The following is a 115343-nucleotide window of genomic DNA, read 5'->3' as shown; positions in this document are numbered from 1 at the left end:
GGATGATGAGGAAAGTAGAAGCACATATCCATCAGGGCCAGAGATTTAACTCAGTAACAGGCCGAATATATGGGTGCAATGAACTCTTCTCAAATTGAAATCAAATGTCTTGCAAACGGGATGGGTCCATATATGGGTTAACAGCGTGTCACAGGATCGCCTATGCGAAGGCGCACCGCAGGTGATGGGCTGCAACTTAGTTGGCAGCTAAGACCAAGTTTCTTGGTGAGTTTTGCCTTAAAGCCATGATACCCACTGTACCAGCGGCCTAAAGTCGTGGAGCAAGTGCATCCATGCATAACAGCCAGCTCGCCTTCCTTGGCTCGCGCTCATAAGCTTGTTGCCTAGCAACATTCGCCCTGCTCGACCTTCGAGCCTCTACATCCCTGTCTCGGCTACGCCAATTTGCAACAACACCTGCAGCGGCTCCGAAGGGGAATTGGTGCAATTCTATTAGCACTGAGTAGCTGGAAGCATTTCAGAGTTCTGCAGATATACACCTAATTCCAGGCACAGGTGGAACTGTGACCGTCGAAAACAAGGATGTTTTCGTCGAGGCTACAGGGACGTATTAACGCCGTGTCACAGGATCGCCTGTGCGAGAAGCGCACCGCAGGTGATGGGCTGCAATTTTGCGAGCAGCTAAGACCAAGTTTATTGGTGAGTTTTGGCTCAAAACCATGATAGCCGCTGTACCAGCGGCCTAAAGTCGTGGAGCTTCGCCCCACACCCGACCAAGAAGGGATCAACAGCAATCCCCTCTTGGATCTCCCTTGCCGCCCCACACGGTGTCGAAAGCCCCTCGGCCTAATGGCGCAAATAACTACCGCTTCAGACGCTCATCCCTGATTCGACTGGCGCTGCTTCGGCATCCATGCCTCAGCCACGTTATTTGCGCCAACGGCTTTCGGCGACACCGAGGGGGAATTGGTGCAATTCTATTAACACTGAGTAGCTGGAAGCATTTCAGAGTTCTGCAGATATACACCTAATTCCAGGCACAGGTGAAACTGTGACCTTCCGAGCCAGGGATGGCGAGGCAGAGCTTACACGGACGTACTCGAATAACGTCTCTGTTTAACGGCCAGCTCACCGTCCCTGGCTCGCGCTCGAAATCACGTTGCTGCACAACTCTCACCATGTCACAGGATCGCCTGTGCATAAGCCTGCGGCAAGCAATGAGCAACATCCGTCGCCGGAAGCTCAGGCAATACTGGCTTAGATACTTTTAGCTCAAAGCCCTGATAACCACAGCGCCAGCGGCCCCCACAGTCTGGTGCCAACAGTTCTGGCACCTCCCCCATCCCTGGGTTAACTTGGCAAGTTGAACTCAAAGGAGGAAACGCGCAATGTCCGACTGCATATTGCAACCCTTTCAGCCGCAATGGGCCGGTTTGTTACTCTCCTGGATAGAGTCGGCAGAGGCTTGTCTGCGCTGGGCAGGCCCAGGGCTGGGTTGGCCGCTGTCACCATCAAAGCTGCAGCAGCATCAAGCCCAGTCAAACCTCGCTCCTTTGGCGCTGACAAGAGTCGAAGCCGGTGACCAAGCTAGCCTGGACAGCGACTCGCTGCTGGGCTATCTGGAACTGCTGGCCAGAAAACCCGATGAGATCCGGCTATGCCGGGTTATCTGCTCACCCAAGCATAGAGGCAAGGGGCTGGGGCGGGAGTTAATGCGTCAGGGTATAGAACGCGCCTTTGCCGATCCCAAGGTTACGCATCTGAGCCTAGCTGTGTTCCATGACAATCTCGCGGCCCGCCGCTGCTATCAGGCTCTGGGGTTTGAGATAGTGGCCCGAGGCCAGCTGGCGGCAACGGAAACGAATAATTTTCCCGCTTCTGATACTGAGTTACTGGAAATGCAGCTCCAGCGCCGTCACTGGTTTAAACAGAATGAAAAGATTTTTTAAACAGTGAGTTAATTCACTTCCCTTTTATAAGGGCCATGCCAGAATAGCCGCCATATCCGAGTATTGTGTTGTTTCGGTGACAATCATGTCCAGCTCTCTCAAGGGAAACGCTCTGGCGGCCTTCTCTTTCGTGCTTTGGGGAATATTACCCCTCTACTATCAATTGCTGCCGGATGCGGCCATCTTCGAGTTGCTGGCCTTCAGGGTCATCTGGTCTGTGCCCTTTATGCTGCTGATCTTTGTCCTGCTGAGACGACCATTACCAGCCTTTGGCGCGCTGTGGCGCGATAAACGCTCATTGCTGCTGTGCTTTGCCGCCGGGCTTATCATGTGTATCTCCTGGGTCAGCTTCACCTGGGCTCTGACCCATGGTCAGGTACTGGCGGCCAGCCTGGGATTCTTTATCAATCCTCTGTTTGCCATCGCTCTAGGGGTGCTGTTCCTCGGCGACAAGCTGAGCAAGGCGCAACTGGCCGCCGTGGTGCTGGCCATTGCCGGTATTGGCTGGCAGGTATATCAATACGGCAGCCTGCCCTGGTTGTCTCTGGTGATGGGCAGCTTTTTTGCCCTCTACGGGCTGCTGAAAAAGTTTATCCGCTTTGACTCCTTCACCTCGGTTACCCTGGAAGCACTGCTGCTGACTCCCTTTGCTTTGGGCTACCTCTGTTATCTGCTGGCCACAGAGCAAAGCGCCGCACTGGCTGGCGGCAGCGAAGGCATTATGCTCTATATCGGCTCGGCGCCCGTGACGCTGGCGCCGCTGATCCTATTCAGCCTGGCGCTGAGATACACGAGTCTGTCCATGGTGGGTTTGCTGCAATACATTGAGCCCAGCCTGCAATTTTTGCTGGCGGTAGTCATCTTTGGTGAGGTGTTTGACGAGGTGAAACTGGTGAGTTTCTCCCTCATCTGGGCCGGGCTGCTGCTGTGCTCGTTGGAGGCCTTGCCCGGCCTGCGTCGCAGCTTAAAGCGGGTCTAACTTCCAGGCGCGGGTCATCTCGCGCTTGCCCAGGGCTCCCGGGTAAGCTTTAACCTGAAAACCGGCGGCCTTGAGATCTCGCTTGAACTGGCCATTGGCGCAGTAAGACACCAATAAGCCGCCCTGCTCCAGCAACCCATAGCACTTTTTGAAGTTATCCAGCGCCCATACATCCGGCTGCTTGCTGGGGGCGAAGGCATCGTAATACACCAAGTTGAAGGGTTCGCCCTGCCACTCGAGCTGCTCCAGTTTGCCCTTGACCTTACGCAACACAAAACCCGGCATGACTTCCACATCCTGATCCCAGGGGGCGGCGTGCAAGGCATCGAACAGCGGCGCATACCAGCCGGGCAGCATGCCCTTGTAGTTCAGCCCTTCAATCAGCTCAGCGGACAAGGGATAAGGCTCTATGGTGACATAGCGCACCGGCAGCGGCGCCAAGCCACTCTGCTGACGCGCCTTTGTCAGCTCCAGCACCTTACCTAGGGTCATGAGGGCATTGAGCCCGGTGCCAAAGCCCACTTCCAGAATCGCCAGATGGTCAAAGTCCTGCAACACCTGCTCGAGCCCGGCGTGGATAAACACATAACGGGATTCGGCCAACGCCCCCTTGTGGGAGTGGTAGGTCTCATTGAGCTCGGCATTAAATAGAGTATGTGACCCATCTTCGGTCAGCTGCAGGCTTACGTGTTTCATCTCGACTCTTAATCATCTGTGCGGGGAAAGCCGGGGCGCTCGCCCCGGCGACGGGCAATTATCCCAGAAAGGCGATAACTGCCGCAAGCCAATTACCCTTGGCGCTCCAGCACCTGCTGCACCACGGCCTTGAGGGTGGCATAGTCGATATAGCCGGGGATCACTTCATCACCTATGAGCAGAGTCGGCGTGCCGCCAAAGCCCAGTTCAGAGAAGACTCTCACATTGGTATGCATCAACTCGTCGGCGCTCGAGCTGGGCTTGAGGTATTGTTCCGTGCCCGTGGCCTTGGCGACCTGCTGCAGTGAGTTCCCTGTGTGCATGCCATTCTTGGCCATCAAGAGTTCATGTACCCGGGGGAAATCCTTGCGATCCTGCTGCCAAACCTCGAGGGCAAAGGCGCCGGAAGAAAGCTCAGTGCCCTGGGCCTTTATCTGCCTCAATGGTACAAACACATTGACCACCTGTAAGTTTGGGAACTCCTTTAAAAGCTTGGCAAATTCCAGTTCCATCCGCTTACAGTAGGGGCAGTTGTAGTCGGTAAACACCACCAGTTGCAACTCAGGCTTGCTGCTGCCCATGGTCGGCATCTGCGGGTTGTTGAACAGCCAGTCCTTGTGCTTGGCCAGCGCTTGCTGCTGCAACTGTCGCTGCTCCACATAAGACTCTATGCTGCCGAGCACGCCGGGAATGATCTCCGGATGCTTGACCAAAATGCTGCGGATCTGCCCCAGTTGCTGTTCCTCTTGTTGGCTCAGCTTCTGCTCGGCCGCCTGTAAACTGCCGCTGGCCGCCAGCAGCCAGGCACTCAATACTATCCAATACTTCATCTTGTTATTCCTCAAATTAAATTCATTTTTGTCAGCCAGAGTCGCAGCCAGATCCCCGGCCAACTTGTGACTCCTGTGGTGCTACTGCGGATTTCGCCCTGATAGATAAACAATAGCGTCGGTGTCGCCGATACGCCAAGGGAGCGCGCCAAGGCGCCGCTGGGGTCATTGACCACCTCAAAGCCGTAGCCCTTGTTTTGCAGGTACTGCTTGACCTGGGTGTTATTGCCCGATTGCAGCGCCACGGTCACCACCTGCTCACTGTCACTGAAACCATCGACAGTGCCGGACACCAAGGGGCAGACGCCACACCAGCTGGCCCAGTAGTACAGAATGACCGGGCGCTCCATACTCATGGCGGCAATATCCAACTGACTGCCGGCCAGGCTCTGGACCGCTAATGGCGGCAGGGTTTCCGGCATCTCGCGGCTGCGAAAGGCATCGAGGGCAACACTCACCACCAGAATGAATAGCCCATAGCCGAGCAGGGTCTTGAGCCATTTAAGCCCCTTGTGGGCTGGTTTATTTTCCCGGGTCATTGTCTGCTCTCCGCTTCGGCCAAGGCCGCCAATACCCCGTCGCTGCTGAGGATTACCGGTAATGGCTTACCGGCGGGGGTTCCCGGGCCATAGACCTGATTGAAAGGCACCCCAAAGCGGCCATTGGCCTTAAGATAGGCGGTAATTTCTTCGCTGGGCTTGGTCCAGTCACCGCGCATTAGCAGCACTCTGTCATCGCCGAGGGCATCATAGACAGGGTTTTGCAGCAGCACCCCCACCTTGTTGGCCTGACAGGTAATGCACCAGTCGGCCGTGACATCGACAAACACTGTCTTGCCCTCATCGACTGCCTGTTTGAGCTGCACCAAATTCAGCGGTTGCCAGTGGTGATCCGAAGGCAGCGGGCTGACCCAGGCATCCCGGGTCAGATAACCAACCCCCAGCGCCAGGCTGGCAAACAGAAAACTGCCGCCAATGGCATACACCATTACCTGAGTGCCATAACGCTTGCCCAGCAGTCCCAGTGTCAGCAGCAACATCAAGGCGCCCAGCCCCAAGATAGCCGCAACGGAGAAGAAGCTTTGCAGCAGGCTCAGCAGCCAGAGACAGGTTGCCAGCATCATCAGCGCGAACACAGGCTTGACCCAATTCATCCAGCGCCCGGGCTTGGGTAAACGCTGCGCCAACGCCGGCCACAACGCCAACATCAACCAGGGCAAGGCCATTCCCAGCCCCATGGCGCTGAAGAGGGCAAACAGCATGGGGTAGTCGGCGCCGAGGGCGAAGGCCACCGCAGTACCCAGAAACGGCGCGGTACATGGCGTGGCCAGCAGTGTGGCCAGCATCCCCTGCAGCATATGACCGAGGCGCGAATCATCACCGGCACCGGCCAGACGGGTTTGCCACTTGGAAGGCAGGTTGATTTCAAACACCCCCAGCAGGTTGAGGCCGAAGCCCCAGGTCAGCAGCACCATAAAGCCGATAAACCAGGGCTGCTGGAACTGTATCCCCCAGCCCAGCGACTGACCGGACAACTTCAGCAAGCTAAGACCGGCGGCAATCAACCAGAAAGACAGCAAAATACCCAGTGCCGAAGCCATAAAATGGCCGCGAACCTGACTGCGACTGCCCTGGCTGCTCATCATGACCCCGTGCACCTTCATGCCCAGCACAGGCAATACGCAAGGCATGATGTTGAGAATAAGGCCACCGGCCAGCGCCATCAAAAACAGGCTCCACAGCGGCAGGCTTGGCTGCGGCTTGGCAACATGGCCTGTGGCGATGGCACCGCTCAGTTCTGCCGAAAGGTGTGTGTCGGCCAGATGGATCAGCAGCGGCTTGCCCTCCAGCTCTGGCGTTCCCAGCCAATGTTTGACCCCGAAAGTGGCGGTCAGCCGTTTGCCATCTATCTGGATCTGCGGCCGGGAGAAGATCAGCTCACTGACTGTCTCATCCTCGCCGAACAGAAACAGATCTGCCTGTTGCCAGGGGCTTGCGGCTTCTATAGCCAGTTGCAGCAACTGCTGTTTTTCATCCCAGACAATCGACTGCAATACCGCGCCGCCATTGCCCTGTGGCACCCTGGCCATTGCCTCGCCCCACTGGTGCAAAAAGCCATCATCGGCCTTAAGCCCGGCGGCCTGAGCGCTCAGCTCCACAGGGTAATCGGTCAACACACAGACATTGGTGCAGGAAGACAGGGTCAGGGTGCCCTTGAGCCGAAACGGCTGCCCGGGATCCTTGAGGCGAATAGTCAGTGGAAACAAGGTATCGCCCTTGTAACCCAGGGTTTCTATGCCCTGCAACACATAGCGTTGCGGCAAGGGCCAGTGCCAGTCGACCGCGGCAATGTTCTCCGAGGCGGACCAGTCCAGGGTCGGCGGGATCCCGCCTTCCCCCGGCGCGCGCCAGTAGGTTTTCCAGTCGCCGCTCAGGGCCACATCCAGCAGGGCGTTGAGCTCACCGACTTGGTCGGCATCAACATCGGCCAGCGTCAGTTGCACCTTAACCGGAGGATGATCCGGGTGCTTGAGCCAGCCACTGCTCCGCGGCTCTGCCAATGCAACTTGGCTGAGCAGCATCAGACATACCGCGAAGGCATGCCATATTCTTTTTAAATACATGAAATTAGCTCCAAAACAAAACATCAGAACCCGGTGTTAACCGGCAAGAGTTCAGGATGTTTTCATTCCAGATACACGCACAACACTGAGTGTCGCCTTCGTTTGGAGACTATGGGGTGGGAGAGATAAACACTGAAAGGTCGGGTACTGCCAAGCCAGTTGAGCAACAGCAGAAACAGCAACAGAGCCGTGAGCCCCAGTTGCAGTACCACAGGTTGCAGGTTCAGCATATGGGAAGACAGATGACAGGGCTCTTCATTGAGCTGCGCCTTGCCCGCATCATTGGCGTGAGTCGGCGCAGTATCAACGCCGAGTTGCGTCAGCTGATGCTGAGCCTTGAGCGGGCAGGAACCAAACAGCGAAAGCTGCTGACCAAAACAGAGCAGGATCACCAGCAGACTGATGATCAATGACACCAGCGCCCTGTCTTTGAGGGAGAAGCGGTTAACACCGAGTGAAAACCCCATGCTGCACTTTGCTCTGTATGGCCCAAGAATGCCGATAGGGTTCCATGATTGGTGACAAAGGTCAATCCTGAAACCGCTGCTGCAACCAATCCTTGCTTCCCATCTGCGCTATTGGCAGGATAATCAAACCCACCAAGCCACAGTTTGCGACCCCAAGATGCAGCTTAAACCTCTTACCCAAGGCAGATACTCCCAGGAATGGCAATCAGACTACCCTCTGGTGGAGCGGGTATTGCTCAGTTGCGTCAGCGAGCAGCGCCGCTTTGCGCCGGGAGAGGCCTTAATGCAGCAGGGGCAGAAGCTGAATCAACTGGTACTGGTGCCCAGTGGCAAAATCGCCATGAGCTACAGCGCCCGCAACGGCCGCAACTTTCAACTCGGCACCCTGAAATGTGACTCGCAGCTATTCGGTGAAATGGAGTTTTTCACCCAGTATCCCTGTCAGTTGGATATTCTGGCAGAAACCACCCTGACCTGCGGCATTATTCCCGCCGACAAGCTGCAACAAGCCCTGGGTGAGCACCCCAGGCTGGCGCTGTTTTTCGCCAGTGCCATCGCCATAGATTATCAGGACACAGTGGACATCTTCACCCGGCGAATGCTCTACCCCATCAGCTACAACATTGCCTACGACCTCTACCACCAGCAGCTGGACGATCTGCCGGTATCTGGGTTCAACAAGGGCTATCTGGAGGCCGAGCGTTTCGGCACTACCGCCAGAGTCTACCGCCGGGCGATACAATCGCTGGAAGATGCCGGGTTGGTTCGGCGCAGCAAGGGCAAGCTGGAGATTATGGATCTCAAGGCGCTGCAGGCTTTTGTCGAGCAAGGGGAGCTTTAGCTCCCCTATCTATTGATTGAGAATTGGCTCAGGCCAAAGCCGCCTCGGCCTGACGCTTAAAGCCAAAATTGGACACCAGCAGCATCAGCAAGATCACCCCGTAGAGCACAGGGATGGCATACATGACGGTCTGCAAGCCCACTATCTTTTCCGCCATCGAGCTAATCGCCGGGCTGAACATGGCACCGGCACTGCCGCTGATCAGAATGAAGGACACATTGCGGCTACTGGCTTGTTTCACAAAGGAAACCCCATAGGCGATAAAGGCGTTATAGAGCGCGGCGCAGACAAAGCCGTAGCCATAGGTCAGGTATCCCAGGGTTTCCAGATCGCCACAGCTGACAATCCAGCTGGTGAGCAGCAATGCCAACGAGATGATCATCAACAGGAAGTGGCGGATCTGCATCCGGGTCACTATCAGGGTTGAGATCAAGGCGCCCACCAACGCCGCCGACCAGTACTGGGTGATGATATTGCCCGCCTCTTCAAACGGGATCTCAAACTTCTGTTTCACAAACATAGGCGCCCAGGTGAGGAAGGTATAGAGCGCCAACATGCCCAGAAACAGCCCCAGACCGCCGCTGATAATGCCGAAGTTCCATTCGGAACGTTGAGCGGACTGCGCCTGTTCACCCTGGCCCTGCACCCGGCTGAATGAGGTGAAGGCCGCCAGTGCCAGGGTCAACAGGGCCACCAGGCCTACCGCCAGATAGCTGTAACTCCAGGCCAGTGAGTGTGTCAGCGCATAAGTGGTGATCAGCGGAAACACCACCCCGGCCACGTTAAAGGTGGCATCCTGCACCACCAACATGGTGGACTGGATTCGCTCCTGCCACAGGGACACCACCAGAGTACCGGCGATACACAGGCCGATGCCGCCGCACAGGCCCACCAGCGTCATGGCCACCATGACCACGTTCAGCGAAGAGCCAAAATGCAACGCCAGCGCCGACAGGAAGATGACGGCATAGCTCAGCAGTGTCATCGGCTTGATACCGACCTTTTCAATCAACAAAAAGGCCACAACAGTCCCCGCCAGGGCACCGCCGTTCAGCAGTGAGAAGATAGAAGCCACATCGTTGACATCGGCCCCGAAGCGGGTGGCAATCGGCTCTATCAACATACCGAACTGAGAGGCGAAACCCGCCATGATAAAGTTGGCCAGAAAACTGATGGCCGTCAGTGTGATTTTATTATTCATTTTTTATCATCCATCAACGTATTAGGGAAGGTGCGAATAAGTCCTCGTGGCACTCTGGCTTGCACAGCAATTGGCGTTCAAGGCATCTGACTGAAGGCATGCCGGGGCCTGTCGAAGTCGGATAACGCAGAGAGCCGGTTGCTGTGAAAGCCCCGAAGGGCGTGGCTTACAAGCCTGCCTGCTGTGTTGTGCTTCTTGCAAAGGACTAGGGCCATTTGCTGCGAACCACGCCTTACATCCAGGCCCGTAAGCCGACGCAGAGCACACATGGGACTTGTTTGCACCTTCCTTAGGCCACGGCCAGCGCCAGCGCCAGCGAGATCATCTGGTTAAATGACAGCTGGCGCTCTTCGGCACTGGTTTCTTCACCTGTGAGGCAGTGATCCGATACGGTCAGAATCGCCAAGGCCTCGATGCCGAACTGCTGCGCCAAGCCGTAGAGGCCGGCTACTTCCATATCTATCCCCAGAATGCCGAAGCGCTCCAGCGCCGGGATCAGATCTTCATCCGGGTCATAGTAGAGATCGCCGCTGAACACATTGCCCACTCTGACACTCAGCCCCTGGGCCTTGGCCTGTTCCCAGGCCTTGAGCAGCAGCGGGAAGCTGGCCGAAGTCGGCATATGATAACCTGCGCTGCGCTTGGCGTTGGTGACCGAATCTGTCCCCGCCGCCTGAGCCAGGATCACATCACGCATCTGCACCTGACGCTGGGTCGCCCCCAGGCTGCCCACCCGAATGATGCGCTCAACCCCGAAGTCGTTGATCAGCTCATGACCATAGAGCACCATGGAGGGGATCCCCATGCCGTGGCCCATTACGGAAACCGGCTTACCCTGCCAACTGCCGGTATAACCCAGCATATTGCGCACCGAAGTCACCTCGCGGGCATCCTCGAGAAAGTGCTCGGCAATGTATTTGGCCCGCAAAGGATCGCCGGGCATGATAACTGTCTTGGCAAAATCGCCTTTGGCGGCGTTGATATGTGCTGTCATAAGCTGTTCCTCGGATAAAAACTGACCCGAGTCTACCGGCGGCGCCAAAAAAGCCTTGAGGACAAAAGTCCGCTTGCGGGGATTTGTTTACCAAAATGCCACATTCCTCTCACTCACAACACATTAGCGCCAATTTGTTTCAAAGCGAGACGCGTGATCTCGGTTCCAGTTGTTTGCTTAACCTGCTCCGCCTCAAAAAGACAACGATGTCATTTGCTGAAAACCTTTGAAAATCGCACCATTAACAACAGATGTAACAGGCACAGCGCCACATATTTTTGGGTTCTGTGTATCTCAGGGCCCATTCAGGGCCTCTTCATTTGGACCCGCATCATGATTATCCACGCTCCGGCTGTTAGCCGACTGTTTGCCACCCGACTGCAAGATACCGATCCCATGTGGCAGATCTCCCAGGAATGCCAGGCTGGCCAGTTGCTCTCCTGCTTACTGGCCACAGCGGCTACTTCGCTGTTTTTCATGTTGCTTTACCTGTGGCTGTTCAAGAGTGATGCCGCTGTCGTCATCAATCTGTTGGGGCTGGCGGCCCATGTCGCGATTGTGGTCGATCTCTGGTTTTACGGTAATTTGCGCCGCAGCCAGTGGCTGACAGTGCTGGTGCCCACCTGCATTGCCCTGGCGATGAGCCTACTGCTCGGCACTCAACATCAAATCACCCTCTATCTGCTGCTATCGCCCATATTGGCATTTCTACTATTGGGTCGCAGCCGAGGATTGCTGTTAAGCCTGGGATTGGCCTCTTGTATCTGGCTGATGCTGACGCTGAACCAAAATCTGTGGCAAGGGGCCGATAGCTTGGCGGGTCTTGGTGTAGTGAACTTCTTTGCTGCCTATACCATGGCCGTTGGTATAGGTTATACCGGCGAGCGGATCCGTCACCGCAGCTTCAAGCGGCTGGAAAAACTGGCCAATACCGACCCGCTCACCGGAGCCATGAACCGTCGCCGCTTCTTCGAAAACTGGCGCCGCGCCAAGGCCGAAGCCAATAGAGGATTGAGCGAATTTGCCTTTTTGCTGCTCGATATTGACTACTTCAAGGCCACCAATGACAGCTACGGCCACGACTGTGGTGATGCCGTACTGCAACAACTGGTGCAGCTGCTGGAAGACAGGCTCAGGCCCTATGATCTGCTTGGCCGCTTGGGCGGCGAGGAGTTTGGTTTGCTGCTGCGGGGAGTTTCGGCCGCCGATGCCGAGCGTAAGGCTGAGGAGATACGTACCAAAGTTGCCGAGCACAACTTCGGTAACGAACAGGTGCCCCATCTACCCATTACGGTCAGCATAGGCATAGTCCATATGCCAAGGCGCCACGGCAGGAGTATCGAAAGCCTTTATAAACAGGCCGATATGCAGCTTTACCACGCCAAACGTGCCGGCCGGAACCGGGTAGTGCTGGCCGAAAAGATTTTCGAGCCGGCTTAAGCCCCATTCACAGCCATTGCTGGTGACGCCAGAGCTGCTTCAACCCCTTGTGATTGCTGCGCACCAGTTTCCAGCGTTCACAGGCATTGAAACGGGCATAGTCGGCAATGGCCCTGGCGAGTTCGGCCAGCAACACATCATCCAAAGGCCGATTGGCATACTCAGGCTCCAACACCAGGTTTTGCAACAGCAGGCATCGGCGCGGCCGGTCGGCCTTGACATCGACCCGGCCGATAAACTGCTGGCGCCAGAGGATGGCCAGGCTGTAGTAGCCGTAGATTCGCTTTTCCTGCGGCAGGTACACTTCCAGTTGATAGTCAAAGCCAAACCATTGCTTTAAGCGGTTACGTTGAATAACCAGGTTATCGAAGGGATTGAGCAGCCAGACCCGCTCCGGGATCATGGGCGCCGCACTCAGCTCTGCCGGGCAGAAATACTGCTGACCATCGACCTTGAACCGCTGCAGCTCGCCGGCCTCCAGCCCTTGGGCCAACACCCGCTTGATAACCGGCCGCATGCCTTTACGCAGATAGGCAAACTGAGCCTCTGAGCCAAAGCCGTTGGCATTGAGAAAGCGGTTCACCAGATACCGGCCAAACTCATCATCGTCGGGCACCCGGGTATCTATGCCCGGCGGCAACACCCGCTCGGCCAAATCATAAACCTTTTGAAACCGCTCGCGCCGCACCACCATTAACTCGCCGCGCATAAACAGCTGTTCCAGCGCCTTCTTGGCCGGTTTCCAGTCCCACCAACTGCCACGCTGATCACTTGAGTGTTCAAAATCACTCGCCTTGAGCGGCCCCTCGGCGCGCACTCTGGCAAGCACTTCCCGCATCAAGGGCTCGTCCGGTTCAAACCAGTGTTTATCCCCTTGGCTCAGTTGCTGTTTGCGCTGCAGGCTGTACCTGTAGTCACTCATAGGCAGATAGGCCGCGGCGTGAGCCCAGTACTCGAACACCTCTTTATCGGCAATAGCCTGTTGCAGCTGCTCGGGGTGATAACCGGGCAACCGGCTGTGCAGCACATGGTGATGGGCACGCTCGACCACATTAATGGAATCTATCTGCACATAGCCCAGCTGACGGATCACGGAAGCCGCCGATGCCGCCGGTTGCAATAAGCCCTGGCGCTGCAGGTTGAGCCTGAGCCATTCATCGATGGTCAATGGTCCATACAAGGGTGTATCCATGGTGCTTGGCTCCCGATAGCCTTGGTTTAGCGTGGCGCTATGATGACAGCTCAATGCCGCTGCCAATACGAGTAATCAGTTTGCCCTTTTCATGGCTTTCGACGCAAATTTGCACTTCAGTTCACAAAAAAAACGGTTTTGTTCATGGCCGGAGTTGAATGGAAAGCCGGATTATGCGCATATAGCTGCAACCTTTATTAGAATCGACAATAACCAAGGTACATTATGAGCTCACCTTCCTCTGCACGCTGGCCGCGGCAGATCCCCTTTATCATTGCCAGTGAAGCCTGCGAGCGCTTCAGTTTTTACGGCATGCGCAATATTCTGACTCCCTTCCTGATGACGGCTCTGCTGCTGTCGGTGCCGGAAGAACTGCGTCAAGGCGAAGCCAAAGATGTGTTCCACTCCTTTGTGATCGGGGTGTATTTCTTCCCTCTCCTGGGGGGCTGGCTGGCCGACCGTTTCTTCGGTAAATACCACACCATTTTGTGGCTCAGCATAGTCTATGTAATTGGCCATGCCTTTCTGGCGATTTTCGAAACCAGCAAAACCGGCTTCTACTCGGGCCTGTTTCTGATAGCCCTGGGGTCGGGCGGCATCAAGCCGCTGGTATCCTCTTTCATGGGCGATCAGTTCGATCAGAGCAATAAGTCGTTGGCGCAAAAAGCCTTCGACATGTTCTATTTCACCATCAACTTCGGCTCCTTCTTCGCCTCGCTGTCGATGCCACTGCTGCTGAAATTCTTCGGTCCTTCAGTGGCCTTCGGTATCCCAGGGGTATTGATGTTTATCGCCACGGTATTTTTCTGGGGCGGCCGTAAACGTTATGTCCACCAGCAACCCGAACCTAAAGATCCACACGGCTTCCTGCCGGTGCTCAAGAGCGCCATCTTCACTCCGGTACCCGGCAAGGCCAATACAGGTTTACTGCTGAGTGTCATAGGCATACTACTGGCGCTGTTTTCCCTCACCCAATACAACAGCCTGGGAGTGGTGACCGCCTTGTGTCTGGCAATGGTGCTCTTGATGGGTTTTGTCGGCATAGGCGCCTCCATGCAGCTTGAGCGGGCCCGCAATCAACACCCGCTCGAGGCAGTGGACGGTGTGCGCGCCGTATTCCGCATCTTAATCCTGTTTGCCTTGGTCACCCCCTTCTGGTCGCTGTTCGATCAAAAGGCTTCCACCTGGATTTTACAGGCCAACGACATGGTCAAGCCGGACTGGTTTGAGCCGGCCATGATGCAGGCGCTTAACCCACTGCTGGTTATGCTGCTGATCCCCTTCAATAACTTTGTGCTCTACCCCATGCTGGAGCGCAGCGGCGTGCGCCTCAATGCCCTGCGTAAAATGGGCGCCGGTATCGCCTTCTCCGGCCTCTCCTGGATAGTGATAGGCAGCATTCAGCTGATGATGGATGGCGGCACCCCCATGTCCATCACCTGGCAGGTGCTACCTTATGCGCTGCTGACTTTCGGTGAAGTACTGGTTTCTGCCACAGGATTGGAGTTTGCCTACAGCCAGGCACCCAAGTCGATGAAAGGCAGCATCATGAGCTTCTGGACCCTGTCGGTCACTGTGGGCAACCTCTGGGTGCTATTGGCCAACGCCAGCGTCAAGAGCGATGCAGTGACCAATCAGATTGCCGAAACCGGTCTGAGTGTCACCGCCTTCCAGATGTTCTTCTTCGCCGGCTTCGCCCTGCTGGCCGCCTTGGTGTTTGCGCTCTACGCCCGCTCTTACACCATGCAGGATCATTATCGGGCAGTGGAACCGCAACAGGCTTAAGGCGTTTGCCGCCAACCTGAGCGGCAAAACCTCGTTGATTTAAAATCCCCAAAGACCCAACGTGAGTTGGGTCTTTTTCATTGCTGATGAAAAAACCGCCGGAAACCAAGTTATTCCCTCCCCCGATAGCGGCGGCGCCAAGAACAACCTTTTACACAGACAATCCTGTGCCTGGGAAATAGGCGTACATCTGCAGCTAAATACGACACCGTTGGAGGAAGAATTGCACCGACTTCCCCCTCGGTGTCGCCGAAAGCCGTTGGCGCAAATAACGTGGCTGAGGCATGGATGCCGAAGCAGCGACAGTCGAATCAGGGATGAGCGTCTGAAGCGGTAGTGATTTGCGCCATTAGGCCGAGGGGCTTTCGACACCGTGCGGGGCGGCAGGGGAGATCCAAGAGGGGATTGCTGTTGATCCCCGCTTGGTCGGGTGTGGGGCGAAGCTCCACGACTTTAGGCCGCTGGTACAGCGGCTATCATGGCTTTAAGCCAAAACTCACCAATGAACTTGGTCTTAGCTGCCAACTAAGTTGCAGCCCATCACCTGCGGTGCGCTCTCGCACAGGCGATCCTGTGACACGCTGCGAGTACATATATGTACACCTCGATCATATCAACGCTTTTATGGGTAACAGAAGTAATACTGCGTACGTATATCCGACCTGTTTATGAGGACCTTTATCCTCTGGCCTTAATGAGAACCGCGCCCTTGTTGCATATCATCCCTCCGGAATCAAAGTTCCTTGTACTTGAGCTGCTTTACAAAGGCCGGTATTACCTGTTACTTCATTAGCTACTTTTGCATTTTAGGAAGTGACTATCTCCTATCAGTTTGGCCGATACTCTGTACGATAAAACAGCATCGCCCAAATGATCCTTGCAAGTTTATTGGCTACAGCTACGACGGCTTTGTGTTTTCCTCGGCGCTCGATAAGCTTTAACGCCCACTGTGAAATGCGATCATTACTTTTGTCCGCATACCTAATGACTGACCAAGCACCTTGAATGAGTAATCGCCTCAAGTGACTATTCCCCCGCTTAGTGATACTGCCAAGTTTTTGTTTCCCGCCGCTGGAAAACTCCTTGGGAACCAAGCCGAGGTTTGCCGCGAAATGACGGCCATTTTTATAGCCAGAACCATCACCAGCAAATGAAACTACAGCGGTAGCAATCATTTCAGCAACACCACGTATACCTGTTAGGCGTTTAGCATCAGGGTGATTTTTAGCTTGTGCTTGAACTTCTTTTTCTGTGGTTTTAATTGCAGCATCAATGGTTCTAAGCTCATCAAGTAACTCTCGAATATAGCGACGCGCGGTCACTGTTAAGCCATTATTTTCAGTTGCCAAGATTTCTGGCAACTCAGTGATAAAAGGAGTTTTACCTTGGCGAAAAACAATGCCGTACTCGTTAAGTAGCCCACGTATTTGATTGCTCAATGCTGTGCGTTCCCGTATCCGGCGTTCACGAATTCGATGCACTAAAATTAGATCAACTTGCTCCAAGGTTCGTGGCTTTACAAAGACAATATTTGGCCGCTGAGCCGCCTCACAGATGGCAAATGCATCATTGCGATCGTTTTTGTTGCCTTTGACGAACGGCTTTACATGTTGTGGTGGGATCAGCTTCACTTCGTAGCCAAGCTTGAGCAACTCTCTTCCCCAATAGTTAGAGCCGCTACAGGCTTCCATGGCAATCACAGCATCAGGATAGTGCCGTAGCGTTGCTAATAATTGAGACCGTTTTACCGCACGATTAAAGACAGATTTCCCCGCCTGATTAACACCACAGACCTGAAAGATATTTTTTGCGAGATCAATTCCAATTAGTGTAACGTTCATGTCAGGACACCTTTTGTTGTTTGAATGTGCAAATTCAATATGGCGCTAATGACGCCTTCTTAACAAGAGGTGTCCATCCCATCATCCCTGTAAGCTCTGCCTCGCCATCCCTGGCTCGGAAGGTCACAGTTCCGCCTGTGCCTGGAATTAGGCGTATGCCTGTGGGTCTATCTGCAATTTCAAGCAACGCTATCATTACAGAATTGCACCGCTACCCCTCCGGAGCCGCCGCTGGCGTTGTTGCAAATTGGCGTAGCCGAGACAGGGATGTCGAGGCTCGAAGGTCGAGCAGGGCGAATGTTGCGAAGCGACAAGCTTATGAGCGCGAGCCAAGGAAGGCGAGCTGGCCGTTATGCATGGATGCATTTGGCGAGTCCTGAGTGTAGCCAATTTGCTTCATAAGCCAGCGGGGATTTCGGCTACGTCGGGGTGTCCTTGGGGATGCAAGGGGCTTTGGACAAGCAAAGCCCCTTGCCCGGTGTGGAACACCACGACTTTAGGCCGCTGGCACAGCGGCTATCATGGCTTTAAGCCAAAACTCACCAATGAACTTGGTCTTAGCTGCCAACTAAGTTGCAGCCCATCACCTGCGGTGCGCTCTCGCACAGGCGCTCCTGTGACTCGGCGTGAATACGTCCCTGTAGCCTCGACGAAAACGTCCCTGTTTTCGACGGTCACAGTCCCGCCTGTGCCTGAAAAATAGGCGTATGTCTGTAGGTATATAAGCAATTTCAAGCAACGCTATTATTACAGAATTGCACCGGCTCCCGCTCGAAGCGGCCGCAGGGCGTTGATGACAATCGCGTAGCGAGGCATGGATGCCGAAGCAGCGCCAGTCGAATCAGGGATGAGCGTCTGGCGCGATAGCGAATTGGCATCATAAGCACAAGGGGTTTTCCGCTGCGTCGCGGGTCGCTGGGGGTTTGGAAAGGGGGCGAGTCGATACAGCCCCCTTTCCTCGGGTGTGGGGCGAAGCTCCACGGCCTTAGGCCGCTGGCACAGCGGCGATCATGGCTTCCAGCTAAAAGTATCTAAGCTAATATTGCCCGAGCTTCCGGCGACGGATGTTGCTCATTGCCTGCCGCAGGCTTATGCACAGGCGATCCTGTGACTCGCTGCGAGTACGTCCGTGTAAGCTCTGCCTCGCCATCCCTGGCTCGGAAGGTCACAGTTCCACCTGTGCTTGGAAAATAGGCGTCTGTCTGCAGCTTAAAACAACTCTGTGTTGAAAGAATTACACCTCCTCTCCCCCTCGGTGTCGCCGAAAGTCGTTGGTGCAAATAACGTGGCAACGAGCAAGAGCCAGGGATGGCGAACTGGCCTTTGTGCATGGATGCACTTACACCACGACTTTAGGCCGCTGGTACAGCGGCTATCACTGCTTCAGGCAAAAACTCACCAATGAACTTGGTTTTAGCTGCTGGCTAAGCTGCTGCCCATCACCTGCGGTGCAGATGGACAGGAAGCCCATGGCAAGTGGGCCGCTAGTATTCAGCTCCAACTTGCTCCTTCCCCAGCTGGGGAGTACCCTCTTTTGCAGCCAACCGTTTAAGCAGTATCGGGAATTGACCGCCATGCCAAAGGAAATATTTATACTACGCCACGGCCAGACTGAGTTTAATGCCGCCGGTAAGCTGCAGGGACACTGTAACTCACCGCTGACCGAACTCGGCAGGGCGCAGGCCAAGGCCTATGGTGTTGCCTTGCAACAACAGCTGCGGCAATCGGCAGGAAATCCTGAACAAGAATTTCAGCTGGTTTCCAGCCCGCTGGGAAGGGCCATGGAAACGGCGACTCTGGTGGCAGAAGTGCTTTGCCGGGATCCCGGCGCCATTATTACCGAGCCCAGGGTGATTGAATGCGGTTTAGGTGAATGGGAGCAGACCCGGGTCGCCGATATCCACGCCGCCAGACCCGAGCTTGCCGGGCGCAATGACTGGTATCTGCAGGGCCCGGGCGCAGAAACACTACTCCAGGTGCAACAGCGGCTGGCACATTGGCTGACCGATCCGGCAACCCCGGAGCGGGTGATCCTTGTGTCGCACGGCCTGACAGGGATTGTCCTGCGCGCCCTGTTGCTGGGCCTGGATGACAAGGCACTTTGGCGTCAGGACAAGCCTCAGGATGCCCTCTATCACTTTCACAGTGAGGCTCAGGAGAGGCTCAAACGCATCTGTTGCTGACTCGCCAACCAGTCGAAGTGGGCCAACAAGGCCTGCAAATAGCGCTGCTCTTCCGCCTGGAGTTGCCCCTCAGCCGCGGCTATCTGTTGTAAGTCGCTCAGCAGTTGCCTTACCAAAGGCTCGGTGCAGTAGCCCTTCCACAGTCTTAGGGCGGCTTTTTTCGGCGAATGGCAGTAGCGCCGCAGCTGAATATCGACAAACCAGTCGGCCCGCTCCCGGGCGCTGGGCATCAGCGTCATCACATACCAGTTCATCCTCTCCTCCTCAGGCGGATAACTTGATCCTGTCGCGGCCATCGCTCTTGGCCCGGTACAGGGCTGTGTCCGCCGCGCTGAGCATGGCCTCGGCCGTGCGGTACTGGCCATTGATCTCAGTGGCAATCCCCTGGCTGACACTGACACAAACCTCACGGCTCAGCCCCAATTTGACGAAGTCCAGACTACGAATGGCCTCGGCTATCTGCTCGGCCACCACCCAGGCCATGGCGCTGTTGAATCCGGGCAACACCAGGGCGAACTCCTCACCGCCAAAACGCGCCGCCAGACACTGGGGCGATGGCAACGCCGCGGCTATGGTCTTGGCCATCAATTTCAGGCATTCGTCCCCCATCAGGTGACCATGCTGATCGTTGAACTGTTTGAAATGGTCGGCATCTATGATCAAGGTGCTGATGGGCTTGTGCTTATCGACGCACTGCTGCCACTGGCGTTCCAGTGTCTCGGTAAAGGTGCGGCGGTTGGCCAGTCCGGTCAAATAGTCGGTCGCCGCCAGGGTGGACAGGCGTTTAATTTCATCCCTGTGACCGCTGAGATCATGCAAACCAATAACAAACAGCGGCAGCAAGCCCTGAATAAAGGAAAGCGATAGATTCACCGGCAGCTCCACCCCATCGACACGTCTGAGTAATACCTCCCAGGGACCATGTTGCAGCGGTACCTGGCGACCGTATTGGCTGCTGAACATGCTGGCGTAGCGGCTACGGTAAGGCGCCGCCAACCAGGTATGCCAAAATTCACCGGCAAAGGTTTCGCTCTGATCGCCCAGCAGCTCGGCCGCCGGAGAGTTCACCGCCAACACTTTGCCCTCACCATCGGCCAGCACCATAGGTTGCTGCATGCACTCAATCAGGGTCGCCAGAGCCTCGCTGTCACACTCACACTGACTAAAACCAGCTTCATTGCTGTAGGGGCTTGCCATGCTGTTCTCCCTCCCGACCTGCGGGTTGTTCAATTTCGACAGGGATAACTCTAGCGCGTACGTACAAGGCTAACCTTCTGATAAGCTTACGATGTAATTTATTGAAAAATATCGTTAATAATTCAAACCTTCTGTAGACAGGAAAGGCGTCCAACTACAGAAATGCGGCAATGATTGGCAACCATAGGAGCTTTTCGGGCGGGAAAGAATCCCCCGATCGGCACGGATCGGAGGGAATAATTACTTTATATCCTTAGTGACAGCTTTAAGATTAGAGCCCCCACACTGAAATGAGAACAAGCAGAATATCTCTAATGAGTGGCATCTGAGACAGACACCACTCCGATTAATGCAATCAAGCCGGATTTAAAGTTTGGGTCGATTAATAACCTGAGGATCCGGGCTGGCCAGCAAGAGCGACGATTCATCACTGCTGAACAGGAATTGATACTTGCCTGTGCCTGGGTTGCGCATAGAGTCATGCAGCTGCAGCGTCAGGCCATCGGCGCTGACCTCGACCCGATCGATATGACCATCGAAGGGATTGGTGAAGGCGGCACCAACAAACTTCAGCCCGGCCGGAGAATCTTCCAGGTTCAACAGTTGGTAGGTGAGCACCGCAGGTTCACTGACCACCACATCACCACTGCACTCCACGCCCTGCTGCGAATAGTGAAAGCTCGCCTGCCGGGCGTTATCCAGAGTAACACTCAGCACCACTGGCTCACTGACGTGACAGTAAGGTAAACGCGGCCTCAACAATAGGCTGTCGGTTTGGCTCAGCTGCGCCGCCTGGTCAAACTCGGCCATCCGTGACTGCCAGCCAAACAGCGCCAGGATCCGATAGACTTCCGAAGCACTCAGTTGTTGTTGCAACAGCCGGCGATCCAGCTTCACCAGCCCCTGCTCGTCAAACACCAAACTATTGATAAAGGCGGGTAAAGACTGCCCCAAGGGCTCCAACGGCGAAGGCTCGGCCAGCAAGAGTTGCAACTCGGCGTCACTCTTTACCGGCGCCATCGCCAGATCGATCTCGGCCTGAGTAGCGGCACTCAGTGCCAGGGGAAAGCTTGCCAGCAGCGCGCTGACCATCAAAGCAATACGCATAACGACTCCATGTCAATTCGCTCCACATGCCTTATGTGGAGATGAAAAACTGATTGGGTGGTTTCAGGACTGAAGCCACCCAGGTTAATGTAATTAAGCTTGGATTAAACACCCTTTCAGCAACATAAGCTTACTCAGTCGTTTCCGGTATTCACGACTTCGGGATCTTGGCTTGAAACCAGCAGAGTGTTGCTGCTGTTACTGAGGATCAGTCTAAAGCCTGTCTTGCCCACCACAGAGTTGGTATCCATTAGTATCAACATATCCGGGGCCTCGGTCTTGACCGCATCGATAATGCCGTCGAAGGGGGTATCGAAAGAAGCGCCGACAAAGGCCAGATCCATATCAGTCTTGTCCTGCAGCTTATAAATAATATGAGTATTGGGCTTATCTACCACAACTGGGCCGTCCGGCTCATAGGCAAACTGAGGCACGCGGTTATCATCCAGAGTAATGGTTACAATGATATTTTTTACGGGTACAGACATAGCTTCATCCTTGTTTCTGGTTAGTTTTTGAGGGGGTATTTAAATTGACTAAAACGATAACCAAGAGGCTCATATTTAGCCTTCATTTTCAACAGTTCCTGTTGGTCATCCATGCAATCCAAAGCCATAGCATAAGGCGCGAGTATACGGGCATCACGATTCACAGTGACCCATGGTTGCAGCATTCGGCCGACTTTCTGGCAGTGAGTATAGGCAAAGCTTATATCGTTATTTAACATGGACACACTATAGGCGGTTACAAGCCCAGCCTCGGCCAGGGCTCCCATATCGACAGTGCCCAAAACCGTTTTCTGTCCTAATGCTGTAAAAAACGCTTCTGCCAACAAAGCAAGTTTTTGCGCTTGCTGGTAATCACCTTGTTCGAGCCGCTCATTGGCAGCGACCAACCAAAAACGAGCCTCCAATTTAAGCTGCTTAGTCGAGGTTTCGCTTGACGGCTTACTGGCCAGATACCCTCTGAGGGCATTAAGCATGGCTGTTTTTTCTGTTGATGCCGGTAGCAAGCTAACCAGTAACACCTCAACAAAAGATTGCTGCATTCGCCAGCGCTCATTTTCCGGATCGGCCTCAAGCGCGGCAGCAATAGCCCGACTGGCTTCCATTGCGCTCTCTTTGGCCAATTCGGTTTGCTGCACCGCTCTGTACAACTGAGCCAAGATCTCCAGATTTCCGGATAATCTATATAGTTGATAGGGTTCTCCCTGAGCCTGCCGCTTTAACTCTTCGGCTATCTGCCTATGAATGGCGATGGCTGCTTGAATATCCCCTTCTGCACTCGAAGACCTGGCTAGCCAGGAGCGAGCATTGGCGACATCTGCCAGACGCTGGGGATCATCCGGCGACTCGGCCAGTGCGATCAACTTGAGACGCAGCGATTCTTCAAAACCCTGGCGCGCCTTGCTGAAGTCCTGCAGCTTCATCGATAAAGACCCCAGTGAATTGTGGGCGTAGGAGAGCTCCATCAGCGCTTCGCTGTTGTCCGGCGCCAGTCGGTACATGGCCTGGCTGTGTTGCAGATAAGCCTCGAACCAGGGGCGGGTGCCCTGCCAATCGCTCTGGTCATACTTGAGTTGCCCAAGCCAAAAGGCATTGGCGCCAAGGGTCTTTAACAGCTCCAGCTGATCTGTACTGCCGGACAGCAGCGGCAAGAGTTTGTCTCTGGCGGCCAGCAGCGCTTTTTCCGCTTCATCCACCCGGCCACGGGAATAGGCCACCTCACCCATGGCTTCCAGTGTCTGACCATGGCGAAACAGAGCCGCCTCACTCAAGCTGCTGTCGGCCTCGCGAAAATAATCCAGCGCCTTGTTGCTGACACCATCGAGCAGATCCATCCGGCCTATGCTGCGCAGCTTGTCGGCAAAGTCGCCCACCATAAAGCCCAGCAAGTCTTCTGCCGCCAGGCGCTTGGCCTGCGCCTGCTGCTCGGCTTCAACGCTGCGATAACTCATGAATACCGAGATGAGGGTCAAGAGGCATAAAAGCATGAAGGTCGCGCCCTTGAGGCGCCGCTGGCGCTGCCCTCTGGCGCTGGAGGCGGCAACATAGCTTTCGCTGACAGGATCCAGCTCAAGCAGGGGATCGTTTTTCAGCGCCAGCGCTTCGGTCAGCGGCTTGCCCTGGGGCAGCAGAAAATCGCGGCTGCACTGCTGTTGCTGCCAGCGCCTGGCCTGATGGAACAGCCTGGCCTTGGCCGCCAGCCCTTCCCTGTGGCTATCTATCCAGTCTCTGGCCCTGGACCAACGTCTGAGCAAGGCTTCATGGGCTATGCTGAAACCGGGTTCGCTGTCCTCCAGATGGGAGACAAACAGCCGACTGTCGACCAAGGCCTGTACCAAGGCGCGCTCGGCATCCGTGGCCAATTCGGAATATCTGGCGCTGCGACTGGTGACCGACTGCTCATCTTCCCTGAGGGTCACCAGCAGCGACAGCACCCGCGGTAAGGCCGCCCTTTGCGAGCTCGCCAAGGAGGCGATGGCATCTTCGGCGGCCTGGCCTATGGCTCCGGCCAGCCCACCCAGGCGGTGATATACCGCCAGTTGCAACTGGTTGTCGTCACTGCGCTGCAGATACAGGGCCTGCAGCATATACTGCAACATGGGCAGGGCATCCGGGTTACTGGCGGCCTCACGGCACAGCAGCTCATCCAAACCCAGTGCCGATTCAGGGTCAAATTCCCAACTCAGGCCTGCGGCTGCGGCCGGCAAACGTATCATCTGCAACAGTTCCTGACGGCTGGGCGGCAAGAGATCGAAATGGGCGCCATTGCCCTTGCCCGCCATCAAGCTGGGGCTGGCAACCACCTGAGGGTAGAACTCATTGCGACAGGCGCTGAGCAGCAATACGGCTCCGGAACGCGCCAGGGTGTCGAGCAGCACCAGCCCCTGCTCACGGGCGGCGGCCGAGAAGCGCGGCGAAGACAGCAGCACTTCCAGACGGTCGACAAACAGGCCGAACCTGGGCTTCTGCCAACTTTGGGACGGCAGCGCCTGGCAGAGTTGGGCGCAGAGGCTGTCGATATCCTGTTCCAGTGCATGCGCCAGCGTTTCGGCGCTATAGCCGGCCAATACCGGCGCATCGTCCAGCTCCCAGTCGAGCATGGCGGCGGCCAATTCCAGCAGCAGTTGATCTTCGGCGACATCGGCCAGATCCAGTATCGAATAGCAGGCCAGGCCTATGCCGTGAAAGCCCTGAGGCGAAGCCAGATTGGGCAAAATACCTGCGTTGATCAGCGACGACTTACCGCTGCCGCTGGGGCCAAGCAGCAAGCAAAACCCGCGGCCATGTTTAATCTGTCGGGCTATACGTTCCAGTAAGGCGTTGATCTGTTCGCTGCGGCCGAAAAACACCCCGGCATAATCGGCGCTGAAGGGTTTTAACCCGGGAAATGGTGAGCCCTGGCTCCAGGCCAGCGACGGCAAACTGGCTTCGTGGCCGATGGGGAAACGGACATCGGCTACAATTCGATAGCCGCGTTTGCGGATAGTTTCGATGAAAGAAGGATCGCCGGCCTTGTCGTCCAGCGCCCGGCGCAGCTGATTGATGGTCTTGTGCAGCGGGTTATCGCCCGTGTCGCTGCCGGGCCAACAGGCATCCAGCAGCTCATCGCTGCTGACTACCTCGCCGCTGCGACGACACAGATACAGCAGCACATCCATGGCTTTGGGTTCCAACTGCCGCAGGCGCTTTCCCAGCCGCAAACTATTGCTGCCGGGATCGACCTGCCAATCACCCAAAAAGAAGCTGCTGTCGCTCATGGAACCTACCGCGATAAGAGATTGACCGCATCTTACCCGGTATACAAAGTTAACACCATGATAACAGCGTTAAATTTTACCTAATGAGCTTTAACTCAAATACTCAAACCCCAGAGCTCGAATGTCTCCCGGCACAGGGATTCGCGAAAATCCGGATGCGCTATGTCGATTAAGGCTCTGGCCCGCTCGCGGATACTGCGACCCCTGAGGTTGGCACAACCATATTCGGTGGCAATATAGTGCACATGGGCCCGGGTAGTCACCACCCCGGCACCTGGGCTCAGCACGGGCGCGATACGGGAAAGCGCGCCATTGGCGGCCGTGCTTGGCAGGGCGATAACCGAGCGCCCGCCGGGAGAGAGACCGGCGCCGCGAATAAAGTCCATCTGCCCGCCTACCCCGGAATAGATTCGGGTACCTATGGAGTCGGCGCACACCTGGCCGGAAATATCCACCTGCAGCGCCGAGTTGATGGCCATCACCTGCGGGTTGTGGCGGATAACCGAGGCGTCATTAACCTGCTCTATATCCAGAAACAGTACTTCGGGGTTGTCATCGACAAAGTCATAGAGGGCGCGGCTGCCAAGCGCAAAGCCTGTGACCAACTTACCCGGATGCACCTTCTTGCGGCTGTTGTTAATCGCCCCGGAGCGATAGAGCGCCAGAATGCCGTCGGAGAACAGCTCGGTGTGGATCCCTAAGTTTCGTCTGTCTGCCAACTGCCCCAATACGGCATCCGGAATGGCACCTATGCCCATCTGCAGGCAATCGCCGTCTTCAACCAGAGAGGCCACATGCTTGCCGATAGCCTGGCTGATGGCATCGGCTCCGGCCATGGGGTGTTCGGGCAAAGGCGAACTCTGTTCATACACGGCGGCAAAGCGGTCATAGGGTACAAAGCTGTCGCCATGGGTGCGCGGCATTTGCGGGTTGATATGGGCTATGATCCGGCCGGCCACATCACAAGCGGCGCGACTGGCTTCGACACTGATCCCCAGCGAACAGTTGCCATGGCTGTCCGGCGGTGACACCTGTACCAGCGCCGTATCTATGGGTTGCTCGCCGGAGCGAAACAGCTTGGGCACCTCGGATAAAAAGACAGGCACATAATCCGCCTCGCCACTGGCCAGCAGGGCGCGGGTCGGGGCGCCGCCAAAGAAACAGCGATGGCGCAGATGGCCCTTGAGCTCGGGCACGCTCAAGGCCTCGGCTTCCTCGGTATGCAGTTGCAGCAAGGTCAGATTCTGCCGCGTCATGGCATGCTGTGCCAGCGCCTCCAGCAAGACTCTGGGGGTGGCTCCCATAGAGTGGGTCCAGATATATTCATCATTCCCTATCAGGGATACCGCTTCCAATGCACTGGAACAAACTCTTGGTGCCATGCTGCTTCCTTATTAGCTCGGTGATTTGCTCCTAACCCTAGCCAGTTGGTCTGGGAAGGGCAATCCCTTGCGGCCAGCCAAGGCCCCTTGCCGGTGGAAAGTGGGCGCTACGCCACACTGGGCCTCAAGCCACGTCCAATTTCACAAAAATGCCGCTGCAGCGGATAAGGCGTTTACCCTCAAGGTCTCAGTCGTTAGACTAGCCGGGCCCCAGGCTGCAGCAGCAAGTTCCACTGAGTAGCTGTGCCCGGGCAGGACTCAAGTTTCAAGGAAGTAGTATGTCTCAGTTCGACAAGACCATCAGCGTCAGCCTCAATCCAGAGGATCCCGCCAGCATCGCCCTGGCACTGCTGCAATACCGGCAACACCTGAACGACGGCAGCGCCTTTCGACTCAATGGCTCCTTGCTGTTCAATATCGAGTTCGTCAATCAGCAGCAAAGGCCGCTTAACCGTGACGATGCCGGTGCCAACCGCCCCTTGTTGGAACACGCCCTAGATGCTGCCCGCCGGGATCACAGACTCAGCTTTTACACCGAACCGGTACTTTTTGCCGCAGCGCTGAACTTTCCTGAATTATTGGACGAGCTCAAGGCCACAGCCGAGGCCATGGTGGCCTTCTCCCGCCGCCGCAACGACTCCAGCGATCTCTTTATCGATGACTACAACGTCTTCGGGGTGGAAGCCCTCTACATGCTGGCCAGGCAATATCCCGAGCTGAGCCATTATCTGGCCGCCTTTCTGGTGCCTTACTGGAACTTGGAAAGCTTCTACCAACCTGTGTTACTGCTGGGCAAACTGGTGGAAGAGTTCGGCTGGCGCCGCGAACTGATCCACGCCTATCTGCACTGTGACGGCGAACAGAATCGCCGCTGCTTTTTCCAGACCACAGAGGGTGATTCAGTCAACCTCAGCCTACTGGAACATTTTGCCCGGCATCCGGACGATTACCCCTGGTTTAAGGCGCAGCTGCTTAAACGTCTCGGACAAACGCCACTGCTGGCCTATGCCAATGAACAACCGCTTGAACAAACCCAGCCGGTTCTGGAGTTCTTCTACAGTCTGGGCGACTGGCCGGTAGAGGCTGACATTGACGACACTGAACTGTGGCGGGATCGGGTCAAGCAGCAATTAATCTTGGGTCGCCGGTTAGAGGATGAAGCACTTTCCTTGCTGGCGCAGCTGAGCGAGCAGAGCCAACCTCTGATAATAGTGGCAGAGGCCTGGCGGGAAGACGACCGCCATACTCTATGGCAAACCGGGGAAGAGCAGGCTCTGGCAGAAGACTATGACTGGGATCAGTATGATAACGAGCCGGATTCTGACTATGCCGAGCTATTTTATGACCTGGAAGAGCCGGAAGACTATCTCAGGATTGGCGAGCTGGAAGAGCTGGATGCCGAAGTAGGAGAGGCGATGCTTTGCGCGCTGGCCGAACTGCCCAAGAGCCTTGGCGCCTGCGCCTATGCCGCCTATCGCCTGAGCCGCCTGAACTCGCCCCACAGCTTAAGCCCGGAAGCCGACAAGGCCAACGAGGCCGCGGCGCTGCTTCGCTGGCTGGCGCAGCAGCTGCCATTACAGTTTCAGCATCATATCTTCTATGAGGGCGGAGAGTACCAAAAGAAAAGGCGTGAACATCGCCTTCTAAAGAGCTGGCTCACGGATATAGACACCGAGGGCGATGTTGCCAAGATGGCTCAAATTGCCTCTGAGATACTCTATACCAGTACGAACGGAGAGCGTATTGCACTCTTGTGGTCCAATGGCAATAAAGGATTCCAAAACGGCTTGTTGGCGCTGTATTTCCTGCTCTGCGCCCCGGAGCCCGAAGCGCCGCAGTGGCAGGCCTTGAAAACCCTGGCACAAAGGCACTGGCAGCTATGGCTGACGCTGGATCCGCTACAACTGATTGAAAAAATTTATTATTGCTGGGCTGACTACGCCTTCTATCCGGCCATTGACGATGAGCATATCGAGGCCGAATTGCGGCAAAACCTGCTCAAGCTGGGTGTCAGCGAGGCGCAGCTCGAAGCTCATACCCTGCTGACAGCACAACAGGTGGCTGCCTATCGCCCGGCCGATAAATGCTTCTGGCAAAGTTATATCACCAGGCTTAGCCGGTTTGCCGAAGCCGACCCAGAGGATAACAGCATGATAGGCCGCCGCCTCTGGCAGCAACAACAGCAGTTGTTGCAAGCGCTGGATTCTGGCCGCGAGCTGCCGAGGCTGAGCTTTTTTGGTCATCTCAAGGCCAACTTCCCCGAGACTCCCTTGCCGCAGGCGTTTTTCGAACTGTTTGATCTTTGCCTGCGGCAAAGCTTCAGCAAATCATTTACCGAACAGCAGGCGCAAAACCTCTGCCGCCAACTCAAGGCTTATCTGGCGTCGGGCGAAGGGCTTGAGCCCTTGACGCCCCAAGCCACGGCCGAGTTGCAGGACTGGGCGCCTTGCCGCTCGGACGACCCCACCGATGCGGTTGAGCTTAGCGACTTTGTCTGGCTGCTGCCTGAAGCGCAGGGGCGAGGTTTGGCCCTATTTCTCGCAGGCCTTGGAACCCAAAGCCTGTATTGGCTTCACCGGCCGAGTGTGGAGATGGCCTATGTCAACCACCTCATTGCCGAGGGTGGTCTCTCGATGGCGCAGCGCTGGGAAGATCAAAGCGTGGGACACAAGCGTCACAGCGACTATGACACAGGGTTAGCCTTTCAGAGTGCCAAGGAAAACTGGGCCCTCTCCTGGCTGGACAGCATAGGCGTAGCACCGCAAAGCACTGTCTATTTCGCCGTAAGCCAAGGCCGCGCCCCGGCCCCCTTCCTCAAACATTTGGCCGATGAGGGGCGACTGCCGGAGACCTCGCAGCTCTTGACCATAGACGAACGTGTACGCCTGCTGAAGTTGCTGGCACAAGCCCGGGTTGACGCCGAGCTTTTCAGCTCCTTCCTGCTGGACGAGTCAGCCGCGGTCCGGCAACTGGCCAAAGATTTGGCGCAAGGCTCTTAAGGAAGGCATTGATAAAAAGCAGTTGGGAACACCCCAATAAACGAGTAATAACAGGATAACTGCCGCGCCCTGACTCATGGCGCGGTCGCCGGTTGTTTAACAGGAAGTGCCTTACAGGCAACGACCGGCAAAAGCATTAATTTAATATCAAGGAAGCAATATGTCCCAGTTCGACAAAACCCTCAGCATTAGCCTCAAGCCACAAGATCCCGCCAGCATCGCCCAGGCGCTGCAGCAATACCGGCAACACCTGCACGATGGCAGCGCCTTTCGTCTTGAAGGCTCCCTGCTGTTCAATATCGAGTTTGTCAACGAGCAACAGCAGCCACTCAGCAATGACGATGCCGGCGGCAACCGCAACTTGCTGGTGCATGCACTCAGCGCCGCTCGAGTGCACCACACCTTTAAATATTGCACTGAAGCCGTGCTGTTTGCCGCAGCGCTGAACTTCCCCGAGCTATTGGACGAGATCAAGGCGACAGCCGAGGCCATGGTGGCCTTCTCCCGCTGTCGTAACGACTTTAGCGATCTCTTTATCGATGACTACAACGTCTTCGGGGTGGAAGCCCTCTACATGCTGGCCAGGCAAAATCCCGAATTGAGTCATTATCTGGCCGCCTTTCTGGTGCCTTACTGGGATTTGGACAGCGGCTACACACCCGTGGAACTGCTGGGCAAACTGGTAGAGGAGTTCGGCTGGCGCCGCGAACTGATCCACGCCTATCTGCACTGTGATGGCGAACAGAGCCGTCGCTGTTTTTTCCAAACCGCCGAGGGTGATCCAGTCAACCCCAGCCTGCTGGAACACTTTACCGAGCATGCTGACGATTACGCCTGGTTTAAGGCGCAGCTGCTCAAACGTCTAAAGCAAACCCCGCTGCTGGCCTATGCCGATGAACAAACGCTGGAAGAAACCCAGCCAATACTGGAATTCTTCTACAGCCTGGACGACTGGCCGGTAGAAGCGGAACTTGAAGACACTGAGCTGTGGCGGGATCAGGTCAAGAAGCAATTGATCTTGGGGCACAGGGTGGAAGATGAGGCGCTGGCGCTGCAGGATGCGCTCGGCGTTGAGCCCAAGGCACAGGTTGCCGAAGCCTGGCTGATGGACGACAGGCTCGCCCCCTGGCAGCAGGATAAAATCGATACCGGCAGCGCCCAGGCAGAGCAGGAAAGTGGCAAGAGCTCCGGGCAAACTCAAGGCGACTGCCAACTACCCAGCTTGGAAGAGCTGCCTTTTTTCCTGCTTAGCCATACCTGCAAGCAAAGTGACTTCGCACAGTTGGATGCAGCCATTGCCGATCGTCTGCCAGCGGCACTGGACAAGTTGCCGACCCACCTGGGAGGCGTCGCCTATGCCGCCTATCGGCTCGGCCGCCCCGAGTGCACAGCGGCAGAAACCCAGGCTCTGCTTGGTTGGCTGGAGCAGCATTTCCTCACTGCCTATATGCGTGTCTTCAATCGGCATGGTGGCAGCTTCAATAGCAATAATCCGCAGCATTTGACACTCAAGGCCTGGCTCACTGAGGCCAAGGAGCAGCAGGATGCAGGCGCTATGGCCGCCGTTGCCGATTCGCTACTGGACAAGGATGGCGGAACCCGCGGAAGCCAGATAAGCCGGCATCAAGCGGCCTACTGGTTGTTTTTCCCGGACGATGGTTTCCAGTGCGGCCTGCTCAGCCTGTTTTTCCTGTTAAATAGCCAACTGCCACAGGCTCACACCGAACTGCAGATCCTGGCCAAGCGCCACTGGCAATTGCTTTTGAAACTGGCGCCTATGGTGCTTATCAGCCGCATCAGTCAGTTTTACGCAAACTATGAGGGATATGCCGCCATAGATGATCCGCAGACAGAACAGAGCCTGCATCAAAAGCTGCTGGCACTGGGAGTCAGCGAGGCGCAGCTGGATGCCCATACTTTGCTGCAAGACAGGCGTATCGCGCGCTATGCGCCGGCCAACGAGCGCTTCTGGCAACGTTACCTGGAGCGATTGGCAAGCTTTGCCGAAGGCGATCCCGAAGATAACAGCATGATAGGCCGCAGCCATTGGCTGGCTCAACAAAAACTGTTGGATGCCCTCGGCTATTGCGATGAAACTGCCATGCTGGGGTTTATTGCCGATCTCAAGGCCTGTTTCCCGGAGCGCCCATTGCCGCAGCAAGCCTTTGAGCTATTTAACCTCAGCCTGCAACGCGGCCTGGAGCAAAGACTCAAACCGGCAGCGGCGAAGGCTGTATATGACAAGTTACAGGCCTATTTGCAAAGCGGCGAAGGCTTGGAAAACCTGACACCACAAGCCTTGAAACTGCCGGTTCTACAAGGTTGGGATCCCTACAGCGATTATCGCGGCAAGGTTGGCGTGGCAGACTTTGTCTGGCTGTTGCCTACCGAGATGGGAGAGCGACTGGCACTGTTTCTCAGCGGTCTTGGGAAACGAGGGCTGCACTGGTTGGGCTGTCCCAGTGTCAGGGAAGCCTATGTCAACCATTTAGTTGCCGAAGGCCATCTGAATATGGCCGAGCGTTGGCAGGATGAAGCGCTTGGGCACTCAAGCATCGGCGATGTCGATGTGAGCCTGCAACTTGAAGCCGACAAGGAATTCTGGGCGCTACTCTGGTTGGATAGGATAGGTGTGACGCCACAGGCCACTGTGTATTTTGCCATGCACGAAGGGCGGCAACCTGAGTCTTTCATTATTCACTTGGCCAGCCAGCAGCGGCTGCCGGATATGTCCAGGCTGCTGACCGCAGATGAGCGCAAACGCCTGCTGGAAATCATCGCCAAGTTTGATTGTCTGACCGAAGAAAACGCAGAGCCATTCAAGCAAGACGAGTCGAGCGTCGTCAAGCGTGTGCTGGGCAAGTTGTTTTAAGGCTAAAGAGGCGTTGCCGGTCAATGCGGCAACGCCTCTTTAAGATAGTTTCAGTTGCCTTTGAGTGAGCGCAGGAACAAACCTATGCCACCTGTCAGCAATACCAGGATCACCAAGAGATCAAAACTGCTCATGCTGCGCAGGCTAAAGTGAATGGTAGAGATCACCCCGAAGATCATTGCTGTGATAGAGCCAATCGCCAATAACCAGCCAAGAATATTCTTGCCGTTATAGAAAATCATCCCAACCCCCAGAATAAAGGGCACCAGGATCATACCACCTGTGATACCCCACTGGCTGCCAAATGCGGGGACACCATACAAGCGGGTGCCCAGACCAAAACTGCTGGATACCCTAATGGCGTTGAGCAGCATGTAACCACCACCACACATCATGATAAGGCCAATAAAAAATTGACCGACACCGCCGGAACTCCCTCCCGCTCCATTCATGTAAAACATCCTATATTCAATTGATTTATGCGGCGAAAATTCTAGCCGTTTTAGGCCCGGGCGGCAAACCGGGCCATAAGGTTACGAGTCGCGGCCGTTGAGGCGTTCAATAATCTGCGCCTTGGCTTCTTCCTGCGCCTGCTGCGCTTCCTCTTCCTGTTTCTGCCGCATCAGTTCGTTGAAGGTAATACGGGCAGCCTGAGCTTGCTCCGAGGCTTGCAGCTTACGTTCCTTCGCCGCCATGGCTTCATCTGTGAGGCGCTGCAACTCGGCAAGTGACTCATCGGGCGCATCCCCCAACTCCAGGTGCGACTCACTGCGGCTCAAGGCTTCACGGCGCAGCTGTTTTTTCAGCTCCCAGATGGCATCCAGGGCTTCCCGCTCGGCGTCGGCGGCTTCAATGGCGCTGTCCCGCAATTGCTCAAACTTGGCCAGTGCCTGACCTTCACGACTCCAGGGATCGACCTCAGGCAGATCCGAAATATTAATCACGGGATCCTCGTAACCATCCTGATGACTCAGGTCCAACATGGCCGCCTTGACCCCGGACATCATCAGCATCACGGCTATCACCAAGAGTGGCAAACCACCAACGATAGCCGCTGTCTGCAAGGTAGCGAGCCCACCCATAAACATCAGTACCGAAGGCATAAAAGACAGAGTAAAGGCCCAGAACAATCGGTTCCAGCGCAGTGGTTCCTCGGTGACATTGTTTTGCACCACGGACGCCAGAATATAAGAGATGGAATCAAAGGTGGTGGCGGTAAAGATGATGCACAAGAGGGTGAAAACAGCGATAACCAGATAGCTGAACGGCAACTGCTCCAATACGGCGAATATCGCCCTGGTCGCCCCTTGATCATTGAGGATCGCCACCACATCCAGCTCACCGGATAATTGCAACGACAAGCCGAAGTTACCCAAGATCATAAAGTACATGGCACAGCCCAGGGAGCCGAAGAAAATCGAGCCGGCCACCATCTGTTTGATGGTTCGGCCGCGGGAGATCCGCGCCACAAAAAGTCCCATGCTGGGGGCAAACACCAACCACCAGGCCCAATAGAAGATGGTCCAATCCTGAGGGAAGTGGGTGTTCTCAAAGGTGCCCAAACCACCGAAAGGCTCGGCCCAGGTCGCCATGATAAAGAAGTTGCTCAGCATCCGCCCCAGAGAGTCCAGGCCGGTTTCCAGCATAAAGATGGTAGGGCCGGCAAACAGAATAAATGCCAGCAGCGCCAGCGCGCCCCAGAAGTTGATATTACTCAGCACTTTAATGCCTTCGTCCATCCCCTTGTAGGAGGAATAGGCAAACAGCGCTGTGCACAAAAGTAATACGGCTATCTGACTGCCTGTGGTCGATGGCAGATCAAACAGGTAACTCAGGCCTTCGTTGATCAGTGGCGCCGCCAACCCCAGAGTGGTAGCCGCCCCGCCGAGCAGACCGAAGATAAACAATACATCGATAAACTTGCCGAGCTTACCGTGACTGCGGCCTTCACCTATGACAGGCATCAAGGCCGCCGACACCTTGAGCACTGGTTGCCTGCGGACATAAAAGAAATAAGCGATGGGGATGGCCGGGATCAAATAGATGCTCCAGGCGATGGGCCCCCAGTGGAATATGCCGTAAGTGGCTGCCCAGCGCACGGCTTCTTCACTGCCGGCTTGAAGCTGGAACGGCGGGTGTTGATAGTAATAGGCCCACTCAATAGTCCCCCAATAGAGGATGCTGGCGCCTATACCGCCGCAAAACAGCATTGCCGCCCAGGAAGCTGTGGCAAACTCAGGTTTTTCATCGGCATCGCCGAGCTTGATCTGGCCGATATCCGAGAAGATGATATAAATCATAAAGAAGAATGCCGCCAAGCCGAGCGACAGGTAAGCAAAACCCAACTTATCCGTCATAAACGCCTTGGCAACGGCTATCCATTCGGCGCCTTCTGCAGGAAATAGAGCCAGCGGGATCACCACCGCAAGCAGCAAGCCCAGGGCGCCAAAGAAAGTGGTTTTATCTATGAGTTCGAAGTGTTTTTTCATATTTTTGCTCTTCTGTTCGTCCCCGTTCGGGAGCTGGGGCCGCTGCTGGGCCCATGCCGGATAAAATAGGCGCAAGTGGCCATTCAGTCGATTATCTTTATCCGGAAAACGTACGAAAAGTGACGTAAATCAATAGGATGTTACGTGATGATATGTTTGTGTCCAGCTTGTATGAATTGCTGAATCGCTCAGTCGTTGCTGATTAAAGCGCCTAAGACCATAAGGATTTATGCTCTTGATTGCAAGTTTGCCCAGTCTGGGAGGTGTCATTCATAAAAGCCAAGGGGCCCACAGTCACAGGGGCCCCATACAGACAAAGTACCAACAACCGGCAGAATCCGGCTGTCAGTCTGCCGCTTCGCTACTGCTTCAGCTTCATCCAGGCGGCCTGGGTTTCACGACTGCTTCTTGGGTCCTTTGGCACCAGCCAAAGCAGCATCATATTCAGCAGTGAAGTCGAGAGCATAGCTCCCCAAAGCAGCATGAGAGAGAGTGTGATAAGGATATAACTGGCGTAGGAGTCCATAAAGGACAGGGCCAGACTGATCACCACACCACTCCCGGGTAATAACAGCAGAGTAATAAACAGCATCAAACATACCGTCTTGGCGACTGACCACCCCAGATTACGAGCCCTGCGACTGATAATCCTGTAGCCGAAATAGAGGCTGGGCAGTAACCAAAACATGATGAGCGTCCCTGTCCCCTGCCCTTCAAGCCGCAGCAGAGAGCGCAACGCAAAAGAAGGGGAACCGGAAGTTTGCACCATAAAGATTAGCAATCCGAGAAACAATCCGTTGCAGATCCCCAGTATCATACTGCTGCGAAAGAAAGCCAACGCCGGCGTCTGACGATCGGGATCGCACCCCTTACGATGAGCCAGCAAAGGGTGTTCCGGTTCAACTTTTACCAAGGGAGGACGAAACAGGTAAATCAATAACTGCGCCACCAGCCAAACAACAGCGCAGCCCAAGGCAAACATCAAGCCAAGCCAAGGCATAGTCTTGTCAAACTGGATCATGCTCAGTAGCGTTGGATAAGAGAAGCCGAACAGGATGTTCACCAATGCCAGAGGCACACCTCCCAAATACCCGAACGCCCGTCGACCAATAGCAATATGCGCTGCCAGCAACCCCGCACCTATGCTGAGTTGTAGCCCTGTTGCCAAGATAGCCAACAGTGAAATAAAGAAGTCGACCTCTTGGATTGCCAGCAGCAGTGAAGGTGAGAACATGTACACCAGTTGCCACTGATAATGGATAGCCAGTATGGGCAGCAGCGCAATAAAATAGCGACTCCGGTCGCGGGCTTTTTCCGCCCCGCCAAACTCTGGCTGAACAAAGAGATCGCTAATCACCCTCGCCATGCTGTTGGCCGATTGTCTCAATCCCATTCCTCATCCTCCTCGGTATCAGAGTGCAAGCTCAAAAATGCTTGCCATTCAGGGCTGTTGCCATGGCGCAGACTCAATTGATACAAGGCATCGCCTTCACCACCAAAGAAGTTTTCATGGTCAACATCCAGTGCATTGCCGTATTCGGTAATAAGAGGCAGGTACTGCACATCCTGTAATCCCAACTGCAAGGCACAACTGGCCAGCGGCGTCCCCCAGTTGGCGCCATCACATTGATCACTGCCGTCAAAACCGCGGCAAAACTGCTGCAGAATTTGCGCCATCAGCGGCAAGGCTTCGGCATGACAGGCTGAACGTTGGAAAAAACTGGCCTCATCCCATTGCTGTTTGCCATCGGTAAACCTAAAGGCCAAGGTCTTGCCGTGCAACAGCTTGCTGCAATCCTGAGTCAGTGACTGCAGTTGCCGCAGCGCGTCGAGTTGGCCTTCGGTACTTTCGAGATCGGCAACCTTTATCAACGTATGTCCAAAGCATTGCAGCGCCTGGCGCTGCGCCTCACTCAGCCTCCAGTTGTGCTGCCAGTGACAGGACTCCAGGGATAACGGGATAGGGCTGCCTTGCCACTGTGCAGGCTCAGGGAAAGGGCAGCGCAGCAGTTCTTCGCGATCCGAGAAGATCAACTCTGTACCTACATGCAGCAGTTGCCCCTTTGCCAAGAGGGTCAAAGGCGGCGTTTGCGGATCCAATGCCAACCTGACCCCCAAACCATCAGACCAACTCAGCCACAGCCCATCGGCCTGCCAAATAGAAGTATCCAACTGTTCGAGATGGAAAAGCGCATCCTCTTCGTCTTCACAAAGCCGCACAACTCCGGCCTCCGAGCGCTCACCATTGTCGAGATTGAGCCATTCAACTCCAATGACAACACCCGCATCTGTCTCTCGAATCACTGGGATGGCCGCCAGGGCTCGTTGCGGACAAACCGCAATCGCCCCAGGTTCAGGGTCCCATTCAAGCACTGAATCGTCCAGGGGAAATACCTTGAACTTCACTCCTTCGCCCTGGATATCAATGCGAACCATGTAGTGCAGTTCTTCGTCTTCATCTATGACATGCATAAGCAGGCTGTTGTCCGGCCCGGCATAAAGACGTTGATTGAGATTAGTGTTATTCAAACAAAAGTAAGGCCCATCCTCATCCAGATAGTCATAACCACCGCCAAAACAATCTTCATCATACAGCTGGGCTGAAATCTCGCTGACAGCGCCAACTTCAGGAATAAGAGGCAGGCGTTGCATGGTTAAGTCCGTATCCTTGTCCATCTCATAAAACAGCACCAGCAAGGCATCACCATCACTGTTGACAACACCCTGGACACTACCAAATTTGCTTTGATAATCATGCAGTAAACGGCATTGCTGCTGCGCGGGATCGTACAGATAGAAAGCGCCAAATTGGTTGCCAAAAACACAGGCGCCATCCCGGGTTTGCCCTTTCAGGGTCACCAATCCCTTGGATGAACTCAACTCGGCAGCCCAAAGCAGTTCGGTGCCACCTTCATCGAACGGACGCATCTGTATTAGATGGAGAACCGGGCCACCTATATCAGACTTTACTTTCAGCAACCTGGGGCCCAATTCGCTGGCCCGGGCGTATCTCTCTGGATACGGGGCAAAATCCAAAATCTCAATCACAAAACAACCCTTTGTTATTTATGATAATTACCTTTGGTTAATCATCATTTCATTGATAATCGTCTTCATCCTGACGGCTCATTTCATATGGCAAGCGGCGGGTAAAGTCCTCGCTATCAGGGGTATCGGCATACTTGCCGAGCAAGGTATCCAGATTGCCATCCTGTTGGAAAAACAGCTCATGATCGACATCGATACAGTTGAGGTATTGGGCCACCAGCGGCAGATATTGGCTGCCGGCCAATCCCAATTGCAACGCACAGTCGGCCAGCGCCGGCTTGCTGGAGTGGGGATCGCTGTAACAGTAATGGAGCCGCTCATTGGCAATGAATAGCCCCAGCAGACGCGCCATATAGTTCCGGCCTTCCAATTGGAGGGCCACAGCCTCAAAGAAGCGCGCCTCATCCCAGCTTTCGTCGGCATCATAAAAACCGAGGCGCAAGTCTTTACCCGACTTGAGCGATTCAAAATCTGTCAATGCCCGCAGCACCAGCTTGTCCAAGGCCTCAAGCCTCGCACTCGCTGACTGCAGATCCCTGACTTCGATTCGCGAAAAACCGAGCAAAGGGGGAACTGTATCCTGTACCTGGGCCAGGGCATGGAAGCTGCTCCATTCTGTCTGCTGTAATTGCACAGCAAAGCTCGCGTCCATGGCGGCGGGCGCTTGGTTCATCTGGCTGGCCAGATCCAAAGTGGGGTTGGGATTGACGCGCCACAGATAATGCCAGTCGGTCAGCAAAGCTCCCTTGCCGAGGAGCTTCATGCCCTCCTCGTCGTATAAGTCATCTTCGCCATCCGGAAGATACAGGGGTGAGCGCCACTGTCCGTCCAGAGAAACCTTGCGGGTCGCACCGCCATGCCAGCCAAGCCAAAGCGCCGCTTCGTCATTGCAGTAGGCAATATCATCCAGCTGTAGCCAGAAACGCCCCAGGGCCTCTTGCCAGTCGAGATTGTCGACATCGGCCGGAGCCAACAGCATGTCGGCGTCATCGGCCAGTTGCTCACGGGTAAATTGACGCACGCAAAAACGGCCTATCTCGCGGCCAAGGCGCAAGTCGATGCGCTGCAACTGATACGCCAGCGCCTCGGTTTCAGCATCAGCTACCCGGCTCAACTCCATGGCCGGCAGGATAAGCTCACCACGCTCACTGTCCAGCGCCAGGGCACACTCCCAGAGCGCTTCATTCCCCGGCGGATTGGGCAGAGGCATGGCCACCACCTGCAAGGGCTCGGAATAACGGCCCTGCCATTGAACTCGGTTAATGTTACTACCTACGGGGTCACTGCCCACGAGGTTACTACCCACCAGATCATTGCCCACAAGATCATTGCCGACGACAGCCATAGGGTCCAGCCGCAGCAAAAACTGCCAGGCCTGGGACCGACGATGCCTACTGCGGTGGCAATGCAGGATCAAGCTGTTATCCGGCCCGGCATAGAGGCGATCGGTAAAACTCAGCCCCATGCTATCCGGCAGTCCGGTCTCATCGACCTCGGCCCAAGGGCTGCCCTGATTATCCACCTCATCATTCAGCTGCATGGCAGCCGAGGGCGAGAGATCCCTGTCCTCCAGCCAGTGCCAGAGCATTAAATCGTAACAGCAGCGCCGGTCATTTTCGCCCAGTGATGCCAGGGTTCGGCCATCACTCAATACCGCGACTTTGAGATATTCCATCCCGGTATGAGCCAAAAACTCCTGCTGCCGACGCGCCAGATCCACCAAGTAGATACAGCCCTGCTGATCCCAGATAACGCAGCTCTGCTCACGCCCCGGCACTCCATGGAAACAGCCACTGACCTGCATAGTGCCCTCGGCCATGGGAAAGTCTGTGCTCCAGACGAGCCGATAACCCGAGCCTGTATCTGCCGCTCCATAGAGATACAGGCTCGGGCAGCCATTGTCCGCATCGATATAGATGAGTTTACCGTCGCCAACCGGCGAGCATGTGAATGACATATTTCCTCGTTCTTCAGATCATAGGGCTCTGGCTTTAAGCTGGGGCGACACACTTGAGACAGAGCCACACAAAGCGTGTTGTTGCATTGACCTCAGTCCAGATAAGCCCCATCCTCGAGGCGAAGCTCGGCAGGTAAGAGGTCGTAAAACTGCTTACCCTCCAGGGTATCGGCATACTTCTCCAGCAAGTCCTGCAAATGGCCGTCCTGCTGGAAAAACAACTCATGATCCAGATCGATACACTTAAGGTAGCGCGCCACCATAGGCAAAAATCGACTGTGACTCAAACCCAGTTGCAACGCACAATCTGCCAGCGCCGGCTTACCCAGTGCCGGGTCACTAAAGCAGTTGTGGCATGATTTGTCGCGTATGAATGAGAGCAGCAACTGCAACATCAGATTCCAGGCCGGCTCCTGAGTCACGACGGCTTTAAAAAATTGCGCTTCATCCCAGCTCTCATCGGCATCATAAAATCCAAAGCGCAGGTCTTGGCCTGATTTGAGAGATTCATAACCACGCAAGGCCTCGCTCATCAAGGTCGTCAGAGCCTCGAGTCTGGCACTCTCGGATTGCAGATTGTTGACCTCAATCCGTTTATATCCAAGTAGAGGGGGGATCTCCTGCGGTTCTGCAGTTGCACTATTTAAGCTGCGCCAGTATTCGCTGCTTGTAGCAATGTCGCAGCTCGCTTCCATGGCAGCCGGTTCAGTATCTAGCTGGCTGGCCGCATCCAAGGCTGGATTGGGGTTGAAACTCCACAGATACTCCCAGTCGGTCAGCAAAGCGCCACTGCCGAGCAGATTCATTTCATCGGCATGGTATAAATCACGCTTGCCATCGGGGAGATAAAGGGGCGAGCGCCACTGCCCGTCCAGAGAAACCTTGCGGGTCGCGCCACCATGCCAGCAAAGCCAAAGTGCCGCTTCGTCATTGCAGTAGGCAATATCATCCAGCTGTAGCCAGAAACGCCCCTGCGCCTTTTGCCAGGCCAAATTGTCTAAATCGGCCGGGCCCAACAGCATGTCGGCATCGCCGGCCAGTTGCTCGTGGGTATAATGACGCACACAAAAACGCCCTATCTCGCGGCCAAAGCGCAAGTCGATACACTGCAACTGATACGCCAGCGCCTCGGTTTCAGTATCCTGCGCCCGGCTTAACGTCATTGCCGGCAGGATAAGCTCGCCGCGCTCACTGTCCAGCGCCAGGGCACACTCCCAGAGTGCCTCGTTTCCTGGCGGATTGGGCAGTGGCATGGCCGATAATTGCAAGAGTTCGGGATAACTTCCCTGCCATTGAACTTGGCTAAGATCACTGCCCACAACAGCCATGGGATCCAGCCGCAGCAGGAATTGCCAAGCCTCCGCCTCATCGCGCTCACTGCGGTGACAGTGCAAGATCAAACTGTTATCCGGCCCGGCAAAGAGGCGATCGGTAAAACTCAGCCCCACTCTGTCCGGCAGTCCGGTCTCGTCGACCTCGGCCCAAGGGCCGCCCTGATTATCCACCTCATGGTTGATACACTGAACGGCTGAGGGCACGGGAACATTGCCATCCCGCCAATGCCAGAGACAGACTTCGTAGCAATAGCTAGACTTATTTTCACCCAATAATGCCAGGGTTCGGCCATCACTCAATACCACGACTTTGAGGTTTGCTATCCCAGTTTCGGCGAGTAGTTGCTGCTGCCGTTGCGCCAGATCCACCAAATAGAGGCAGCCTTGCTGATCCCAGATAACGCAGCTCTGCTCACGCCCCGGCACCCCATGAAAACAACCGCTGACCTGCATAGTGCCCTCGGCCTTGGGAAAGTCTGTGCTCCAAATGAGTCGATAGCCAGAGCCACTGTCTGCCGCTTCATAGAGATACAGGCAGGGGCAGCCATTGTCCGGGTCAATATAGATGAGTTTACCGTCGCCAACCGGCGAACTTGTGAATGACATACTTCCTTATCCTTTTCTCATCAATGACAGTTACTTATAGTCATCATCTTCGTCAAATTCGTCATCGTCGTCATAGTCGCCTTTCTCGCCCAGCTTAAACTCCGGGTCGTTATAGGGGCTTGGGACCGCCGCCAGGAAAGCCGCCAGCTCTTGCGAGCCCTGATGTTCGGCAAAGATCACTTTCAAGGTGCGATTGATATGAAATGGATGCACGGGCAAGGCACTGAGAACATTGAAATAGTCCGCGAGTTGCGGCAGTGCCTGCCTGTGCTGGCTGAGCGCCAAGGCAGCCTCGGCCAGCACAGGCCGCCCCTTGGCTCCCAGCAAACACCTGGCCTGGGGCAGACGGCAGTATGCCGCCAGGATGGCCGCTATCAACTCAGGCCCCTGCTCCAGACGCACGGCATAGTGGAAGAAGTCGTATTCACTGTGCCGATTCCCCAAACCATCGACAAAGGCAAACCAAAGCCTGCCAGGCTCAGTAACTGCACTATGGGTTATTTTCTGCTTCAAGCGGTCAAGCCAGCCGGCTCTGGTTGCTACTGGGACTCTGGTTGCTACTGGGGCTAAGGGCGCTCCGTACGCCTCCCCCAGGGTCTGCTCCAATTTGGGGAGCACCACCAGTAGCTGCTGCAAGAGTTGCAACCTGCCTTGATTTGATGTCAGATCGTCACAATAGAGAGTCACCCTGCCACTGGGGCAAGGCTCGGCCTGTAGTTGGCTGGGAATTTGCAGCGGCTTGGGTTGATAGCTGCAGCAATTGAGCGGGCACTTTTGCTGTTCGGCAGCCAGCAGGCTCTGGGGCACAGCAGCCTGGGAATCGATGTCGACCGAGTAGTGACTGGGCTCATCGAGATCACCGAATGCCAACCAGAGCCGCCCTTGGTTAACCCCCTTAATCATGACCAGATCACCACCATAGTGGCTCAAGGGGCGCCACTGCCCCGCCGCATCTTGGCTGCCCAGTTGGTACAGAGGGGAAAGCCTCTCGCCCTTCGGTGACACCTTTTGCATCACACCCCCTTTCCAGCCCAGCCAGAAGACTTGCTCCTGCTCGCAAAAATAGCTGCAAGTCAGGCTGTTGATCAGTTGCTGCCACTCGTCGTTATCCTGGTGGGATATCTCACCGGCGGCAATCCGCTCCAGCGCTTCCTGAACCGCTTCGGCATCATATTCATCACAGATATCGGCCATGGACGGCAAACGCACCCCGGCATCGATTTGACGGCCGAGGTTCATATCTATCAGCTGCAACCTGGCTTCGTAACGCACAGGCTCGCCCTCGGCCTGATGACGGCTCACGCCATCGGCGGCCAGGGTAGTGATAAGGCCGTTGGCACGGTTCTGGAACCAATAATCCTGCGGTGAAACCTGCACTGGAGCCGGTTTCCCCGGCAAAGGCTGTTCGGACCAGGTTTCGTTTGACGGGTCAAAATACACCAGTTGCTGAAAGCGGAAGCGATAACCGCCATGCTCATTGCGACCATAAAAGGCCACTCGTCCATCCCGGGTCAGAATCAGTGACTCAGGCTCGATTTCGGCACTCACAGGCCAATGCTGCACCGGCTCCATGGCCGCGAGATCGACCTTGAGCAAGCTGTGGCCGCGGCGCGCAGCGACGCCCACCCGCCCGACCACCCACAGGGTCTGTTTGTGGCTATCGAGCCAGGCCCCGGGGGTTCCGGTGATTTGCAAATCCAGCACCAGCTCACGACTGCGCGCCTGATAATCGCAGACAAAAAGCAGTCCAGTTTGGCCCAAGGCCAGAAAGCGAGTGTCATCCAGCCATTGCAACAAGGCCAGCTCGCCATCCTCGGTTCCCGGCAACTCACATTGCCACAACAGGGTGTCGGCCTCATCAGCGCTCTGGATAACCTGAATAAGCTCAGGGCCGATAAAAAACAGCTTGGCCTGTTGCAGGCGGATATTGGTTCTTACATTGGCATTCATTGAGTTATTCCTGTGATTTGCAATCAGGCGGGGGAAATCGGCCAGGGCAAATCCTGGACAAAACGGCGATATTGGCGGCTCTTGAGCAGCCCCTGGCCGTGGCGCCGTTGAATAAGCGGCACTGAGTGCTGTTGATGGAAGGCGGCGCCTGGACCATCAGCCAGCATATTGAAGTAACGGGCCAACAAAGGCAGATAAGCTATGTCATCACCGGCCAGCGCCAGCACTGTATCCGACAAGGCCGGCTTGTCGGCGCCGCTGCGCAGACTTGCCGCATCAGGATAGGCCAGCAGCTTCTCAACGGCTTCGGCCAACAGCTCGGCGCCGCCCGGCACAACTATCAGCGCGGCCACAAACTGCGCCTCGGTCCATTCACTGCCATTTCTGTCATTAAAGCGCCACTCCAGGCGCTCACCCTTGGCGCTGTTTGGTAAGTCGGCCAGACGGCTGACCATCTCTTTGGCGCTGGCCAGCAAACACTCCCCCAGTTCCAGATAATCGGCCTCAATAATATTGAGCCCCGCCTCACCATGGGCCAGGCTCTGCTGCTCACTCATCACCAACTCAGGTTTAGGCCAGAAGTAACAGGGCAAACTCTGGCAATCGGCGTCCCCTGGCAGCATGGGCGTGACAGTACTGGTATCCAGTGCATATATCTCGAACCCCACCAGCAACAAACGATTAGCCGTGGGTGAGGTCAATTGATAGTCATAGTGGTCAAAGGCAACCAGGGCAAAGGGATTGGCTTCGTCGCCGGGGAGTGGGCATTCGTTGGCGCAATAGCGAGGCGACAACGCCTTTAGGCGGAAGTGTTCCTCTGGCGCCAGATAGCCCTTAATCAGCTCGCCACTACGCAACCTCAGCCAAAAAGCGGCTTCATCCCGGCAAAGGCGGATACCGCTCAGCCCGTCAGACAGGCTTTCGAGCGCGTCAGTCAGCTCTTCTTCATCACAGGCATCTTCACCGCTCCTGAGCGACTCAAGCAAAGTGGAAAACTCATCCGGATCCAACAAGCCATCATGGCTGTCAAACCAAAACACCGGCTGTTGCCAAAGCACGTCAAGGGATTCGAGTGCCACCAGTTGCAACTGCAACCCAATGCGTGGACTGTCACCGCTCTCATCCAACAGACACTCAGAAACCGGCAATAAGGCCAACTGCCGCTCAGGGCAAAGGTGTATGCTCGGGTAACGGCGAGCTTTAAGCAGCGGTTTGCCCTCAATCCGGTGAAATTGGCTCTGGCCGTCGACCACATTGGTGCACCAGAAGCCATGCTCCCGCTGCGCCAGAGAGCCGAATTTACGCTCATAGAATAAAAAACAACCGTCACGGCGCCGCACCATGGTGCTGCCAAGGCGGCGATTATCCAGATATTCAGGCAAGCAGATATCCTTAATCGGTCGCCAGTCGGCCAGCGACCAGCCAAGAAGACAGGGATATTCATCATCCCCTCTTGGCTGCTCGGCCACATACCAGAACTCGCCTCTGTCTTTATCCAGCCAACCATGACCATAGATGCCAACATTTGGCAGATTGACCATCAGCCGAGGCCCGGTTTCGATATCACCGGTATAGATCTGCCCGGAGCAGGTGGCGACCACAAATTCGCTGTCGCTGTAGAAGGCGCTCAGCACCACTTCATCCTCGGCCTGGGGCAACTCATACTGCCAAAGCAATTGCTGACGGCCATCAGCCAGCGGCGTCAACAGCTGCAACTGCGGGGCACCAGTCTGCTTCGGGGAATGTAAAATCCATTTGGCAGCAGTCATCTGAGACTCCTGTTGTTCACAGTAAAGAGATAGCCGCGTCCGCAAATCGAAGTGGCATAATGAAATAGCCCCAAAGCACCCATCAAACATAAAAACAACTTGGCATGGCTAATGGGGCTTGCCAGGTGCGGATGCAGAGCAAATAAAGGGGAAGGTAACGCTTGGCCTAGATTAACCAGAAGCCTAATGGGAAACTGAACGACAATAGCAGTTTTCAAAACAATCCTTTTCGATAGCCTTAAGGCCTGGGCCCATCCAGGGCTCACAGATGTAAGCTAGGCAGCACTATTGGTTTATGCCCCCTAGAGTAAAGAGAGTGAATTTTGACGCTCAAACCGCTCCATGACAAGCTTGAAAGCCATTAAAGTGATGCCAATCAATAGCAAGTAAATAAAAATGAAACAGCAGATGAACATGAAAAAGGCTTTTATGCTCATCACTGCCTCTTATCGATCAGTTAAAGTATTCAGGCAAATCTGTCGTCGGAAAGGGTTTGCAGTGGATCTTTGCCCTGTTCATACCAACCATCACGGGTATTTTGCACGCAATCAAATGCCTGAATATAAGGCTTGATATCTATGATGGGGGTGCCATTGAGCATATCGATTCCCTTAACATGAATGCGGTTGCCCTCTAAACGGTCAATCTCCAGTATCGACAGGCCTATGGGATTGGGGCGCTTGGGGGAGCGGGTAGCAAATACACCGCGCAGTTGGTTATCGAGAAAAGGTTTAACCTTGAGCGCGCCCTGCTTGCATTGATGCAGATGAAACAGCACATAAACATGAGAAAAACCATCGAGGTCCGCCAGCCCTTCGGCATAGTCGGGATGGATCACCAAAACCCCTTGATTATCGGCGACCTTGCTGCCCTGAATCGGCATATTGGCCAGTTCTGTGTACTGGGTTTCGGCGTGGCCTATGGCGGTAAAGCTGACAACTTGCATAACAACTCCGTTGCAAATACAGAATTGCAGTCTACCTCAGCTTGGCAAAGGGGTCTTCAAAGCAACTCACATTCTTAGGGAAGTGCTTCTTGCAAAGGACTAAGGCCATTTGCGGCTTACAGCCTTGCATCCAGACTTATAAGCCGACGCAGAGCACACATGGTATTTGTTTGCACCTTCCTTAGGGCAAGCTCAGCAAAGTTTCGCCGTGAAAGTACTGTTTTCTTAGGCTTATGCCCTCTTCAGAGTTCAACACCTGATCCAGGTTAGCTTGAAAGCGCATTACCAGTTCAGGCGGCACCTTGGCACTGAAGGCAAAGCACAAGGGCCTGTGACTCACCTTGACCAAGGGCTGTATTATCTCGGGGTCGTAGCCCCCGTGTCTCAGAGTGCTGAGTAAGGTTAACCTATTGCTGGACAGCAAGCTGGCCCGGCCGCTGTTGAGCACCTTGACTGCCTGCTCCAGGCTACTGGTACGTACCAAAAAAGCCGGATCGAAACCCTGGCTCAGCAGCAACTGCTCGCCGACATCTTCCCTGACGGTTGCCACCAGCAAATGCTTGGCATCCTCCAACTTGGTCAGCGCAGGCGCTGAGCGTTTGAGTGCATAGAGATTCAGCTCCAGGGTGCCAAGGCTGCAGGCCCATTGAAACAGCGGTTCCCTCACCTGAGTACGGGTTGTGGAAAACAGCACCACGTTATCGCGACTCCCCAACATATAGTAACCACGGGCCCAGGGCAGAAGTTCTATGGTCTGGGGCTCTGTACCTGTCCGCCGCCAAACGGCCCGCAGCACATCGGTGGCAAATCCGGATACTTCCCCATTATCCAGGCTGAAGTTATAGGGTGGATACTCTTCCGTGAGATATCTGAGTTGACCAAGCCCCACGGCAGCCTGAACGCTGCAACAATAGAGCAATAGCGGAAGCAGCAAGCGCATAACTATCCCCCGAGACAACAGTATCTATTAAGTGTTGTCAAAGGCGGCTCAATATACAAACCCGGGTTTCAATGCTTAGTAAGCTTTTGTATTCATATGTTTTTCAACAAAACCGTTCGAAACGAGAGTCCTGGCATCCGGCAAGCCACGTCAGCAGCCCGTAAAGGGCTTGAATTATTTTTCACGACGCCTTGAGCATGGAACACACTTAAAGGCTCTCAAAATGTCAATTTACCCCCTTAAAATCGCGATTTAAGCACTTCTCAAAACCATGATTTTAAAGGTTTTATTTTTAGTGATATTCCAGAGTGCCGATGTTAGCCTGCAAAGGTTTTTGGGAAGGCGCCAACAAACCCCATGCTTGCCTGCATAGGCAGAGCTAGCAAAGAGAGTTAGCGCCCTCCTTGGTTAAAGGAAGCCGTATGGATATTATTGATAAAGTTTTTCAGCAAGAGGATTTCTCACGCCAGGATTTGAGCGACAGCCGTTTTCGCCGCTGCCGCTTTTATCAGTGTGACTTCAGCCATTGCCAGCTAAGGGATGCCAGTTTCGAGGATTGCAGTTTCATTGAAAGCGGCGCCGTCGAAGGGTGCCACTTCAGCTATGCCGATCTGCGCGATGCCAGTTTCAAGGCCTGCCGCCTGTCTTTGGCCAATTTCAGCGGTGCCAACTGCTTTGGCATAGAGTTCAGGGAGTGCGATCTCAAGGGCGCCAATTTTTCCCGGGCCCGTTTTTACAATCAAATCAGCCATAAGATGTACTTCTGCTCGGCTTATATCTCAGGCTGTAACCTGGCCTATGCCAATTTGAGCGGCCAATGCCTGGAAAAGTGCGAGCTGTTTGAAAACAACTGGAGCAATGCCAACCTCAGCGGCGCTTCCTTGATGGGCTCCGACCTCAGCCGCGGCACCTTCTCCCGCGACTGCTGGCAACAGGTAAACCTGCGGGGCTGTGACCTGACCTTTGCCGATCTGGATGGGCTCGATCCCAGACGGGTCAACCTCGAAGGGGTCAAGATCTGTGCCTGGCAGCAGGAGCAACTGCTGGAACCCTTGGGAGTCATAGTGCTGCCGGATTAGTTCAAAGGCAGACTCAAGCGACAAGCGGGTAAATATCACTTGAGTTCCCGCTTGCAACAGGGCAGATTCAGCTATAGCAGAGCATAACCGCCGAAATGCCGTTTCTCTGCTGTCGCAGCCGGCGTTATACCTTCCCTTCAAAGGAGGCATTATGAAGACTCAACTGCAAGCTGAACTGGCCCAGGTCAAGCGCTCTTTGGTAATCACTCAACTGCTTGGGGCCCCCGGCATGTTGCTCATAGGCCTGGCACTCTATGGCCTGGTTGTCGCCGAAGGTGATGCCTTCGCCCCGGCGCTCAATAACCCCATCAACTGCTATCTGCTGATCGCCATAGGCTCGGCCATCGCCCTCTGGGAGGCGTTGAAGGTCATCAAGCTCTCCAAAAAACAAACGCAGATCCTCAAACAGTTGGACGAACTCAACTAAGCCTCAATACCGGCAGGCCACCAAAAGCCTGTTATCAGGAGAGAAAGCCCATGGAACTGGAAATCCAAGTCACTTTTCGCACTGGAGACAGCATAAGAACCCGGCGTTACAAGAGTGAGCAAGGTGCCCTGCGCGGCATTTGGAAATGGCTCAGCAAGCATCAGGACAAGGCCGATATTCAGGCCAGCTTCTTTTCCCCCGAACTCGGCCACCGCGCCTTTGAGCATCCGGAGCAGCTCAGCGAGTTCGAGCCCAAAACCATAGATAACTTTTATCAATCCAGAGCCTGGCTGGCACTCAGATATCAAGTGCTGCAAACTCACGAGCACAAATGTGTAGAGTGCAATCGCACTAAAGCCGAACACAATATAGTGCTGCATGTTGACCATATTTTGCCCCGCAGCAAGTACCCGCACAAAGCGCTGGACATTAATAACATGCAAATACTTTGTGAAGATTGCAATCTGGGTAAGTTGGATAAATGATCACTATGACTTGTCGCCCTATTTAGGGTGAGGTATTCTGTAACCTGTTTGTAAAAATTGACTCAAGGAAGAGGGGCGGCCAGGGCTGTTGCAACAGGGACACCTCACAAAAATCGAACCTTTCCTTTATATATCAATTGTTTGACTCGACTCAAAAAATTTTGATCTCAAACTGTTAGAGTCGCGGTTTAATTTATTATTCGCTTCTGCCGAGCCTGTGCCCTTGACACTGCTGTTGGCCGGAACTGTACCCCAGACCAGCGGCGCTTCGAGAGAATGCCACAGGGCGATCACAAGCCAGCACGGAAGTAGAACACCGAAAAAACGGAAGTTAGCTCATGAAGAATATAATAATCGCTATCGTTTTGACCGGCCTGATGGCCTGCAGTACTACCCCCAACACCATAGTCTTCGACGGCAGCAGTGCAGAGTCGACCCAACAGGATGTCATCAGACTCATGGCGCAGCTGAACTCCCATGACAAACAGGAATTTGTCATGGCCTTGTTGGCAATCCAACTGGCCGAGTTCGACACCCCATTGGCAGCGCTGAACCACTCGGATCGCAACGGCCAGATGGACTTCGGCCTGATAGGGCAAAAGATTAATGGTCTGGACTTTGAACAAGTACTTGAACTGGCACACAGCAAAAGTGACAAGGCCAAGCCCCGCCAACCGCTGCCTTAACCCGGCAAGTGAAAGCTCAATCTCGGCTTCTTGGTGTGGTTTCAAATCATGACTTTAAATCATGACTTTAAATCATAGCCTGAAACAATAACCTCTTTCTGCGGTCGGCTGCCCCGGCCGCAATCCCAAGCTGACGCACTTGCCATGGGTACTCGGCGGCAAATAAAGCTAAGTGAAAGCTAAGTGATTGAATTTATATTTGCCTTATGGCGGCAAACTGATTACCATGCGCCCGCATCGCTCACCATTCATTCACTGTAGAGGAGAAAACATCATGCAAAACACATCAACCTCCTTTGCAGGTCTTGTCCGCTAAATAGCAGAAAGCTATCCAACTGATTTAGTAGCTTTCAAGTAAAGCTATCGCTTCGGTCAACTGGCCTGCCAATACGTTTATCGTTTAAATCCTGTTTAAAGGAATTGGTCTATGGGCAGATCCGTCCAAAAACTTACTGAAAGCGTCAGCCTGATTGCATCCAAAGAAACCTGGGTAGAAGGGCTGGCAATACAACAACTGATAAAAACCTCTGAATTGGCCTGTATGCAGCACGTGGCAGGAATGCCGGATCTGCACCCCGGCAGAGGCTATCCCATTGGTGCGGCGTTTTTTGCCGTCAACAGAATCTATCCTGCCTTGGTCGGCAACGACATTGGCTGCGGCATGTCACTGTGGCAGAGCTCGCTGAAGCTATCCAAGGTCAAGCTGGATAAGATGGCGAACAAGTTCAAACTGATAGAACAGCCTCTGGATGAAACCTGGGCGCAAACAATTGCCGAGCGCAAGCGGGAAAAAAGCATAGCCATCACAGGCTTTGACCAGGCGCTTGGAACCATAGGTGCCGGTAACCATTTTGCCGAGTTTCAGGCGATAGAAACTGTCTATGACCAGGCGGCGCTGCAAGAGCTGGGGCTGGACAGCCACTATCTGCAACTGCTGGTGCATTCCGGCTCCAGAGGCCTGGGGCAGGCAATTTTGCAGGAACATATCCGCCGCTACAGCCACCAAGGCCTGAGTCCGGAAGATAGCGAGTTCAGCGACTATCTGGCCAAACACGATGAGGCGCTACGCTGGGCCGAGTTGAACCGCGAGCTGATAGCATGCCGCTTCCTGGAAGCGATCAACAGCTCTGGCAGCTCGGTGTTGGATGTGAACCACAATCTGGTATCCCCCAAGTGCATAAACGGAACCCAAGGCTGGTTGCACCGAAAAGGCGCCACCCCGAGCGATAAGGGTTATGTGGTGATCCCGGGATCCCGCGGCGACTACAGCTATCTGGTGAAACCCTGCGCCGCTGCGGGCAACGCCGCCGATATCAGCTTGTTTTCACTGGCTCATGGTGCCGGGAGGAAATGGCAGCGCGGCGAGTGTCAGGGCCGCCTGGCGCACAAGTTCAGCCGTGAAGATCTCTACCTCACCGCCCTGGGAAGCCGGGTGATCTGCGGTAACAAGACACTGCTGTATGACGAAGCGCCCCAGGCCTACAAAAAATGTGCGACTGTGGTTGGCGATATGGTCGATGCCGGTTTGATTGAGGTTGTTGCCAGGCTGCGCCCTGTGCTGACGTTCAAAACCAACGGGGAGTGCTGCTGATGATACTGCTGCAACTGTCGGCCGGAACCGGCCCGATTGAATGCTGCCGCGCTGTGGCCCTGGCGGTGCAAACCATAGAGCGGGAGTGTCAGGCGCAAGGCATAGGCTGCGAGTTGTTGGAGGTGACTCAGGCAAACGCTAAAACCGGCGTCGCCTGCTTCAAGTCGGTCTTGCTGCAACTCAGTGCCAATGATGAAGCCCGGGCCAAGCACTTGGCGCTGTCTTGGCAGGGAGCCATGCTCTGGAGCTGCCAAAGCCGCTTCAGGCCCGGGCACAAACGCAAAAACTGGTTCTTCAGCGGCCAGATGTTTGAGGTCAATGACAAGGCTCTGGATAAGCAAATCCACTTTCAGGCCTGCCGCGCCTCGGGCGCCGGAGGGCAGCACGTGAACACCACAGACTCGGCCATCCGCGCGACCCATATCGCCAGCGGCCTGTCGGTGCGGGTTGAAACCGAGCGCAGCCAACATGCCAACAAACGCCTGGCAACGGCCTTGCTGTTTCAAAAGCTGGAGGCGCTGAAGCAAGAGCAGATGAACCGGGAAGAGCAACAGCGTTGGCTACAACACTGGGAACTGCAGCGGGGCAATCCGCGAAGAAGCTTTAAAGGCGAAAAGTTTATTCCGCTCGACTAAAGCTTAGGTAAAGGAACAGGCCGGGAGCCGGGATTGGCGCTCGGGCCTGCTTTCTATCTGTCACTGCGGCTCTCTCAGCAGACTGCTCTCATTTAGACCAGTCAGTTGAGTCCGCTCAGCTGGGTCTATCAGTTACACCACCTTGAGCAAATCCATATTCTTGGCCAATGCCTGCATTCGCGGCGCCACAATTTCAAGGGTAAACAGCGCCGCCTTCTGACGGGCCGGATGGCGCTGGCTCGGCTCCAGCATGGCCTCAATATTACGGCTGCGCGCCACGGCAATATCAGATTCGGAGCACTGGCTGGCAACACGGGCCCAGACATAGGCCTCGGCCAAATCGCCCCTGGCTGCAAACAGCATGGACAAACGATACTGGGCAGCGGGCTCACCTTGTCTTGCCGCCATCAGATAACTGTCGATGGCGACCTCAGTATCGGCCGCTATGCCTATGCCATGCTCCAAACAGTAGCCCAGATTCAAGGCCGCCAGCTTATCTCCATGTTCTAGCCCCTGCCGAAAGCAGGCGACGGCCTCGGCAAAGCGCTGCTGCTCGGGAAGCTCAATCGGCCAATCTTCGCCATTGGCGGGTTCTCGCAGCAACATCAGCCCGCGGGCGGTAATGGCATTGGCAATGCCGCCCTGCTCCGCCGCGGTCAACAGCTCAAGCGCCGAGCGGTATTCGGGTTTGCCTCCCAGCCCCATCAGCTGCATCATCCCCAGATAATAGGCCACCGCCGGGTCCTGCTGTTTCTGCCAGGCCCTAAGACACCAACGCTTGGCACTGCCCAACGTCGATCCCACAGGTGTTACCCCGATACGGCTGAGGTTATGTTGAAACCAGGCCTCAAGCGGCGCCAACCCTTGCCAAGCCTCAAGCAAACGCCGATAGTGCCGTGGTTCGCCTTCTGCATAAATTGCTGCGCTGGGCGCATCCCAGTAGGTAAACAAGCGCTCGCTGCCCTGCTTATCCAACCAGCCCTGCATCATGGTCGGCTTACGCCGCGTCTCGACCAGCCACATACCCCCTAGGGTCAGCGCCAGCAGCACCACAATAAACAAAATCGGGCCAAGCTCTTGATCCATGTTTTGTATCCCTACCTTCATCAGCCAAACAGTTTCGATGAAACCATTTAGAAGCTATTTCTAAAGTTCCATCTCATTGATTTGGGGCGCAATATCCAAATAGCGCTCACACCTTGCCAATAACTGTGCTTTGTAGCTCGCCACAAACGCCTGCTCATCGTTATCCAATCCATTGAGCATTGTGATAACGCTGTCTATTTCTTGGCTTATTCTGGTCGCCATTCTGGTTAGGCTGTTGCTCACCAAGGCTCTGGGTAACCCTATATCCTCGCTGAACGCGGCCAATTGATAGGCGTAGATCTTGTCTGGGTCGAATTCATCATCAATCGCCATCGCCAGCTCTTGCTCAAATTCTTCATACAGGGCCACGCAAACCAAGTCATACCAAGGCGTAGGCACCATACCTGTCGGTGTCATGAAGAAGGAGTAGTTTTTACCATGAGCATCGGCGTTGCCACTCAGTAGATTAAACAGCGTCCACTGCAGCATATCCTGTTTGGCCGCCGCCGGATTAGCGCATTGCTCCGCAAGAGCAAACAGCCTGGGCAGGCTCACGCCTTCACGAATATCTCTGACATCACGGCCATTACCAAAATTTCGTTCGTATTTCTTATTCACACTAAAGCCAAGGGCTTGGCAGCTATCGATAATATGCCTTCTCTGCACCCGCTGTTCAGCGGGCAAATAACGACGATCAAAGCGTTCGACACACAATGATTTGTGCCGGCCAAAATGGCGGATCTCAACATTCGCGACATTCATGGCTATCGACTTCGCCAAACGCATAGTGAGAAACTCGTTGATGACTAAATGCCACTGCTTTTCGAACTTCAGGATATGGGTCGATGATAAGGCACCTTCACCGAAACCAAATTGCTTACCGTTGTAGAACAGATTCAGTTTCGACTGTACCCCGGCTACCGACAGCCTGGGCTTGCCATCCCACACCTCCATTGGCCAGAGCTCAGGCTCTTCCAGGCGTAAAATGATTTCATCATCACTGATTTCTCGAAATGCCGTCTGTGGCAGTTCAGTCCCCTTGGGAGAAAAGGCAACGGCACCGGCAGTATCCAAGCCTATGGCTCGGATAAGGGCAAAGGTATTGCCCCTGGATACACCAAGAGATTCGATGAGATAATCCAAGCCCCTGTTTTCGGGCAACAGGTTGCCGAGAAACATGGCGATCTGTGTGCTGCTTCCTGTGCCATCCAAAGGGATCATGGGTGATATGGGAAAGCCGTTTTGCTGCCAATCTTGGCTGTAACTGACGGCAAAACTCTCGGTGGCGGGATCGAATGACAACTCACCTATGATTCGATCACCAAGATGCATATCCAAGACAAGGTTTGCTGCTCCACTCATATCTAGTACCACCCGGTCGAATCAACATCAGGCTTGGGCTGCGCCAGCAGGCTGATCCCCAAACCATCGAGTATCTTGAAGACAGTAGAGATGTAGACATCTTCACCCTTCTCGACCCGGATGAAGGTTTTCTTGGTGACACCACAAAGCATTGCCGCCACATCCAGAGTGAGTGCCGCTTCTTTTCTACGGGCCTTAATTAAAGCGCCCAATGAATGTGGAGTTAATGGGGAGGCCATAAGATAGACTTAAAGTGTACTTTGCTACACTTTAGCCGTGTTTTAGGGCTGATTCAATATAAAAGTGTACTAACATACACTTTTATACTCTTGAAGACTCGACACAATAAAAAAGTGTACTTAAATACACTTTTTCATCCATTCAAGCCGAAAACGCCTTAAAAGTGTAGTTTGTTACACTTTCAAGACGCTGAAATAGCCTTGTTAGCTACTGTGGGAACAGACCGGCGATACCGGCGATAATGGCCGCCGGCAGGATTGCCACCACAGCCAGCACGGCGACGGCGCTGCCGAGGCAACCGGAAAGCTGGCTCTGTCTAGCCTTAAGCTCAGCCTCTTGTATCGGCCCAAAGGCCTGCTCAGCCGCCTGTATTCTTTGCTGCAACTGCCGCTCGGCAGCAAGGGCCATCTCTTTGGTGTCACAGGGCTGCTTTTCAGTGACCAGGGCCAACTCGCCCTTGAAAGCATGGCCGGTAAAGCGATAGTTGCCTTCGGAGAAGGTCTTCTTTTCAAACTCCAGCCCGAGCACGGCATTACAGCCACACTGCTTAGCCAGTTGCTCTATATATTGGCGCCCCTTGGCCGGATCTTTGAAAAAACGGGTCGAAATAGGCAAGCGCAACGCGGCATCACCATGCTTGGGGTTGCTACCCTTGGAGGTGAAGAAATTCAGCAGTCGCTCTCTTATATAGACCTCAGGAATACGGATCTGCTTGGCAGACAATCCTTTGGGAGTTGGCGTAGGGTCAAACTCGACCAGCACATTCTTAGGGAAGGTGCGAACAAGTCCCATGTGTGCTCTGCGTCGGCTTACGGGCTTGGATGCAAGGCGTGGTTCGCAGCAAATGGCCTAGTCCTTTGCAAGAAGCACAACACAGCAGACAGGTCTGTAAGCCACGCCCTTCGGGGCTTTCACAGCAACCGGCTTTCTGCGTTATCCAACTTCGACAGGCCCCGGCATGCCTTCAGTCAGATGCCTTGAACGCCAATTGCTGTGCAAGCCAGAGTGCCACGAGGACTTATTCGCACCTTCCTTACCTCATCACTCCTGTTCACCAGGGCCGAAACATGCAGAAAATAGCTTTCACCATCATCCCCATTGATAAAGCCAAATTTTTTAGATGAGACATACGAAACGACTTTTCCTTTCACTACACAATCCCGATAACTTTCTCTACGACTTCCAAAGCCCTATACAGCAACAGCCACAAAAAACCGCCGCAGCAACAGAACAGATTCAAGCAACCGATACTAACATCTCAACCCGGCAGCAACTGCTGCAACATCCTCAAAAACCAGTTAAAACCGTTCACTTTTCCCTAAAAATCATCGCCGTTCCCCGCCAGACACTTTTTGCCAGTTAACAGACCAGCAAAACCATTCACTGAAGCCGCTAACTCAAGCGGCCAACTCAAGCAGGCAACTCAAACAAGTCACTTAAGCCAAACAGCACAGCAAAACCCTATGCGGTAAAGCTTGTTTTTCACCGCAGCAATATTGTAGGATTGGCTAGGCTTTTAACAAAAAACCAACGAAAATCAATGCTTAAGCATCAGCTAAAGTGTGAACAACAATCAGGGATGGCAGCCGCTCTCACCCGAGTAGGCAAAAGGCAAGGACAAGCTTTCAACACCTCACCTCATCTACCTCCCTGACAAAAACCACTTTAACCGCAGTGCAACTTGTGACCTAAGCTAAGGTTTTGCCAGCCACAAATTGATAGCTTAAACGTTGTTTTAAAAGAATATTCAATATGAAAGAAACTGCTGTCTGATAGCCAAAATCAGGGGCGGTAGCGTCAAAATTACAGGTAATAGCGGCGCATTTCAGTGGACGCCAGTTGCCAAGCTTATTCCACCCACCTCAGTAGTACCTTGGCGCAATGGGCTCGCTCCCGACCTCGGAATAGCTGAACCCTAACCAAAAAATCAATCTTAGCGCTGTATTTTCAAAGGAATGAATCTAGATGCAAGACGTCAAAGTCAACCTATACGACTGCAAGCACTGCTCTGGTACAGGAACCTGCAGCAGCGGAAAAGATAACACCTCGTGTGAAGTCTGTGCCAAGAAGAATGAACTACCATTCTGGCGCAGACGAAATCAACATGGACTGCTTTGTGGTTCATGCGGTGGCATAGGAAAAGCAGAACCTTTAACAGAAAGAATAAACAAGCGAATAGCCCCTCTATTGGCAATTTATTTAGTTTTCACCCTATTGATTATCATCGGCGTATCGGCTCTATTTGAGAACAAATACTTCTCTGAAATACTTGCATTTTCAGGGGCGATTATAGGTTCGGTATGCGGTTTTTATTTCTCAGCAATCAAGAGCCAGAGTTAACTAACACTCAATAAAACCAAGTACTAACAACATGAAAGAAAGAGAAAAAATCGCCGTATTTATTGATGCCGATAATGCTCCTGCCCGAAAGTTCGATGTCATTTTGGCAGAACTGGCCAAACATGGTGTGGTAAGTATACGCAAAGCCTATGGTAACTGGAAAAGCCCGGGGCTGAAGCAATGGGAAGATATTCTGCACGAATACGCCATTCAACCGATTCAGCAGTTCGACCTAACCAAAGGCAAGAACGCTACCGACATTGCACTGGTGATAGATGCAATGGACATACTCTATACCAAGGACGTAGATATCATTTGTCTCATCTCCTCTGACTGCGACTTCACTCCTTTGGTCACCAGAGTGCTCTCAGATGGTAAAACCGTATTCGGCTTTGGTGAGCGTAAAGCCCCCACCGCATTCGTTAACAGCTGCTCCCGCTTCCTCTATCTAGATGCAGAACCCGAGGTCGAAATCGAAGTAGAAGTGTCTATAGAGCAAGTCACTGAACAAGCCACAGAGAAAGAGATTAAAACTGCGAATACAACAAAAGCGAACTCATCCCCCAAATGCAACCTCAAAAGTGACACGAAGCTAATTCACTTATTACGACAAGCAATTGAGGCAACCGAAGAGGACGATGGTTGGTCACGACTTGGCGCAATCGGCTCACATATTTCAAACCACAGTTCTTTCGACCAAAGAAACTACGGTTTTAAAAAGCTTGTAGACCTATTTGCAGCAATTGATCTATTCGAAATACGAAAACCAAATAGAACAATGGTTTTGGTCAGAGACATAAAGCGTGCAAAGAAGAATGAAAAATAAGATTGATTTAATTTCTTATTTAAGGTTACAACATAATACTCACTAATGAAAAGAACGACATATGGAAATACTAAATAAAATCGAACGCCATAGAACTTCAAGTGCAGATCATGATACGTTTCTATCCTCAACTCAAAGTGACAGAGCTAGGCTAATTTACTCCGCTGCATTTCGAAGATTGCAACAAAAGGCACAGGTATTTTCATTAGAAAGTAACTCGGCCGTACGTTCTAGACTTACACACTCAATTGAAGTCTCTCATATTGGTCGATATATCGTAGCTCGTATTTGTGAGAAGATGGAAAAATCAGCTTTATCTGATAGTATAAAAAAGTATTGGCGAGAAAATAGCCTCGCTATATCGAATGTTGTAGAAACAGCCTGTCTTATGCACGATATAGGAAATCCACCTTTTGGACATTTTGGTGAAGCGGCGATAACACGGTGGGCTCACTCAGAAAATGCTATTAATTGTCTTAAATCTGCAGTAAACAATGAATTTGAAGAAAATGAAGATCCATTAGAAGACTTCAAATATTTCGATGGAAATCCTCAAGGGTTCCGCATCATCACCAAGCTTCAAGGGGATGACGGCTATTATGGACTAAATTTAACCTATACTCAATTAGCAGCCTTTATCAAATATACACACAGCCCAAAAACCAAAAACACTATTAAAGACTCTCCATTCAGCAAAAAAATTGGTTTTTTTAACACTGAATCCAATATTATTATGGATGCTTGGAAAAAATTAGAAATGCCGATTAATACTAGACATCCTCTTGGCTTCTTGATGGAGGCATCTGATGATATATCTTATTGCATTAGCGATATAGAGGATGGTATTGAGAAAGGAATAATATTCGAAGAAGACTTTAAGGAGCATATATTTAAAGAAATTGAATCTATTCGTAGAAATTTTGGTAAAAAAGAAATTTTAGATTCAATAAGAGACAGCCTAACCCCTAATTATGATAAACCCACAAGCCCCTTCTTAAACTTTAAAACCTGTTTATCTAACTATCTAGTTAACTGTGTCGCCGAAACTTTTGTAAGAGAATATGATAGCTTTGTTAATTTTAAAAGAGCAGAAGAAATCATATCAGAAAATACGATCGAACACGCAATCCTCAAAATGCTAAAGGTCTACACTGGTAAACATCTTTTCAAATCTAGTGAAGCAGAATGTATGGAACTATCTGGTTTTGCTATTATTTCTGGTATTCTAGAGAAGTATCAAGCTTTACTAGGCCTAAACAAAGAGGCATTCTTGCATCTAATAAAAAATAATTTCGACGACATTAAGGATAACAATCTTCATATTCACCATAGGCTTTTCAATAGATTGCCGTTAAAGCACTTAAATGCATATAAATGTGCCATTATTGGAACTTCAATCCCAAAGTTAAAAACCAAACTGTTTTCTGAAACCTCGATTACAGATAACAGTAAAAAGATTAACCATTTAAATCAAGAGTTTGACAATTACTTTGAAGGTTGTTTTGAGGAAAAATTTAGAGACATCTCCCGTACAGAAGAGTGGACTTTACGAGCGCACCTTGTTATAGACTTTGTATCAGGAATGACAGACCAGTTTTCGATGGATTTCTTTCACATGCTAAAGGGTATAAATGTCAAATCTTAGTTCAGGCAATATACATGGAGTAAAGTTAAGCCGTCATCCCATAACATGGGTTGCTCAGGTACTTGCACCTTTGTCTAACAATAACGTTTCGATACAAATGAGCAAATATCATTATGTACCGCAATCATTCCAAGACAATCGATTTGTGTTTCCACTACATGTAGGCATGCTAAATGACAATGTATTGCTAGAGATGCTCATGTCACTAGAACCTGAGTATGAGCTAGCCATGCACTCAAGCATTACGGTAAATCACAACCTTTTCCATTTACCAATGATTGACTTCGGCTCAAAAGGATCCAGTCCTGCAGCTTCAGAAATACTTAAAGAGCTTTGTAGACATTGGAATTTAGGATTTAACATCTATGCAAGTGGTAGATCATTTCATGCTTATGGCAACCGCCTTCTTACCCATAATGAATGGATTCAATTTATGGGAAGCTTACTACTTTTAAACAAACCTAGTGGTTACAAACTGATTGACGAAAGATGGGTTGGACATCGAATAATGGCCGGATACTCAGCCTTAAGATGGAGTAAAAACACTTCTCACTATAAGAAATTCCCAACTTATTGTGGATGTCTTTCCGGTGCGCAATTCTCAATTGATGAAGCCGCCTTACCTTTACCTCCATATCTACCAAAGCCAACATTTTTTAAATAACAGTGTAAGTCATGCTTAGAGCAAAGAAATTTTCTAGAAATGTAGCTGCCTACCAATATCTTACAATCGTGTAGTGAAGTCGTTATGCAAGTAATCCAAATCTAAGCTAATAAAAGCCCCGATACTCTCGGCATCGGGGTGACCTTTCCCCCGAATTTAAGACCAGAAACAAAAGTCAGGACACCCAACAAAAGCCAGGACACCCACAACACTGTTGCTGTGTGGAGCCTACAGGGATCTATCTATTAGTAGGAGGGCGACGAGCCGAAAAGTAGAACCTGCAGCCCTATCCAAACCCAATACGCTCAAAGACTAATTCATCACTAGCAGATTGCACCAAATCACCCGGCATATGCGCATCAGTGACCGTCGCCAACATGAATGTTGGCGCCGAGCTTACAAGGATAATGGAATGGACCCATCCCCTTTTAACCGGCCTCGCAATGGGCCACGATGAAGTTGTTGAAAGTCATCTGGAAAGAGAATGGGTCCACTATGAAGATTACAACCATCGGTTTGGATATCGCAAAGTTGGTGTTCCACGCTGTTGCGGTCAACAAAGCAGGTAAGCTGGTGCGCAAGAAAATGCTTAAACGAAAAGAAGTACTCGGTTTTTTCGCTAAGTTGGAACCTTGCCTGGTCGCGATTGAAGCCTGTGGTGGCGCTCACTATTGGAACAGGGAAATTACTGCCCTTGGTCATCAGGTTAAGTTGATCCCTCCTCAATATGTCATTCCCTATCGGCAGGGAAATAAAAATGACTACAACGATGCCCTTGCCATAGCGGAGGCGGCTCAGCGACCAAACATGCGCTTCGTGCCCGCCAAATCTATCGAACAACAAGATGTGCAGATGTTGCACAGGGTTCGTGAGCGACTCACACAGCAAACCACCGCCTTGGTGAATCAGGTTCGAGGCATGTTGGCCGAATATGGCATCGTGCTGGCAAAGGGAAAAACGGCCTTTCGCAGTCAATTGCCCGACATTTTGGAAGACGGTGAGAATGCACTCACAGCCAAAGGTCGAGCGATTTTCCATGGACTGTATAATGAGTTTGTCGAACTTGAGAACAGGCTGAAAGGGTGTGAAAAGCAGGTATTGCAGGAAAATGCTGATAATCCTATCTGCCAACGATTAGGCACCGTCTTGGGGGTTGGTCCTGTCACTGCGACGGCATTTTATGCCGCTGTTGGGGAGGGGAAGGCATTTCACAATGGCCGCCATTTTTCAGCTTGGTGCGGTCTGGTGCCCAGGCAGCACAGCAGTGGCGGCAAGGATAATCTGCTGGGGATCAGTAAGCGAGGCAATGCCTATCTACGAACCTTGTTCATTCATGGTGCCAGGTCCATTTTGCGTCACTGCGAGCACAAAACCGATAAGCTCAGCCTGTGGGCGAAGGCCCTCGTGGAGCGTCGAGGCTTTAATCGCGCCTGCGTTGCAGTAGCCAACAAGCTTGCCAGAATTGCCTGGGTCATAGCGGCCAAAGAAGAAACGTATCGGCCGGCGACATGAAGCTTATAAATCAGGTTGTGAAGTAAGATAATGCCAACCTATCACCAAGTTGCGGTGACAATTGATTTGATGATGAGACAGTCAGACTGTTCTACTTAAAACCTGTTGAATCCATAGGCTCATCGTGAAGCCGCAAGGATGATGAGGAAAGTAGAAGCACATATCCATCAGGGCCAGATATTTAACTCAGTAACAGGCCGAATATATGGGTGCAATGAACTCTTCTCAAATTGAAATCAAATGTCTTGCAAACGGGATGGGTCCATATATGTATTCACAGCGTGTCACTGAGGTGCATATGCAGAAGGCCTGCGGCAGGCAATGAGTGGCACAATCAGCCGGAAGCCATTCCAAATCCAAACCACTCCCCCGCCCTCGGCAGAAACCGCTGAAATGGAAAAGGCCCGCGTTCGAGGCGTGGGTCTTTTCCTTTCTCGGAATAAGCAAAAGCCCCGATACCTTTGGCATCGGGGCTTTCTTTTTAAGTTCTAAGCTTCTGAGCTTAAGACCGACATTGCGTCTAGTGCAGGAAAAATCGTTTTAGAGCCAGGCATCTTGCCGCGAAGTTTAGTGAACTAAACGAGTGGCAAGATAACGCCGCTATAGACGATTTTAACCAGCTAGGATCACATCATGCCGCCCATTCCGCCCATACCACCCATACCGCCCATATCAGGCGCAGCCTCTTCCTTTGGCAGCTCGGCTACCATGGCTTCGGTGGTGATCATCAAACCGGCTACAGAGGCCGCAAACTGCAGTGCAGAGCGGGTAACCTTGGTTGGATCCAGGATACCCATTTCCAGCATGTCGCCGTAAGTGTCGTTACCGGCGTTGTAACCATAGTTACCGCTGCCGTTCTTAACGTTGTTGGCGACAACAGAGGCTTCTTCACCTGCGTTGGTAGCGATCTGGCGCAGTGGGGCTTCCATGGCGCGCAGGGCGATAACCACACCGTGCTTCTGATCTTCGTTGCTCACGTCCAGCTCACCAATCTTGGAGGCAACGCGAACCAGGGCAACACCGCCCCCAGGAACCACACCTTCTTCAACGGCGGCGCGGGTAGCGTGCAGCGCATCTTCAACGCGGGCTTTCTTCTCTTTCATTTCCACTTCGGTAGCGGCACCGACTTTGATTACCGCAACACCGCCGGCCAGCTTGGCCATACGCTCTTGCAGTTTCTCTTTGTCGTAGTCGGAAGTCGATTCTTCAACCTGCTGCTTGATCTGGGCAACACGGGCTTGAATTTGAGACTCTTCACCGCTGCCATCAATGATGGTGGTGTTGTCTTTGGTGATAACCACGCGCTTGGCGGTACCCAGGTCTTCCAGAGTGGCTTTTTCAAGCTCCAGGCCGATTTCTTCGGCGATAACAGTACCACCGGTCAGGATAGCGATATCCTGCAGCATGGCCTTGCGACGGTCACCGAAACCAGGCGCCTTAACGGCAGCCACTTTAACGATACCGCGCATGTTGTTGACAACCAGAGTCGCCAGGGCTTCGCCTTCAACGTCTTCGGCAACGATCAACAGTGGCTTGCCTGTCTTGGCCAGGCCTTCGAGGATAGGCAGTAGCTCACGGATGTTGGAGATCTTCTTGTCAACCAGCAGGATAAATGGGTTGTCCAGTTCAACAGAACCGGTTTCAGCCTTGTTGATGAAGTAAGGAGACAGGTAACCGCGGTCGAACTGCATACCTTCAACTACGTCCAGTTCGTTTTCCAGCGCCTGACCTTCTTCAACTGTGATCACGCCTTCTTTGCCCACTTTTTCCATCGCGGTAGCGATGATTTCACCGATAGACTCATCAGAGTTGGCAGAGATAGTACCTACCTGAGCGATAGACTTGGAGTCGGAGCAATCCTGAGACAGGGCTTTCAGCTCGGCAACGGCGGCGATTACAGCCTTGTCGATACCGCGCTTCAGATCCATTGGGTTCATACCGGCGGCAACGGCTTTCAGACCTTCGGTCACGATAGCCTGGGCCAGTACTGTGGCGGTAGTGGTACCGTCACCGGCAGCGTCGTTGGCCTTGGAAGCAACTTCCTTAACCATTTGCGCGCCCATGTTTTCAAACTTGTCTTCCAGTTCAATCTCTTTGGCGACTGAAACACCGTCTTTGGTGATCAGTGGTGCACCGAAGCTCTTTTCCAGAACGACGTTGCGGCCTTTAGGGCCCAGAGTCACTTTTACTGCGTTAGCCAGAACATTCACGCCCGCCAGCATTTTTACGCGAGCGTCATTGCCAAATTTTACTTCTTTAGCTGCCATGTTGATTATCCTTAAATTTTTCGATTACTTTGGAAGGTTTTCAATGGTTCGAGTGGTTTATTCCACTACGGCCATCAGGTCAGCTTCTGACAGGATCAGGACTTCTTCACCGTCAATCTTCTCTTTCTTGACACCGTAACCTTCGTTGAAGATCACTACGTCACCTACCTTCACGTCCAATGGCTTAATGTCACCGTTTTCGAGGATGCGGCCATTGCCAACAGCCAGTACTTCACCACGGGTAGACTTTTCGGCTGCGCTGCCGGTCAGTACGATGCCACCGGCCGAAGTGCTTTCAACTTCCAGGCGTTTGACGATCACGCGGTCATGTAATGGACGAATATTCATCTATGGATTCTCCTAATGATTTTTGCCCAATATGAGGCGGTTCATGGTTTATGTAAAAGACGGCCAGGCCAACAGGCTTTAGCCGCTTGATGTTGGCTTATATGGGGCCGGATTTGGCACTTCCAAGGGGACAGGTCAAAATTTTTTGAAAATTTTTGACCCTCGTTTTTTAAAGCCGGGGCAATCCTGTTAGAATCGCGCTTCCGCACGATTTACTTCATCCATTTCACAAGAGGCAGATACGGGCCATGAGAGACAGACACGGGCTGCTCAGTCAGCCGATAGGTCGTGTACTGCTTAATATGAGTGTTCCCAACATGTTAGGAATACTCACCGTGCTGGGCTTCAACCTGGTAGACACCTACTTCATCAGTAAGCTGGGCACAGAGGCGCTGGCGGCAATCAGCTTCACCTTCCCTGTGACCCTGGTGGTGTCCAGTATTGCCATCGGCATAGGCGCCGGGGTGTCCACCAATCTTGGCCGCCTGATAGGCGCCGGGCACGCCCCCAAGGCCAAGGTGTTTCTGCACGACGCCCTGCTGCTGACCTTTATTTTGACTGCCGGGCTATCCTTGCTGGGCAGCTTGTGTATCGACCCGCTGTTTTCCCTGCTCGGCGCCAAAGACGACATACTGCCGCTGGTGCATCAGTATATGAATCTCTGGTATCTGGGGGCGCCGCTGTTGGTGGTGTTGATGGTGGGCAATCAGGGCCTGAGGGCCACCGGCGATACCCGCTCACCGGCGGCAATTTTGTCGCTGGCGGCGCTGATTAACCTGATCCTCGATCCGCTGCTTATCTTTGGTATCGGCCCCTTCCCCAGGCTGGAAATTCAAGGCGCCGCAGTGGCGACCCTGATCTCCTGGTTGGTGGCGCTGTCGCTGTCCAGTTACCTGTTGGTGGTCAAACGCCATATGTTGGTGGCCGCGGGTTGGTGTTTCAGCCGCTTTGTCGATAACTGGAAACAGCTGGCCCATATAGCCCAACCGGCGGCGCTGATGAATATGATCAACCCCCTGGCCAACGCCGCGATTATGGGGATGCTGGCGCGGATAGATCACGCCGCCGTGGCCGCCTTCGGTGCCGGAACCCGGCTGGAGTCCTTGCTGCTGATTGTGGTGATGGGGCTATCTTCCAGCCTGGTGCCCTTTATCGCCCAGAACCTGGGTGCCGGTCAAAAGGAGCGCGCCCGCGAGGCACTGCTGCTGGCGCTGAAGTTTGTGCTCCTGTTCCAGACTCTGCTGTATATCCCGCTGGCGCTGCTGGCGCCGCAAATTGCCGCCCTGTTCAGTACCGACCCTCAGGTGCTGGAATGGCTCAGTTTCTATGTTCTGGTGTTGCCCGCCGCCTATGGCCCGCTGGGCGTGGTGATCATAGTGGCCACCTCGCTCAACGCCTATCACAGGCCTATGGCCTCGCTGGTACTGAATCTGTGTCGCCTGTTCCTGCTGATGCTGCCGCTGGCAGCGCTGGGCGCCTTCCTCGGCGGGGTAAAAGGCCTGATGCTGGCACTGCCGGTAACCAACATACTCATGGGCATTGCCAGCTATTATCTGGCCAGCAACATCAGCGAACCGCAAAAAATCAAATCCCCCTGCCCCAACGAGGGATGATAAAGGACAGGAGACAAGGATGGCCAAACGTCTGACCCAAGAGCAGTTTTTCAGGGCCTTTGAATGCGCCGAGAGCGGCGCCATCTGCGATACCGAGCAGTTAAAGGCACAATTGGCAGACCCGGAAATCGGCGCCGCACTGGCGGCTATTGCCGGTGAATTTGCCAAGACTGCCGATAGCCTAATGACCATAGCCGAACTGCAGAGCATGGAAGAGCTGCATTATGTGGCCGCCAATCTCAATTGGGACAACGGCCTTGAAAGCCCGGCCGCCATACTCAATCACTCTCTCTGTGATGCCGGCACAGCCTTGCTGCTCTACTGGTATGGGCAGGGCTTTTTCCATTCAAACCCGGCAGACGCTGAGCCGGAGGAGAAGGCACTGTTCGACCGCCTGATAACCCGCTTCAGCCAAGGAGATTTCGCCAGCTATCGCATCGCTTTTGATGCCATCAAAGAAGACATGTTGCCGCCTCTGAAACAGATGCAGGAACGTGGCTGGCAGTTTCCCGGCATCTTACTGGCGCCCTACAGCACCATGGAGATAGCCACCTATCAGGGCGACTATCAGACTTGGGTTAATCAATTGCTCGACAAAGGCTGAACAAGTCCGATCTCTGTTAGCGGCGCTTGCCCGGTATCCTCTATACAGCTTTAATCGCCGCTTTTTCGGAGCCTTCCCCATGCCCTTTGTGCCTTCTGTCGACTTGCTTATCTGGCTAGCACTGATGCTGGCGGTGCCTTTTGCGCTGCTGCGCCGTTTTCCCATCGCACTCTTGCTGCTCGCCACCAGCCTACTACTGGCGCTGTTTTTGGGCCGCATTGCGGCGCCGACTCTGATACTTGTGGGCCTATTGCTGGCGTTGGCATTCAAGTTACCACAATGGCGTCAGCGGTTTTGCCGACAGGCAAATTCAGCCAAGAGTGCGGCGGCGAATAATGAGGTAAACGAGCAGGGCCATATACGACTCAAGCAGCTTGCCGTTTATGGCGCCCAGGGCTTGATACTGCTGAGCGCCGTGGCACTCACAGTGCATCTGCTGCCGGGCTTTGACAACCTCAAGCTGTTGGATAAAGTGCAAGCCAGCAGCGGCAGTGCACCTTTCAGCATGTATCTCAACCTGGATAAACCGCTGAGCCTGTTTCTGTTGCTGCTGGCCTGGCCGCTGGTTGCGGGTACGCCAAAACCTCTGCCAAGGCGAAAAATAATCTTGCTGGCCTTGCTGTTTGCCGCCACGCCCGCGCTGCTGGGGTTGGCCAGTTTAAGCGGCGCCATTCATTGGGATCCCAAGCTGCCGGGCTGGTGGTGGCTGTTTGCGCTCAATAATCTGCTGCTGACCTGCGTCGCCGAAGAGGTGCTGTTTCGCGGCGCATTGCAGCAGTATCTGGTCAAGCGCGGCGGCGCCCTGCTTGGGGTAACGCTAGCCAGCGTGCTATTTGGGCTGGCGCACCTGGCCGGGGGTTGGACTCTGGTGCTGTTCGCCGCCCTCGCCGGTGTTCTCTATGGTTTGGTATTCCAGCTGAGCGGCCGTTTGTGGCTGGCGGCGCTGTGCCACTTCTGCCTCAACTTCTGTCATCTGCTGCTGTTCAGCTACCCTATGGCGCTGCCGCACTAGCTGCGCCACAGGATTTTGAGACGCTCGGTTTTAGTGCAGCCAGCTTTGATGCAGCAGGCTTTTACCAGACAGGCTTTACCCAAGCTGCCGCTTGATAGGGAGACAGCACCATCAAACCCGGGCCAGCTGCCGAAGCCTGGCTAGTTCAGTGGCGGCGCGCTCGAAATCAAAGGCCCGCACCGCCCGCTGCAGCCGCTCAAGCGACTCGCGCCAGGGCTGCAGTGCCGAATGCTGAACCAGGGCATCGACCTGCTCCAGCGCTTCTGTGTTGTATTCATCCAGGCTCTGGTTCAGGGCATCGAACTGGGCGGCAAGTTTGGTCGCAGGTGCACTTGAGCTGAAACTGCCTATTGGAGGCAGTGTCTCAAACGTCTGAGGCTTTAATGACGGCTGCGATGATGGCTGAGATGACGGCTGGGGCAAGGCCTCCAGGGCGAGAACCAGTGCCTCAAGAGCTTGCAATAGACTGTCCAGCCGAGTCTGTATCTGCGGCAAGTCGGTTGGATTATCCTGCTCCTGTTGCTGACCAAACTGCGAGCCGAGTGCTGTGGCTATCCTGCTATTCAGTGCCAACTCCAGGGCACCGGCGCACTCGGCCAGCTCAATAGCGCCGATATTGGCGGCCGAGCCCTTGATACTGTGACTCAGAAGCTGCACCTGCGGCCAGTCCTGGCGCTGCATCGCCTCTGCCAATTCAGTTGCCACCCCCTTGCCAGTGTCGCAAAAGAGTTGCAGTAAGCGCAGGTAAAGCGCCTCATTGCCGTTGCAGCATCTGAGCCCTGCGTCCTTGTCCAGCCCGGGAAACTCGGGTAAGCCACTCGCAGGTATAGATTCAGCAGGCAATGCCGCTGCCGGATTTTCTTGCCTGGGTTTGACCCAACGCGCCAGCGCCCCATAGAGCACCTCGGCCTGAATCGGCTTGGTGATATGCTCCACCATGCCTGCCGCCAGCGCCTTTTCCCTGTCCCCCACCATGGCGTTAGCCGTCATAGCCAGCACAGGCAACCCCTTCAGCGCCGGATTGGCACGAATAGCCCGGGTCGCCTGATAGCCATCCATCACAGGCATCTGACAGTCCATCAGCACGGCATCGAAGTCTTGCTGCTGCAGTAGCTCCAGCGCCTGCTGCCCATGCTGGGCCAGCTTGACCTGCATCCCCACCTGACTCAATAGCGCCAGCGCCAACTCCTGATTGAGCGGGTTATCTTCCACCAGCAGGATACGGGCGCCCTTGAGTTGTTGCCTTATGTTCACATGTGTTCGCGGCTCGTCGGAGCAACAAGGCGTTTCGCCGGACAGCGCCAGCAAAGATCGCAGCGCCGTCAACTGACCACAGGGAGTGTAGGGACGCAGCAATCTCTGCTCACCGCCGATACGGCTCAGTTGTTCATCCTGACTCAAGTTCCCCAGCAGCCAGACTCCGGCATGGCTTGGCAATGGCAACGCCGCCAGGGCGTCCGGGCATTCGCGGCTCATATCCAGCAGCAGCGGCAAGCCTTTGAGCTTGGCTTTTCTGTCTGCTTCGAGGCCGCCCAACCATTCGCCAAGCTGTTGCAAACTATGGAAACGCTGTAGCCTGATGCCGAGCTGGCGACACAGCCAATGCCAGTGTCGGTACTCGCCGTCATCACTGCTGACCAGAGTCACCTCATGACCTCTGAGTGGCGCGTAATCGGCCAGATAGTGGTACTCGTCCCGGCAGGTGAGCTCCAGCTCCAGATAGAAGCGGCTGCCCTCACCTTCGCGGCTCTGACACCAGATGCGGCCATGCATCATCTCGCTCAAGCGCTTGCAGATAGCCAGCCCCAGCCCGGTACCACCATACTTGCGGGAGGTGGAGGCATCCACCTGCTCGAAAGAGTCGAACAGGGTTGCCAGCTTGTCCTCTGGAATACCTATGCCGGTATCCTGAACACAAAACTGCAGCCGCACCTTGTCCCCCTGGCGATGCAGCAAACGGCCCCGCAGGCAGATTTCGCCGCCTTGGGGAGTAAACTTGAGGGCATTGCCCAGCAGGTTGGTAAAGATCTGATTGAGCCTGAGCGGGTCCCCCAGATACAGGCGCGGCATATCCAGCGGCAGCTCCATTCGCAGTGCCAGCTGCTGCTCATCGGCCTTGAAGCCCATCACCCCCACCAGTTGCCCCACAAGTTCAAACAGATCCAACTGCCGCTGTTCCAGTTCCAGCTTGTCGGCCTCTATCTTGGAAAAATCGAGAATGTCGTTGAGGATCCCCAAAAGCGACGACGCCGCCTGATGCACCTTGTCGAGATAGTTGCGCTGACGACCATTCAGCTCTGTCTGCAACACCAGCCAGGACATGCCCAGAATGGCATTCATCGGCGTGCGGATCTCATGGGACATATTGGCCAGAAACTCGGACTTGGCCCGGGTGGCCGCTTCGGCCAACTCTTTGGCATGGGCCATTTGAGTCTGCACCTGCTTGTTTTGAGTGATATCCACCACCCAGCAGAGACTGGCGGCCTGGCCGTCCAGCTCGGTGCGATAGAGACTCAGCTGCACATCCCGAAAGCCGCCCTCGTCGGAGAAAATACGGGTCTCTATGGTCACGACATCGTTTTCCCCTTCCAGCCGCTGCACCGCTTCAGTGTAGGCCTCCGGCTCGGGGAACCAGGGCTGCAGCGGTTGCCCCAGGCGCATTCCCGTCATCCGGGTCATAGGCTCGTTGACATACCTGAGCACACCGTCAACGGCAATCCACACACCGACCGGACTGTTGCCCAGCACCTTCTTGAGAATGTCCCGCTCCCGCGCCAGTGACTGCTGCATCTGCCGCTTCTGGGTCAGGTCGTGGTAGGAGCAGAGGATCAGCGAGCGTTGCTGCAGCATCACCCGCACCAAGGTACCTTCAACCGGAACCCTGCGCCCATGAACCCCGAGCAAGTCGCCATCGAAGCACACTTTACCTTGGCTCAAGACCTGCTTCAGCCTTTGGTCCACCTGTTGACGATTCCCCGGCGCCGGGTAGTAGTACCAGTCCGGCTTTTGCCCCAGTAAGGGGGATTTTTCCTCACGCCCCAGCAGTGCCAGCATCGCCTGGTTGCAGTCGAGGATAGTTCCCTGACTGTCGGCCAGCACACAGGCATCCACCGCCGAGTCAAACAACGCCTGAAACCTCTGCATACTGGCCTTCAACTCGGTTTCTACTCTCAGCCTCTGCTGCACCTCGCGGTTGAGACGCCGGTTCCAGCGCCAAAACAGCAACAGCAAGGTGATGGTCAGCGCCGCGGCCACCAGGCTCCACTTGAGCACCTTACTGTGATGTATGCCGAAGTCGTACTTGACGTTGATCCAGCGGTTCTGGATCTCCTGTGACTTATAGGTTGGGATCTGCGCCAGGGCCTTGTCGAGAATAGACGCCAGCTCAGGCCAGTCTTTGCGCACCGCCATCGCCACCTGGAACTTATACTCGGTATCGCTGGCGAGCCAGAGTGGGCTGTTGAGGTGAGTGCCCAGATAGTGATTGGCCGTGGGCAGGTTGGTAAATACGGCAGCGACCTGGCCTTTTTCCGCCGCCCGCATCATGGCTTCGATGGAGCGAAAACGCCGCAATGTCATCTGAGGATAGTCCCGCCGCATCACCTCTTCGGTGACATCATCCTTGAGTACGCCCAGAGTTTGCTGCTGCAGATCTTTAAGGCCATTGATCTTCTTGGCATCGTGACGGGTAAGCAGCACTCCGGGGAATTCGGCCAGCGGCCGGGTAAACAACATATGCTCCTGGCGCTCGCTGGAAGGCGAAGCCAGACTCAGCATGTCTACCTCGGTATCCTTCAGCGCCCGGATATTCTTGTCCCAACTGAGCTCATTGCGGACATTGAACACCAGCGGCAGGAAGCGATCTATCTCGTAGAGAAAGTCGGCCATCATGCCCTGATGTACGCCCTCCAGGCTGAGAAAGTCCACCGGCGCCGCATCCGGTGCAACCCCGACATCCACCACCTGATGCTGTTGCAAAAACTGCAGTTCTTCCGGGCTCAAACGGGCAATAAATTCGTGCACGTCCAGATCCGGGATCAGGTTTTCCAGTCGAAAATCCAGCGACATGATCCTGGGGTTAGCGGCCATGGAGATCTGGGAAAAGTCGGGATTGAAGTTGCTGACATCAAACAGTTGCCAGTAACGATTGAGGTTTTCGCCATTAATGGCGATCAGGTTGAGATACTGATTGAACGCCTGCCCGGACAGATCCACGCCGCGCAGATGATCCGCCAGCATCACCAGGGCAAAGGCACCTTGAAACTCCACCCCGCCAATGCCTGCGTGGATTCTGCCTCCGCGCATCGCCTCGGCAACATCGGCATCCCAATTGCTGGTACCCAGCAGCAGCCCCTCTTCCTCAGCTTGTTTGGCAACTGCCAATGCCATCACCGCATTCATGGCCAATACCGCGTCCAGGTCCTGCTGCTGATCCAGCGCTTGCTTCAAGGCTCGCTCGGCATCTCTGGCGCGCCATTGGGTGTATTTCACCGTTAGCTTCACCGGCTGCGGCAGGATATCCAGATAAGCGCGGATCCCCGCCAGTTGCTGTTGCACCTCGGGGTCGGTCTCAGGCCCGGCTATCACCAGCAGTTGCAATTCGGGTTTCTCAGGATCGGCTTGCTCCAGCAGTTGCCGGGCCAGCATGCTGCCCAGCACCTTGCTGTTGGCCGTGACACTGCCAATCCAGTTGCGGTGCATTACATGGGGCTTGTGTGTCGACTCGGGAAAGGAGGATTTGATGGTAACTGTCGGCACACCATAACTGTCTGCCAATGCCAACAACTCTTTACTCTGCTCACCAAAAGGGGAAAAGATCAGCCCGGATGCCCCCTGCTCCAGCGCTTCGCGCCCGATAGACAGTTGGTTCCGCCCCTTGGCATCGCAAAAGCGAACCTGCAGATCCAGCTTGAGATCCTGCGCCGCCATCCGGGTAAAGCGTTCCACCCGCTGCCAAAATGGGCTGCCGTCTTCCAGCAAGAGCACCACCTTGGGCGTTTCCGACTGTGTCCCATCATCAAGCTGCAGCGGCAGATCGCCCACCTTGGAAAACCCAAAGGGGCTCAAGCAAATCAGCAGACAAAACAGCAACAGGGATTTTCCCATTATTTATTCCTTCGTGCTTGTGCCAAGCAGAGTAAAACGGAGTCGGGTGTCAGATTGCTGACACTGCCTCAATTCGGGCGTCAGCTGTCTAAAAAAGGCGCATATCTTGCGCGAAAGCCGCGATGGATGCCAAAGATAATTTAGCTTTAGTGAAGTGGATCGCCCCAAGGAAACAAACTGATACAACATTAACTGCTGAAAAGTGCCAAAATCTCAGCGCCTTTCAGATGAATATGGCATAAAAAGTAAATAGGATGTGACAGGATATTCAATATAACAAGGTGGTGACAGGAAGTTTCAGACACTAACTCGACCGCCCCATTGGGCACTGAGGAGATATATGCAAACTTTCGACAAGGCCTGCATTCTGGCCGTGGACGATACCGCCGATAATCTGCAACTTATCCATGCAGTACTGGCCAAGGATTATAGTCTGCGCGCCGCCACATCCGGTGAAAAGGCCCTGGCCATGCTGGATCAGGGGCTGGAGCCCGATCTTATCCTGCTGGATGTGATGATGCCCGGCATAGATGGTTTTGAAACCTGTCACCGCCTGAAACAGCACCCCAGATCGGCGCAGATCCCGGTGATCTTCATCAGCGCCAAGAATGAAGTGATCGACGAGCAAACCGGCTTTGAGTTGGGGGCCGTGGATTACATCTCCAAGCCCATCAGTCCGGCTATCCTCAAGGTACGTATCGCCAACCAGCTGGCATTGGCCAATCAGGCCAGGCAACTGCAACAACTGGTGAAGCTGCGCACCCGGGAGCTGGAACAGACCCGTCATAAGATCATTAACCGCCTGGGGCGCGCCGCCGAATATCGTGACAACGAAACCGGCCTGCATGTGCAGCGCATGAGCCACTATTGCCGGGTATTGGCCCGGCAGTTGGGCGCCTCTGAATCCTGGGTCGAGCTGTTGTTCAATGCCGCGCCCATGCACGATATCGGCAAGATAGGTATTCCGGATCATATTCTCTTGAAGCCGGGCAAGCTGACGCCGGAGGAGTACCGCATCATGCAGGGGCATACCAAGATAGGCGCCGATATTCTCGGCGATGATGCCTCACCTTTGCTGCAAATGGCGGCGGAAGTGGCCCGCAGCCACCACGAACGCTGGGATGGCAATGGCTACCCCGAGGGTTTGCAGGGCAATGCCATTCCCCTCAGCGCCCGCATAGCCGCCATTGCCGATGTGTTCGACGCCCTGACCTCGGAGCGGCCTTACAAGAGCGCCTGGAGCAACCAGGAAGCCTTTGCCTACCTCAAGAAGGAGGCCGGAGGCCAGTTCGACCCACAGTTGGTGGCAGCCTTTTGTGCCTGCGAAGCTGAATTGCTCGACATTCAACAGCGATTTGCCGAGCAGCAAGGGCCCAAGATAGGCAAGCTGATTCAACCCAAGCCCCCTGCCGAAGCCCTTTCGGCCTAGTCTCTACCGACGTAGAGCACACATGGGACTGGCTCGCACCTCCTTAGAGATTGGCAACGCCACCATCGACCAGTAATTCGGTGCCGATGACAAAGCGCGACTCGTCGGATGCGAGGAACACGGCCGCCTTGGCGATTTCCCAAGGCGTTCCCATACGACCTATGGGCACCAGTTGCCGAATCTCCTGCTGCAGTGCCTTTTGCTCTTCAGCAGCCAGCCCCAACTTACCCAAAGCCGCAGTCTCTGTCGGCCCGGGGCTTAAACAGTTGACTCTGATGCCAGACTCAAGCAACTCTGCCGACAGGGTTCGCGCCAGCGACAGCAGCGCCGCTTTACTGGCGGCATAGGCACTGCTTTGCACCAGGCCGATATGCGCGCTGGTTGAACCACAAAGGATGACAGAGGCCGGGTTTGCCAACAGAGGCAAGAGTGATTGGATAAGAAAAAACGGCCCTTTGAGATTCACCGACATCAATCTATCCCAGGCTATTTCGTCCCAATCCGCCAATGGCAGATGAGTAACGTCTCCGGCATTGGCATACAAGACGTCCAAACGCGGCCACTGGCGGCTGAGCGTTTGTGCCAATTCCCGTTGTGAGTTTATATCGCCGGCATCACAGCAAATGGCCAAGGTGTTACCCCCCAACTCTTCCCGAACCCGGTTGAGGGCATTGATGTCGCGCCCAGTTATGGCAACCTTGGCCCCCTCGGCAAGAAACTGCCGTGCGGTTTCCAGGCCTATACCACTGGTACCCCCGGTAACCAAGGCAAACTTATTTTGCAGTCGTTTCATGCATACCTCCCTCTACGCTGTTGGAGGGCGCATTTTATTTACAATAGTATCCATTGTATAGTAGGCACCTTTTTGATACTAAAGAGGTGTTTGGATAGCTATGTCCGTCGCAGAGAGCTCTCAGAAAACAAGTTTAACGGCCGCGCCCTCCTATGAATTGGATAGCTCTGAACCCTGTCCTATGGTGAGCTTTGTCAATCTCATTTCGGGTAAGTGGGCCATCCCCATTCTCTATCGTTTGATAGTGATCGACTCTCCGGTACGCTTCAGTGAATTGCAGCGGGCCGTAGCCCCCATTACGCAGAAGGAACTGACGCGGCAATTACGCCTGTTTGAACGTCGCAAGCTGGTGCAGCGCAAGGTTTACGCCGAAGTGCCGCCGCGTGTGGAGTATCGAATAACCCCATTGGGGAAGTCTTTGAAACCTACCTTGGATTCACTGGCCGATTGGATGCGAACCAAGGGCGCAGATTTGGCTGACGATAGTTGAGAATACGCTGCCGGCCTCTTCACTTTTTGAGGCAACAGGCTGTTTGCCGGCTATGTGAATAAAAAAAGACCTTCCGAGCGGAAGGTCTTTTTTATCAGTGTTTGTGCTGATCACCGGCTACCGGGCCGATCATCGTCTTGGTTTTCCGTATCCTGCGACTGAGGGCTGTTTTCACCTCGCTGAGGGCTCCCTCCATCCAGCTGATGGCTCTCAGGACGCTTATCGGAAGGGTCGGCCTTGCGCTCAAATTCACCTTCGAATACATCACCGCCCTGGCCTCTTTGATGTGGCGGCTCAAAGGGGTTGGCACCGGCTCTGAACTGAGCACCGGCAACCACCTTGAGCTGCATCCGCTGATAGAAATAACGTGCCAGCGGTGACCGGGTGATTGGAGTCAGCAGGATAAGGCCGATAAGGTCGGTAACAAACCCTGGAATAAGCAGCAGAATACCGGCCATGGCCAGCATCATGCCTTCGACTATCTCTTGCCCCGGTGCTTCACCGGCGGCCAACTTTTTCTGTACCGACATCAGGGTACTCAAGCCCTGGCTGCGAACCAGAGAAACACCGACCACCGCGGTGAGGATCACCAATGCCACTGTGTTCCAGCTGCCCAGAACTTCGCCGACCCGGATAAGCACCGAGAGTTCGACGACAGGGATCAGCACAAAGATGATAAACATTATCAGAAATGGCATGTAGGCCTCATTTTTTGCAGTAGTTGAAAACTAAATGGGGATAACCCGGTCTGATTTCAAGTCCGCAGCCTGCCCCGGGTTTGACGCCTGAGCTCACTGTTTCAGCAAAGCCTTAATGCAAGCTTGCGGCAAAACACGTAAAGTAGACGCTCGATTTTAATCCCCTTGGCTTAAGTCAGGTTTAATTTAACCCGCTCATTATGGACATAAAATCTCAACAAGCGCTGCTGGTTTTTTGCAGTTGCCCGGATACTGACAGTGCCAAGAGCCTGGCCGCAACCTTGGTGCGCGAGTCGCTGGTGGCCTGTGCTCAGGTGAGCCAGACTGTGGATTCGTTTTATGCCTGGCAGGGCGAACTCTGCCAGGAGACTGAAGTCAGTCTGCAGCTAAAGTGTCTGGCCAGCGCCTACCCCAGGCTGGAGCAGAGAATACTCGAACTGCATCCCTATGAAGTACCTGAAATTATTGCTGTGCCCATCAGCCATGGGCTGCCCGCCTATCTGGATTGGATAAAAGACAACACTAAGCTATGAAGAAAATACTTACCCTGCTGTTAGGCAGCCTGTTGCTTCTCAGCCCGCTGGTTCAGGCCGATGGGATCTTTGGCAACAAGCAATTCGATTTTCTCAAGAGTGAACCTGAGCTGATGCCCGTGGATCAGGCCTTTGCCTTCGACTTCAGTCAGCAAGGCAACAAGGTCAAGCTCAGTTGGGTAATAGCCGACGGCTACTACATGTACCGCGACAAACTCAAGTTCAGCATAGATGGCGGTGAACTGGGCGAGATAGCCCTGCCTCAAGGCAAGGGTCACACGGATGAGTATTTCGGTGAGCAGCAGGTGTACTACTCCTTCATCGAGATTCCAGTTGCCATTAAGGAGGCGGGTGAAGCCGCCAAGTTATCCGTAACCTTTATGGGCTGCGCCGAGGGCAAGCTCTGCTTCCCGCCCACCACCCGTGACGCCCTGCTTAAACCTGTGGCGGCCAATGATGGCATACTGCCCGATGCCGACAATGGCGCAGATGCCCAGGCGGCTCCCAAGGGCCAGGCGGTGACCCAACAGGATAACCTGTTGGATAAACTGCTCTCCGGCGACAGCACCCTGCTTAACTATCTGACCTTCTTCGTGTTGGGGATAGGTCTGGCGCTGACTCCCTGCGTGTTCCCCATGTATCCCATTCTATCCGGAATTATTGTCGGTCAGGGGCAGAAAGTCTCCACCGGCAAGGCCTTTACCCTGTCGATGGCTTATGTGCAGGGTATGGCTATTACCTATTCGCTGCTGGGGTTGGTGGTGGCTTCGGCCGGTCTCAAGTATCAGGCGGCGCTGCAACATCCGGCTGTGCTTATCACCATAGCCGTGCTGTTCGTGGTACTCAGTCTGTCTATGTTTGGCCTCTATGAGCTGCGCCTGCCCGCCAGTTGGCAGCAAAGGATGAACAGCCTCTCCAATAAGCAAAAGGGTGGCAATCTGCTGGGCGTGTTCGTCATGGGTGTGCTTTCGGGTCTGGTGGCCTCGCCCTGTACCACGGCGCCTTTATCGGCAGTACTCGTGTACGTGGCGCAAACCGGCGATCTGCTGCAGGGCTTTTTGACCCTCTACATCCTCAGCATGGGGATGGGACTACCACTGCTGCTGATAGGCACCTCGGGCGGTAAGTTGCTGCCGCGCGCCGGTACCTGGATGAACATCATCAAGCATGTGTTCGGTTTCCTGCTGGTGGCCGTGTCTATCATAATGCTGGGCCGCATCTGGCCTGGATTGGTGTCGGATCTCATGTGGTCTGTGTGGGCCATCGTCTTTGTCGGCTACCTGATGCACCAGAACAAGCTGAGCCAGTTCAACTGGAAACAGACGGTGCGCAGCGTGATCCTGACCCTGCTGCTGCTGTCGAGCTTTTCCTATGGCCTCCAGGCGGTAATGAGCGCCATGGGTTACCACTTCATGGGGCAACAGCAAGCCGAGCATCATGCCTTTAAGCGCATCAAGTCGCTTGAGGGCTTCAAGGCCGAACTGGCGGATGCCGAGGCGGCCGGCAAGCCGGTGATGTTGGATCTCTACGCCGATTGGTGTGTGGCCTGTAAGGAGTTTGAGCAGATCACCTTCAAAAATGCCGAGGTTAAACAGCGGATGGAACAGATGGTGCTGCTGCAAGCCGATGTGACCGCCATGGATGAAACCGATGTCGCTCTGCTGGAGGCCTACGATGTGCTGGGGCTGCCGACACTGTTGTTTATCGATGAACAGGGCCAGTTGAAGAATGAGTTGAGAGTGACAGGTTTCATGGGCCCGAAAGAGTTTGCCGCCCACTTGGATATTTTGCTCAAAAACTAGCGTTCAACACGCCAACATTTCTGAAAAAGCGAATTTATCAGCAGATAAGTTCGCTTTTTTATTTAAATTTAATGCTCTTCTTATAGAATACTCTTTAAACAGCTAGCCTCCTTCCTGAAAGAGCAAAATGGAACCTGCAATTCTCGTTATTACCTTGGCCTGCGGTATGCTGGTCAACCGTATCAATTTACCACCGCTTATCGGCTACCTGGCCGCCGGCTTTGTGCTCTATAGCATGGGCATAGAAAATGAAAGCCTGCCGCTGCTCAACCAATTGGCCAGTCTGGGTGTGACCCTGCTGCTGTTTGCCATAGGTCTCAAGCTGGATATCCGCAGCCTGTTCAAGGCCGAAGTCTGGGCAGGCTCCAGCCTGCACCTGATGTTGTCCATGGTAATCTTTGTCCCCATTCTCAAGCTGCTGGGCTTGATTGGTCTGGTGCAATTGACCAATCTCACGGTCGAACAGCTGACCCTGCTGGCCTTTGCCCTGAGCTTTTCCAGTACTGTGTTTGCGGTCAAGGTGCTGGAAGACAAAGGCGATATGCAATCTCTCTACGGCCGGGTCGCCATAGGTATTCTGATCATGCAGGATATCTTTGCCGTATTATTCCTAACTATTTCCAAGGGCGAATTTCCGTCGATATGGGCCTTGGCACTGCTGTTGCTGCCTCTGGCAAAGCCGCTGATATACAGGGCCTTTGACAAGGTCGGCCACGGTGAACTCCTGGTGCTCTTCGGCCTGGTAATGGCTTTGGTGGTCGGCGCCTGGCTGTTTGAGTCCGTGGGGCTGAAACCGGATCTCGGCGCGCTGATCATCGGCATACTACTGGCCGGGCACAAGAAGGCATCCGAGCTGGCCAAGTCGCTGTTCTACTTTAAAGAACTGTTTCTGGTGGCCTTCTTCCTCACCATAGGCCTCAACGGCCTGCCGAGCATGACAGATATTATGCTGGCGGTGCTGCTGGTGACTCTGGTGCCGCTGAAAATTCTGCTGTTTGTCTATATCCTTACCCGCTTCAAACTGCGCTCTCGTACCTCAATGCTGGGCTCATTCAACCTGGGTAACTTCAGCGAGTTCGGTCTGATTGTGGCTGCCGTAGCCACCAGCAAAGGCTGGCTGCCCGCCCAATGGCTGGTGATCATTGCTGTGGCCCTGAGCCTGAGTTTCGTGCTGGCGGCGCCGCTCAACGCCATGGTGGGCAGCATCTACCAGAAGTATCAGCAGAAGCTGGTCAAGCTCGAGAAGCACCCACTGCATCCGGAAGACAGGCAGATCCCCGTGGGCAATCCGCGCTTCCTTATTCTGGGTATGGGGCGCATAGGCTCAGGCGCCTACGATGAACTCAAGGCCAGGTTTGATGGTGAGATCCTCGGCATAGAACATAAACAGGAGTTGGTGGACTTCCACCGCGAGCAAGGGCGTAATGTGGTACAGGGCGATGCCTCGGATACCGACTTCTGGGAAAAACTCGACCGGGCTCCGGCGCTGGAACTTGTGCTGCTGGCGATGCCGTACCACGCGGGTAACATGTTTGCGGTTGAGCAGCTCAAGAAACTGGATTACCAAGGCAAGATCAGCGCCATAGTGCAGTATGGTGATGATGCCGTGGCCCTGCGCGAATCCGGCGTTCACAGTGTTTATAACCTCTACGAGGCCGCCGGCGCCGGTTTCGTTGAGCATGTGGTCTGTGAACTGCTGGCGGCCGAAACCGTCAATGAATCGCCCGCCAAGGAAGCCGCATCCTGATATTTTTCGGCATCATTTAGCCTCACTCTGTCCGCTAGCGGCGAGTGAGGCTTTTCTCTTGTTCCCATAGATATCTCCTTAATCTGCCCTTGGGCGCAATCCGAATAAAAATCTCACTTACACCTCAGTGACAGAAATGATATAACAACAGAAAAGCAGTCATTTATGTTGCTGTTCGAGCGTTTTTTTGCGGAATCCATAAGAGCATGTCGAATCCTGCCCCCAGCGTTACCAAACTCTTTGTCAAAACCTTCGGCACCAAGCCGGATGCCCTGTATCAGGCCCCCGGGCGGGTCAACCTTATCGGGGAACACACAGACTATAACGAAGGTCTGGTGCTGCCGGCGGCAATCAACTTTCACACCATAATTGCAGTCAAACGCCGTGACGATGACAAGTTCCGCGCCGTATCGGCTGCCTTTCCCGGCATTTTTGAATGGCACTATGGCGATGAAGGCAGCATGAGCGAGGATGAGGGCTGGGTCAGTTATCTCAAGGGCTTTACCTCGGCCATGGCCCAGAGTGGCCTGCCGGCTCGCGGCCTGGACCTGGCAGTGATCGGCAATGTGCCGGCCAACGCCGGATTGGCCTCATCGGCCTCGCTGGAAATCGCCTTCGGCACCGCCATCAATGACACCAGTCAACTGCACTTGTCGCCGCTGGCGATTGCACAACTGGCGCAGCGGGGCGAAAACCACTATGTCGGCTATGGCTGCGGCATCATGGATCAGATCACCTGTGCCATGGCCGAAGCCGGTGCGGCGCTGCTGATCGATTGCCTGGATCTGGACTGCGAGAGCGTGCCCTTCCCAGACGATCTCAGCCTGCTGATCATCAATTCCGGCTTGCCCTCCATCGCCCACAGCACAGAGTTTGGCGAGCGCCGCTTGCAATGCGAGCAGGTGGCCGGTCATTTCGGATTGGATACCCTGCGCCACTTGTCACTCAGGGCGTTGCAAAGCGCCGAAGATGAACTGGACCCGGTTGCCTTTCGCCGTGCCCGCCATGTGATCAGTGAAAACCAACGCACCCAGAGCGCCTGCCGCGCCCTGGAGCAGGGCGATATCGCCAGGCTCAGCAAACTGATGGCCGAATCACACCGCTCGATGCGCGATGACTTTGAAATCAGCCATCCGGCTATAGATACCCTGGTGGAGCTGATAGCCGAAGTCGTCGGCGAACGCGGCGGAGTACGGATGACAGGCAAGGGCTTTGGCGGCTGCGTCATCGCCCTGGTGGAACATGAGTTGACCGACAAGGTGATAGCCGCCGTCGAGCAGCAATATCCGGCCAAAACCGAGCTGGAGGCCAGTGTGTACCTATGCAGCCCCAGCGACGGAGCCAGCCGCCTGGACTGAGTTGTAGCCCTAAAGCCAAAAGGAACTAGCAGATGATACGTTTCAGCGCACTCGACAGTTGGGAAGATCCCCGCGGCGGCCAGATAGAAAGAGTCAGAATCGACAACGGCATTCTGGCGCTGGAAGTGCTCAGTCTCGGTGGCATTATTCGCTCACTGTGGGCGCCGGATCGCCACGGTGAACGAACCAATATCGTGCTTGGCTGTGACTCTGCAGCCGATTATCTGGCCCAGGACGCCTGTTTGGGCGCCGCTGTTGGGCGTTACGCCAATCGCATCAAGCAAGATCAAATCAACTGCCGCGGCAAGACTTTTTCTCTGGATAAGAACTTCAACGGCCACTGCCTGCATGGCGGCCGCGAAGGCTTTCATCGGCGCCTGTGGCAACTGGGCACACTGCCGGACGGGGTGCGCCTCAGCCTGATAAGCCCGGATGGCGACATGGGCTTTCCCGGTGAATGCCGGGTACAGCTGGACTATCGTCTGGCGGGCAACAACCTGTTTGTGGAGTTTATGGCCTCAAGCAGCCAAGACTGCCCTGTGAGCCTGACTCAGCACAGCTATTTCAACCTCGATGGCCGGGCGGATATCGCTGAGCACCAGTTGCAACTCGATAGCAACAAAACCCTGGCAACCGACTCTGAAGGCATTCCCTGCGGCATAGTCGATACCCAAGGCGGCATATTGGATCTCAGTCAGGGCAAGGTACTCAAGACGCTGCTGGGGCAGCCGGAACTCGCCGGCGGCCAAGGGTTGGATCACTGCTTTATCAGCCGGCAACAGAAAGATGAGCTCTGGCGTGTGGGCCGTTTGAGCGCGCCGCTATCGGGTCGCGGCCTGACACTGTATACCAATCAACCCGGAGTGCAGCTTTACACCGGCGCCGGGCTCGAAGGCGTCAAGGGTCGTAAGGGCCAGGCGATGAAGCCCTGGCAGGGTGTCTGTCTTGAGCCGCAAATGCTGCCGGACGGCGCCAATCAGCCACAGCTGCACGGCGATCCCTGGATAACACCCGGACAAGTCTATCACCATTTGAGCCGCTACGAGTTCGATACCCAGGCATGACCAAACTCTATTTCAACGCCGAGGATCTCGGCCAGATCAGCATAGGCGCCTTTGCCTTGTCCGTGCCCATCTCTTTTTCCGAGGAGGCCTGGATGCTGGCGGCCAATCTGCCGATGGTGAATCTGGTGCTGGTGGTGGTATTGAGCCTGAGCTTTATCGCCCTGTTTGCTTATCAGAGTGTGTTTCAGGCCAATATCAAGGCCAGGGTGTGGGTGTTCTGGCTGCGGATCCTGCTGGCTTATGCCCTGACCCTGCTGGTGGTGAGTGTCGTCTTACTGGCCCTGGATAAATGGCCATTATTGAGCGATCCCTTACTGGCGCTGAAGCGCACCCTGCTGATCGCCATGCCGGCCTCTATGGGCGCCATCATAGTCGATAGCTTCGATAAAGAATAATCGTCTATCACCGGATATTGATTGTCGTATTTCATTGACATTACAATTCAATTTAAAATTTTATTGTCAATAAAGGAAGAGCGGGTTGAATCTACATCATTCACCCCATATTGGCTTGGGTTGTATAGTTTAATTTCTGCCAGTATTTGCTGTGATGAAAATCTGACAATGATTCATCTTTAATCCAGCTATTAAATTGTCATACCAAAGCTAAGATCCCATTCCAGCACAGGAACCAAATGCAAACCACTGGCGTTCAAGGCGATTAATGGCTCTGCGATTGACTTATGCACCAAATAATCCATCATCCCTGGAATTTGGAAAATACATCTCTTTTCAAGAGGTATTTTAGATAACTTATTATAGTCCAGTCGGCAATTCCTTGGATTTCTTACTTCACCATCCTCTAAAATCCCAGTGTATTTTCCATTATCAAAGTCATAAGCATCAATATTATTATCTACGACTAAAATTGAATATGAATGTACATTTCCATCATTGTGGGTATATAAAGCAGGGAGTAACTGAACCTGATAAAGATCAAAGTATTCCAGTACTTTACTTATCCGGTTTGACAGTAATGGATCACTTAATGCAGTCATTGCTTCGATCAGAGGAATAACCTCATTATCATCTGCCCCAAATTCAACTTGGATCGGCATTTTAAGACAAGTCGGTTGTCTAAAAGTTAAATAATGACTTTTACTGCAGGAAACATAAGGGGAAGGCACCTTTCCAGAGCCACATATCAGTACATAATATTCTTCGTTAATATCTGATATCATTATTCTCCAACTTATAAATCATCATCTTAAAATGTCAGCGTTCGACTGTCCGGTATACCCGGGCCACCGCTTCAGTGAACTGAAGTCGGACGGCCGGGCATAGGGATATCAGTCGTCGAAGCTGTCATCCCAATCGTCATCGAAATCATCACCCATGTTGTCGGCTTCGACCTCGACCTCAGGTTCCGGCTTGGGCTTACGCGTGGGAGCGCTGTCTTTGACGTTGTTCAGATTAACTCTGGCCTGCTGCTTTTGCATAAACTCGCTGCGGACCGCTTTGAATGCACTACCGAACTCACGCTCGGCAGCCTTGGCTTCATCCTCACCCAGATCATGCAGGTTGGGTTTAACTATATCTTCCACGTATTCAATAATCGCATTGCGCTGAGAGTTGAACAGGTAGATACGTCCAGGAGATGCCTCGGGTAACTGATTGTCATGGACGACGATAGCATTGCCACGTGCGGTTCTGAGCTCGCCATACCAAACTTGTTTCTTTGCAGTGTTATACATATATGCCAATACCCTTAAATCAACACATACACCAGAGAAGTTGCCAATAAGTCGCTGCGCATAATGCCTGGACTTGCTCGCGCCTTCCCTAAAGTTTTTCGGCCAAAGAAGCGCACTACTGCTCACTTTGCCACAATAGGTTTCCACCTTTGGGAGGTGGAGTTTTCAAGTGCGTATTCTTACAGAATCTTTCCGAGAATCAATGCTACAAACCGTGATTTTTCCAACTAAATAACGATTAATTTTTCATGACAGCACCCTCGAGTGCTCTCACAAAGGACTTTAGCCCAAATTTCCATCAGGGCAAGTTGAATTTTGCACGCAAACGCCTTAAGGCTGCATGTTACAGCCAAACAGCGGCGACAGAGAAAAAGCTGCCGAGCGAGTGTTCAGCAGCCATAGGGTGTTGAGCGTCAGTAGCTACTTACTTCAGTGTCAGCACGACCTTGCCCGAGTGACTTCCGGATTCCAACAAGTGATGTGCCGCAATGCACTCTTGCAGCGGGAAACTGGCAAAAATATGTGGCTTCAGGGCACCTTCATTCAATAACGGCCAGACCTTGGCCTTGAGTTCGGCAGCAATCGCCGCCTTGGCCGCTACGCTTTGAGGCCTCAGAGTCGAGCCGGTCCAAACAATACGTTTGGCCATCAGGCGAAAGATATCCACTTCAGCCTTGGCCCCCCTTTGCATGGCAATGGACACCATGCGGCCATCACAGGCGAGTACCTTGAGATTCTTGTTGGCAAAGTCTCCGCCTGCCATATCCAGCACCACATCGACACCCTTGCCCTGGGTCCAGTCCAACACAGGCTCGACAAAGTCTTGTTGCCGATAATCGATCACCAGCTCGGCCCCCAATTGCTGACACCAGGCGCATTTCTCAGGACTGCCGGAAGTCACCAGTACCCTGGCGCCAAAGGCCTTGGCCAGTGCTATGGCGCTGCTGCCGATACCCCCAGAGCCGCCGTGGATGAGCACTGTCTCGCCTTGCTGCAACCCGGCTCGCATAAACAGATTGCCCCACACAGTAAAGAAAGTCTCGGGAATCGCCGCGGCTTCTTCCAGACTCCAGCCCCTGGGAATAGGCAAACAATGATCGGCCCAGGTGAGCACATACTCACTGTAACCGCCTCCCGGCACCAGGGCACAGACCTCTTGCCCGGCCTGCCATTGTGCTACGCCCTGCCCCAGCGCCACTATCTCGCCGGCCACTTCCAACCCCAGCACGGGGGAAGCGTCTGCCGGCGGCGGATAGTTGCCTTTACGCTGGGCCAGATCCGGGCCATTGACCCCGGCCGCCGCTACCCGTATCAGCACCTGACCCGGACCGGGTTTGGGGATCTCCACATCCGTCAGATAAAGTACCTCGGGCTGCCCGGGTGTGTCGAAAGTCACCTGTCTCATACACTGCTCCTTGATAACTGAGCCACTGCCGAAAGATTTGCCTCTGACGTTAATCCAGAGGTCAAGCCTGGCAGAGACTGATACCTGTAGCCAACACAGTAGCAGAAGCCGTCTCAGGCTCATACCCGCATCAAGGAAGATGCGAACAAGTCCCATCTATGCACTGCATCGACTTACAGGCCTGGATGCAATGCGTGCTTCACAGTAAATGGCTTCAGTCTTTTGCCAGAAGCACAACAAAGCCGCCAGGCAAAATTCAGCCTTGGCGAATTTAAATGTAAATTCTATTAATTTCATTGCGTTATAAATCTATCCTAGCTCGCGGTGACCAAGGAAATCCTCGCTGTTTTCCCTTGGAATAAAAAACAGACAATTTTATATTGTATATTTTATTCTTTTACTTCTATGATGAAACACTGATTTACCCTGAATAAAGTGTTGTGCACAGTCAGGCAGTATCGGCAAACGGCGCAGGGGGTCACTTTAACCACTAAAGATCTGCAACAGCAGACTCAAATAAAATGGAGAAAACCAATGAAGATCAGCCCACTGGTCGCCAGTATCGGCCTGCTTTCCGGCATGGCATTCAGCCAACAGACGTTTGCACAGCCCTCCTCCCCCCAAGCTTCCTCACCTCATCCCGCCGCCAGGCTGCACGGTCATCCCTTACTGCCCGCTCAAGCGAACGAGCAGGCGAGACTGGCCTCTCACGCGCGGCTTAAGCGTGAGGCCAACTCTCAAGCTAAGAGGCAGACAAAGGCTTCGCTGCCGGCGCCGCCGCAGGCCTTTAGCAGTCAGTCGGTTTCGAACCAGGTAATTGAAGGACATGCCGTTGACAAAAAAACGCCCCAAAAACGCCAAGCCGTCGAAAGCCTCAACCTGATGAGCCCCTCGGCGGCCGGCGATCTACAGATGCAGGCCGACAGCAGCTGTGATGAGCTGACAGGCCTCAATGGTCAGGCACTGGTCGATGCATTAAGCGCCGCCACGCCTGCTTGTGTCGGTGCCTTTTACAGCCTGGTGGGCAGTCAGGCCACCGCCAGCTTCAGCAAGGCCAATGTGCTGGCGGTAGCCAACGCCATAGACGGCCGCGCCGAAAGCTACACAGGAACTGACACCCAAGGGCTGGAGTCCTTGATAAACTTTGTCCGCGCCGCCCTCTATGTGCAGTTTTATCATCCGGAAGATGTGCCCGCCTATGATGCATCGGTAACCACGGCGTTAAGCGGCGCGCTGGATAGTCTGTTCAACAATCCCAAGAGCTGGACAGTTTCCGAGGCCAATGCCGGGGTTCTCAAAGAAGCATTGATCCTGGTGGATTCGGCCAATCTGGGTGCCGAATTCAACTGGGTAACCATCAAGGTACTCAACGAATACGACAGCGACTGGCAGGCGCTGTTTGGCATGAATGCCGCCGCCAATGCTGTGTTTACTACCCTGTTCCGGGCTCAGTGGAACGACGAAATGCAAGCGCTGTTCGCCCGGGATCAAAGCATTCTCGATGCCCTCAATCAATTTCAACTTGAGCAACGCCAACTACTGGGAACCAATGCCGAATACCTGCTGGTCAATGCGGTACGTGAGATGTCCCGCCTCTACTACATAGAGGCGATGAAGCCAAGGGTCACGACTCTGGTCAAGGCGGTAATCGACAGCAGCAGTAAAGAGGACAGCAGCCGCGCCATCTGGCTCGCCGCTGCAGAAATGGCCGACTACTATGACCGTAGCCAGTGCGACTACTACGGCATTTGCGGCTTCAAATACCAACTGGAGCAGGACACCCTGAGTTTCAACTGGAAGTGCTCGGATACCCTGAAGATGCGCGCCCAGGATCTGTATCAGGATCAGGCAAGCTGGATCTGCGAAGTGCTCAGCGGCCAGGAAGCCTACTTCCACAGCAAGCTGGAAACCGGCAATACTCCGGTGAGCGAGGATAACAACGACGATCTTGAGCTGGTGATCTTCAATTCCTCCGGCGACTACCAGTCATTCGCCGGCAGCTTCTTCGGTATCAACACAGACAACGGCGGCATGTATCTTGAAGGCTCGCCGGCCGGGCTCAAGAATCAGGCCCGTTTTATCGCCTATGAAGCCGAGTGGCGCCGCCCCGATTTCCATGTCTGGAACCTGCAGCATGAATATGTGCACTACCTGGATGGCCGCTTCAACCTCCACGGCGACTTTGCCCGCGGCATGTCGGCCGACACTATCTGGTGGGTTGAAGGATTGGCGGAATACATCTCCTACCGGGATGCCAACACCGCAGCCATAGCACTTGGTGAAACCAAGGCATTTGCCCTGTCGCAAATATTCAAAAATACCTATGATTCCGGGCAGGACAGAGTCTATCGCTGGGGCTATCTGGCGGTGCGCTTTATGTTCGAGCGCCATATGGATGATGTTCGCCAGATCCTCAGTCTGCTGCGCAGCGACAACTACAGCGAGTATCAAGCCCTGATAGATGGCATAGGCAGTCGTTATGACAATGAATGGTACAGCTGGCTGACAAGCGGCCTGAGCACGGCAGACAATGGCATAGTGGATAAGGGCCCCAGCGACATAGACGCCGCCCCCAGCGGCCGTGAAGGTAACTGGAGCGGCCCGGGCGGCAATATCAGCCGCGACTTTGCCCCCTGCACGGTCAGCGACGAATCCTATCGTTATCAGGAAGGCATGACGCCGCTGCTGGATGTGCCAATCGAGTGTATCGACTCGAAAAACGGCCGCGCCAGCCTGGTGTTTGCCAATGAGCAGCGTTCCGACCAAGAGCTGTGGATCAAGGTGGGTGACGGCTGGGGTGATGCCGATATCTATTTCAGCTCCCAAGGCTGGGCCAGTGCCGAAAACAACGAGGGCTTAGGTATAGGCAATGGGAATCATGAGGTGATCAAGGTGCGCCTCAACCCAGACAGCTACTGGCATTACCTGACTCTGGCCGGTGAATTTGGCGGCGTGGATCTATTGCTGTCGACCACAGAAGTCGAAGCCGACCCGGACCCGGCCCAAGGCGGCGGTGATGGCGATGGCGGCGAGCCGGTGGATTGCGGTGTTCCAAGCACAGACTATGGCCAGTTGCAGGCCGGCAAGAATGAATGCCTCAGTGGTGGCCGTTCCAGCTTCTATGTCTGGGTCGAGGAAGATAACACTCGCCTGACCTTCAGCCTCGGCGGCGGCAGTGGTGACGCCGATCTCTACTATGCTGCCGATACCTGGGCCGGTACAGCTCACTATGATGCGTTCGCCAAGGCCGCAGGCAACAGCGAGACGCTGACAGTCACGGCCAATCGCGGCTGGCGTTACCTGGCGGTGGAGAGTGACAGCCAGTATGCCGGTGTCAGCCTGAGCCTGAAAGTGGCCACGGCCGGTGAACCTCAGCCCGGTGTTCTCGAAAATGCCTGCGCCACCAAGGCTCCCCAGAGTTACAGCGAGTTACAGTCCGGCGCGGCCATCTGCGCCGCCAGTGGCCGGGGAGACTTCTACTTCTATATTGCCGAAGGTACTCAGGAGATTGAAGTTGTCACAGGCCACGGCAGCGGCGATGTCAGCCTCTATGGTGGCACTAGCTGGCCTACGGCCAACAGTTATCAACAGGTATCCACCCAGCAAGGCAACGCAGAACGTTTGCTGCTGCAGGCGCCAAGCGAAGGTTGGTACTATCTGATGCTGGATGGTGCCAATGCCGAAGGAGTCAGCATCCAGATGCAGGCTCGCTGATAGCGTTACAGTTTGGATGAAAAAAGCGCTGCCTCGGCAGCGCTTTTTTACCTTTACGGCCGTTAGCCCTTCTTGATGGTCATGGTCCAGGCGGCATCACCCTTCTGGGCAAAGTGAGTCACCTCATGGCCCTCTTCGGCGGCCCAGCGAGGAATATTTTCTGTCGCCTGGGCGCAGTCATAGTCCAGTACCACTTCGTCGCCTTTTTCTATGCCCTTTATCAGCTTCTGCAGCTCTATCAAAGGGAAAGGACAGAGTTTGCCGGTAGTATCGAGAACATGTTTCATATACAACTCCTTGGATAAAACTCAGATCTGAGCCAGACGCATGGGCCGGATCAGGGTAAAGTAACTGAAGCAGTAACTGCCAAGCAGAATGGCCGGAATAAACAGCCAACCCTGCCAGGACAGATAGGCGGTACCCACCAGCGCATTGCCCAACATGCAACCACCGGCAATGCCACTGCCAAAGCCCATCAACAGACCGCCGATAAGCCCAAACAATACCGTCTTGTGGCCCGGATAGCGCCAACGCTGCTCCGAACTGCCACGGGCGGCAATAAAGGCCCCGACAAACAAGCCGATGAGGAAGTATCCCGGCCAGCCGAAGAACTTGGTGTTGCCAGTGGTCAGCAGATCCCACAGCTGAGCGCTGGGGCCACTGATACCAACGCCACCGACCCGACCGCTTTCCAGGCTCGCAGGCCAGGCCAGCAGAGCCAGCACGCCAATGATCAGCGCACTCACGAACGGGTGCCAACGGGCTTCAAACAACAGGTGTGCCAGGCCGCTGCGCCTCGGGGTCATCAGGGCCACAGGGCGCTTGCGCTGCTTGAGATAGCGCATCGCCAGTACGGAGGTCAGCAGCGCCAGGGCGATACTCACCAACCAGGGCGAAACCCCCAGGCTCTGATACAGGGTCTGATCGGCCAACTGTTGCTGTTTGATGGGGGCCAGCATGCTCTTGAGCTCGGCCGTGCGCACCAGTTTACTGGCAACAATAAAGCCCAGCACTGCCATCACACTGGCAGCCAAGCCTTCGGCCGCCCTGTAATAGGCTCCGGTGGAGCAACTGCCTGCCGCCGCCATACCCAGGCCAAACAGCACGCCACCAATCAGAGTTGCCAACCAGGGGAAATGCCCCGTCGGCAACTTGACCCAGCCCAGCTCATAAAAGGCAAACAGCCCCAGGCTCTGGATACTGATGGCGATCAATATGGCAATCACCATGGTGAAGTCTTTCTGCAGGAAGGTGTCACGTATGCCACCCGCCATGCAGAAACGCCCCCGCTGCATCACAAACCCCATGGCCAGACCTATGCCCAAACCACTGAGAATCGTCAGCATAACCGGCTCCTCAGCGCTGGATCAGATAACGGATAGTCGGGCCGTTTTGTTCTATCTCCAGCACCTTGTAACCGTGGTTCTTGGCATCCAATGGAATATTGTTGATCGACTGTGGGCAGTCGCTGATCACTTCCAGAATTTCGCCAGGCTTGAGCTGGGGCATGGCCTCCAGGGTGGCAACGGCGGGATAAGGACAGGGTTCACCAACCATATCCAATTGATAATCAGGAGTATATTGGCTCATTACGCGGCCTCCGCAGTCAGTTGTGCATCCCGTTTGGCTTTACGGGCAAAGAATTGTTTTTCCCAGGCGAGCATGGCGGCAAACGCCAGGCCCAGCATCAGGTAGGTGGCCAGCAAGCCGCCCTTGTCCCCCAAGCTGGAAAGCAGGTTGACCTTGTCCCAACTGGTGGCCAGTGGTTCGGCAAAGTCGTCCCAGTAGTAGGCCAAAATGGTGGAGCCGATAACATTACCCAGGCCAACCCACCAGAAGTGCACCTGCCCTTCCACGGCGCGGTACATCCAACCGGTTTCGCAGCCACCGGCCAGCACTATACCGAAACCGAACAGCAAGCCACCGATAACCGCGTTGGGACCGGCCCACATGATCTTGGGTGAAACCCCTAGTTGCACATAGCTGTAAATCCCTATGGCACTTACCGCCATACCTATGATGATCGCCTTGGCCATATGGGTACGGCCGGTGATCCACATGTCGCGAAATGCCGAGGTAAAGCAGATCTGTGCCCTTTCAATCAACAGACCGAAACCGACGCCACAGAGCATGGCAATACCCAGCTTGGGTGCGTTGAACAAGGTCAGGAGTCCCCAACCGACTATGCCGATAAACACCAGCATACCGATCCGAAAACGCCTTCTGGCCTGGTTTTCATCCTGCTTGACCGAGCTGGCCTTGGTGACCTTCTTCAGCGCCACCGGAATGCGGAACATGGGCAGCAAGGTGAACTTGGCGCCAAAGTAGGAACCGGCAGCAGTGGCCAGCGCGAAGAACCAGGCATGCAGCGAGAACTGCGGAATACCGGTAAAGAAGGCCGCCAGGTTACACCCCATGGCCAAACGAGCGCCGAAGCCGGCTATGATGCCACCAACCAGGGCCTGCATGATGCGCACCCGGCTCTGTGGCATTCTGAGCTTGACGTTGTTGGCCCATAGCGCCGCAGCGATACAGCCACCGAACATACCGATAATCATCATGCCGTCGATGCGATCCAGCGGCGTACCGGCCAGACCTATCACCTTGAAGTAACCCCAGTTTTCCGGCTCGGCACCAAGCATTTGCAGTAAATGACCACCCCAGCGGGTAAATTCGCCGGTCACGGCCCAGAAGGTTCCGGTAAGACCAAAATAGTAGGTGGAGAGAATACCGGCAGCGATAACAGCCGGCATGGGAGCCCAGAAACGGACCAGATATTGTTGTTTAAATTGTTGCCATGTCATGTCATTACCCTAATGAACGAGACCTTGTCTAAACGGACACAGGCGTGTCCGTCAACCATTACAGGTGCGAACAGGCAGCCCGCAGAAACTGACCTGTCGCATCTTATGTATGCCTTTACGGCGATAAAATCGCTGGAGTGCAGCAAACGACCGGCTGTCAGCCATCATCAAAGCACTAAAGACCGGCTGGAACTGGGTTCCGACCGGTCATAAACAGTGTTTAACAACGATGATGAGCAGACAGTAAGCGCTGTGCCAGGGAAGAGGCCCGAGTACTTCGAGGCCTTATTCGCAGCTTCCCTAAATGGCTTTGGCCAGGCGATCGCGGCTCAATCCCGTCAGTCTGTGACCATGGGTGTAGAGCGTCGCACGACCGTTGCGGCAAAAGCCCACCAGCGTGATGTTGCTCTTCTCGGCCAACTCCAACGCCAGTGAGGTCACGGCGGACATGGCAAAAAGAATCTGAATATTGGCACTGGCAGCCTTTTGCACCATCTCGAAACTGGCTCTGCTGGTCAATAAAACCGCGATTGGCCGCTCGGCATGTTTCTGTGAAAAGGCACCGATTAACTTATCCAGTGCTATATGTCTTCCAATATCTTCATAGGCATCAATAATATGCCCATCTTTATTTAAACCCATGGCAGCATGGGTGGCGCCAGTTAATTTAAAATGCTGTTGATTATCCTTAACAAAATTCAAAGCAACCTTTAAATTATTGATATTAAACTTGGCACCATCATCAACTCGAATAACAGGTTTAACCGCTTCTTCAAGTTGGGCAACACCGCAAAGTCCACAACCGGTTCTACCGGCCATATTGCGTCTTTGTTGCTTTAATTCCATGAAACATCTTTGGGTTATCTCAATCTGAACCAGCACACCTTCTTCGGTATACTCAAGTTCAACACCCTTGATTTCATTTATGTTTTTGACTATGCGCTCCGACAAGGTAAAGCCGATTGCAAAGGCTTCGAGATCCTGCGGACTGGCCAACATTACCGTGTGGGCAATGCCGTTATATACCAGGGCGATTCTCACTTCGTTCGCTAAGTAGTCAGTTAATTCCGAAGCCTGCCCTTGTTCCATAAGGGTAACTTGTTTCTCGGTGACAACGTCATGCGAATAATAATCCATAAGTACCCTCTGAACCTATCTAAATAATAAAAATTTACAGACTTTAAAATAAAATAAGAGCTATATCACAAACTCATAAAGCAAATAAAAACAGGGTTGCTTCAACTGCATTCATTTTCTATTATCCTTCTGTCTTTCGATGGAAGAACGTCGTCTCCGGTGAGGCGTCCGGACTTCAAATCCGGGTGGGGCTGCCAGCAGTCCCGGGTAGGTTCGACTCCTATGTTCTTCCGCCAATCTTCATGGGACCAGAAAAGTTCAACATCCCGGATCTCCCGACTGTTACTGCGATACTTCCTGCGAGTAAAACCGCTGCGATCGAAGAACTCCAACAGTTGAATACTCACCTTGCGGCCAAGACCTACCATCGCCTTGAACTCAGCGGTTTCCAGTTGTCCCTTCAGCTCTAAATGACTGCGAATAAGATCGGCGTAGTGGCACAGCTTACTGCTGAGCAGATATCTGTCTTTCACCACGGCGGTGATAAATCCCTGTTGCACCAACTGGAAACACAGCGGCCGCAGCTCCCCCGGCTCCAGCTCAAGATATTCGGCCATTTCCGTGACCCACACAGGGGTATCCTGCTGCTCCAGCCAAGGAGATAAACGCTGCCAACAGGCTTCGGCTTTGGGATCCAAGGTCATTCTGTGCTGTGGTAACTGCAGCAAGGCGCCGCGCAGCACCATGCGGCGATCGCGACAGAGGCGCTCCAGGATCAAACCGGCCAGCGGCGATGGCAACTTGCTGTGACTCATGCGCAGTAGGCGGTTGCGCCCCAGCCCCAATTGATCCGGGTGCTGCTGATGGTATTGCTCCAGCAAGGACAGATAGTGCTGTTGCTCGGCCTCAAGCAGTTCAGGTGCCAACAGGAAACCGCCGTGGCGGCTGAGTCCGGATTCTTCGATGACCCGACTCAAACCGGCTTCAGTCAACTGCCAGCGCCAGGCCAAGTCAGGCACGGCCAAGGCCTGCTGCCTACCTAGAAGGGTAAGAGCCGCGGCCGGAGTTTCGGCGTCGGCGAGACGGCCAAGAAGAGCGAGCCGCTCTTCGGTGCGTTTCTTGCGATTGGGCACTGTGAGTGCCAGTACTCTGCCGGCGCCCAGGGTATGCTTGCCACTGGCATGACGCAGCACTATGGGGTCGTCCTGGCACAATATCAGTGGCTTATCCAGCACCAGTTCAGCCAGGCAGTAGCCGCGCTCATCGGCCTCGGTCAGTTGGGATATTCGCCCCAGAGTATGATCGGCGCCGTGGTGGCAATGCACGCTCTGCCAGTGAGTCACTGGCTCAAAGGCACGGATCTGCACCACAGGGCGGCCACAGGCGTCCGGCTGCGGCAAGTTGCTGAGCCAATCACCGCGCTGCGGCGCTCTGTGGTTATCGACGCCACTGAGATTGAGGGCGACCCGGGTGCCCGGCAGCGCCGTCTGCGACTCCTGCCCCTGGCAGTGAATGCCGCGGATCCTCAGCTTGTCTTTCTGACCCGAGCTGTAGAGGTTATCACCGACATTGGCACTGCCACTGATCACTGTACCCGTGACCACCCAACCGGCGCCTTTGACGCTGAAGGCGCGATCCAGGGTCATGCGAAAGGCCTGCTGCGCGTCTGCGGCGACGCCAGCCTTCTCAAGCTGTAGCTCGCTCGATGCCAACGCCAGAATATGCTCTCTGAGTGAATCGATCCCCTGGCCATTGCTGGCCGAAACGCTAAACACACCGGAGGCCTTGAGGGCAAACTCACAAAGCAGCGCCTCACTCTCTGCAGCCACTTCATCAATGCGGGCCCGCTCCACCAGGTCACTCTTGGTGAGCACCAGCGTCAGGCTATTAAGCGGCAACATGGCTAAAATTTGCAGATGTTCGCGGGTCTGCGGCATCACGCCGTCGTCACAGGCCAGCACCAAGAGCGCGTGTCTGGCATGACTGACGCCCACCAGCATGTTGTTGATAAACTTTTCATGGCCAGGCACATCGATAAAGGCCAGTCGCTGGCCGTCGGCAAACGGCATAAAGGCATAACCCAGATCTATGGTCATGCCGCGGCGTTTCTCTTCCGGCAATCTGTCGGTATTTTGCCCGGTCAGGGCCCGAATCAGGCTGGTCTTGCCATGGTCTACATGGCCGGCGGTTACCAGGATCACAGCGACACTCCCAGAGTGCTCAGCTCGGCCAGTAACTCGGCTTCATCGTCGACCCCGCGCAGATCCAGCAGTAGTTGCTCATTGCTGATCCGGCCAATCACCGGCCGCTCCGCCTGCTTGAAGTGTTGCTCAAGCTCAATCAGGCTAGCGCCCGGATTGGCACTGAACGCCAGAGCCACCGAAGGCAGGAAGGTCTCCGGCTGTGAGCCACTTCCCACCTGGGTGCGGCACTCCACCAGCTCCAGTTGATAGCCGGGGGCAAACAGGGGCTGCAACGCCTGGTGCAAACGGCTGCCTAGCAGTTTGAGTTGCTGCTGGCTGCGGCCGAACTTGGCCATCATAGGCAGTTCAGTATCCAGGGTTTCCGGGTTGAGATAATGGATCAGTGTGGCTTCCAGCGCCGCCAGAATCAGCTTGTCGCAGCGCAGCGCCCGTTTGAGCGGATGGCTTTGCAACTTGTTGATAAGCGACTGTTTGCCAACAATCAGCCCCGACTGAGGGCCACCGAGCAGCTTGTCGCCGGAGAAGCTCACCAAGTCGACCCCATCGGCCAGCATCGCCTGGGGAGTGGGCTCCTGCTTGAGCCCGAAGCGGCGCAAGTCGGTGAGCGAACCGCTGCCGAGATCCGAGATCAGCGAAATATCGTGCTCGCGGCACAGTGTCGCCAGCCGCGACTCTTCCACCGAGGCGGTAAAGCCCTGAATATGATAGTTACTGGTGTGTACCTTCATGATGGCAGCGGTGTTTTCGGTTATCGCCTGCTCGTAATCCCTGAGGTGGGTACGGTTGGTGCTGCCCACTTCCACCAGGGTAACCCCAGCCTGACGCATGATGTCGGGGATCCGGAAGGCGCCGCCTATCTCCACCAACTCGCCACGGGAAACTATCACCTCTTTACCGGCCGCCACCGCCGACAGCATCAACAGCACAGCGGCGGCATTGTTGTTGACCACACAGCAGGCATCGGCGCCGGTGAGGCGGTGAATAAGCGAGCTGACGGCATTGTCTCTGTGGCCGCGCTTGCCGGCCTGCAACTCAAACTCCAGCGGAGTTGGGTAACGCATCACAGAAGTGACGGCCTCGATGGCCGCCTCGGATTGCTGCGCCCGTCCCAGGTTGGTGTGCAGCAGGGTGCCGGTGAGGTTCCATACCGGCCTTAAACTGTGGCGATAATCGCTGGACAGCTGATCAACCAAAATGCCATACAGGGTTTGGTGTGAGTGACACCACTCAGGCAGGCGTTGCTCGCTGCCTATCCCGGCTCTTGCCAGCCGAAGTTGTCCATCCAGCGCCTGTTTGACGGCGGCCTTGCCAAAGCGGCTCAGCAGTGGGGCCAGCGCCGGCTCGGCCAGCAGGCTATCCATGGAAGGCAAAGCCCGATAGAGGTCTTTGAGAGTATCGGCAGTTTGGGTCATCATCTGTTTCATCATTGACTGAATAAAGGGAGGGCCTGAGCCCTCCCGGCTTTCTTACTGGCTTGGTTACTCGCTGTCTTCTGTCTCGTGGGCCAGCAACAAGGGATTGACTGTGGTAGCACCATAGCCTTTCTCATTGAGCTGACTGTCGAGCATCAGGGTCGCCAAATCATCGGCGGCCACATCCATCAGCGGCGCCTTTTCGAGGAACATCATCTTGGTATAACCATGACAAGCCTCGCAGCTTTCGATGCGAACATTGGCCTGATAGTCGTCCAGAGACCAGAGGGTCATCTCCTTGTCATGCCCGCAGCAAGTGCAGTGGGCACGTATGTAGTGCCACTCGCTCTCACACAGGCTGCAATGCAGATAACGCAAACCGGCTCTGGGTTCATCGACTATCACGCTGGCAACCGGATGGCTGCCACAGACCGGACACAGGCTCTGCTGTTCGACCCTGCGCTGATCCATGCGCTGAATAACTGCCGGCGCCCAATGAGACCAATAAAGCCCCATAGCGGCCCACAGAAACAGACTGAACCTGGCGGGCACTGCACTCAGGTTGCCCTGACGCAGCGCCTGCCCCCAGGCACTCAATTGCTCGGGTGCCTGTTGCATCAAAAGACGCAGCACCCGGGCGACCGACTCATCCACCTGCGGCAGGAGTTCACTGAGCAACTGCTGCAGCAAGCTCTGCCAGTAACTGTCGGCGCTGGGACCCAAGTCGGTGAGGGGCTCGCCCTCGGACTTGTCCCAGGCTGGAGGAAGACCGAAGTCTTCCTTCGCCGCCAGTTTGGCCTGTACAGCAACCAAACGGCGACACAGCTCCAGGTAATCAGCCAGCGGCGAGTCCTTGGCCAACACTTCCAAACGCTTGGCTCTGCGCAGATAGACGCTGGCAGGGTCGGCGGCTTTCAGTGGTTTGAGCTCCAGCGGCGACTCGCTGCCGGGGGCCAGGGGTATCTCGGCTGTATGACTCATTTAATGTTTCTCCGCTTCCGAATCTTCTTCCAGCATTCTGGGGTGGTGCTTACGGCACCAGGCCTTGGAGACCTTGCCGTAGAGCATGCCCGCGACCGAACCTTCTACCCAGGTCGCCATCCAGAAGTGCACCATCACGAAAATCAACATGATGAGAGCACAGACGGCGTGCAGCAGAATGGCCCAGCCCACGGTAGTGGCTGAGAAGTAAGGTGCAAAATAGGGCTGCCACATGATGAAGCCGGTGACAGTCAGTACGATAGATGTCACCACAAACGCACGGAACAGCACCTTTTGCCCAGGGTTGTAATGGCCGATAGGCGGGATCTTGTCCTCGTTCTCAAACATCACATCCTTGATGGCCAGCATCCATTTCAGGTCGTTCTTCTCCCACTTGTTGTGATGGTAGTAACGCACCAACATCAGCATCAGCGGCAGACACATAAACAACCCGGCAATGGGGTGGATGAAGCGCGCCAATTGAGGCGTGCCCGCAATACCACCCAACCACTGGAAGGAAGGATAAAAGAACGAAAAACCGGTCAGGAAAGTGACTAAACCTGCCGCCACAATAAACCAGTGGCAGATACGGTCGAACAGCTTATGACGCACTATCATCTCTTGCTTGTGATGCTCGCTCATTTGCCGTCCTCCTCTTTCTGAGCCGCTTGCTGATCTTCTTCAGGCGGCTGATAACCGGGTTGATCCTCTTCGACTATGTTGCGGCCAACGGTGATCTTGTGCAGACAAGCCACAGCGGCTGTTGCCAGGATCCCCACGGTACCCAGAGGCTTGACCCAGTCCTGCCACAGAGTGACAGACAGTGGGATCTGCGGATCTTCCGGCATGTTGTAGCTTTCAGGCTGAGTGACATCGTGCAATATCATCATCATCCCTGTGCCACCCACACCCTCTGGGTTGTACAGCCCGGCCTTGGCAAAGCCGCGTTCCTTGAGTTCGGCCACTCGCTTATCGGCATAGAACAACATGTCTTCACGGGTACCGAAACGCAGTGCGCCTGTAGTACAGGTCTTGACGCAGGAAGGCTCCAGCCCGACCGCCAGACGGTCGGAACACATGGTGCACTTGTAGGCCTTGTTGTCCTTGGGATCGATTTTGGGGATATCGAACGGACAAGCGCTGGCGCAATAACCGCAACCGATACACTTGTCTGAATCGAAGTCCACCACCCCATTGACATGCTGCACAATGGCGCCTGCGGTCGAACACGCCTTGAGACAGGCGGGATCGGCGCAGTGCATACAAGCTGAGTGAGTGAACTGCCAGCGCAGCTTATTGCGCTCGTCCATCACCTCGTTGTACTCCATCAGGGTCCAGACCTGGCCTGAGAGTTTCATCGGGTTTTGATAACTTCCCTCGAAACTGCCCACTTCTTCGCGCAGATCGTTCCATTCGGAGCACGCCACCTGACAGGCCTTACAGCCGTTACACTTGGTCGCATCAAACAGTTTTGCGACCTGCTTGACGTCACCAATCCGAGTTTGCGATGCCGGCGTTGCCGCTGAGGTGCCGGAGCGTCGAATAATATCTTGTGTTGCCATTATCAGACCTCCGCCTTCTCAACGTTCACCAGGAACGCTTTGTACTCAGGAACACCCGTGTTGGCATCACCCATTTCGGTAGTCAGCACGTTACAGCTATAAGCCTTCTTGGTGAGGGCGTTATGGCTACCGTGACGTGGAATACCCAGAGTGTGTACCGTTTGACCATTGACCTGCAGTGGCCGCAAACGCTTGGTCACCAAGGCTTTGGTAAGAATGTGGCCACGCTTGGAGCTCACTTTCACCCAGTCGCCATTCTTGATGCCTTTTTCTGCCGCCAACTGCTCGTTCATTTCCACAAAGGTCTCTGGCATGGAGATCGCCGCCAAACGGCAGTGAGTCGTCCAGAAGTTAAAGTGTTCTGTGAGCGAGTAAGTGGTACAGGCGTATGGGAACTCGTCTTTGGTACCTATGGTTTCTTTCACACCCTCAAACCAACGCAGCACTGGGCTGTGCACCACTTTCGGATGCAATGGGTTGGTCCCGATTGGTGATTCCACCGGCTCATAGTGTTCAGGGAACGGCCCTTCTTTCAGCAGCTTCAGCGCGAACAAACGGCCCGCCCCTTCCGGCTGCATGATGAATGGGTGTGCACTGTCCTGTGGATTGAGCTTGGCGTTGAAGTCAGGCACGTCTATGCCTTCCCACTTGCCATCTTTCCACTCGACTATGGTGCGGTTTGGATCCCATGGCTTACCGTTGACATCACAAGAGGCTCGGTTGTAGAGCACCCGACGGTTGGCAGGCCAAGCAAATGCCCATCCCGGGGTAATACCTTTACCTGACGGATCGTGGTTGTCGCGGCGTGCCATCTGGTTGCCTTGCTCGGTCCAGGAACCGGCATAGATCCAACAGGCACAGGCGGTGCTGCCATCGGCCTTGAGTTCAGTAAAGCTGCTCAGTTGACGGCCGGTGTTAACATCGTATCCGTTCAACTCTTTGGTCAGCTCAACAGAGCTCGGGTTATGGGCATCTGTGTATTCCCAGTTAACCGCAGCCACAGGCTCAGGCAGTTTACCGCCCTCTTCGCGATACAGCTTTTTCAGCTCCAGCAAGATGCCGGCAACGATTTCCGAGTCGGCCATGGCTTCGCCGGGAGCATTGGCGCCTTTATAGTGCCACTGCATCCAGCGACCCGAGTTGACGATGGAACCTTCTTCCTCGGCAAAACAGGTTGTGGGCAGACGGAACACTTCCGTTTGGATACTGGCGGTATCGACTTCGTTGAAGCCGGGTTCGTTTTGCCAGAAGGTTGCGGTTTCAGATGACAAGTTGTCCAGCACGACCAAGTACTTGAGCTTACTCAGCGCCTTGAGGTTCTTGTTACGGTTGGGCATAGAGTTAATTGCGTTAACCCCTTGCACGATACAACCGTTGATCTGACCGCGATACATCATGTCGAGGTAGCGGCCAAAGTCATACATCTGATCCCATTTCGGCAACCAGTCGTAACCGAAGTCGTTTTCAGGGGTCGCGTTATCGCCCCAGAACGCTTTCAGCAAAGAGACATAGAACTTGGGATAGTTTTGCCAGTAGTTGGTTTGACCCGGACGCAAAGGCTTGGGCGTATGCGCTGCCAGGTGAGCGGCCAAAGTGGGTTCATTGTCGTTGGGCAGTTTAACGTAGCCCGGCAGACTCTGCGCCAGCAGACCCATATCGGTTGAGCCCTGAACGTTGGCGTGACCACGCAAGGCGTTAACCCCACCACCCAACTGACCAATATTGCCCAGCAGCAACTGCACCATGGCCATGGTACGAATATTCTGCGCACCCTTACTATGGTGAGTCCAACCCAGGGCATACATAAAGGTCGCAACCCTGTCTTTGGTATAAGTGCTGCCAATCGCCTCACAGACCACCTGGTAGTCATCTACCGGCGTCCCTGTGATGTTGCTGACAGTGGCAAAGTCGTAACGTTCTACGTGCTGTTTCAGCAGGTTCCATACACAACGTGGGTGCTCAAGGGATTCATCCACCTTGGCATAGCCGTCTTCGTCGAGTTGATAGAACCAGGATTCTTTGTTGTAGTCGCCCTTCTCTTCATCGAAACCGGAGAACAGACCTTCGTGGAATTCAAAGTCTTCCCGCACCAGATAGCTGGCGTTGGTATAGGCCTTCACATAGTCGAAGTTGATCTGGTTAGTGGAGATCAGATAGCGGATCACACCCAGCAAGAAGGCAATATCTGTGCCTGAGCGGATAGGAGCATAGTGATCGGCCAAAGCGGCACTACGGTTGAAGCGAGGGTCAACCACAATCAATTTGGCATTGTTATGTTGCATAGCTTCTGTAACCCAGCCGAAACCGACAGGGTGCGCTTCTGCAGCATTACCGCCCATAATTATCACTACATTAGAGTTCTTGATGTCGATCCAATGGTTGGTCATGGCACCGCGCCCAAATGTTGGAGCAAGACTTGCTACCGTTGGGGAGTGTCAGTTACGTGCAATGGTATCGATGGCGACTAGGCCGAGAGAACGAGCAAACTTCTGAGTCGCAAGACCACTCTCGTTCGCCATACCGGATGAAGTCATCATCCCTGTGGTCAACCAACGGTTGACTGTAACGCCATCGGCGTTTTTCTCAATCAGGTTGGCATCACGGTCGTCTTTCATCAAACGGGCAATACGCTTGTAAGCTTCGCCCCAGCTGATGCGCTTCCATTCATTGGTGCCCGGAGCGCGATACTCAGGGTACTGCAGACGGTGCGGACTGTTAACATAGTCCACCAGGCCTGCGCCTTTAGGGCAGAGCGCCCCGCGGTTTACCGGATGATCGGCATCACCTTCAATATGAAAAATGGCATGTTCAGAGTTTTTGCCACCGCTGCCTTGGCTATACATAAGCAAGCCACAACCCACCGAGCAATACGGGCAGTTGTTGCGGGTCTCTTTAGCTCTGAGTAGTTTGAATTCCCGAACTGCGGCATAAGCCTTCTCGGACAACAACCCCAGCGCAGATATGGCTGAAGTTGCCGCCCCGGCAGCGCACAGTTTGAAAAACTGACGTCTGTTCATAGCGTCCTCACACTCTTGTCGTTATGAGTTTTGATTGGGGTCGCAGCCCTTGGCTGCGACCTGCCAAGTGCAGTCAAACCAAAGACCACACTCTGTGTAAGATTATCCTTAAAGAAACTCAGGATAACAAATAATGACACGAGACAGAGATCACAAAGGAATAGCTATGACAAATTGAACCACAAAAATAGAATCAAGCAGAGCAAAAAGCCAACAAACAAACCATAAGCAGTTTATAAAACCAAAATGAACAAAAAATACACTAAAAGACATTTTGTCCAAATATATAGGTAAATTTTGTCCCAACAGCGAAAAAGGCAGGATAAAGTACCATTAACTGAGGCTCAATCGACGGGAAATAGAAAAGGGTTGTGCTAAAAAAGCCGGCAACAAGCGCAAGGGGAAATAACAGAACGCAGGAATATAACAGATAAAACAAAGTATTACATCAGTAACACTTTCACACTATCTGCAATGGACAGCCGGGGAAACAGAATAACCGTCATCAAGTCAAATTGACCCACTGCCCGAAAAACGCCCACCACCAAGGCAGAGCACAAACAGATTACAAATGTAAAGATTGCCAATTTCAGCTGAAAAATATCCCACTGCTATGGGGCCAGAGGGAACTTTTCGGGCGAAAGATGCCGCGATAAATTCCCGCCAGCTTCATATCAAACGAGCGCTTGCAATGACAGAGCCTGTTCTACTGCATCGATAAAGGCCCGGATCAGTGCCGACTCTCGGCGGCGCTGCGTATAGAGCGCGTAGAAAGTGGCGCTCTTGAGCCTGTATTCGGGCAATACGGTTTGCAGCTTTCCCTGTTTCAGACTGGGCTCGGCCAGATACTTGGGCAATCTGGCTATCCCAAACCCATGACAAACCGCGGCATGGATAGCTTTCTTGTTGTTGAACACCAAAGAGCCCCGAACTTCAAGCTGCTGTTGGCCTGCGGAATGTTCAAAACACCAAAGCTCATTTCGGCTGTTACCCTGCGCCAAAGTGACCAACTCATGCTGCAACAAGTCGCCGGGTTGAGCCGGAGCAAGGCGTGATGCCAAGTAAGCCGGTGCAGCGCAGAGAACCGACTCGTCCTGCCCCAGCTCCCTGGCAATATAGGGCTCAGACGAGAGCCGGGTGCTGCGAAAAGCGATATGAAATCCATCTTGCAGCAGATCTACCGCTCGATTGGAAAACTCGGCCACTATGCTTACCTGCGGATGCTTGGCCTTGAAGCCGAGCAGCACGGGAGTCAACACCAGCTCGCCCCAAAGTTCCGGGGCCGTAATCCTCAGTTCGCCGGCCAGTTCATGCCTGCGCCGACTGAGGCTATCGAGCAGCTGCTCATTAAGCTCGAGGATCCGCTCGGCCTGTTGAAAATACAGCTCACCGTCATCGGTCAACGTCAGGCTGCGAGTTGTACGGTGCAGCAACCGGGTTTGCAGTCGCTGTTCCAGAAAATGAATATCCTTGGAAACTTTACCTGCGGTGATTTGTAGCTGGCGGGCGGCGGCCACAAAGGAACCCAGACGGACAATCAGGGTAAAAAGCCGCATCAGATAAAGGTTGTCCAACTTATGATGATCCATTGTTGTTCCCCTCAAGTGCCAACTCATTCCCACCAGGAACGAATACATTTCCTGAATGACAGATTATTTCCCATAGTGACAGATGTACAGTAGAGGCATAGATTGGACACAAAAGGAAAAGTGAGATGTCAGCTTCACTGGAACACGAGTTCCTCTTTGGCAACGCCGGCGTGAGCCTTAAAAACCGTGCGGTATTGGCGCCATTGACCCACAACATGAGCGCAGCCAATGGCGACCCTTCCCAAGCCGAGTTGCAGTGGCTACAGCTCTGTATCCAAGGGGGCTTTGGCATGCTGATAACCGCTGCCACCCAGGTTTTGCCCGGCGGACGTTGCTGGTCTGGACAACCGGCCCTGATGACTGAGGCGCAGCAGCAATCTTGGCTCCCCGTGGCCAGCTCTGCCGAAGCCAACCAAGCCAAGGTGTTGGTGCAGCTGCACCATGGCGGCCTGCGGGCCCTCCCCGAGTTAAATGCAGAAGGCCCCAAAGGCCCCTCAGCAATAGCACGGGGAACAAGATATCCAAGAGGGGTAGCACAGCTGCGGGATGAGGAAATCCGGCAGCTTATTCAGGCTTTTATCAACTCTGCCGAGCGGGCTTATGCCGCGGGACTGCACGGTGTGGAGCTGCATGCCGCCCACCATTTCCTGTTGTGTAATTTTCTTAACCCAGAGGTGAATCGGCGCGAGGATATTTGGGGCGGCAGCAGCCGCAATCGCGCCAGGATCATCATAGAGATTATTCGCGGTATCCGGCAGCGTCTGCCGCGCTCATTTTTGATTGGTGTACGCCTGTCTCCCGAGAGCTACGCCAATGTGAGCGGCATCCGCCTGGCCAACCAACTGGAAGTCGCCAACCTGCTGGCCGAAGAGGCGCTCGACTATTTGCACTTTTCCATGGGGAACAGCTTCAAACAAGCCAATGAAGACAAACAGGCAGGCCCGTTGCTGATACAGATTCGCCGAGGCTATCATGGCAATGTCCCTTTAATGTTTGCCGGAGCTATCACAGATATCCATACTGCCGAACGGGCATTCAACCTGGGTGCCGAACTGGTTGCCATCGGCTCTGCGGCCATAGGCAACCCGGATTGGCTCAAGCGCAGTCTTTCCGGAGCACCTCTTAAGCAAGCGCCATTCAGCCGTGAGCATCTATTAAAGCTGGGCTTCACCGAGCAGGCTCTGGAATATTTGATGAAGCTCCCGGCATTGACAGAGCAAGCCAGGGAAAACTAGCTCCAACAAAAAAGCCACTGCGGTTGCAGTGGCTTTTGTGGCACGAGTGCCTATCTCCAACATACCTCAAAAAGGTTGTATACACACAACCGAGAAGTGTACAAAACTAAATCATAAATATCAGTAAGTTACTATAAAACAAACCATGCACTCTGTTACATTTGTGTTTTTTACAAGGTCTATTCTGGCTCAATCGTTACACTCTCTGCGGCATAAACAGCCTTGTCCACCTCAATACAACGATTGACCTCTTTGATATCTAGAAAATTTCCAATTACAAACATTGAAGCCCATCTTTGGAAAATACTATTAAGAACGTTTACGTGAGATACCTCACCAAATAAATGCACAACAAAACGTGCTAATTTTTGTTCACATGTACCATTACACTTAGAGGAGATTACAGCTCTACAGCTATAATTGAAAACCTTCTCTATAATATCCATTCGAAACTGACAGGTAAGATTAGAGCCTATTGCATTGCGGTCTAGGTAAGCGTTTTCAATGAGGTTAACGTTAATACGAGTAAGAATTGATAACATATCCTTCTCTTTATCGTTAGATATCACAAGGCTATTTTTGAAGAACTCAGAAACCAAATATACGTCCCTTATATTACTGGACATACTCATAGTAATGAGATCGGCATACATTATAGGTACAGGTAATCCACTACCGATAGCTAATCTCAAGCCGAAGTGCCTATCTTCATAATCTATATTTGAAACATTCCTATTTACAAAATCAGAGATACTTACAATTTGATGCTTATAATGAATTGCTAGCCCTGCGACAAAGTGATCTAAACATAGCCAAGGAATATTATAAGTCACTGACTCTCTGAAAGTAGAATAAACTCTTTGATCAAAAAACCTTTTTAGCTCTACTACTTCAGACGGGACATCAGAAATAGTAGGTGTCAATATTGAAGCTCTTTCCAACAATAACTCTAAGCAAGAGATGAAATCTGAATACTCAGCTCTAATCTCATCTCCCGTACTCCTTACCAGACCATATTCTGTGACATTCACGGTCATATAGTCATCTCGATTAATATCATCTAACCATGCTCTTATAGCTCTGGCATTTTCATCATTAACATACAGCTTTACAGAGGACGTAGAGAAAGTATTAGCGAATCCTGTCACCGCTAAATAGCAAGCTGTCAATAGGTCAATAATTATGGACTCACAATCCTCTATAGAAGTTCCTTCTGAGTTCAACTTAATAGTCTCTGCAATACCCTTACTGGAAAGGCATATTATTGCCCCTTTAACGGGATAAGAAGAGTAAATATTCTGAATTTTCATGGAGAATGGTATAGAGGGGTTCTCCAATATGGATTTTTGCTTTGTTTCGTCACCTTTTACTGATTTCATAAATCTAGTCAGGTAATCAACCATTTCATTGCTATCTGATGGCACCTCAAGCTGCCTAAATGCGTCAGAGCCATCGTTAGTTGACGAACGAATATCCATTGCATGTCTAAAGGTAGCTACGAGTGGGTTCATCCTTTCTAATAGAGTTATTTCACCAATACCAGCTATATTTTCAGACTCTCCAATATTTAGCCTGCTAAGGACGGAGCCTATAGGAGAATCAACTGCGATTAACGAAGGATGAGATGCAATCACACCTCTAACAAGAATCTTACTATATTTATTAAATCCATCTGAATAAACTACACCATCTAGACATCTTTCAGTAGGGATCGTCTGAGTAATAACATCAACTTTATCAGATATTAAATTAGTATGAATATCAGTAAGAGGCTTTGCTAACTCATTCGGGGAACATACAAACCAGTCTGACATCACACTTAAAACTCGACCAACGTCTAATTCTTTTGCAATAAAATATAACAACCCTAGTGTAGACTGTTTGTACTCTTTAAAAACCTCACTTGGAATAGAGTCAACTAGACTAACTAAATCATCTTTTTGTGAACCTAATTCTTTTTCCAAAACTAATAGTGAAGCCCAAGCTTCAGCATCCTCAGGCTCTCTTTTAATTAACTCCAGAATGGACTTCCTTGCATTAGCAAAGTCTCCCACCGACCAGTATATTGAGCACTCCTTAACGAGAATATACTTAGATTTATTTTCATGTTCAAGGTGAGAGATAGCCTTGATAAAACTATCATATTTTTCAGATTGAAAAAGAGATTCCAAATAACAGTTAAATAATGGAGATTGCCATGAGCTTTGATGTACAAATGGTTTAAGCAAATCACAGACATATACATGCTGTTCTACTTTTAGCATTCTATTACACAGATTAAGCATCGCCATATGGCTGATTTTATCAAATTCTTCAGAGTAATTTGAAATAAATGTCCGTAATTTACCCCTTAGTTTAATATCATCCTCACTACAACTGTATAATAATGAGCATAAGTTTAAATCAGCAAATGCTTGGCAAACTTCCTCTTCAAAGCTAACTTTTCCTCCAGCACTAACCCAACTTCTTACATCAGCAAAGTCAATAGAATTATTCACCATCGACAGACAAAGCTTGCTATATTCATCAGGAGTTATCACTTCCGAAGTTAAATTTATAGATAAATCAGAACCAATACCTTCACAACTTTTTCGAATGGTTTCAGCTATTGAGCCATCTATTTCGGCAATGTCATCTACAACTTCATAGGCAGCAGTTATCAGCTCTTCAAAACAAAAACTAGTCGCTATATTTAAATTAATTAGTATTATTGTTCTTAATTTATCATCAAAACTGAAATCGAAGAACTCTTCTATCAACTTTGTCAGTGCATTATATCTTTCAATGTCTATGGAAAATATATCACCACGATTAATTTCAGTTGCATATAAACATGCTTCTGTAAGTATTCTTATCCTTTTGGCACAATCAGATGGAAAGCGTTCATACAATGTAACGCAAAGTTCGAGAGAAAGAGAGAACTCTTCATGACGATTTAGCCCTCTAATAATTCCCAGCAGCTCTAAATCATCCTTTAGCAGTAAACTATCAAATGATGATGAACTAATTAGAACATCCCTATCAGAAAGACATCTGTAAAAAACTTCATTAAGAAAAGAACTTTCAAATTTTCCTACAATATCTCTGTAAATGGCAATCGCTGATTCTTTATCGCTTATACATACTATATCAATAAAAACTCCATATAAAATGGACTTAATCGTCATAGGAATATTCTCATTTCTGAGAATGCTTAGGAATCTTGCACGGTCAAAGCTATTTAAACCCTCTTTTAAGTAGTCGATTTCCTGAGAAATAGCCCACATAATCTCATTAACCTCTGCCCCTACACCATCAAGTCTATTTGCAACTGCTAATAACTCCTGAGCCTTTGCAAAGTCCCTATGGCAAATATGTTTGGCAATATCATTTACCAACAGCACTAGATCTTTAGAAGTCACACCGTTGATTTGATAGTTATTGTTAACCACACTCTTATTACCAGCAATGTTATCACCATTACCAGAGTGACTTTGCGATACCATACAACTACGCCTTACTTATTGATTACAGTCTTATTACCAGCAATATTATCACCAGTTCCATTATGAACTTGCGAAATATTAGTAACATTAACACTTGCTGTAATTTTCTCTAGCAAGGCCATAATCTCGCTAGATTCCTCCAGTCTCTTTTGAATACCTCTATCATGGTAGTCCGATAGACCCATTTCATTTACCTTAGAGGCTAGCTCTTCGATGGTCTTATCTTCAAAGATCCAACCTGTAAGCTTAGCTTTCAAGAAATCAGCGCTGATAGCTCCAGCAACCTTAAAGCCATCGTAAAGAATCCCTCCCATAACAGCGCTCGATACAAAATCCATAAATAACCCCCTATGTCAGCTTAGATTAACTTCAGTTGTCATTGCCCCTATCTATTTCAGGAAGAGCTTGATTTAATTGATATTCATTAAGGCCAGCACAGTAGGCATTGTATTGCCATACTTTGAACTGCTCAAGTAAAGCTGCATTCTCGGCTTCCAATCGTTGAATTTGGCTTAGTAAAGCATCTATCCTCTGCTGAGCTTCCCTCAGAGAGGTCGGTAAGCTGCCTGCTTTCAACCGATCTTCGAAGATTGCCTTTTTCTTATTCTCATATGCCAACTTAATTCTGTTATGCCTAGCCAATCTCTGTCATGAAGTCTTAGAATGAAGCTTCCTTTCATACTTTTTACATAGATTTTCCCAAGTGAAAGGGGTTCCTAACTCCCATCCATCAATAATCTCTAAAACAGCACTAACCTCATGTTGAGTAATATGTGTAGCCATGGTCAAAGTCCCCCCCAGAAGCTTTTTAATAGTCTTAGATTTAGTTTCTAATAGGCTCTCCTTCCCTTCTCCCTCTAAAGCCCGTTTTAAGGCTGTATGCTCATCAGGGATGTACAACCTTACCAAGGCACCATCCTCAACTTTTTCATTTTTGAGAATTACCACTAACTCAGAAAGCCGCTCTACAGTTCTTTTTTTGGTCTCATACCAGCGATCGGCTCCATAATCTCCTGATAGAATACCTTCTTGCGCCTTTGCTAATAGACTACTTTCAAGCACCAATCTCTGATCCGCACCGCCAATACAGGACACGCTACTAAGCAACACTCTTTAGTTCGTAGTTTTCTGGACTGATATAGCCCAGAGGGCTGTACCTTCTTGTTCGATTGTAATCAACCTCGATGTATTCAAACACAGCCCGACGCATTGTTTCTCGATTCATGATTGGCTCGTATTTCACCGCTTCAACCTTCAACGAGTGGATGAAGCTTTCGGCGCAAGCATTATCCCAACAATTCCCTTTACGGCTCATGCTTATCTTCAAACCACGCGCCAAAGCTAGGTTTCGATAAGCGTGTGAGCAGTACTGGCAGCCTCTATCGCTGTGAACGATGACTCCTGTGGGCATACCGCGACGAAACAGTGCCATACGGAGCGCATCACAGGTTAAGTCAGCTGTCATTCGGGGGCTCATCGCCCACCCTACGACAGCGCGTGAGTAAAGGTCGATGACAACGGCCAAGTACAGCCAGCCCTCGCTGGTCATTAGGTAGGTGATGTCGCCCACCCATTTTTCATTGGACGCCGCAGTGGTAAAGTCTCTCCCAAGCAGATTTGGCGCCACAGGAAGGCGATGGTCGCTGTTGGTCGTCACTTTGAATTTGCGGGCTGCTTTGGGCACGAGCTGTTGCCGTCTCATGCTATCAGCAATGGTTTTTACATTGGCTCTCTCGCCGTTATCTGCCAGTTCGGCCTGAATGCGTCGGGCACCATCGCGCTGTTTGCTGGCGTCAAATGCGGCCTTGATTTTCCTATCCCTGTCATCACGTTTCAGTTGTCGTTTATCAAGCTCGGAGCTGGCGTTGCGCCATGCATAATACCCACTACGCGAGACCTTGAGCACAACAGTCATACGCTTTACAGAGAAGCGATGCTGGTGCTCAAGCATGAATGCAAACCGGTTCACTTTTGATTCTTCGCGAAGTAGGTAGCCGCCTTTTTTAGAATGGCGAGGTCCTCTGCTTGCTTTGCGAGCTGGCGTTTGAGTCGCGCCACTTCGGCCGTGAGCTCAGCTTCGCGCTGACTGGTGTTCGTATTCTTCTCTGCGGCATTACGCCAGTTGTAGAGTTGGGAGTCGTATATACCCAGCTCTTTAGCGGCGGCGCTTACCCCTTTGATTTTTTGCTAGTTTAAGGGCTTCAGCTTTGTACTCAGATGTATAGGTTTGTCGTTTGGTCTTTGATGTCATTGTTCACCTCGTTAAACGATTTTACTCGCTTAGCGTGGTGTCCAAAACTACCGGGGCGGATCACCAGAATGACTGTCAACTAGTAAGTAATCTCTCTCACCACTTCTTGACGTATGACCTATTAACTTAAGCATCACCCAAAGCCCTTTAAACGTAACAGAACTTAAGGGTGGCTGATCAATTAATGCACAGCAACTTACTGTGTAACAAAATTTTTAAGCTGGTTAACAAAAAAAGCTCCCAATTCAGGGAGCTAGTTCTTTAACTGTATCATTTATTACTGAGGTATATTTCAGAACGGGATATCATCATCCCAGCCGTCATCCAGATCCGGCGTGTAGTTCTGCTGTTGTGGCTGAGGCTGTGGTGCCGGACGCTGCTGCGGAGCAGCCTGTTGTTGCGGCGCGGGCTGCTGTGGCTTGGGCGCATAACCTGAGTTCTGCTGCTGACCATAGCTTTGCTGCTGCGGCGCGTTGTACTGCTGTTGTGGCTGTTGTGGCTGTTGTGGCTGTTGTGGTTGCTGAGCAGGCTTGGGCTGATAGCCGCCGGACTGCTGTGGCGCATTGTATTGAGATTGAGACTGTGCCTGACCACCACCGTAACTACCTTGGCTTTGGTTCATACCACCTTGGTTCATACCACCCTGATTGCCGCCTTGGCTCATACCGCCTTGGTTTTGGTTACGGCCACCCAGCATCTGCATGGTACCGCCCATATCAACAACCACTTCAGTGGTGTACTTGTCCTGACCGCTCTGATCTTTCCACTTGCGGGTCTGCAGCTTGCCTTCCAGATACACTTGCGAGCCTTTGCGCAGATATTCACCGGCAATTTCAGCCAGCTTGCCGAACATGACAACCCTGTGCCACTCGGTACGCTCTTGCTGTTGGCCCTGCTGGTCTTTCCATGACTCACTGGTGGCCACTGTGATATTCGCTACGGCGTTGCCGTTTGGCATGTAGCGCACCTCTGGGTCCTGTCCCAGATTGCCCACCAGAATTACCTTATTAACACCACGACTGGCCATCGAAATCTCCTGCGATTTTCACGTAATACTTAGCTTAATTGACAGAGCCTAACACAGCTCTGGCTTGTCTTAAATCGAATTGATCGTTCACCTTGAGGTAGGCGACTTTTTCTTCCAAAACCACTATGGCTTCGGCAACCCCTTGCAGTGCAGACAGCTCGGCGGCCATCTTCTGCGCATGCTCGCGGCCATTCACCTGGGCCTCCAGAGTGTAACTCTTGAGCAGCACTGGATTTTTCATTCCCAGGGTCAATGCCAGCCAGATAATTAACAGCACGACCGCCACGGTAAACACTCCGGCGGCGCCCATGATTTGATAGGCGCCCCCACCGAGCAAACCGCCACAGAAGGCACCGAGAAACTGACTGGTGGAATACACCCCCATGGCCGAACCTTTGGCACCCACGGGACAAAATTTGGCGATCAGGCTGGGCAGCGAGGCTTCCAAGTAGTTAAAGCCGGTAAAGAAGGCCACTATGGCTACCGCCAGCACCCAAAGACTATGGGAAAACAGCGCCATCGCCAGCAAGGCAGCCAACATGATCAGCAGGGCCAACTGGAACATGCCCTTGGTATTATTGCGCTTCACGCCGATGATGATCAGCGGCACCATCAAAAAGAAGGCGCCGACAAAGGCCGGGAAGTACAACATCCAGTGCTTTTCTTTGGCAAGGCCGGCGTCCACCAAGTCCAGCGGCAATGCCACGAATACCGCCGTCAGCACCAAATGCAGAATAAAAATACCGGCATCAAGGCGAAACAACTGCGGATCTTTAAGCATATTTTTCAGCTTGCCCGGTTCCGCCATGGTATCGCCCTTGGGCGCATGAGCCACAGGGTTGGGCACCAGCAACTGCACTATCAGCATACCCAGCAGCGCCAAGCCAGCAGTCAGGGCAAACAAGCCCGATAGCCCAAGATGCTGCGCCACCACAGGCCCTACCAGCAGCGACAAGGCAAAGGAGAAACCTATACACATGCCTATGATGGCCATCACCTTGGTGCGTTGCTCATCCCGGGTGAGATCTGCCGCCAATGCCAGCACGGCGGCGGCGATGGCCCCCATACCCTGCAAGGCGCGGCCGGCGACAACGCCGTAAATACTGTCGGACATGGCCGCCAGGACACTGCCGAGAGCAAACACCAACAGGCCACCGAGGATCACCGGCTTGCGGCCAATTCTGTCTGACAGTATCCCCATGGGGATCTGCAGTATCGCTTGAGTCAGACCATAGGCGCCGATGGCAATACCCACCCACAGAGGTGAGAAGCCTTTGAGATCTTGTCCATAGAGCGCGAAGACAGGCATGATCATGAACAAGCCCATCATGCGCAGCCCAAATACACTGGCTAATGAGAACGCGACTTTTCTTTCTGTGCCGGAAAGTCCACCGTTGGCCATAGTTTTTGCCCTGGATTAAGAATTTTTTAAGGGAGCGCATGTTACCACGAAGGTTTTGAACAGCTCAAAGAGAAAAACCCAAGTCGCCCTCTGCCCACGTCTGAGGGCTTGCTACTGACAGTATGGTGTCAGTAGGACAAATGCGTCGCCGCTATCGGCACAGCGCAAAATATGTGATACTTGTGCTCTTTTTCTCCAGTGATTAGCCAAAGTAGAGACTGATGGACAAGATAGACATTCGCGGTGCCAGAACCCACAATCTCAAGAACATCAATCTGACCATTCCCCGAGACAAACTCATTGTTATTACAGGCTTATCTGGTTCGGGTAAATCTTCTCTCGCCTTCGATACCCTCTACGCCGAAGGTCAGCGGCGCTATGTGGAATCCCTGTCGGCCTATGCCCGCCAATTTTTGAGCCTGATGGAAAAACCGGATGTGGATCATATCGAAGGTCTGAGCCCGGCGATCTCGATTGAACAGAAGTCCACTTCCCACAACCCCCGTTCTACCGTGGGAACCATTACCGAAATCTACGACTATCTCAGATTACTGTTTGCCCGTGTGGGCGAGCCTCGTTGCCCGGTTCACGGCCAACCGCTGGCGGCACAAACTGTCAGCCAGATGGTAGACAAGGTGCTGGAACGCCCCGAAGGCGAGCGCCTGATGCTGTTGGCTCCCGTAGTGCAGGGCCGCAAGGGTGAGCATGTCAAATTACTGGAGAACCTGGCGGCCCAGGGCTATATTCGCGCCCGGATCGATGGCGAGGTGTGCGATCTGTCCGACCCGCCGCCACTGGATCTGCACGTCAAACACAATATCGATGTGGTGGTTGACCGCTTCAAGGTACGCGAAGATCTGCAGCAGCGGCTGGCGGAATCTTTCGAAACCGCACTGGAGCTTTCCGGTGGTGTGGCCACTGTGGCCAGCATGGAGGAAGGCAGCAATGAAGAGTTGCTGTTCTCCGCCAACTTCGCCTGCCCTCACTGTGGTTACTCCATGGCCGAGTTGGAACCCAGGCTGTTTTCCTTCAACAACCCCGCGGGTGCCTGCCCGACCTGTGACGGCCTCGGGGTACAGCAGTTTTTCGATCCCGATCGGGTGATCACCAACGACGAGCTGTCGCTGGCCGGCGGCGCCATTCGTGGCTGGGACAGACGCAACTTCTACTATTTCCAGATGCTCACCTCACTGGCCGAGCATTACGGCTTCGATGTGGAAACCCCCTTTGGCGATCTCCCTGCCAAAGTGAAGAAGATAGTGCTCTATGGCTCAGGCAAGGAGAATGTCGCCTTCCGTTATATCAACGACCGCGGCGATGTAGTGGTTCGCAACCACCCGTTCGAGGGGATCCTCAACAACATGGACAGACGCTACCGGGAGACAGAGTCCAACTCGGTGCGTGAAGAGCTGGCCAAATATATCAGCAACCAGGCCTGTTCCAGCTGTGGCGGCTCACGCCTGCGCGAAGAGGCCCGCAACGTGTTTATCGGCAATATCAATCTGCCGGAGTTGACCACCTGGTCCATTGGCGAGGCCAGCGACTATTTCGCCACCCTGGGCTTTGAGGGGCAAAAGGCACAGATAGCCGAGAAGATCCTCAAGGAAGTGGGCGATCGCCTGGGCTTTTTGGTCAATGTCGGTCTTAACTACCTGAGTTTGTCTCGTTCGGCAGAAACCCTCTCAGGTGGCGAGGCGCAGCG

General features: G+C 53.5%; 88 protein-coding genes, 1 tRNA gene and 2 pseudogenes (1 of these 91 only partly in view). 35 read left to right on the top strand and 56 right to left on the bottom strand.

The annotated features are described in order from the left end of the window. Positions 1-1349 precede the first annotated feature (1349 nt). Positions 1350-1910 (top strand): GNAT family N-acetyltransferase, encoded by a 561-nt coding sequence (locus tag ACSHSR_RS03405; RefSeq protein ID WP_479631250.1) that lies wholly within the window; start codon positions 1350-1352, stop codon positions 1908-1910. An 85-nt stretch (positions 1911-1995) separates the two neighbouring features. Further along, positions 1996-2889, top strand: a complete 894-nt coding sequence (rarD, locus tag ACSHSR_RS03400; protein ID WP_208143109.1) for an EamA family transporter RarD — start codon at positions 1996-1998, stop codon at positions 2887-2889. On the opposite strand, the gene mnmC2 is transcribed toward rarD, so the two are convergent. The 5 genes from mnmC2 to ACSHSR_RS03375 all read right to left on the bottom strand — a co-directional run bounded on the left by mnmC2 (position 2875) and on the right by ACSHSR_RS03375 (position 7505). Beyond that, positions 2875-3585 carry a tRNA (5-methylaminomethyl-2-thiouridine)(34)-methyltransferase MnmC2 gene (gene mnmC2, locus ACSHSR_RS03395; RefSeq protein WP_062794010.1) on the bottom strand — a complete coding sequence of 237 codons (711 nt, stop codon included), beginning with the start codon at positions 3583-3585 and terminating at the stop codon, positions 2875-2877. The two genes, rarD and mnmC2, sit on opposite strands and share 15 nt — an antisense overlap. Positions 3586-3677: 92 nt before the next feature. Further along, entirely contained in the window at positions 3678-4415 is a 738-nt protein-coding gene (locus ACSHSR_RS03390; RefSeq protein ID WP_071237382.1) for a DsbA family protein, read from the bottom strand. 11 nt (positions 4416-4426) lie between these two features. Further along, positions 4427-4954: a protein disulfide oxidoreductase gene (locus tag ACSHSR_RS03385; RefSeq protein ID WP_044735217.1), complete on the bottom strand. Its 528-nt coding sequence runs from the start codon at positions 4952-4954 to the stop codon at positions 4427-4429. Further along, positions 4951-7038 carry a protein-disulfide reductase DsbD family protein gene (locus ACSHSR_RS03380; protein ID WP_208140880.1) on the bottom strand — a complete coding sequence of 696 codons (2088 nt, stop codon included), beginning with the start codon at positions 7036-7038 and terminating at the stop codon, positions 4951-4953. The genes ACSHSR_RS03385 and ACSHSR_RS03380 overlap by 4 nt, the downstream gene beginning before the upstream one ends. Positions 7039-7100: 62 nt before the next feature. Then, positions 7101-7505, bottom strand: a complete 405-nt coding sequence (locus ACSHSR_RS03375; protein WP_025890074.1) for a hypothetical protein — start codon at positions 7503-7505, stop codon at positions 7101-7103. A gap of 157 nt (positions 7506-7662) precedes the next feature. Between ACSHSR_RS03375 and ACSHSR_RS03370 the strand changes: the two genes are divergently transcribed. Beyond that, entirely contained in the window at positions 7663-8346 is a 684-nt protein-coding gene (locus ACSHSR_RS03370; RefSeq protein ID WP_025011747.1) for a Crp/Fnr family transcriptional regulator, read from the top strand. A 28-nt stretch (positions 8347-8374) separates the two neighbouring features. On the opposite strand, the gene tsgA is transcribed toward ACSHSR_RS03370, so the two are convergent. Beyond that, on the bottom strand, positions 8375-9547 hold the full coding sequence (tsgA, locus tag ACSHSR_RS03365) for an MFS transporter TsgA (RefSeq protein ID WP_208140881.1): 1173 nt from the start codon (positions 9545-9547) through the stop codon (positions 8375-8377). Positions 9548-9836: 289 nt separating this feature from the next. Beyond that, positions 9837-10541, bottom strand: a complete 705-nt coding sequence (gene deoD / locus ACSHSR_RS03360) for a purine-nucleoside phosphorylase (protein ID WP_208140882.1) — start codon at positions 10539-10541, stop codon at positions 9837-9839. A 333-nt stretch (positions 10542-10874) separates the two neighbouring features. Here deoD and ACSHSR_RS03355 point away from each other — a divergent pair, with 333 nt between their 5' ends. Continuing rightward, positions 10875-11981 (top strand): GGDEF domain-containing protein, encoded by a 1107-nt coding sequence (locus tag ACSHSR_RS03355; protein WP_208185082.1) that lies wholly within the window; start codon positions 10875-10877, stop codon positions 11979-11981. Between the two features lie 7 nt (positions 11982-11988). Here the strand turns inward: ACSHSR_RS03355 and ACSHSR_RS03350 are convergent, their stop codons facing one another. Beyond that, positions 11989-13173, bottom strand: coding sequence for a winged helix-turn-helix domain-containing protein (locus tag ACSHSR_RS03350; protein ID WP_208185083.1), 1185 nt, complete (start codon positions 13171-13173; stop codon positions 11989-11991). A 225-nt stretch (positions 13174-13398) separates the two neighbouring features. On the opposite strand from ACSHSR_RS03350, the gene ACSHSR_RS03345 reads away from it, so the two are divergent. Then, positions 13399-14958 carry a POT-type proton-dependent oligopeptide transporter gene (locus ACSHSR_RS03345; protein ID WP_115389753.1) on the top strand — a complete coding sequence of 520 codons (1560 nt, stop codon included), beginning with the start codon at positions 13399-13401 and terminating at the stop codon, positions 14956-14958. A gap of 827 nt (positions 14959-15785) precedes the next feature. Here ACSHSR_RS03345 and ACSHSR_RS03340 read toward each other — a convergent pair. Continuing rightward, positions 15786-16799, bottom strand: coding sequence for an IS110 family RNA-guided transposase (locus tag ACSHSR_RS03340; RefSeq protein WP_107006003.1), 1014 nt, complete (start codon positions 16797-16799; stop codon positions 15786-15788). Between the two features lie 1574 nt (positions 16800-18373). Between ACSHSR_RS03340 and ACSHSR_RS03335 the strand changes: the two genes are divergently transcribed. After that, positions 18374-18982, top strand: a complete 609-nt coding sequence (locus tag ACSHSR_RS03335) for a histidine phosphatase family protein (RefSeq protein ID WP_479631249.1) — start codon at positions 18374-18376, stop codon at positions 18980-18982. Here ACSHSR_RS03335 and ACSHSR_RS03330 read toward each other — a convergent pair. The 6 genes from ACSHSR_RS03330 to ACSHSR_RS03305 all read right to left on the bottom strand — a co-directional run bounded on the left by ACSHSR_RS03330 (position 18952) and on the right by ACSHSR_RS03305 (position 26431). Beyond that, complete coding sequence (locus ACSHSR_RS03330; RefSeq protein ID WP_167716843.1) at positions 18952-19236, bottom strand: hypothetical protein; 285 nt, start codon at positions 19234-19236, stop codon at positions 18952-18954. The two genes, ACSHSR_RS03335 and ACSHSR_RS03330, sit on opposite strands and share 31 nt — an antisense overlap. 10 nt (positions 19237-19246) lie before the next feature. Continuing rightward, positions 19247-20179, bottom strand: coding sequence for a sensor domain-containing diguanylate cyclase (locus tag ACSHSR_RS03325; RefSeq protein ID WP_025011740.1), 933 nt, complete (start codon positions 20177-20179; stop codon positions 19247-19249). 366 nt (positions 20180-20545) lie between these two features. Then, positions 20546-21286: a DP-EP family protein gene (locus ACSHSR_RS03320; protein ID WP_479631248.1), complete on the bottom strand. Its 741-nt coding sequence runs from the start codon at positions 21284-21286 to the stop codon at positions 20546-20548. Between the two features lie 134 nt (positions 21287-21420). Next, positions 21421-21774 (bottom strand): DP-EP family protein, encoded by a 354-nt coding sequence (locus tag ACSHSR_RS03315; RefSeq protein ID WP_071476765.1) that lies wholly within the window; start codon positions 21772-21774, stop codon positions 21421-21423. A gap of 20 nt (positions 21775-21794) precedes the next feature. Continuing rightward, entirely contained in the window at positions 21795-25049 is a 3255-nt protein-coding gene (locus tag ACSHSR_RS03310; RefSeq protein ID WP_418070001.1) for an nSTAND1 domain-containing NTPase, read from the bottom strand. A gap of 95 nt (positions 25050-25144) precedes the next feature. Next, a complete protein-coding gene (locus tag ACSHSR_RS03305; RefSeq protein WP_479631247.1) occupies positions 25145-26431 on the bottom strand; it encodes an acetyl-CoA hydrolase/transferase family protein in 1287 nt (428 codons plus the stop codon). Positions 26432-26709: 278 nt separating this feature from the next. Between ACSHSR_RS03305 and ACSHSR_RS03300 the strand changes: the two genes are divergently transcribed. Then, the gene (locus tag ACSHSR_RS03300) at positions 26710-29430 is read left to right on the top strand and encodes a hypothetical protein (RefSeq protein WP_479631246.1); all 2721 of its coding nucleotides are present in this window, start codon (positions 26710-26712) and stop codon (positions 29428-29430) included. A gap of 160 nt (positions 29431-29590) precedes the next feature. Continuing rightward, entirely contained in the window at positions 29591-32302 is a 2712-nt protein-coding gene (locus ACSHSR_RS03295) for a hypothetical protein (protein WP_479631245.1), read from the top strand. A gap of 50 nt (positions 32303-32352) precedes the next feature. Here ACSHSR_RS03295 and ACSHSR_RS03290 read toward each other — a convergent pair whose 3' ends face one another. The 10 genes from ACSHSR_RS03290 to ACSHSR_RS03245 form a co-directional block, all read right to left on the bottom strand. Beyond that, positions 32353-32754, bottom strand: a complete 402-nt coding sequence (locus tag ACSHSR_RS03290; RefSeq protein WP_044735226.1) for a hypothetical protein — start codon at positions 32752-32754, stop codon at positions 32353-32355. Between the two features lie 81 nt (positions 32755-32835). Next, a complete protein-coding gene (locus tag ACSHSR_RS03285; protein ID WP_025888042.1) occupies positions 32836-34791 on the bottom strand; it encodes a BCCT family transporter in 1956 nt (651 codons plus the stop codon). 361 nt (positions 34792-35152) lie between these two features. Next, complete coding sequence (locus tag ACSHSR_RS03280) at positions 35153-36184, bottom strand: hypothetical protein (RefSeq protein ID WP_208145549.1); 1032 nt, start codon at positions 36182-36184, stop codon at positions 35153-35155. Next, on the bottom strand, positions 36175-37839 hold the full coding sequence (locus tag ACSHSR_RS03275; RefSeq protein ID WP_479631244.1) for a hypothetical protein: 1665 nt from the start codon (positions 37837-37839) through the stop codon (positions 36175-36177). Before ACSHSR_RS03275 ends, ACSHSR_RS03280 begins: the two co-directional genes overlap by 10 nt. Before the next feature lie 49 nt (positions 37840-37888). After that, complete coding sequence (locus ACSHSR_RS03270; protein WP_479631243.1) at positions 37889-39796, bottom strand: hypothetical protein; 1908 nt, start codon at positions 39794-39796, stop codon at positions 37889-37891. A 92-nt stretch (positions 39797-39888) separates the two neighbouring features. Then, complete coding sequence (locus ACSHSR_RS03265; RefSeq protein ID WP_479631242.1) at positions 39889-41736, bottom strand: hypothetical protein; 1848 nt, start codon at positions 41734-41736, stop codon at positions 39889-39891. A 30-nt stretch (positions 41737-41766) separates the two neighbouring features. After that, entirely contained in the window at positions 41767-43686 is a 1920-nt protein-coding gene (locus tag ACSHSR_RS03260) for an NHL repeat-containing protein (protein WP_479631241.1), read from the bottom strand. Positions 43687-43709: 23 nt separating this feature from the next. Continuing rightward, positions 43710-45455: a hypothetical protein gene (locus ACSHSR_RS03255; RefSeq protein WP_208194541.1), complete on the bottom strand. Its 1746-nt coding sequence runs from the start codon at positions 45453-45455 to the stop codon at positions 43710-43712. 466 nt (positions 45456-45921) lie between these two features. Continuing rightward, positions 45922-46401 carry a tRNA (N6-threonylcarbamoyladenosine(37)-N6)-methyltransferase TrmO gene (gene tsaA / locus ACSHSR_RS03250; RefSeq protein ID WP_020442393.1) on the bottom strand — a complete coding sequence of 160 codons (480 nt, stop codon included), beginning with the start codon at positions 46399-46401 and terminating at the stop codon, positions 45922-45924. 181 nt (positions 46402-46582) lie between these two features. Then, positions 46583-47341, bottom strand: a complete 759-nt coding sequence (locus ACSHSR_RS03245; protein WP_107005146.1) for a substrate-binding periplasmic protein — start codon at positions 47339-47341, stop codon at positions 46583-46585. A gap of 422 nt (positions 47342-47763) precedes the next feature. On the opposite strand from ACSHSR_RS03245, the gene ACSHSR_RS03240 reads away from it, so the two are divergent. From ACSHSR_RS03240 to prfH, 6 genes are all read left to right on the top strand, one after another. Continuing rightward, positions 47764-48420 carry a quinolone resistance pentapeptide repeat protein QnrA3 gene (locus ACSHSR_RS03240; protein ID WP_024266192.1) on the top strand — a complete coding sequence of 219 codons (657 nt, stop codon included), beginning with the start codon at positions 47764-47766 and terminating at the stop codon, positions 48418-48420. Positions 48421-48571: 151 nt separating this feature from the next. Then, positions 48572-48847 carry a hypothetical protein gene (locus ACSHSR_RS03235; RefSeq protein WP_045283442.1) on the top strand — a complete coding sequence of 92 codons (276 nt, stop codon included), beginning with the start codon at positions 48572-48574 and terminating at the stop codon, positions 48845-48847. Between the two features lie 50 nt (positions 48848-48897). Continuing rightward, entirely contained in the window at positions 48898-49332 is a 435-nt protein-coding gene (locus ACSHSR_RS03230) for an HNH endonuclease (protein ID WP_020442396.1), read from the top strand. A gap of 338 nt (positions 49333-49670) precedes the next feature. Further along, positions 49671-50018 (top strand): hypothetical protein, encoded by a 348-nt coding sequence (locus tag ACSHSR_RS03225; RefSeq protein ID WP_025011793.1) that lies wholly within the window; start codon positions 49671-49673, stop codon positions 50016-50018. A gap of 427 nt (positions 50019-50445) precedes the next feature. Continuing rightward, positions 50446-51609, top strand: coding sequence for an RNA ligase RtcB family protein (locus tag ACSHSR_RS03220; RefSeq protein ID WP_479631240.1), 1164 nt, complete (start codon positions 50446-50448; stop codon positions 51607-51609). Beyond that, complete coding sequence (gene prfH, locus ACSHSR_RS03215) at positions 51609-52244, top strand: peptide chain release factor H (protein ID WP_208136175.1); 636 nt, start codon at positions 51609-51611, stop codon at positions 52242-52244. Before ACSHSR_RS03220 ends, prfH begins: the two co-directional genes overlap by 1 nt. A 132-nt stretch (positions 52245-52376) precedes the next feature. On the opposite strand, the gene ACSHSR_RS03210 is transcribed toward prfH, so the two are convergent. The 4 genes from ACSHSR_RS03210 to ACSHSR_RS03195 form a co-directional block, all read right to left on the bottom strand. Then, on the bottom strand, positions 52377-53330 hold the full coding sequence (locus ACSHSR_RS03210; RefSeq protein ID WP_479631239.1) for a tetratricopeptide repeat protein: 954 nt from the start codon (positions 53328-53330) through the stop codon (positions 52377-52379). A 60-nt stretch (positions 53331-53390) separates the two neighbouring features. Beyond that, complete coding sequence (locus ACSHSR_RS03205; protein ID WP_479631238.1) at positions 53391-54692, bottom strand: HipA domain-containing protein; 1302 nt, start codon at positions 54690-54692, stop codon at positions 53391-53393. Positions 54693-54694: 2 nt separating this feature from the next. Next, entirely contained in the window at positions 54695-54931 is a 237-nt protein-coding gene (locus tag ACSHSR_RS03200) for a helix-turn-helix domain-containing protein (RefSeq protein WP_144128537.1), read from the bottom strand. A 208-nt stretch (positions 54932-55139) separates the two neighbouring features. Further along, the gene (locus ACSHSR_RS03195) at positions 55140-55724 is read right to left on the bottom strand and encodes a cold shock domain-containing protein (protein ID WP_208162672.1); all 585 of its coding nucleotides are present in this window, start codon (positions 55722-55724) and stop codon (positions 55140-55142) included. A 328-nt stretch (positions 55725-56052) separates the two neighbouring features. On the opposite strand from ACSHSR_RS03195, the gene ACSHSR_RS03190 reads away from it, so the two are divergent. From ACSHSR_RS03190 to ACSHSR_RS03165, 6 genes are all read left to right on the top strand, one after another. Next, the gene (locus ACSHSR_RS03190; protein ID WP_335920492.1) at positions 56053-56295 is read left to right on the top strand and encodes a hypothetical protein; all 243 of its coding nucleotides are present in this window, start codon (positions 56053-56055) and stop codon (positions 56293-56295) included. 602 nt (positions 56296-56897) lie between these two features. Continuing rightward, positions 56898-57272 (top strand): molecular chaperone DnaJ, encoded by a 375-nt coding sequence (locus ACSHSR_RS03185; protein WP_107110451.1) that lies wholly within the window; start codon positions 56898-56900, stop codon positions 57270-57272. 31 nt (positions 57273-57303) lie between these two features. Beyond that, on the top strand, positions 57304-58098 hold the full coding sequence (locus ACSHSR_RS03180) for an NYN domain-containing protein (RefSeq protein WP_479631237.1): 795 nt from the start codon (positions 57304-57306) through the stop codon (positions 58096-58098). A 61-nt stretch (positions 58099-58159) separates the two neighbouring features. Then, positions 58160-59743, top strand: coding sequence for a dGTPase (dgt, locus tag ACSHSR_RS03175; RefSeq protein WP_479631236.1), 1584 nt, complete (start codon positions 58160-58162; stop codon positions 59741-59743). Then, positions 59730-60407, top strand: a complete 678-nt coding sequence (locus tag ACSHSR_RS03170) for a primase 1D-like protein (RefSeq protein ID WP_479631235.1) — start codon at positions 59730-59732, stop codon at positions 60405-60407. Before dgt ends, ACSHSR_RS03170 begins: the two co-directional genes overlap by 14 nt. Positions 60408-60902: 495 nt before the next feature. Next, the gene (locus ACSHSR_RS03165) at positions 60903-61919 is read left to right on the top strand and encodes an IS110 family RNA-guided transposase (RefSeq protein WP_039034405.1); all 1017 of its coding nucleotides are present in this window, start codon (positions 60903-60905) and stop codon (positions 61917-61919) included. A 626-nt stretch (positions 61920-62545) separates the two neighbouring features. Here ACSHSR_RS03165 and groL read toward each other — a convergent pair. Together groL and ACSHSR_RS03155 are read right to left on the bottom strand one after the other, a co-directional pair. Next, positions 62546-64186: a chaperonin GroEL gene (gene groL, locus ACSHSR_RS03160; protein WP_028780602.1), complete on the bottom strand. Its 1641-nt coding sequence runs from the start codon at positions 64184-64186 to the stop codon at positions 62546-62548. Between the two features lie 57 nt (positions 64187-64243). Further along, on the bottom strand, positions 64244-64534 hold the full coding sequence (locus tag ACSHSR_RS03155) for a co-chaperone GroES (protein WP_025010152.1): 291 nt from the start codon (positions 64532-64534) through the stop codon (positions 64244-64246). Between the two features lie 248 nt (positions 64535-64782). On the opposite strand from ACSHSR_RS03155, the gene ACSHSR_RS03150 reads away from it, so the two are divergent. The 3 genes from ACSHSR_RS03150 to ACSHSR_RS03140 all read left to right on the top strand — a co-directional run bounded on the left by ACSHSR_RS03150 (position 64783) and on the right by ACSHSR_RS03140 (position 67763). Continuing rightward, entirely contained in the window at positions 64783-66147 is a 1365-nt protein-coding gene (locus tag ACSHSR_RS03150; protein ID WP_096141062.1) for an MATE family efflux transporter, read from the top strand. Positions 66148-66166: 19 nt separating this feature from the next. Continuing rightward, the gene (locus ACSHSR_RS03145; RefSeq protein WP_479631234.1) at positions 66167-66751 is read left to right on the top strand and encodes a DUF4274 domain-containing protein; all 585 of its coding nucleotides are present in this window, start codon (positions 66167-66169) and stop codon (positions 66749-66751) included. A 79-nt stretch (positions 66752-66830) separates the two neighbouring features. After that, a complete protein-coding gene (locus tag ACSHSR_RS03140) occupies positions 66831-67763 on the top strand; it encodes a CPBP family intramembrane glutamic endopeptidase (RefSeq protein ID WP_392468980.1) in 933 nt (310 codons plus the stop codon). Between the two features lie 111 nt (positions 67764-67874). On the opposite strand, the gene ACSHSR_RS03135 is transcribed toward ACSHSR_RS03140, so the two are convergent. Continuing rightward, on the bottom strand, positions 67875-72869 hold the full coding sequence (locus ACSHSR_RS03135; protein WP_479631233.1) for an ATP-binding protein: 4995 nt from the start codon (positions 72867-72869) through the stop codon (positions 67875-67877). Between the two features lie 340 nt (positions 72870-73209). On the opposite strand from ACSHSR_RS03135, the gene ACSHSR_RS03130 reads away from it, so the two are divergent. After that, a complete protein-coding gene (locus ACSHSR_RS03130; RefSeq protein ID WP_479631232.1) occupies positions 73210-74298 on the top strand; it encodes an HD-GYP domain-containing protein in 1089 nt (362 codons plus the stop codon). Between the two features lie 43 nt (positions 74299-74341). On the opposite strand, the gene ACSHSR_RS03125 is transcribed toward ACSHSR_RS03130, so the two are convergent. Next, positions 74342-75091, bottom strand: coding sequence for an SDR family oxidoreductase (locus ACSHSR_RS03125; RefSeq protein WP_107005158.1), 750 nt, complete (start codon positions 75089-75091; stop codon positions 74342-74344). 100 nt (positions 75092-75191) lie between these two features. Between ACSHSR_RS03125 and ACSHSR_RS03120 the strand changes: the two genes are divergently transcribed. Next, entirely contained in the window at positions 75192-75581 is a 390-nt protein-coding gene (locus ACSHSR_RS03120; protein ID WP_107005159.1) for a winged helix-turn-helix transcriptional regulator, read from the top strand. A 110-nt stretch (positions 75582-75691) separates the two neighbouring features. On the opposite strand, the gene ACSHSR_RS03115 is transcribed toward ACSHSR_RS03120, so the two are convergent. Then, positions 75692-76279 (bottom strand): FxsA family protein, encoded by a 588-nt coding sequence (locus ACSHSR_RS03115; RefSeq protein ID WP_123116974.1) that lies wholly within the window; start codon positions 76277-76279, stop codon positions 75692-75694. 200 nt (positions 76280-76479) lie between these two features. Here ACSHSR_RS03115 and cutA point away from each other — a divergent pair, with 200 nt between their 5' ends. From cutA to ACSHSR_RS03085, 6 genes are all read left to right on the top strand, one after another. Continuing rightward, positions 76480-76812, top strand: coding sequence for a divalent-cation tolerance protein CutA (gene cutA / locus ACSHSR_RS03110; protein WP_117199990.1), 333 nt, complete (start codon positions 76480-76482; stop codon positions 76810-76812). Beyond that, positions 76809-78614: a protein-disulfide reductase DsbD gene (locus tag ACSHSR_RS03105; protein ID WP_412496814.1), complete on the top strand. Its 1806-nt coding sequence runs from the start codon at positions 76809-76811 to the stop codon at positions 78612-78614. The genes cutA and ACSHSR_RS03105 overlap by 4 nt, the downstream gene beginning before the upstream one ends. Positions 78615-78741: 127 nt before the next feature. Then, the gene (locus tag ACSHSR_RS03100) at positions 78742-80361 is read left to right on the top strand and encodes a cation:proton antiporter domain-containing protein (RefSeq protein ID WP_479631231.1); all 1620 of its coding nucleotides are present in this window, start codon (positions 78742-78744) and stop codon (positions 80359-80361) included. Between the two features lie 206 nt (positions 80362-80567). Beyond that, positions 80568-81719, top strand: coding sequence for a galactokinase (gene galK / locus ACSHSR_RS03095; protein WP_062793691.1), 1152 nt, complete (start codon positions 80568-80570; stop codon positions 81717-81719). A 32-nt stretch (positions 81720-81751) separates the two neighbouring features. Continuing rightward, entirely contained in the window at positions 81752-82783 is a 1032-nt protein-coding gene (locus ACSHSR_RS03090; RefSeq protein ID WP_479631230.1) for an aldose epimerase family protein, read from the top strand. Then, positions 82780-83178: a DUF2391 family protein gene (locus ACSHSR_RS03085; protein WP_025010163.1), complete on the top strand. Its 399-nt coding sequence runs from the start codon at positions 82780-82782 to the stop codon at positions 83176-83178. Before ACSHSR_RS03090 ends, ACSHSR_RS03085 begins: the two co-directional genes overlap by 4 nt. Before the next feature lie 191 nt (positions 83179-83369). Here ACSHSR_RS03085 and ACSHSR_RS03080 read toward each other — a convergent pair whose 3' ends face one another. The 3 genes from ACSHSR_RS03080 to ACSHSR_RS03070 all read right to left on the bottom strand — a co-directional run bounded on the left by ACSHSR_RS03080 (position 83370) and on the right by ACSHSR_RS03070 (position 85881). Further along, positions 83370-83963, bottom strand: a complete 594-nt coding sequence (locus ACSHSR_RS03080; protein ID WP_342180343.1) for a hypothetical protein — start codon at positions 83961-83963, stop codon at positions 83370-83372. A gap of 108 nt (positions 83964-84071) precedes the next feature. Then, on the bottom strand, positions 84072-84476 hold the full coding sequence (locus tag ACSHSR_RS03075) for a hypothetical protein (RefSeq protein ID WP_145839153.1): 405 nt from the start codon (positions 84474-84476) through the stop codon (positions 84072-84074). A 424-nt stretch (positions 84477-84900) separates the two neighbouring features. Continuing rightward, positions 84901-85881, bottom strand: a complete 981-nt coding sequence (locus ACSHSR_RS03070) for an NAD(P)H-quinone oxidoreductase (RefSeq protein WP_025887987.1) — start codon at positions 85879-85881, stop codon at positions 84901-84903. A 579-nt stretch (positions 85882-86460) separates the two neighbouring features. Here ACSHSR_RS03070 and ACSHSR_RS03065 point away from each other — a divergent pair. Continuing rightward, a complete protein-coding gene (locus tag ACSHSR_RS03065; protein WP_479631503.1) occupies positions 86461-89595 on the top strand; it encodes a M9 family metallopeptidase in 3135 nt (1044 codons plus the stop codon). Positions 89596-89657: 62 nt separating this feature from the next. On the opposite strand, the gene ACSHSR_RS03060 is transcribed toward ACSHSR_RS03065, so the two are convergent. From ACSHSR_RS03060 to fdhD, 5 genes are all read right to left on the bottom strand, one after another. Next, the gene (locus ACSHSR_RS03060; RefSeq protein WP_025010173.1) at positions 89658-89882 is read right to left on the bottom strand and encodes a sulfurtransferase TusA family protein; all 225 of its coding nucleotides are present in this window, start codon (positions 89880-89882) and stop codon (positions 89658-89660) included. A gap of 21 nt (positions 89883-89903) precedes the next feature. Then, on the bottom strand, positions 89904-90941 hold the full coding sequence (locus ACSHSR_RS03055; protein WP_071238706.1) for a YeeE/YedE family protein: 1038 nt from the start codon (positions 90939-90941) through the stop codon (positions 89904-89906). A 10-nt stretch (positions 90942-90951) separates the two neighbouring features. Then, entirely contained in the window at positions 90952-91185 is a 234-nt protein-coding gene (yedF, locus tag ACSHSR_RS03050) for a sulfurtransferase-like selenium metabolism protein YedF (RefSeq protein WP_025010175.1), read from the bottom strand. Beyond that, a complete protein-coding gene (gene yedE / locus ACSHSR_RS03045) occupies positions 91185-92399 on the bottom strand; it encodes a selenium metabolism membrane protein YedE/FdhT (RefSeq protein ID WP_028780618.1) in 1215 nt (404 codons plus the stop codon). The genes yedF and yedE overlap by 1 nt, the downstream gene beginning before the upstream one ends. A gap of 300 nt (positions 92400-92699) precedes the next feature. Beyond that, positions 92700-93536 carry a formate dehydrogenase accessory sulfurtransferase FdhD gene (gene fdhD, locus ACSHSR_RS03040; protein ID WP_144160617.1) on the bottom strand — a complete coding sequence of 279 codons (837 nt, stop codon included), beginning with the start codon at positions 93534-93536 and terminating at the stop codon, positions 92700-92702. A 141-nt stretch (positions 93537-93677) separates the two neighbouring features. Between fdhD and ACSHSR_RS03035 the strand changes: the two genes are divergently transcribed. Next, positions 93678-93772, top strand: a tRNA-Sec gene (locus ACSHSR_RS03035). A 69-nt stretch (positions 93773-93841) separates the two neighbouring features. Here ACSHSR_RS03035 and selB read toward each other — a convergent pair. From selB to ACSHSR_RS03000, 7 genes and pseudogenes are all read right to left on the bottom strand, one after another. After that, positions 93842-95677: pseudogene (gene selB / locus ACSHSR_RS03030) on the bottom strand (selenocysteine-specific translation elongation factor); the annotation flags it as partial. Beyond that, positions 95674-97095, bottom strand: coding sequence for an L-seryl-tRNA(Sec) selenium transferase (selA, locus tag ACSHSR_RS03025; protein ID WP_342180323.1), 1422 nt, complete (start codon positions 97093-97095; stop codon positions 95674-95676). The gene selA and the pseudogene selB, both read right to left, overlap by 4 nt. A gap of 63 nt (positions 97096-97158) precedes the next feature. Beyond that, a complete protein-coding gene (gene fdhE / locus ACSHSR_RS03020) occupies positions 97159-98073 on the bottom strand; it encodes a formate dehydrogenase accessory protein FdhE (RefSeq protein ID WP_215794438.1) in 915 nt (304 codons plus the stop codon). After that, positions 98074-98715, bottom strand: coding sequence for a formate dehydrogenase subunit gamma (locus tag ACSHSR_RS03015; RefSeq protein WP_025887980.1), 642 nt, complete (start codon positions 98713-98715; stop codon positions 98074-98076). Next, a complete protein-coding gene (gene fdxH, locus ACSHSR_RS03010; protein WP_025010179.1) occupies positions 98712-99635 on the bottom strand; it encodes a formate dehydrogenase subunit beta in 924 nt (307 codons plus the stop codon). Before fdxH ends, ACSHSR_RS03015 begins: the two co-directional genes overlap by 4 nt. A 2-nt stretch (positions 99636-99637) precedes the next feature. Beyond that, a complete protein-coding gene (gene fdnG, locus ACSHSR_RS03005) occupies positions 99638-102652 on the bottom strand; it encodes a formate dehydrogenase-N subunit alpha (protein WP_109247074.1) in 3015 nt (1004 codons plus the stop codon). Positions 102653-103326: 674 nt separating this feature from the next. Beyond that, positions 103327-104241: a LysR family transcriptional regulator gene (locus tag ACSHSR_RS03000; protein WP_342206821.1), complete on the bottom strand. Its 915-nt coding sequence runs from the start codon at positions 104239-104241 to the stop codon at positions 103327-103329. Positions 104242-104366: 125 nt separating this feature from the next. On the opposite strand from ACSHSR_RS03000, the gene ACSHSR_RS02995 reads away from it, so the two are divergent. Further along, positions 104367-105476, top strand: coding sequence for an oxidoreductase (locus ACSHSR_RS02995; protein WP_479631229.1), 1110 nt, complete (start codon positions 104367-104369; stop codon positions 105474-105476). A 179-nt stretch (positions 105477-105655) separates the two neighbouring features. Here ACSHSR_RS02995 and ACSHSR_RS02990 read toward each other — a convergent pair whose 3' ends face one another. The 7 genes and pseudogenes from ACSHSR_RS02990 to ACSHSR_RS02960 all read right to left on the bottom strand — a co-directional run bounded on the left by ACSHSR_RS02990 (position 105656) and on the right by ACSHSR_RS02960 (position 113641). Then, positions 105656-108961 carry a PIN domain-containing protein gene (locus ACSHSR_RS02990; RefSeq protein ID WP_144226215.1) on the bottom strand — a complete coding sequence of 1102 codons (3306 nt, stop codon included), beginning with the start codon at positions 108959-108961 and terminating at the stop codon, positions 105656-105658. Between the two features lie 11 nt (positions 108962-108972). Further along, positions 108973-109299: a GapS6a family protein gene (gene gapS6a, locus ACSHSR_RS02985; RefSeq protein WP_479631228.1), complete on the bottom strand. Its 327-nt coding sequence runs from the start codon at positions 109297-109299 to the stop codon at positions 108973-108975. A 31-nt stretch (positions 109300-109330) separates the two neighbouring features. After that, on the bottom strand, positions 109331-109579 hold the full coding sequence (locus tag ACSHSR_RS02980) for a hypothetical protein (protein WP_144226217.1): 249 nt from the start codon (positions 109577-109579) through the stop codon (positions 109331-109333). Positions 109580-109609: 30 nt separating this feature from the next. Then, entirely contained in the window at positions 109610-110026 is a 417-nt protein-coding gene (locus ACSHSR_RS02975) for a hypothetical protein (protein ID WP_251101245.1), read from the bottom strand. A 34-nt stretch (positions 110027-110060) separates the two neighbouring features. Then, a pseudogene (locus ACSHSR_RS02970) lies at positions 110061-111212 on the bottom strand (IS3 family transposase). Between the two features lie 292 nt (positions 111213-111504). Next, positions 111505-112239 carry a single-stranded DNA-binding protein gene (gene ssb, locus ACSHSR_RS02965; protein WP_144191017.1) on the bottom strand — a complete coding sequence of 245 codons (735 nt, stop codon included), beginning with the start codon at positions 112237-112239 and terminating at the stop codon, positions 111505-111507. Positions 112240-112273: 34 nt separating this feature from the next. After that, positions 112274-113641, bottom strand: a complete 1368-nt coding sequence (locus ACSHSR_RS02960) for an MFS transporter (protein WP_025010184.1) — start codon at positions 113639-113641, stop codon at positions 112274-112276. A gap of 221 nt (positions 113642-113862) precedes the next feature. On the opposite strand from ACSHSR_RS02960, the gene uvrA reads away from it, so the two are divergent. Continuing rightward, a protein-coding gene (uvrA, locus tag ACSHSR_RS02955) for an excinuclease ABC subunit UvrA (RefSeq protein ID WP_101058423.1) crosses the window boundary here: on the top strand, positions 113863-115343 show its 5' portion. 1342 nt of this gene lie beyond the right edge of the window; only the first 1481 of its 2823 coding nucleotides appear in the window; the start codon lies at positions 113863-113865; the stop codon falls past the right edge of the window.

The sequence above is a fragment of the Shewanella sp. VK101 genome (assembly GCF_056497865.1).
The sequence above is the reverse complement of the archived record's forward strand: the minus strand, read 5'-3'. Positions and strand labels throughout refer to the sequence as shown.

Coding starts and splice junctions, on each gene's coding strand:
- selA (WP_342180323.1), bottom strand. CDS start 97,095: ATGATGACCCAAACTGCCGATACTCTCAAAGACCTCTATCGGGCTTTG.
- ACSHSR_RS03300 (WP_479631246.1), top strand. CDS start 26,710: ATGTCTCAGTTCGACAAGACCATCAGCGTCAGCCTCAATCCAGAGGAT.
- tsaA (WP_020442393.1), bottom strand. CDS start 46,401: ATGCAAGTTGTCAGCTTTACCGCCATAGGCCACGCCGAAACCCAGTAC.
- ACSHSR_RS03055 (WP_071238706.1), bottom strand. CDS start 90,941: ATGCTGACGATTCTCAGTGGTTTGGGCATAGGTCTGGCCATGGGGTTT.
- ACSHSR_RS03270 (WP_479631243.1), bottom strand. CDS start 39,796: ATGTCATTCACATGCTCGCCGGTTGGCGACGGTAAACTCATCTATATC.
- fdhE (WP_215794438.1), bottom strand. CDS start 98,073: ATGAGTCATACAGCCGAGATACCCCTGGCCCCCGGCAGCGAGTCGCCG.
- fdhD (WP_144160617.1), bottom strand. CDS start 93,536: ATGGATTATTATTCGCATGACGTTGTCACCGAGAAACAAGTTACCCTT.
- prfH (WP_208136175.1), top strand. CDS start 51,609: ATGATACTGCTGCAACTGTCGGCCGGAACCGGCCCGATTGAATGCTGC.
- ACSHSR_RS03370 (WP_025011747.1), top strand. CDS start 7,663: ATGCAGCTTAAACCTCTTACCCAAGGCAGATACTCCCAGGAATGGCAA.
- ACSHSR_RS03350 (WP_208185083.1), bottom strand. CDS start 13,173: ATGGATACACCCTTGTATGGACCATTGACCATCGATGAATGGCTCAGG.
- ACSHSR_RS03330 (WP_167716843.1), bottom strand. CDS start 19,236: ATGAACTGGTATGTGATGACGCTGATGCCCAGCGCCCGGGAGCGGGCC.
- ACSHSR_RS03125 (WP_107005158.1), bottom strand. CDS start 75,091: ATGAAACGACTGCAAAATAAGTTTGCCTTGGTTACCGGGGGTACCAGT.
- ACSHSR_RS03390 (WP_071237382.1), bottom strand. CDS start 4,415: ATGAAGTATTGGATAGTATTGAGTGCCTGGCTGCTGGCGGCCAGCGGC.
- ACSHSR_RS03340 (WP_107006003.1), bottom strand. CDS start 16,799: ATGAACGTTACACTAATTGGAATTGATCTCGCAAAAAATATCTTTCAG.
- ACSHSR_RS03165 (WP_039034405.1), top strand. CDS start 60,903: ATGAAGATTACAACCATCGGTTTGGATATCGCAAAGTTGGTGTTCCAC.
- galK (WP_062793691.1), top strand. CDS start 80,568: ATGTCGAATCCTGCCCCCAGCGTTACCAAACTCTTTGTCAAAACCTTC.
- ACSHSR_RS03075 (WP_145839153.1), bottom strand. CDS start 84,476: ATGTATAACACTGCAAAGAAACAAGTTTGGTATGGCGAGCTCAGAACC.
- ACSHSR_RS03265 (WP_479631242.1), bottom strand. CDS start 41,736: ATGTCATTCACAAGTTCGCCGGTTGGCGACGGTAAACTCATCTATATT.
- ACSHSR_RS03375 (WP_025890074.1), bottom strand. CDS start 7,505: ATGGGGTTTTCACTCGGTGTTAACCGCTTCTCCCTCAAAGACAGGGCG.
- ACSHSR_RS03255 (WP_208194541.1), bottom strand. CDS start 45,455: ATGACTGCTGCCAAATGGATTTTACATTCCCCGAAGCAGACTGGTGCC.
- ACSHSR_RS03100 (WP_479631231.1), top strand. CDS start 78,742: ATGGAACCTGCAATTCTCGTTATTACCTTGGCCTGCGGTATGCTGGTC.
- ACSHSR_RS03295 (WP_479631245.1), top strand. CDS start 29,591: ATGTCCCAGTTCGACAAAACCCTCAGCATTAGCCTCAAGCCACAAGAT.
- ACSHSR_RS03170 (WP_479631235.1), top strand. CDS start 59,730: ATGTCAAATCTTAGTTCAGGCAATATACATGGAGTAAAGTTAAGCCGT.
- ACSHSR_RS03090 (WP_479631230.1), top strand. CDS start 81,752: ATGATACGTTTCAGCGCACTCGACAGTTGGGAAGATCCCCGCGGCGGC.
- ACSHSR_RS03015 (WP_025887980.1), bottom strand. CDS start 98,715: ATGAGCGAGCATCACAAGCAAGAGATGATAGTGCGTCATAAGCTGTTC.
- ACSHSR_RS03355 (WP_208185082.1), top strand. CDS start 10,875: ATGATTATCCACGCTCCGGCTGTTAGCCGACTGTTTGCCACCCGACTG.
- ACSHSR_RS03155 (WP_025010152.1), bottom strand. CDS start 64,534: ATGAATATTCGTCCATTACATGACCGCGTGATCGTCAAACGCCTGGAA.
- ACSHSR_RS03105 (WP_412496814.1), top strand. CDS start 76,809: ATGAAGAAAATACTTACCCTGCTGTTAGGCAGCCTGTTGCTTCTCAGC.
- ACSHSR_RS03260 (WP_479631241.1), bottom strand. CDS start 43,686: ATGAATGCCAATGTAAGAACCAATATCCGCCTGCAACAGGCCAAGCTG.
- ACSHSR_RS03405 (WP_479631250.1), top strand. CDS start 1,350: ATGTCCGACTGCATATTGCAACCCTTTCAGCCGCAATGGGCCGGTTTG.
- ACSHSR_RS03315 (WP_071476765.1), bottom strand. CDS start 21,774: ATGTCTGTACCCGTAAAAAATATCATTGTAACCATTACTCTGGATGAT.
- dgt (WP_479631236.1), top strand. CDS start 58,160: ATGGAAATACTAAATAAAATCGAACGCCATAGAACTTCAAGTGCAGAT.
- ACSHSR_RS03195 (WP_208162672.1), bottom strand. CDS start 55,724: ATGGGACTTGTTCGCACCTTCCCTAAGAATGTGCTGGTCGAGTTTGAC.
- fdxH (WP_025010179.1), bottom strand. CDS start 99,635: ATGGCAACACAAGATATTATTCGACGCTCCGGCACCTCAGCGGCAACG.
- ACSHSR_RS02960 (WP_025010184.1), bottom strand. CDS start 113,641: ATGGCCAACGGTGGACTTTCCGGCACAGAAAGAAAAGTCGCGTTCTCA.
- ACSHSR_RS03080 (WP_342180343.1), bottom strand. CDS start 83,963: ATGATATCAGATATTAACGAAGAATATTATGTACTGATATGTGGCTCT.
- ACSHSR_RS03210 (WP_479631239.1), bottom strand. CDS start 53,330: ATGGATCAAGAGCTTGGCCCGATTTTGTTTATTGTGGTGCTGCTGGCG.
- ACSHSR_RS03065 (WP_479631503.1), top strand. CDS start 86,461: ATGGCATTCAGCCAACAGACGTTTGCACAGCCCTCCTCCCCCCAAGCT.
- ACSHSR_RS03320 (WP_479631248.1), bottom strand. CDS start 21,286: ATGCGTATTGCTTTGATGGTCAGCGCGCTGCTGGCAAGCTTTCCCCTG.
- ACSHSR_RS03225 (WP_025011793.1), top strand. CDS start 49,671: ATGAAGAATATAATAATCGCTATCGTTTTGACCGGCCTGATGGCCTGC.
- ACSHSR_RS03190 (WP_335920492.1), top strand. CDS start 56,053: ATGAGACATACGAAACGACTTTTCCTTTCACTACACAATCCCGATAAC.
- gapS6a (WP_479631228.1), bottom strand. CDS start 109,299: ATGGATTTTGTATCGAGCGCTGTTATGGGAGGGATTCTTTACGATGGC.
- deoD (WP_208140882.1), bottom strand. CDS start 10,541: ATGACAGCACATATCAACGCCGCCAAAGGCGATTTTGCCAAGACAGTT.
- ACSHSR_RS03245 (WP_107005146.1), bottom strand. CDS start 47,341: ATGCGCTTGCTGCTTCCGCTATTGCTCTATTGTTGCAGCGTTCAGGCT.
- cutA (WP_117199990.1), top strand. CDS start 76,480: ATGGACATAAAATCTCAACAAGCGCTGCTGGTTTTTTGCAGTTGCCCG.
- ACSHSR_RS03185 (WP_107110451.1), top strand. CDS start 56,898: ATGCAAGACGTCAAAGTCAACCTATACGACTGCAAGCACTGCTCTGGT.
- ACSHSR_RS03220 (WP_479631240.1), top strand. CDS start 50,446: ATGGGCAGATCCGTCCAAAAACTTACTGAAAGCGTCAGCCTGATTGCA.
- ACSHSR_RS03145 (WP_479631234.1), top strand. CDS start 66,167: ATGGCCAAACGTCTGACCCAAGAGCAGTTTTTCAGGGCCTTTGAATGC.
- groL (WP_028780602.1), bottom strand. CDS start 64,186: ATGGCAGCTAAAGAAGTAAAATTTGGCAATGACGCTCGCGTAAAAATG.
- ACSHSR_RS02990 (WP_144226215.1), bottom strand. CDS start 108,961: ATGGTATCGCAAAGTCACTCTGGTAATGGTGATAACATTGCTGGTAAT.
- mnmC2 (WP_062794010.1), bottom strand. CDS start 3,585: ATGAAACACGTAAGCCTGCAGCTGACCGAAGATGGGTCACATACTCTA.
- ACSHSR_RS03205 (WP_479631238.1), bottom strand. CDS start 54,692: ATGAGTGGAGCAGCAAACCTTGTCTTGGATATGCATCTTGGTGATCGA.
- ACSHSR_RS03310 (WP_418070001.1), bottom strand. CDS start 25,049: ATGAGCGACAGCAGCTTCTTTTTGGGTGATTGGCAGGTCGATCCCGGC.
- ACSHSR_RS03130 (WP_479631232.1), top strand. CDS start 73,210: ATGCAAACTTTCGACAAGGCCTGCATTCTGGCCGTGGACGATACCGCC.
- ACSHSR_RS03070 (WP_025887987.1), bottom strand. CDS start 85,881: ATGAGACAGGTGACTTTCGACACACCCGGGCAGCCCGAGGTACTTTAT.
- ssb (WP_144191017.1), bottom strand. CDS start 112,239: ATGGCCAGTCGTGGTGTTAATAAGGTAATTCTGGTGGGCAATCTGGGA.
- ACSHSR_RS03000 (WP_342206821.1), bottom strand. CDS start 104,241: ATGGATCATCATAAGTTGGACAACCTTTATCTGATGCGGCTTTTTACC.
- ACSHSR_RS03345 (WP_115389753.1), top strand. CDS start 13,399: ATGAGCTCACCTTCCTCTGCACGCTGGCCGCGGCAGATCCCCTTTATC.
- ACSHSR_RS03060 (WP_025010173.1), bottom strand. CDS start 89,882: ATGAAACATGTTCTCGATACTACCGGCAAACTCTGTCCTTTCCCTTTG.
- ACSHSR_RS03325 (WP_025011740.1), bottom strand. CDS start 20,179: ATGGCAAGCCCCTACAGCAATGAAGCTGGTTTTAGTCAGTGTGAGTGT.
- rarD (WP_208143109.1), top strand. CDS start 1,996: ATGTCCAGCTCTCTCAAGGGAAACGCTCTGGCGGCCTTCTCTTTCGTG.
- yedE (WP_028780618.1), bottom strand. CDS start 92,399: ATGACATGGCAACAATTTAAACAACAATATCTGGTCCGTTTCTGGGCT.
- ACSHSR_RS03380 (WP_208140880.1), bottom strand. CDS start 7,038: ATGTATTTAAAAAGAATATGGCATGCCTTCGCGGTATGTCTGATGCTG.
- ACSHSR_RS03235 (WP_045283442.1), top strand. CDS start 48,572: ATGAAGACTCAACTGCAAGCTGAACTGGCCCAGGTCAAGCGCTCTTTG.
- ACSHSR_RS03280 (WP_208145549.1), bottom strand. CDS start 36,184: ATGGGATTGAGACAATCGGCCAACAGCATGGCGAGGGTGATTAGCGAT.
- ACSHSR_RS03135 (WP_479631233.1), bottom strand. CDS start 72,869: ATGGGAAAATCCCTGTTGCTGTTTTGTCTGCTGATTTGCTTGAGCCCC.
- ACSHSR_RS03115 (WP_123116974.1), bottom strand. CDS start 76,279: ATGCCATTTCTGATAATGTTTATCATCTTTGTGCTGATCCCTGTCGTC.
- ACSHSR_RS03140 (WP_392468980.1), top strand. CDS start 66,831: ATGCCCTTTGTGCCTTCTGTCGACTTGCTTATCTGGCTAGCACTGATG.
- ACSHSR_RS03200 (WP_144128537.1), bottom strand. CDS start 54,931: ATGGCCTCCCCATTAACTCCACATTCATTGGGCGCTTTAATTAAGGCC.
- ACSHSR_RS03120 (WP_107005159.1), top strand. CDS start 75,192: ATGTCCGTCGCAGAGAGCTCTCAGAAAACAAGTTTAACGGCCGCGCCC.
- ACSHSR_RS02995 (WP_479631229.1), top strand. CDS start 104,367: ATGTCAGCTTCACTGGAACACGAGTTCCTCTTTGGCAACGCCGGCGTG.
- ACSHSR_RS03305 (WP_479631247.1), bottom strand. CDS start 26,431: ATGGCACCAAGAGTTTGTTCCAGTGCATTGGAAGCGGTATCCCTGATA.
- ACSHSR_RS03385 (WP_044735217.1), bottom strand. CDS start 4,954: ATGACCCGGGAAAATAAACCAGCCCACAAGGGGCTTAAATGGCTCAAG.
- ACSHSR_RS03085 (WP_025010163.1), top strand. CDS start 82,780: ATGACCAAACTCTATTTCAACGCCGAGGATCTCGGCCAGATCAGCATA.
- ACSHSR_RS03285 (WP_025888042.1), bottom strand. CDS start 34,791: ATGAAAAAACACTTCGAACTCATAGATAAAACCACTTTCTTTGGCGCC.
- tsgA (WP_208140881.1), bottom strand. CDS start 9,547: ATGAATAATAAAATCACACTGACGGCCATCAGTTTTCTGGCCAACTTT.
- ACSHSR_RS03335 (WP_479631249.1), top strand. CDS start 18,374: ATGCCAAAGGAAATATTTATACTACGCCACGGCCAGACTGAGTTTAAT.
- ACSHSR_RS03290 (WP_044735226.1), bottom strand. CDS start 32,754: ATGAATGGAGCGGGAGGGAGTTCCGGCGGTGTCGGTCAATTTTTTATT.
- yedF (WP_025010175.1), bottom strand. CDS start 91,185: ATGAGCCAATATACTCCTGATTATCAATTGGATATGGTTGGTGAACCC.
- ACSHSR_RS03240 (WP_024266192.1), top strand. CDS start 47,764: ATGGATATTATTGATAAAGTTTTTCAGCAAGAGGATTTCTCACGCCAG.
- ACSHSR_RS03180 (WP_479631237.1), top strand. CDS start 57,304: ATGAAAGAAAGAGAAAAAATCGCCGTATTTATTGATGCCGATAATGCT.
- ACSHSR_RS03230 (WP_020442396.1), top strand. CDS start 48,898: ATGGAACTGGAAATCCAAGTCACTTTTCGCACTGGAGACAGCATAAGA.
- ACSHSR_RS03150 (WP_096141062.1), top strand. CDS start 64,783: ATGAGAGACAGACACGGGCTGCTCAGTCAGCCGATAGGTCGTGTACTG.